85 protein-coding genes and 2 pseudogenes (1 of these 87 running past the window's edge) are annotated in these 115,343 nt (G+C 71.1%); 33 read left to right on the top strand and 54 right to left on the bottom strand.

Annotation, left to right across the window (positions count from 1 at the left end):
* The 3 genes from BL254_RS11720 to prfB all read right to left on the bottom strand — a co-directional run.
* Positions 1–230 (bottom strand): transposase domain-containing protein (locus BL254_RS11720; RefSeq protein ID WP_371390475.1); only part of this gene is annotated, 230 nt, incomplete at its 3' end.
* 204 nt (positions 231–434) lie between these two features.
* Positions 435–1,211 (bottom strand): toll/interleukin-1 receptor domain-containing protein, encoded by a 777-nt coding sequence (locus tag BL254_RS11725; RefSeq protein ID WP_139342276.1) that lies wholly within the window; start codon positions 1,209–1,211, stop codon positions 435–437.
* A gap of 213 nt (positions 1,212–1,424) precedes the next feature.
* Complete coding sequence (gene prfB, locus BL254_RS11730; protein ID WP_047222352.1) at positions 1,425–2,525, bottom strand: peptide chain release factor 2; 1,101 nt, start codon at positions 2,523–2,525, stop codon at positions 1,425–1,427.
* Between the two features lie 973 nt (positions 2,526–3,498).
* Here prfB and BL254_RS11735 point away from each other — a divergent pair.
* Positions 3,499–4,473 carry a hypothetical protein gene (locus BL254_RS11735; RefSeq protein ID WP_047222288.1) on the top strand — a complete coding sequence of 325 codons (975 nt, stop codon included), beginning with the start codon at positions 3,499–3,501 and terminating at the stop codon, positions 4,471–4,473.
* A gap of 334 nt (positions 4,474–4,807) precedes the next feature.
* Here the strand turns inward: BL254_RS11735 and BL254_RS11740 are convergent, their stop codons facing one another.
* Positions 4,808–5,044 (bottom strand): hypothetical protein, encoded by a 237-nt coding sequence (locus BL254_RS11740; protein ID WP_076843315.1) that lies wholly within the window; start codon positions 5,042–5,044, stop codon positions 4,808–4,810.
* A 741-nt stretch (positions 5,045–5,785) separates the two neighbouring features.
* Between BL254_RS11740 and BL254_RS11745 the strand changes: the two genes are divergently transcribed.
* Together BL254_RS11745 and BL254_RS11755 are read left to right on the top strand one after the other, a co-directional pair.
* Positions 5,786–6,592, top strand: coding sequence for an FHA domain-containing protein (locus BL254_RS11745; protein ID WP_047222290.1), 807 nt, complete (start codon positions 5,786–5,788; stop codon positions 6,590–6,592).
* Positions 6,593–6,672: 80 nt separating this feature from the next.
* Positions 6,673–7,986, top strand: a pseudogene (locus BL254_RS11755) (serine/threonine-protein kinase).
* A gap of 62 nt (positions 7,987–8,048) precedes the next feature.
* Here BL254_RS11755 and BL254_RS11760 read toward each other — a convergent pair.
* The 17 genes from BL254_RS11760 to BL254_RS11835 form a co-directional block, all read right to left on the bottom strand.
* The gene (locus tag BL254_RS11760; protein WP_047222353.1) at positions 8,049–8,525 is read right to left on the bottom strand and encodes a pilus assembly protein TadG-related protein; all 477 of its coding nucleotides are present in this window, start codon (positions 8,523–8,525) and stop codon (positions 8,049–8,051) included.
* A 413-nt stretch (positions 8,526–8,938) separates the two neighbouring features.
* Positions 8,939–10,027 carry a cell division protein ZapE gene (gene zapE, locus BL254_RS11765; RefSeq protein WP_235433387.1) on the bottom strand — a complete coding sequence of 363 codons (1,089 nt, stop codon included), beginning with the start codon at positions 10,025–10,027 and terminating at the stop codon, positions 8,939–8,941.
* A gap of 289 nt (positions 10,028–10,316) precedes the next feature.
* Positions 10,317–10,847 carry a GNAT family N-acetyltransferase gene (locus BL254_RS11770; protein ID WP_076843316.1) on the bottom strand — a complete coding sequence of 177 codons (531 nt, stop codon included), beginning with the start codon at positions 10,845–10,847 and terminating at the stop codon, positions 10,317–10,319.
* A gap of 623 nt (positions 10,848–11,470) precedes the next feature.
* Positions 11,471–12,136: a hypothetical protein gene (locus tag BL254_RS11775; RefSeq protein WP_371390480.1), complete on the bottom strand. Its 666-nt coding sequence runs from the start codon at positions 12,134–12,136 to the stop codon at positions 11,471–11,473.
* 2 nt (positions 12,137–12,138) lie between these two features.
* Positions 12,139–12,546 (bottom strand): TadE/TadG family type IV pilus assembly protein, encoded by a 408-nt coding sequence (locus BL254_RS11780; protein WP_076843357.1) that lies wholly within the window; start codon positions 12,544–12,546, stop codon positions 12,139–12,141.
* A 340-nt stretch (positions 12,547–12,886) separates the two neighbouring features.
* Positions 12,887–13,165, bottom strand: coding sequence for a hypothetical protein (locus BL254_RS11785; RefSeq protein WP_254858023.1), 279 nt, complete (start codon positions 13,163–13,165; stop codon positions 12,887–12,889).
* A 92-nt stretch (positions 13,166–13,257) separates the two neighbouring features.
* Complete coding sequence (locus tag BL254_RS11790) at positions 13,258–14,205, bottom strand: type II secretion system F family protein (protein WP_047222293.1); 948 nt, start codon at positions 14,203–14,205, stop codon at positions 13,258–13,260.
* A gap of 193 nt (positions 14,206–14,398) precedes the next feature.
* Entirely contained in the window at positions 14,399–15,259 is an 861-nt protein-coding gene (locus tag BL254_RS11795) for a type II secretion system F family protein (RefSeq protein ID WP_047222294.1), read from the bottom strand.
* Positions 15,259–16,647 (bottom strand): CpaF family protein, encoded by a 1,389-nt coding sequence (locus BL254_RS11800; protein ID WP_076843359.1) that lies wholly within the window; start codon positions 16,645–16,647, stop codon positions 15,259–15,261. Before BL254_RS11800 ends, BL254_RS11795 begins: the two co-directional genes overlap by 1 nt.
* Before the next feature lie 930 nt (positions 16,648–17,577).
* On the bottom strand, positions 17,578–17,721 hold the full coding sequence (locus tag BL254_RS27010; protein WP_175648357.1) for a hypothetical protein: 144 nt from the start codon (positions 17,719–17,721) through the stop codon (positions 17,578–17,580).
* A gap of 343 nt (positions 17,722–18,064) precedes the next feature.
* Positions 18,065–19,882 (bottom strand): hypothetical protein, encoded by a 1,818-nt coding sequence (locus BL254_RS11805; protein WP_076843317.1) that lies wholly within the window; start codon positions 19,880–19,882, stop codon positions 18,065–18,067.
* Between the two features lie 556 nt (positions 19,883–20,438).
* Positions 20,439–22,088: an L-glutamate gamma-semialdehyde dehydrogenase gene (pruA, locus tag BL254_RS11810; protein WP_047222295.1), complete on the bottom strand. Its 1,650-nt coding sequence runs from the start codon at positions 22,086–22,088 to the stop codon at positions 20,439–20,441.
* A 265-nt stretch (positions 22,089–22,353) separates the two neighbouring features.
* Positions 22,354–22,836: a DUF6912 family protein gene (locus BL254_RS11815; RefSeq protein ID WP_076843360.1), complete on the bottom strand. Its 483-nt coding sequence runs from the start codon at positions 22,834–22,836 to the stop codon at positions 22,354–22,356.
* Between the two features lie 165 nt (positions 22,837–23,001).
* Entirely contained in the window at positions 23,002–24,033 is a 1,032-nt protein-coding gene (locus tag BL254_RS11820; RefSeq protein WP_076843318.1) for a patatin-like phospholipase family protein, read from the bottom strand.
* A gap of 282 nt (positions 24,034–24,315) precedes the next feature.
* A complete protein-coding gene (locus BL254_RS11825) occupies positions 24,316–24,810 on the bottom strand; it encodes a transcriptional regulator (protein WP_076843319.1) in 495 nt (164 codons plus the stop codon).
* Positions 24,811–25,567: 757 nt separating this feature from the next.
* Entirely contained in the window at positions 25,568–26,884 is a 1,317-nt protein-coding gene (locus BL254_RS11830) for a chromosome partitioning protein (RefSeq protein WP_047222297.1), read from the bottom strand.
* Positions 26,881–27,714: an SAF domain-containing protein gene (locus tag BL254_RS11835; protein ID WP_047222298.1), complete on the bottom strand. Its 834-nt coding sequence runs from the start codon at positions 27,712–27,714 to the stop codon at positions 26,881–26,883. The genes BL254_RS11830 and BL254_RS11835 overlap by 4 nt, the downstream gene beginning before the upstream one ends.
* Positions 27,715–28,469: 755 nt before the next feature.
* Here BL254_RS11835 and BL254_RS11840 point away from each other — a divergent pair.
* Positions 28,470–28,727: a helix-turn-helix domain-containing protein gene (locus tag BL254_RS11840; RefSeq protein WP_047222299.1), complete on the top strand. Its 258-nt coding sequence runs from the start codon at positions 28,470–28,472 to the stop codon at positions 28,725–28,727.
* 86 nt (positions 28,728–28,813) lie between these two features.
* Here the strand turns inward: BL254_RS11840 and BL254_RS11845 are convergent, their stop codons facing one another.
* Positions 28,814–29,386 (bottom strand): hypothetical protein, encoded by a 573-nt coding sequence (locus BL254_RS11845; RefSeq protein ID WP_076843320.1) that lies wholly within the window; start codon positions 29,384–29,386, stop codon positions 28,814–28,816.
* Between the two features lie 649 nt (positions 29,387–30,035).
* On the opposite strand from BL254_RS11845, the gene BL254_RS25955 reads away from it, so the two are divergent.
* Together BL254_RS25955 and BL254_RS25960 are read left to right on the top strand one after the other, a co-directional pair.
* Positions 30,036–31,094, top strand: a complete 1,059-nt coding sequence (locus BL254_RS25955) for a LysM peptidoglycan-binding domain-containing protein (RefSeq protein ID WP_254858026.1) — start codon at positions 30,036–30,038, stop codon at positions 31,092–31,094.
* Positions 31,095–31,127: 33 nt separating this feature from the next.
* A complete protein-coding gene (locus tag BL254_RS25960; RefSeq protein WP_052914440.1) occupies positions 31,128–31,790 on the top strand; it encodes an Rv3235 family protein in 663 nt (220 codons plus the stop codon).
* Between the two features lie 237 nt (positions 31,791–32,027).
* Here the strand turns inward: BL254_RS25960 and secA are convergent, their stop codons facing one another.
* Complete coding sequence (gene secA / locus BL254_RS11860; protein WP_076843321.1) at positions 32,028–34,988, bottom strand: preprotein translocase subunit SecA; 2,961 nt, start codon at positions 34,986–34,988, stop codon at positions 32,028–32,030.
* A 342-nt stretch (positions 34,989–35,330) separates the two neighbouring features.
* On the opposite strand from secA, the gene BL254_RS11865 reads away from it, so the two are divergent.
* Positions 35,331–35,885, top strand: coding sequence for a GNAT family N-acetyltransferase (locus tag BL254_RS11865; RefSeq protein WP_047222361.1), 555 nt, complete (start codon positions 35,331–35,333; stop codon positions 35,883–35,885).
* A 195-nt stretch (positions 35,886–36,080) separates the two neighbouring features.
* On the opposite strand, the gene BL254_RS11870 is transcribed toward BL254_RS11865, so the two are convergent.
* The 3 genes from BL254_RS11870 to BL254_RS11880 all read right to left on the bottom strand — a co-directional run bounded on the left by BL254_RS11870 (position 36,081) and on the right by BL254_RS11880 (position 38,707).
* Positions 36,081–36,785, bottom strand: coding sequence for a response regulator transcription factor (locus BL254_RS11870; protein WP_076843322.1), 705 nt, complete (start codon positions 36,783–36,785; stop codon positions 36,081–36,083).
* A gap of 222 nt (positions 36,786–37,007) precedes the next feature.
* Positions 37,008–37,664 (bottom strand): ribosome hibernation-promoting factor, HPF/YfiA family, encoded by a 657-nt coding sequence (gene hpf, locus BL254_RS11875; protein ID WP_076843323.1) that lies wholly within the window; start codon positions 37,662–37,664, stop codon positions 37,008–37,010.
* Positions 37,665–37,858: 194 nt separating this feature from the next.
* Positions 37,859–38,707 carry a ComF family protein gene (locus BL254_RS11880; protein WP_052914441.1) on the bottom strand — a complete coding sequence of 283 codons (849 nt, stop codon included), beginning with the start codon at positions 38,705–38,707 and terminating at the stop codon, positions 37,859–37,861.
* Between the two features lie 425 nt (positions 38,708–39,132).
* On the opposite strand from BL254_RS11880, the gene BL254_RS11885 reads away from it, so the two are divergent.
* The 5 genes from BL254_RS11885 (at position 39,133) to BL254_RS11905 (ending at position 44,874) form a co-directional block, all read left to right on the top strand.
* On the top strand, positions 39,133–40,182 hold the full coding sequence (locus tag BL254_RS11885) for a glycerophosphoryl diester phosphodiesterase membrane domain-containing protein (protein ID WP_047222362.1): 1,050 nt from the start codon (positions 39,133–39,135) through the stop codon (positions 40,180–40,182).
* A 68-nt stretch (positions 40,183–40,250) separates the two neighbouring features.
* Positions 40,251–40,901 carry a DUF4129 domain-containing protein gene (locus tag BL254_RS11890; protein ID WP_076843324.1) on the top strand — a complete coding sequence of 217 codons (651 nt, stop codon included), beginning with the start codon at positions 40,251–40,253 and terminating at the stop codon, positions 40,899–40,901.
* 146 nt (positions 40,902–41,047) lie between these two features.
* Positions 41,048–42,409 (top strand): DUF4350 domain-containing protein, encoded by a 1,362-nt coding sequence (locus tag BL254_RS11895; protein ID WP_256386243.1) that lies wholly within the window; start codon positions 41,048–41,050, stop codon positions 42,407–42,409.
* Positions 42,406–43,572 carry a MoxR family ATPase gene (locus BL254_RS11900; RefSeq protein WP_175648358.1) on the top strand — a complete coding sequence of 389 codons (1,167 nt, stop codon included), beginning with the start codon at positions 42,406–42,408 and terminating at the stop codon, positions 43,570–43,572. The genes BL254_RS11895 and BL254_RS11900 overlap by 4 nt, the downstream gene beginning before the upstream one ends.
* A 6-nt stretch (positions 43,573–43,578) precedes the next feature.
* Positions 43,579–44,874, top strand: a complete 1,296-nt coding sequence (locus BL254_RS11905; protein WP_047222304.1) for a DUF58 domain-containing protein — start codon at positions 43,579–43,581, stop codon at positions 44,872–44,874.
* Between the two features lie 122 nt (positions 44,875–44,996).
* Here the strand turns inward: BL254_RS11905 and BL254_RS11910 are convergent, their stop codons facing one another.
* Positions 44,997–46,004: a stage II sporulation protein M gene (locus BL254_RS11910; protein WP_076843325.1), complete on the bottom strand. Its 1,008-nt coding sequence runs from the start codon at positions 46,002–46,004 to the stop codon at positions 44,997–44,999.
* Between the two features lie 555 nt (positions 46,005–46,559).
* Here BL254_RS11910 and BL254_RS11915 point away from each other — a divergent pair.
* Positions 46,560–47,651 carry an RDD family protein gene (locus BL254_RS11915; protein WP_076843326.1) on the top strand — a complete coding sequence of 364 codons (1,092 nt, stop codon included), beginning with the start codon at positions 46,560–46,562 and terminating at the stop codon, positions 47,649–47,651.
* Positions 47,652–48,009: 358 nt separating this feature from the next.
* Here BL254_RS11915 and ahcY read toward each other — a convergent pair whose 3' ends face one another.
* The 3 genes from ahcY to BL254_RS11930 form a co-directional block, all read right to left on the bottom strand.
* A complete protein-coding gene (gene ahcY, locus BL254_RS11920) occupies positions 48,010–49,281 on the bottom strand; it encodes an adenosylhomocysteinase (protein WP_076843327.1) in 1,272 nt (423 codons plus the stop codon).
* Between the two features lie 458 nt (positions 49,282–49,739).
* Complete coding sequence (locus BL254_RS11925) at positions 49,740–49,940, bottom strand: hypothetical protein (protein ID WP_043603034.1); 201 nt, start codon at positions 49,938–49,940, stop codon at positions 49,740–49,742.
* A complete protein-coding gene (locus BL254_RS11930; RefSeq protein ID WP_139342278.1) occupies positions 49,937–50,215 on the bottom strand; it encodes a hypothetical protein in 279 nt (92 codons plus the stop codon). Before BL254_RS11930 ends, BL254_RS11925 begins: the two co-directional genes overlap by 4 nt.
* A 607-nt stretch (positions 50,216–50,822) precedes the next feature.
* Between BL254_RS11930 and BL254_RS11935 the strand changes: the two genes are divergently transcribed.
* On the top strand, positions 50,823–53,300 hold the full coding sequence (locus BL254_RS11935) for a transglycosylase domain-containing protein (RefSeq protein WP_076843329.1): 2,478 nt from the start codon (positions 50,823–50,825) through the stop codon (positions 53,298–53,300).
* A 211-nt stretch (positions 53,301–53,511) separates the two neighbouring features.
* On the opposite strand, the gene BL254_RS11940 is transcribed toward BL254_RS11935, so the two are convergent.
* The 4 genes from BL254_RS11940 to BL254_RS11960 form a co-directional block, all read right to left on the bottom strand.
* Positions 53,512–54,699, bottom strand: a complete 1,188-nt coding sequence (locus BL254_RS11940; RefSeq protein WP_047222365.1) for an SIS domain-containing protein — start codon at positions 54,697–54,699, stop codon at positions 53,512–53,514.
* A gap of 196 nt (positions 54,700–54,895) precedes the next feature.
* The gene (locus BL254_RS11945; RefSeq protein WP_076843330.1) at positions 54,896–55,108 is read right to left on the bottom strand and encodes a Trm112 family protein; all 213 of its coding nucleotides are present in this window, start codon (positions 55,106–55,108) and stop codon (positions 54,896–54,898) included.
* Positions 55,109–55,132: 24 nt separating this feature from the next.
* A complete protein-coding gene (locus BL254_RS11950) occupies positions 55,133–56,503 on the bottom strand; it encodes a phosphomannomutase/phosphoglucomutase (protein ID WP_047222311.1) in 1,371 nt (456 codons plus the stop codon).
* Between the two features lie 418 nt (positions 56,504–56,921).
* Positions 56,922–57,266 (bottom strand): DUF3499 domain-containing protein, encoded by a 345-nt coding sequence (locus BL254_RS11960; RefSeq protein ID WP_076843331.1) that lies wholly within the window; start codon positions 57,264–57,266, stop codon positions 56,922–56,924.
* A 147-nt stretch (positions 57,267–57,413) separates the two neighbouring features.
* Between BL254_RS11960 and BL254_RS11965 the strand changes: the two genes are divergently transcribed.
* Both BL254_RS11965 and BL254_RS11975 read left to right on the top strand, forming a co-directional pair.
* Positions 57,414–58,007 (top strand): metallopeptidase family protein, encoded by a 594-nt coding sequence (locus BL254_RS11965; protein WP_254858029.1) that lies wholly within the window; start codon positions 57,414–57,416, stop codon positions 58,005–58,007.
* A 586-nt stretch (positions 58,008–58,593) separates the two neighbouring features.
* On the top strand, positions 58,594–60,171 hold the full coding sequence (locus BL254_RS11975) for a type I phosphomannose isomerase catalytic subunit (protein WP_076843332.1): 1,578 nt from the start codon (positions 58,594–58,596) through the stop codon (positions 60,169–60,171).
* A 372-nt stretch (positions 60,172–60,543) separates the two neighbouring features.
* Here BL254_RS11975 and BL254_RS24925 read toward each other — a convergent pair whose 3' ends face one another.
* The 4 genes from BL254_RS24925 to BL254_RS11990 form a co-directional block, all read right to left on the bottom strand.
* A complete protein-coding gene (locus tag BL254_RS24925) occupies positions 60,544–62,292 on the bottom strand; it encodes a DUF5719 family protein (RefSeq protein WP_139342280.1) in 1,749 nt (582 codons plus the stop codon).
* 302 nt (positions 62,293–62,594) lie between these two features.
* Positions 62,595–65,840 (bottom strand): glycosyltransferase, encoded by a 3,246-nt coding sequence (locus BL254_RS25965; protein WP_076843333.1) that lies wholly within the window; start codon positions 65,838–65,840, stop codon positions 62,595–62,597.
* Between the two features lie 195 nt (positions 65,841–66,035).
* Positions 66,036–66,299, bottom strand: a complete 264-nt coding sequence (locus BL254_RS29405) for a WhiB family transcriptional regulator (RefSeq protein WP_086055306.1) — start codon at positions 66,297–66,299, stop codon at positions 66,036–66,038.
* A 1,067-nt stretch (positions 66,300–67,366) separates the two neighbouring features.
* A complete protein-coding gene (locus tag BL254_RS11990) occupies positions 67,367–70,378 on the bottom strand; it encodes a bifunctional FO biosynthesis protein CofGH (RefSeq protein ID WP_076843335.1) in 3,012 nt (1,003 codons plus the stop codon).
* A 174-nt stretch (positions 70,379–70,552) separates the two neighbouring features.
* Between BL254_RS11990 and BL254_RS11995 the strand changes: the two genes are divergently transcribed.
* A complete protein-coding gene (locus BL254_RS11995) occupies positions 70,553–70,744 on the top strand; it encodes a hypothetical protein (protein ID WP_013872560.1) in 192 nt (63 codons plus the stop codon).
* Positions 70,745–70,924: 180 nt separating this feature from the next.
* On the opposite strand, the gene BL254_RS12000 is transcribed toward BL254_RS11995, so the two are convergent.
* A complete protein-coding gene (locus BL254_RS12000; protein WP_013872559.1) occupies positions 70,925–71,176 on the bottom strand; it encodes a hypothetical protein in 252 nt (83 codons plus the stop codon).
* A gap of 271 nt (positions 71,177–71,447) precedes the next feature.
* Between BL254_RS12000 and BL254_RS12005 the strand changes: the two genes are divergently transcribed.
* From BL254_RS12005 to BL254_RS12020, 4 genes are all read left to right on the top strand, one after another.
* Complete coding sequence (locus BL254_RS12005) at positions 71,448–72,044, top strand: TetR/AcrR family transcriptional regulator (protein WP_047222317.1); 597 nt, start codon at positions 71,448–71,450, stop codon at positions 72,042–72,044.
* A 196-nt stretch (positions 72,045–72,240) separates the two neighbouring features.
* Positions 72,241–73,254, top strand: a complete 1,014-nt coding sequence (gene cofD, locus BL254_RS12010; protein ID WP_047222318.1) for a 2-phospho-L-lactate transferase — start codon at positions 72,241–72,243, stop codon at positions 73,252–73,254.
* Positions 73,247–74,572: a coenzyme F420-0:L-glutamate ligase gene (locus BL254_RS12015; RefSeq protein ID WP_076843336.1), complete on the top strand. Its 1,326-nt coding sequence runs from the start codon at positions 73,247–73,249 to the stop codon at positions 74,570–74,572. Before cofD ends, BL254_RS12015 begins: the two co-directional genes overlap by 8 nt.
* 151 nt (positions 74,573–74,723) lie before the next feature.
* Positions 74,724–75,548: a DUF3105 domain-containing protein gene (locus BL254_RS12020; RefSeq protein ID WP_047222319.1), complete on the top strand. Its 825-nt coding sequence runs from the start codon at positions 74,724–74,726 to the stop codon at positions 75,546–75,548.
* 118 nt (positions 75,549–75,666) lie between these two features.
* Here the strand turns inward: BL254_RS12020 and BL254_RS12025 are convergent, their stop codons facing one another.
* Complete coding sequence (locus tag BL254_RS12025; RefSeq protein ID WP_047222320.1) at positions 75,667–76,740, bottom strand: NDP-sugar synthase; 1,074 nt, start codon at positions 76,738–76,740, stop codon at positions 75,667–75,669.
* A gap of 154 nt (positions 76,741–76,894) precedes the next feature.
* Here BL254_RS12025 and BL254_RS12030 point away from each other — a divergent pair, with 154 nt between their 5' ends.
* The 3 genes from BL254_RS12030 (at position 76,895) to BL254_RS12040 (ending at position 81,138) form a co-directional block, all read left to right on the top strand.
* Positions 76,895–80,428 (top strand): NAD-glutamate dehydrogenase domain-containing protein, encoded by a 3,534-nt coding sequence (locus BL254_RS12030; RefSeq protein ID WP_076843365.1) that lies wholly within the window; start codon positions 76,895–76,897, stop codon positions 80,426–80,428.
* Positions 80,429–80,620: 192 nt separating this feature from the next.
* Positions 80,621–80,902, top strand: coding sequence for a DUF4258 domain-containing protein (locus BL254_RS12035; RefSeq protein WP_157180427.1), 282 nt, complete (start codon positions 80,621–80,623; stop codon positions 80,900–80,902).
* Positions 80,902–81,138, top strand: coding sequence for a type II toxin-antitoxin system MqsA family antitoxin (locus tag BL254_RS12040; RefSeq protein ID WP_076843337.1), 237 nt, complete (start codon positions 80,902–80,904; stop codon positions 81,136–81,138). The genes BL254_RS12035 and BL254_RS12040 overlap by 1 nt, the downstream gene beginning before the upstream one ends.
* 185 nt (positions 81,139–81,323) lie before the next feature.
* Here the strand turns inward: BL254_RS12040 and BL254_RS12045 are convergent.
* The 10 genes and pseudogenes from BL254_RS12045 to BL254_RS12090 all read right to left on the bottom strand — a co-directional run.
* A pseudogene (locus BL254_RS12045) lies at positions 81,324–82,199 on the bottom strand (glycosyltransferase family 2 protein); the annotation flags it as partial.
* A gap of 202 nt (positions 82,200–82,401) precedes the next feature.
* A complete protein-coding gene (locus tag BL254_RS12050) occupies positions 82,402–83,529 on the bottom strand; it encodes a glycosyltransferase family 1 protein (protein WP_083731015.1) in 1,128 nt (375 codons plus the stop codon).
* 165 nt (positions 83,530–83,694) lie between these two features.
* On the bottom strand, positions 83,695–84,834 hold the full coding sequence (locus BL254_RS12055) for a glycosyltransferase family 1 protein (protein WP_047222324.1): 1,140 nt from the start codon (positions 84,832–84,834) through the stop codon (positions 83,695–83,697).
* Between the two features lie 129 nt (positions 84,835–84,963).
* On the bottom strand, positions 84,964–85,617 hold the full coding sequence (locus BL254_RS12060) for a class I SAM-dependent methyltransferase (RefSeq protein WP_371390508.1): 654 nt from the start codon (positions 85,615–85,617) through the stop codon (positions 84,964–84,966).
* Between the two features lie 241 nt (positions 85,618–85,858).
* Positions 85,859–86,971: a Fic family protein gene (locus tag BL254_RS12070; RefSeq protein ID WP_217699270.1), complete on the bottom strand. Its 1,113-nt coding sequence runs from the start codon at positions 86,969–86,971 to the stop codon at positions 85,859–85,861.
* 152 nt (positions 86,972–87,123) lie between these two features.
* The gene (locus BL254_RS12075) at positions 87,124–87,414 is read right to left on the bottom strand and encodes a hypothetical protein (protein ID WP_047222326.1); all 291 of its coding nucleotides are present in this window, start codon (positions 87,412–87,414) and stop codon (positions 87,124–87,126) included.
* Positions 87,415–87,481: 67 nt separating this feature from the next.
* Positions 87,482–87,700, bottom strand: coding sequence for a hypothetical protein (locus tag BL254_RS12080; RefSeq protein WP_047222327.1), 219 nt, complete (start codon positions 87,698–87,700; stop codon positions 87,482–87,484).
* A gap of 1,123 nt (positions 87,701–88,823) precedes the next feature.
* Complete coding sequence (locus tag BL254_RS25975) at positions 88,824–89,381, bottom strand: hypothetical protein (RefSeq protein ID WP_139342281.1); 558 nt, start codon at positions 89,379–89,381, stop codon at positions 88,824–88,826.
* 598 nt (positions 89,382–89,979) lie between these two features.
* Positions 89,980–91,398 carry a glycosyltransferase gene (locus tag BL254_RS12085; RefSeq protein ID WP_076843338.1) on the bottom strand — a complete coding sequence of 473 codons (1,419 nt, stop codon included), beginning with the start codon at positions 91,396–91,398 and terminating at the stop codon, positions 89,980–89,982.
* Positions 91,399–91,506: 108 nt separating this feature from the next.
* Entirely contained in the window at positions 91,507–92,412 is a 906-nt protein-coding gene (locus BL254_RS12090; protein WP_076843339.1) for a glycosyltransferase family 2 protein, read from the bottom strand.
* Between the two features lie 512 nt (positions 92,413–92,924).
* On the opposite strand from BL254_RS12090, the gene BL254_RS12095 reads away from it, so the two are divergent.
* A complete protein-coding gene (locus BL254_RS12095; RefSeq protein ID WP_254858037.1) occupies positions 92,925–93,644 on the top strand; it encodes a DapH/DapD/GlmU-related protein in 720 nt (239 codons plus the stop codon).
* A 350-nt stretch (positions 93,645–93,994) separates the two neighbouring features.
* A complete protein-coding gene (locus BL254_RS12100; protein WP_052914447.1) occupies positions 93,995–95,641 on the top strand; it encodes a hypothetical protein in 1,647 nt (548 codons plus the stop codon).
* Between the two features lie 185 nt (positions 95,642–95,826).
* Here BL254_RS12100 and BL254_RS12105 read toward each other — a convergent pair whose 3' ends face one another.
* Both BL254_RS12105 and BL254_RS12110 read right to left on the bottom strand, forming a co-directional pair.
* Positions 95,827–97,485 (bottom strand): class I SAM-dependent methyltransferase, encoded by a 1,659-nt coding sequence (locus BL254_RS12105; RefSeq protein WP_235433393.1) that lies wholly within the window; start codon positions 97,483–97,485, stop codon positions 95,827–95,829.
* 267 nt (positions 97,486–97,752) lie between these two features.
* Complete coding sequence (locus tag BL254_RS12110) at positions 97,753–100,332, bottom strand: haloacid dehalogenase (RefSeq protein WP_047222328.1); 2,580 nt, start codon at positions 100,330–100,332, stop codon at positions 97,753–97,755.
* A gap of 273 nt (positions 100,333–100,605) precedes the next feature.
* Between BL254_RS12110 and BL254_RS12115 the strand changes: the two genes are divergently transcribed.
* The 7 genes from BL254_RS12115 (at position 100,606) to BL254_RS27020 (ending at position 111,881) form a co-directional block, all read left to right on the top strand.
* Complete coding sequence (locus BL254_RS12115; protein WP_083731016.1) at positions 100,606–101,541, top strand: ABC transporter permease; 936 nt, start codon at positions 100,606–100,608, stop codon at positions 101,539–101,541.
* A gap of 71 nt (positions 101,542–101,612) precedes the next feature.
* Positions 101,613–103,034, top strand: a complete 1,422-nt coding sequence (locus BL254_RS12120) for an ABC transporter ATP-binding protein (RefSeq protein ID WP_139342282.1) — start codon at positions 101,613–101,615, stop codon at positions 103,032–103,034.
* A complete protein-coding gene (locus BL254_RS12125; protein ID WP_083731017.1) occupies positions 103,031–104,563 on the top strand; it encodes a glycosyltransferase family 2 protein in 1,533 nt (510 codons plus the stop codon). Before BL254_RS12120 ends, BL254_RS12125 begins: the two co-directional genes overlap by 4 nt.
* A complete protein-coding gene (locus tag BL254_RS12130; RefSeq protein WP_076843340.1) occupies positions 104,560–106,404 on the top strand; it encodes a glycosyltransferase in 1,845 nt (614 codons plus the stop codon). The genes BL254_RS12125 and BL254_RS12130 overlap by 4 nt, the downstream gene beginning before the upstream one ends.
* Positions 106,405–106,708: 304 nt before the next feature.
* Complete coding sequence (locus BL254_RS12135; RefSeq protein ID WP_076843341.1) at positions 106,709–107,812, top strand: glycosyltransferase family 1 protein; 1,104 nt, start codon at positions 106,709–106,711, stop codon at positions 107,810–107,812.
* A 752-nt stretch (positions 107,813–108,564) separates the two neighbouring features.
* The gene (locus BL254_RS12140; RefSeq protein ID WP_076843342.1) at positions 108,565–109,449 is read left to right on the top strand and encodes a helix-turn-helix domain-containing GNAT family N-acetyltransferase; all 885 of its coding nucleotides are present in this window, start codon (positions 108,565–108,567) and stop codon (positions 109,447–109,449) included.
* Between the two features lie 122 nt (positions 109,450–109,571).
* On the top strand, positions 109,572–111,881 hold the full coding sequence (locus BL254_RS27020) for a hypothetical protein (RefSeq protein ID WP_217699271.1): 2,310 nt from the start codon (positions 109,572–109,574) through the stop codon (positions 111,879–111,881).
* Here the strand turns inward: BL254_RS27020 and BL254_RS28335 are convergent.
* Together BL254_RS28335 and metG are read right to left on the bottom strand one after the other, a co-directional pair.
* Positions 111,790–113,949, bottom strand: coding sequence for a hypothetical protein (locus BL254_RS28335; protein ID WP_254858038.1), 2,160 nt, complete (start codon positions 113,947–113,949; stop codon positions 111,790–111,792). The two genes, BL254_RS27020 and BL254_RS28335, sit on opposite strands and share 92 nt — an antisense overlap.
* Positions 113,950–113,965: 16 nt before the next feature.
* Positions 113,966–115,343, bottom strand: partial view of a methionine--tRNA ligase gene (metG, locus tag BL254_RS12160; RefSeq protein WP_254858049.1) — the 3' portion only. 230 nt of this gene lie beyond the right edge of the window; 1,378 of the gene's 1,608 nt are visible here — the last part of the coding sequence; its start codon lies off the right edge, out of view; the stop codon is at positions 113,966–113,968.

The following is a 115,343-nucleotide window of genomic DNA, read 5'->3' on the forward strand; positions in this document are numbered from 1 at the left end:
GGCTCCTCTCCCAGACGTTCACGTGCCTGGCTGAGTGCGCTCGTCGACGGCACTGTCCATTCGTCCCGCCACACGCGCATGAGCCGCAGGCCGCCCACAAGGCGGCGCATGACCTCCTCGTAGCCGTCCCGGAACACCGCGAGGGACACCACGAAATAGACGACGACGTGTGCGGGAAGCCGCCGGACTCGCTGCTCTTTTTTACCGGTCTCGACGAGAACCTCGTCCACGACCTCTCGTGAAATCACCCGTGCGAGCACGCCCACAGAAATATGGTCGGTCAGGCGGCCYGCCGCCGAAGACTCGTCTGCCGAATTCACAATCCATTCTATCGTGGTGGTCCGCGCATGGAAGTATGACGCACCGCCCGAGTGCATACGCCAAAAACCGCACTGAAACGATCAAGCAGATATTGATCTTGTCGGCGCCCGTTCTTATCTTAGCGGCATTGCCAGCAGGACGATCGGACCGAGTTCACGTTTGGCTCTGATGACCTCGTGCCGGCACCATCCCCGGGAGCTGTAGGAGTCCGTCACGATCGCCAGGAACGCCGACGCGGAAATCGCCCGGTCTATCGCCTCGACAAGCCGTTCGCCGGCGGCGATGCTGTGCACGTCGAGAAAGTCACCGACGTCCGTGCACTCGTGCAGGTACTTGCGCACGGCCAGCGCCACGCCCCGACCGTCCGTCGACGCGTGGCTGAGCAGCACGGTGAGCGGAGAATCGTCGTCGGTGACATGCCGGAAGAGCCGGTGCAGGATCTTGTTCACGAACACCTGGTCTCGCAGCTCACGAGTTGTCTCGTAGAGCCTGAGGCAGTTCACGTCCGAAATCGACGAGGTCCGGTCGACCTTCCGGGTGAGCAGCACCGGCAACAGCCAGTGACGAGATGACGTCGATGTCATGTCGACGAGCTCGGTGACGTACTCGTTCCACCCTCCGCTCATCAGCCACGCGTCGACAAGCAGCACCACGATGTTGCGTTCGGCCCGTTCGAGATCGACGGCCGGCGGCGGATCGTCCCGTCCGGGCGGCCGCGGATTCGGTGCGGACGTCCAGAAACGGACCGGCACGCCGAGACCCCGTACCCGCGGACGCCACTGATCGGCGCACAGGAACTTGAAGGCGACGTCGGCAAGATGCTCACCGAGGAGACTGCCACCGTGCCAGACCACGTGCACCGCAACAGGCAATCGCCTGTCAGCGGTCACCAACGGTCATCAACCGGATCGGGATGCACTCCGGCACAATAACCGGACGGTCACGCCCGCCTCGGGGCCACACACAGGCCATGTATATCCGGGTATATCCAGCACATGGCAGGGACGCGTACCGGCGCCACACGTCAGGACGCGGCCCTTCCCGAGCCAGGTCCGGCTCACGTCGGTCTCGGGCGGACAGACGGACAAAATACCGGCCGGTGGCTATCCCTGCTGCTCGGTGGTCCGCCGCCAGCGGATCTCCGCGTCGATGAACTCGTCGATGTCGCCGTCGAGCACCGCCGCGGTACCGGACGTCTCGACCTCGGTCCGCAGGTCCTTCACCATCTGGTACGGGTGCAGAACGTAGTTGCGGATCTGGGAGCCGAAGGAGACGTCCTGCGGGCCGCCGGTCAGCCGCTGCTTCTCGGCGGCCTCCTCGGCCCGCCTGCGTTCGAGCAGCTTCGCCTGGAGCACTATCATGGCCGCGGCCTTGTTCTGCAGCTGGCTGCGTTCGTTCTGGCAGGTCACMACGATGTTGGTGGGCAGATGGGTGATCCGCACCGCGGAGTCGGTGGTGTTGACACCCTGCCCGCCCGGCCCGGACGACCGGAAGATGTCGATCCGCAGTTCCCTGTCGTCGATCTCGACATGGTCGGACTGCTCGACCACGGGCGTCACCTCGACCCCGGCGAACGAGGTCTGCCGCCTGTTCTGGTTGTCGAAGGGGCTGATCCGCACGAGCCGGTGGACGCCGTGCTCGCTGCGCAGCGTCCCGTAGGCGTAGGGTGCCTTGATCTGGAACGTGGCGGACTTCAGGCCCGCCTCCTCCGCCTCGGAGGTGTCGAACACCTCAGTGGCGTATCCGTGCCGTTCAGCCCAGCGCAGGTACATGCGCAGCARCATCGCGGTCCAGTCGGCGGCGTCCACGCCGCCGGCGCCGGCCGAGAGCTGGACGATCGCGTCACGCTCGTCGTACTCGCCGGAGAGCAGGGTGCGGACCTCGAGCGCGGAGATGTCGCGGGCGAGCGTGGGCAGGTCGTTCGCGGCCTCGGCGAGCAGGTCGTCATCCCCCAGATCGAGGGCGGCGATGACGTCGTCGAGACGCCTGCGCAGTGCCTCGACCCGCGAGATGTCCCCACGCACCGACGACAACCGCCTGGTCACGGCCTGAGCGCGGTCCTGATCGCTCCACAGCTGCGGGTCGGCCGCTTCGCGTTCCAGATCGGCTGCGCGACGCCGAAGAGTATCGAGATCAAGAACTGCTTCGATGCCGGCAAGCGTCGCGTCGAGAGCCTTGATCTCCTCGGTGATGTCGGCGGCCATGAGACCCACCTTACCGTCGGCCGCACCCGCCCTCACCCGTACAGATCTTGGCTCTCCCTTCCCGCTCTTCCCACCTGGTACGGATCACGGCTCACCGATGGCCATCGGCGGCATGGGACGTGCCCGACCGGCGCCCGGCCAGCCCGACGGACCGCCGAGCGGAAAGCGCCGGCAGCAGGCGTCCGCCGGACGGGGCTGCCCGACAGAATCCGGGAACTCGGCCGGCGGAAACCGCGGGACGGGTCGTGCGCCGGCGTAACGTGCACCGCGGGCGATGCCCGTGGTGCTGGCCGGGTTCCCCGTCCGGGTTCCCGCCCATGCGCCCGCGGGTCGCGGGACACTCGTCCCGACCGGGGTACCGGATGCCTCCCGTACCCGTGCCTCCTGTACCCGCGCCTCCTGTACCCCGCGCCTCCCGTATCCGCCTGCGCATCCCGCGCCCACTTGCCGCGGGCCGTGGATGGGCCCCGGGGAAAGCGGGCGCCTGAGAGCGCACGGGAGGAACATGGGAGGCATGGSCAGCCCAGCATGGCCAGCCGCGAAACCGCACCGGCCGCGTCTGTCGGCCCACCACGGCCGAGGCGGCGTCATCCGGCGGAAACATCGGCGCGCGGGCCGCAATAATACGGAAACAATGTTACGCAAAAGAGACGACGTTACAGCCTGGTAATTCGCTCCGGCAGACCCTGTACTCTGCCGCGACCGGCCCGGCGGCGTAATCTCTCTCCAGAGACTCTCGCGAGAGACGTACAACACACCGCCACATCCCGGCACGGAAGCGGCAGGCGTTCTGAAACGCTATCTTTGGTAACGAGTGGCCTCTTCGGTCTGGAAGTGGTGACGTTGCGAGTGCCCTTCCACGGCTTGCCGGTATCGGCGCCAGTGAGCGCGGGGAGYCTCGCGCCGCCCTGTCACCCTTCGGGTGGAAAGAGAACCACGGCAATACGACCGCACGCACCCGAAGGACGCCGACATGCCTGAGCCTGCCGACCGACGACGGGTACTCACAGCCGCTGTGGCCCCCGTTGTCGTCATGACCGACCAGGCAAACACCAGCGATCTGCACGAGGCCTGCGCACAGGCCCTGGGGCAGGCGCTGGACAGCTACGAGACCTCCGATCTGACCGACATCGTCGCCGGCCTGACAAGCCTGGAAGAGGTCATGCGCACCGTGCCGCGCACGCGGCGGCTGCGGGGGTCGGTCGCGCTGGACTGGATGCGGCTGCACGCGGCCGTGACCACCACCATGGCGGGAGCCGTCTACGACCAGGGCCGCCACAGTCATGCCGTGTCACTGGCCGACCGGGCCGCGACGGTGGCCCGGGCCGCCGGCGACGGACCACTCGCCGGCCGCGCGCTGACCGTCCGCGCCCGGGTGGTACGCCAGCACAACCCGGCGGTGGCGCTGCAGATCGCCGATGCCGCGGGCCGTATCGCCGGCACGAGCCCGGCTCGGGCCCTGGTCGCCGGCAAGGTCTCGGCCAGCTCGTACGCCGCGGTCGGGGACGTCGCCGGGGTCCAGCGCTCGGTGGCCCATGCCTGGAAGATCATGGAGTTGCTGGACAGCTCCGCGCACGGACGTCCGGGATTCGCGCTCGACACCTACTCCCCCGCCGACCTCGCGCTCGCCTCCGCCGAGGCGTTGACCACCGTCGGCGTCGCCGAGGACGCCGGGCCCCACCTGGAACGGGCGTCCGAACTGATCACCAATAGCGGGCAGACCGGGATGGTGATCGCGGTGTACATGGCGCGGGCTCGGGCCGCGCTCAGCCGCGAGCGTCCGGACCCCTACGAGGCCAGGCACCATGCCTCGCGGGCGGTGACCCTCTCCCTGCAACGGCCCGCGGAATGGGTCGCCCGGCTCGTGCACGACATCTCCGCGCTCGCCAGCAGACGCACCGGCCACGACATGGACGACCTGGTCGCCACCACGTCCCCCTGGTTCTGAAGCGGTCCCGGATCCAAAGCAGCGTCGCCCCCACCACATCCGCCATGGCGCCGATGCCGGCGCTGGTGCCGATACCGGCACCGGTGACGCTGGCACGCACCGACAGCGCTGTCGGGTGCACGTCGTCATACCGGTCGCAGGGAGCTGCCGGAAAATAATTTCGTTTTTGACCACGGTGTGGGACTGCGGGATCGTTCTTCACTTCCGACGCGGTGAGACGCGTGGCGGATCGAGTAATATGGGAGTCATCGACAGGGTGTGCTGATCCGGTCTGATGTCAGACCGGATCAGCACACCCTGTATGCGAGCCTCTTTGACTGTTACCGGATCTACCTCAGTACCAGACCCACRGGTCGTAGTCGGCCCACGGTGCCGAACTGCCGTTGCAGAAGTAGGACTCCCACCGGCCGGTGTTGACGCCGGCCTTGCCGGCGGCGTCACAGCTCTCGAACCAGTAGAAGCTCYGGCCGGTGTTGTGCCACGTCGCGGCGCTCGCCTCAGCGGCTGGTGCGATCAGGACGGTGACGCAGGCCAATGGCGCGATCAGCGCCGGGATGAGCTTTCTGCGCATTCTGTTACCCTTTCGGACGGGGGTCATGGTGGACGCTTTTCCGTGTTCTCGGACGGTTGTCGTCATGTCTGAATGTCTAACACCGGCGGCCGAGGGTGTGACCCTGTCATGTTGTAGGAGTGGATCTCGGTTAGATTGCTGGCCAGCAGATCACAAGGGCTTCAATAGTCTGCCCCGGCAGGCTGGAATCGGGTTTCGCCAACCCGAAGGGCGACCTGCCGAAGCGTGACGTGGGTAGGCCGCCGACGAGGTGCCAGCTGTCCTGGTCCTTTTTCGGCGACTTCCCTCCGAGTCGGACGTGCCCGCTTTCCGTGGCATCCGGCCGTCAGGGCTCCGGCGTGTTGGATTCATGCACCGTTGCGCCCGGAAAGCCATGAAGATCGAAAGTGGCACTCCGGGTGGGTGGTCACGGCGGGCATGCGGGAAGGGCGGACCGGACACGGTCGCGACCTTCGAAGTCCGGGTCTCGTGACGGCCGTGGCGCTGGAGGAGCATGCCGGTTGGAACGACCTGGCATCGTCGCACAGACAGGTGAACGCCTGTGGGCGAACGCCTGCTGACGCGCTCACCTGCCCTGCCGGTCCGTGGCCCGTGCCGCGGACCGGCAGAGGTCTGTCCAAGCCCGGAGCCAAGCCCAGAGGCGTCAGGAACTTTACAGAGCGTACCCACAAGACCACGGTCGCCTTATGGTGCCGGAAAGCAGCCGAGCTACCGAGCAGTCGGTTCTTCCGGGAGGACGGCGTGAGCCACCTGGTCGTTCAGCCATCCGCAGGGCCATCGGACGCCGATGGCGAGGGCCAGCTCCACCACCTCGCCGCCGGCCAGGTGCTCACCTTCGGCCGTGGCGCTCCCGGGACCAACGTGGACCTCGTACTTTCTCATCCGGGCATATCGCGACTCGCCGGAGAAATCACGGCGGTCGTCGACCACTGGACGCTGACCAATTTCAGCAACACGAGCTCCTACGTGGTCGACAACATCGAAGGCGGCGGCGAACACATCCGGATCCCACCCCGTAGACGGGCCGCGCCCATCCCGTTCGAGCTGGCGCGGATCACTGTTCCGACCTGCGCCGGTGGTTGGGGTATCACCGTGTTCGCGCCCGAGCAGGCGTTCGTCGTCACCGCCGCCGGCACCGGGGAACACGACCTGCCCGGAGAGCTGACCACGAACGCCTTCCATCTGGACGAGACCTCCCGGTACTTCCAGGTGCTCGTCGCCCTGTGCGAACCACGGCTGCGGGACGCGACCAGCGCGGCGGTACCCACCACCGCCCAGATCGTCGAACGGCTCGCCCTCGACCCGCGACGGCCCCCACTGACCTCGACCGCGATCACCTACCACATCGACTATCTGGCCTGTCACAAGCTGTGCACCCACCCGTTCGAGCAGCCAGGCGCCGGCCGCGACACCGCCAAGCGGGACACCCTCGTCGCGGTGGCCCTGCGGTTCGGCCTCGTCGGCCCGGAACATCTCGCGCTGCTGCCGCCGCGCAGGCGTGTCGATCGGGTGACAGGCGATCGTCCCGCCGTCGGTGCGCTGCTGTGAGCAGAGCCACCGGGCTGCCCTTCCGGATCATCACCTTACGCTCGAATGATCCGCACCTGGACGGCGCGGTCTGCCTGGTCATGGAGCGGGCGGCGGGATCRCTGGCCGACCGCTGGTCGACCGCGGCCAGCCGGCCGGCACCGGGCGGCACAGCGAGCGCGGCGGACACAACAGGCACAGCGGCCGAGGCCACTGCCGACACGGACGCCGACGGCACCGACAGCCCGGACGACGCGGCCCGTGAATCGACCCACGTCGTCCGCCGGGCGGAGCCACGCGGAATCCTGCTGGGGGTCGCGGAAGCCCTGCGCAACATCCACGGGTCCGGCTGGGTGCACGCGGATCTCAAACCGGGCAACATACTCATCGATACCGACGGTGACGCCCGTATCGCCGACTTCGGCCTGAGCAGCGAACTCGACGGGACGCACGCGTACACCCCGCCACGCGCCGGATCATAGGAGCACGTGCCGCCGGAATGGTGGAACGAGCGGCTCACGCCGTCCGGCACCCCGGTGCGGACCAGCCAGGACATCTGGGCCTTCGGCGTGATCGCCCACCAGGTCCTCACCGACGGTGTCCATCCTTTCCCCGGGGCGACGGCGTCCGCCAGGGCCGAAACGGTACGTGCCTACGGAGCCGGTCTGGTGGATCTCCACCTGGCCTCGGCGATCCCAACGCTGTGGGCGGAACTCGTCAGAGCCTGCCTGGAGCGGGATCCGGAACACCGACCGTCCGCCGCGGACGTGGCGGAGCGGGTGCGGGCCCTGCCGCCCCCGGGCCCGCCGATATCTCCTGATCTCCTGCTCTCCGATCCTCCGATGTGGAAGGCCCCCAGCTGGAAGGACGACGAACAGCAGGATGACGAACAGCGGGGGGACGAGCGGAAGGCTCCTGAACGCAGGGACGCCGTGGCCGACCCCGTGCGCCGTCGTCGGCGCCGCACGGGGGCCGTGGCCGCTGTCGTCCTCACCTGCGGTGTGGCCGCCGGCGGCGGGCTGTGGGCCGCGGGCGTCATCGGCTCCGGCAGCGACCGTGGCAGCCGGCCTGCCGTCGTCGGCCAGGTGCCGGCTGCGTCCCATTCCCTACAGGTACGTGTCGACCGTGACTGCGCGGTGTCCGCCTGCACCCTGCGCCAGCCGGTGTTRTTCCTGACCTCGGGCGCAAGCCCGTCAGGCATCGTGGAAACCCTGGTCACCGGCCCGGACGGCGTCGACCGGAACATCGCCAAACCAGGCGCCTACAACCCGCTCGGCCGGGCGGACCGTAACGGACGGAAAACCGGCCGCTGGAGCTACGAAACCGGCGATCCACTCGGTACGTGGACGGTCACGATACGGGACGTCCAGACGGGCAGGCGGGCCGTCACCATCTTCCAGGTCCTGAACACATGAAACTCCCGTTCCGGATCACATCCGGACAGACCAGATCCCACGCCTGCCCGTCGGCCGATGTTTCAGGGGGCGGGTGGGCGGACGAGTGACTGGGCGTCCGCGCTCGCCGTGATGGTCAGCGGACCGATCCCCAGGATCGCCACCACCGGCAGGGTCACCGTGCGGGTACCGGTCACCCGGACCGTCGCCGGATCCACCAGTTGCGCGGTCAACGCCATACGCCCGGACGGGTCGGCGTCGCTCTGGTACTGCGCGACGGTCGCGGCCACCTCCGCCAACGGCAGCCGCTGAAGATCCCCCGTCGCGGTGTAGATCGCTGTCTCGTCGATGCTCTGGGCCGCGGCGAGCGCCGCGCCGTCCGCGGCGGAAGCGAGCGAACGCCTGGCCAGGTACACCGCGGACACGTCGGTCACCACGATCGCCAACATCAACGCGGCAAGAACATAGCCGAGCGTAAGAACCAGAATCGACCCCTCGTCCCGGCTGTGACGGACTTCCGACCCCCGGCGCATGGAACGTCCAAGCAGGTCAGCGCGCATCCGCATCCCCTCGGTCAGTATCCGGGCGCCGCCGGGGTCGCGGGCTGCCCATCGGGGCCCGCGACGTCCGCGATTTTCCGCGTCCGGTCCRCCGCACACAGCTCACAGGTGAGCGTAGGCCTCCAGCCTCCCGAAGCGGTCAAGGTGGTCCCTTCAGGGCCTCACCACGTCCGCCGGCCCACCGTCCGCTGGCCACCCGCTGTCAGCTGCCAGCTCCCACGGTAGGCGTTCATCGGCCGACTCCTGCCCTCGCAACGGAACCGTAGGTGAAAACGGTTGTTGCGATGACAGTTTCCACCTACGGCTTCCACACCTGTAGGTGGAAACCGTCATCGCAACAACGCTTTCCACCTACAGTTCGGCTTGGACAGCCGCCAGGTCGCCCGAGTCGCCACCTGCCGGCTGGTCTTCTTTCATGGCCGGCCCGGCGCTTCCCTCGGCAAAATCATGGATAGCAGGGAGAGTCGACTGGCGATCCGTCCGATGTCGGGCGGGAGGTCGTCACCGCGGAGCACATCCGCCAGCGGTACGGCCGCGACGAGGAACAGCCGCACGTCCCTGTCACAGAGAATGTCGACAATATTGGCGAATCGCTGCCGGGCGTCCTGGCCGACCTCCGCGAGACGAGGCAGCCCGGCAATCACCCAGGTTGTGAAGCGGCCGGTGAGAGCCAGATAGTCCGTTGCGGATCTGGCTGTGTCGCACACGTCGAAGAAATCGAACCAGACGAGGTCGCCACGGGCCGCCAGGGCCCGGATCCGCCGGTTGCCCACGTCGAGCGCGGTGATTTCCGCCTCGGCCGGGGCCGTCAGGCCGGCGTCACGGAGCTGGGCGTCCGTGCCAGGCCACACGTAGACACCGGTCTCGAACCGTGACCGGGGCTCGCCCGACCAGGACCGGCCGCGATAGTCCCGTGGACCGGCAAGCTCGACCACGTCCATCGTTCGCTCAATATTCTCGATCATGGGAACGAAAAGATGATGATAGATCGGATTCGGCAGCAGACCACCCGGCGGATAGTTGGACGTGGCCAGCAGAGTGATCTGCTTCTCGAACAGCGACGCGAACAGCCGGCTGATCAACATGGCGTCGCCGGCGTCGTGGACGTGAAACTCGTCGAAACACAGCAGACGGCAGTCGGCGAGGAGCTCCTCGACCGCGAAGTCCACCGCCCGACGTTTCTGCCGGTGCCGGGAAAAGGCCGCGTGGAACTGGCGGAAGAAGTCGTGGAAATGTACCCGGTGTTTCTTGTCCGTCGGCACGGTCTCGTAGAACACGTTCATCAGCCAGCTCTTGCCCCGGCCGACCGGACCCCAGAGGTAGACTCCGCGCGGCTGCCGGCCGAACGGGCTCCGCCACCGTGACACCTCGGCGCCGAGCTGGGCGAGCCGGCCGGCGACCCGCACCTGCGCGGCGTCCAGCTCGAACCCGGACCGCCCGGCGGCATCCTGGAAACGCTTCGCGAACCGCCCCGCGTCCGCGCGTTCACCAGCCACGAGCACACCGACCACGCTGCTCGCCGACCGACGCGGCCCGGGCCGAGCCTGCGGAGAACATCCCGCTCAGAGCCGCGTCGACCAAGTCCGGCGACAGCAACCTGATCGTCTCCTGACAGACCCGGACCTGGTCGTGGTGCCCCACAGGATCAGAATCCGCCCGGCCACCCGCATTCCCGGGACAGCACAGCGGTTTGTTCGGAACTCCTTTTTCGATTATCAGAATCATGAGATCGCCACAGGTCGAAATACCGTTGCCAGTCCCGCCCAGAGGGTCCCGAAAGCCTCCCTGCGATCAGTCACCGGTACGGGTACGGGCTGCCCATTCGACTCGGGTGATCGTGTAGATGGCGCTGTCGGTCTCGTGCAGAGTCTCGTAGCGCTCGAACGTCATGCCCAGCTTCTCAGCGACGCGAATGGACTGCTGGTTGTCCCGGTGGGGGATGGCCACAAGCCGGTTCACGTCGTGGTTCGCGAACGCCCAGGTGCCGGACGCGCGGRCCGCCTCGGGCGCGTACCCGCGCCCCCACCAGGGCCGGCCGATGAACCACACCAGCTCGATCCCGGGCCATCCCGGCTCGTACCACAGCCCCGCCCGGCCCACCAGCGCGCCGGTGGCCCGTTCCACCACCGACCACGAGCCGGCCCCCTCCAGCTCCCACGCACCGATGTTCGCCGCCAGGTTGTGCCACATACTGTGCCGATCGTGGGTACCGACATACCGCCCGAACTCGGCATCGGCCCAGATGGCAGTGGACGCATCAAGATCATCACGGCGAATCGGCCGAAGTACCAGCCGATCTGTCGTCAACGTGGGGGTGTTCACGCGTCACCGCCGGCAGTAGACGCACGGATGTGGGCAACCGCGGCCCTCCGCCGCACCGAAATGGACGTACCGATCATCCTGTCCAGCTCCACAGCGCAACGTGTATGCGGAAGATCGGTATACGGGAGAACACCCCGACAGGTCCAGTGTGATCATGCCCTCCGTCGCCGCGCCATCCACCGTCGCGTCAGCACCATAACCGGCTGGCCGCACAGCCGACGCACGAACAGGAGACGCCTCCGAGGCAGCACAGCCCGGCAAGCCGCCGCTCATAACGGGCGGCGCCCACAGACCGGCGGATTTCATGATGATCCACAACGCCCGGAGACACGGTCCGCTTACGAACATGCTCCACCCTGGGTACGATCTCGCCGATATACCACGCCTCGATGATCGGCATTCCACGCGCGCCTGGATCGCACGAACTAGTCGATCAAGGAAAGCCCTGCTGCCACCGACCAGTCGCCGCCACACGCATGGGCGCGCGGCGACCCCTGCCACATCGAGGCGGCCAGTCGCCACGCTGCGCGTCGGAAAGATCCGGCGGGCAGAAAATGCCAGAAAGTCCGTGTGACGTCATAAGAGCACATGATCCCGTGTAATCCAGTGAGTGGGCGGGATCCTTACGTCACAGGCATTTGTGTGCGGTCTCGGCGGTAGGCGTCCACTACGACTACGAATTTTCCGTTGACTGTGATGTCGGCGAGGCCGGTGAACAACCGGGCTGTTCCGGGCAGGGCGACGGCGGAGCGGACGCACACGGCGAAGCGGGAGCCGGGGGCCAGCGATGCGGCGCCGTCGCCGGGGTTGCCGGCGCCGCAGTCGGCCCCCTCGGGCGCGAAACGCAGTTCGGGCGCGCCGTCGAGGCCCTGGTCGGCGAAGGCCGTCTCGGCTGCGACCCGGGCGCGGGTGACGGCCTGCGCCTCGCTGTCCGCGGTCGCGTACGCCCGGCCGGCGGCCCGGGCGGCCTGGGTCACCGCGAACGCGGCCCGCTGGACGGCGAACACGCTGAGGAAGAAATAGACGAACGGGATGAGCAGCAGGACCGACAGGCCGACGAACTCGATCAGAGCGGTGCCGCTGTCGTCGCGCCGACGCCRTCGGCGCTGCCCGCCCTGCTGGCCCCGCTCACAGCATCGGCGCCATCCACGATGTGGATGCCACGCGCGGTGCGGATGCCATGCGCGGTGCGGGCGCGGCCAGCGTCGCCGACCTGGCTCTGGTACCTGCTCCCGCGTCCGCGTCTGGTCACACTCGGGGCTCGAGCGGGACCGAAGCCGTAGGGGCATGTTCAAGGGGTCTCCTTGACCGCGTGGCCGACGACCGTGAGCGTTGTCTTCGCGCCTCCTGGCAGGACCGTCAGCGGGACGGCGACCTGGCAGCGCACCTCGACCAGGGGCACACCGGACTCGCCGGTCGTGGCGGCACTGGTGCAGGTGGTATCAGCCCGGCCAGGGATGGACGACGCGATCAGCTGCTCCGCATAGGGGCCGCCGGAGGCCTCGGGCATGTTCAGGTTCGCCGCGTGCCGGGCGCCCTCGGCCGCGTCCGCGGCCAGGGTGTTGCGGATGTGCAGCACCACACCGACCTGGACGACCCCGAGGAACAGGAAGAGCAGCAACGTCCCGACCAGCACGAACTCGACGACCGCCGAACCGCGTTCGGACGCCGGTCGCGGCGCTGACGCCCAGGCGCGCAGCCACGCCGGGAATCCGGTGGGCCCGCGCCCATCCGATTCCGGGCAGGCCGAAACAGGCGGATGATCCCGCGCCGGGGGCGACACCTTTGCCGGAAGCGGTGTCGAAGGCAGAGCGGGCTTGCGCCCGCCTGGTTCCGGGCGTGCCGGAACAGGCTGATGCTCTCGCGCCGAGAACAGACGCTCTCGGGCCGRGAGCAGGCAGCCCCACGTCAGAAACAGGCGTTCCGGGACCGGGACCACGGCGGCGATTGCGCGCCTCCGGGTGAGACGCCCGGACGGGATGGCTGTCTGCGTTGGCCGTGACCGTTGGCCGCGCACCGCCGCGCGGAACCCGGCGCGGTCAGCCGTTGCCGACCACGGAGTCGATCGCATTGGTGAAGACATCCCGCAGCTGGGGCACAGCGACCGCCATCAGGGCGACGACCAGGGCTGCCGTCATGACGGTGACCATGACCCAGCCGGGCACGTCCCCGCGGTCCCGGCGGTCCCGGCGGCCGCGGCCGGCCTGTCCGGCCTCCGCCACGAGCAGGCCTCCCCCGGCCCGGGAGAGGCTCTCCCGCTCCAGCACCCAGCGGCTCACGAACATCGCGAACACCCGCACGGCCAACAACTCCTTCACATTCTTCCGGACTCTTCGGGTCCTTCGGGCTCTTCGGATACTCACCTGGTCGTCGGACAGCGAGAAAATTTCCAGAAAATCACCGGCCGTCATCACTGGGCGTTGAAGGAAAGGCTGACCAACGCCGGGTAGAAAGCGAAGATCACGGTGGTCGGCAGGACGAAGAACACCACCGGCACCATCATCGCGATCTCCTTACGGCCGCCGGCCTCCAGCAACTGGCGTTTGCCCGCCTCCCGGACGTCGACCGCCTGTGCCCGCAGCACCTCCGCCAGAGGCGTGCCGCGTTCGATGGCCACGGCCATGCCGTCGACGAACCGGGCCAGCGACGGCACCGTCGTCCGGGTGGCCATGCCCTCGAGGGCCTGGACGAGCGTGGCCCCGGCGCGGGCGTCCGCGAGAGCCAGCCGCAGCTCACGGCCGAGTTCCCCGTGGGAGAGCCGGCTGACCCGTTCCAGCGCGCCGACCGGGCTCTCCCCCGCGGTCACCGCGAGCGCGAGCAGTTCGGCCACGGTCGGGAACTCGATCAGTATCCGTTCCTCGCGTTCCCGGATCGCGCGTGTCAGCCACCAGTCGCGGGCGACGATCCCGCCCGCGACCCCGGCGACGACCATGGCAACACCGACGATCGGCGGCGGTCCGACGCCGGTGAGCGCTCGCACGAGCAGCAGGAACGCGCCGACAAGCGCGCCGGCCGCGGAACAGATCACCTGCTGGACCCGGAACTCCTCGACAGAGGTTCGCCCGCCCGCCTGGGTCAGGCGCCGGAGCAGGGCGGCGCGCCCACCGAGGAAGCGGTCGAGCCGCCCGGCCGCGTCCCGCACGAAAGGCCGTAGCAGCTCCTCCAGACCGCTACGGGACGACATCGTGGTTCGCGGACGGTCGGCGAGCAGCCGGGACTGCGCCGGGGCGTCGCGCAGGTAGGGATCCATCCGGTCGGCGAGCCGAATCCGCCGGACGACCGGCGAGCGCCGGATGATGATGAGCAGCCCGAGCCCGGTGAGCAGGCCGATCAGGGCACCGGTCGCCGCCGGGCTCACCGCGGGCTCCCAACGGGGATGCCTGCGAAACCCGGGCTCACCGGGGTGGCGCCGGCAGAACGCGGACCCGGGAAAACGCTCATCGGCTGCGAACCCGTCGGGCGCTCGTCGGGACGGCGTCTCGTGTCGGGACGGCGCTCGCGAGGGCGGCAGCCGCCGACGGCGGAGCGTTCGCCCGCACCCTGCTGGGTTCTCATGGGCGTAGCACCCGACCTTCCTCGGGCAGCCGTCCGATCCATTTCATGATCATGTATGCCAGTGCCGACACGACGCCGCCGGTCACGAGCACGGCGACGCCGGTCGGGCTGTCGTAGGCGCGCACGGTCTCCCCCCGGGTCGCCAGCATCAACAGGACGACCCACGGTGCCCCGAGCGCGAGCCGGGCTGCGTTGACCGTCCAGCTCTGCCGGGTCTCCAGTTCGGCGCGGGTGCGCGCGTCCTCCCGCAGGAAGGTCGACAGCGTCCGCAGCAGCCGGCCGAGGTCGGTGCCGCCGACCTCCCGCGCCATCCGCAGCGACTCGATGATCCGGTCGGCGATCGGGTCGGCAAGGTCGTCGGCGAGCCGGTCCAGGCTCGCCGAGAAGGAGCCGGTCGCCCGGTAGTCCTCACCGAAGCGGGTGAACGCGGGACGCAGCGGGACCGGGCCGCGCACCCCCACCGACGCGAGCCCCTCCGGCAGGGACATCCCCGCCCGTACGGCGCTGGCCAGGTTGTCCACCACGTCCGGCCACAGTTCGCGCAGGTCGTGCATGCGGGTGCGCCGGCGCCGTACCACCAGCGCCCGCGGCAGCAGGGCGGCGAACACGAAGAATGCCCCGGCCAGCGACCAGGTGGCGGTGAAGGCGAGGACGAGCAGGCCGACCAGCAGCCCGACCCCAGTACTGATCATGAGGAACTGGTCGGGGCTGACCCCCGGGATGCCCGCCTGCGCGAGAAGCTCCTTGGTCCGCACCCGCCATTTGGCGGTGCCGGGATCACGCCGGACGCGAGGGCGGCCGCTGGTGACGATGAGGAACAGGCCGAGCCCGAAGAGCAGGCCGAGGAAGATACCCATCAGCCCTCTCCCCCTCGGATCTCGAGCCAGGGCCGTTCGCCCAGCGAGGCCCGCTCGGGCAGCGCGGCCCGCTCGACGTGGCCGTGGCCGTGGCCGTAGCTGTGGCTGTGGCTGTGGCTGTGGCTGTGGCTGTGGCTGTGACTGTGGTCATAGTCACGATCATGGTCGGACGCGGCGAGCAGCCCGGGCAGGTCGTAGCCGGCCTGGGCGAACCGTTCGGCGTGCGGAGGGTAGCCCTCGGCGCGCACCAGGGTGCTGCCGCGCGTCCGGTAGATCTGGGCGATCTCGATGACGTCCCCCTCGGTACGCCCGGGCAGCGCGACGATCTCGGTGACGCGCCGGCGCCCATGGGCGTCCTTGGACAGGTGGACGACAAGATCGACGCTCGCGGCGACCGTCGGCACCACGAAGGCGTGGCTGACGTTCTCCCCGGCGAGCAGCGGCAGGGTGCACAGTTTGGTGACCGCCTCGCGGGCCGAGTTCGCGTGCAGGCTGCACATGCCGGGCAGGCCCGAGTTGAGCGCGATGAGCAGGTCGAGGGCTTCCTCCTGCCGGACCTCGCCGACGATGATCCGGTCCGGGCGCATCCGCAGCGCCTCCTTGACCAGCCGTCGCAGCCGGATCTCCCCGGTGCCCTCCAGGTTGGCCTGGCGGGTCTGCATCGCGACCCAGTCCGGCGCCCGCAGCTTGAGCTCGAAGACCTCCTCGCAGGAGATGACCCGCTCCCGCCCGGGGATCGCCGAGCCCAGGCAGTTGAGCATCGTCGTCTTCCCGGCCTGCGTCCCACCGGCGACGATGATGTTCAGCCCGGACGCGACGGCGGCCTCCAGGAAGGCCGCGGCCGGCGCGGTGATCGTGGACAGGGCGACCAGCTCGTCCAGGCTGGCCGCGGACAGGACGAACTTGCGGATGTTGACCGACCAGTGGGCCCGGGTGACGTCGGGGATGACCACGTGCAGGCGCGAGCCGTCCGGCAGCATGGCGTCCACGAAGGGGGTGGAGAGGTCCACCCGTCGCCCGGAGCTCTTCAGCATCCGTTCGACGAGGTCCGCGACGCCGTCGGCGGTCAGGATCGTCGTGGTCAGCTCGCTGCGCCCGTTGCGGGCGATGAACACCCGGCCGGGCTCGTTGATCCAGATTTCTTCCACGGACGGGTCGTCGAGGTGGCGCTGCAACGCCCCGAATCCGGCGACCGCGTCGTGGACGAGCCGGGCGGTGGTGGCGCGGTCGACAATCGGCGGCAGATCGCTGGTGAGCGCGCGTTCCTCATATTCGCTGAGGACGTCCTCGACGAGCTGGCGTATGCGGGTGGGTTCCTCAACCGGGTCGAGGGAATGGCGCCGGACGAGTTCGCGCACTTCACCCTCGATGAGTGAGGTGGCGTCCATCCAGTCACCACGTACCGCCACGGAAGACCGATCCCCCCTGGTTATGCGTTCAGAGCRCCGCCACCCGGACAAATACTACGAAACGTAGAAAGAAGATCACGCCTAATCAGGCGGTTGACACCGTGCCCCGRCCGCCAGCCGTACGAAAATCAAGATCGCACTGCCTTCAGCTGTTCCCCTCCCGACCTCCGGCGGCGCGATAGCAAGATCGCATCGCCTTCAGCTGTTCCTCTCCTGACCTCYGGCGGTGCGATAACAAGATCGCATCGCCTTCAGCCGTGCTCCTCCTGACCTCCGGCGGTGCGATAACAAGATCGCATCGCCTTCAGCTGGTGATGTGTGCGCCTGGCGACAATATTCGCATGGCCGTTGCAGCCCACCCACATCGGGCCATGGGCAGCCCAACGACAGCGGAAAACGATCACATGCCCAGCCGAACGGCTGTTACTCTCCGCATCCACTACCTGGCTGACCTGCCACCGCGCGGGAAAACGGCCGGTCAGCCGTCGACCGGTCGGGAAAACACCCGGAACAGCCCCCGCCAGCCAGGCGGTTGCGGACCGGAGAGGATGCTCCACCGGTCGGCCGGACAGTCCTGGAAATCATTCCGCGGCAGAACTGGCACCAGCGCCGCCCCACATCCGTGAATACCTCGGCGACCGCGGCCCGTCCGATGTTCACGGGACGCGGTTGTAACCGGTGAGAAATATGCTGGCCCGCTGGCCGCGCGGCCGGATGCCGGAACCGTCACGAACGGGCCGCCACCGTGCCGCATACGCGGTCGATACCGGCTGACATGCGAGCCTGCGCACCCTGAAAGAAACCGGATCATTCTCTGGCCCACGGAGCGACACCCACGGTGCTGTTCGGCCCCGGCCTGGGCGGCGTCCACGAGAACGGATTGCCAGAACTGCCAGAAATTATTCGATATCAATTCTGATACTGATCAGAAAAATCGGCGACCGGCGCCCGGAACCGGCTCGTAGCCATATTCATGACCAACATGCCCGGCCGATCGGCGTCGCCGCCGGCCAGCGGCGGCGCGAGCGTGCCGGAATCGGCCGCCCGCCGCATCCGGGACAGCTTCGCACGATGCCACGGACAGCCCGTGGACATCCCTGCCGTACCCCGGCGGCGGTCGGGCATCCAATAACGGACAGCAACATCCTGATCGGCCCGTACCGCTGGACGACAGGATGACCGGATGCTCCGATCGGGCCTGCTCCGCTGCCAGCCCACGCCTGTGGCCCATGCCCGCCTGGAGGCCTGCTGACGAAGATCGGCGCGAGCTTGTCGTTGCGCACGCCGACGGGGCCGGAAACCGTACATGACGACAAACTCGTCCGGATTAATGCCCGGCCCGGGTAGCCGCAGCTGGTGGCTGTGCTGCCTGGGCCGTTACCTGTGGGCTGGCGGGCTAGACCAGGCCGCGATGGTGGCGTTCGTGGAGGGAACTGGCCTGGCCTACCCAGTCGTCCGAGACGATCCGGTCGCCGAAACCCTCCAGGACGCTGCCGAGCCAGCTGACCCCGTCCTCGTTGAGATCGGCGAGCTGACGGAAGCTGACGATACCGAGCGCGTGCAGCCTTGCCTCGACGACCGGGCCGATCCCGACGATCTCCTTGAGGTTGTCCTGACGGGCACCCTGCATCGCGGCGGGCGGCGGAAGGGAAGCGGAGCCACCGGATCTACCGGAGCCAGCGGAGCCGGAGCCGGAGAACGACGTCAGCCCGGCCAGCGCCACCGAGCCCGGCAACGCGGCGGGAGAAGCACCCGAGGAGGCGGTGGGGGAACCACCCGAAGCGTGCGACACGCCCGGTGGCACCGAGCCGGCAGGCGCTGAGGCTCCGGATGCTGAGGCCCCGGATGCTGAGCCCACAGGTGCCGTGCCCGCGTGCGCCGCAGCTGGGGAACGACGGTCCGGCTGGGCGCCTGGGACCGGCCGGGCGGTGAGCACCGGCACGGCCGCGGCAACAGCCGGATCCTCCTCGAGGAACTCGGGCTCCTCCTCCGCCGGCAGCGCGAAAAAAACATGATCGCGGCTTCGCCGACCGCTGGGGCCACGGCCATCGGGAAGTGCGGAGGGCTGGCCTTCGCGGGCCTCGCGGGCCTCGCGGGCATCCCAGACGTCACGGGGATCGGCGTCGCTGCGGTCCTTCTCCGCGCGAGCGGTCCGCCCGCCGACAACACCGGTGTCCGGGTGGCTTGCCGCCACGGCGCCCCCACCGGCAGTCGGCTCAGGTACAGCCGGCTCAGATGCAGTCGGCTCAGAGGCGGCCGGCTCACGGGCAACCGGCACGTCCGGCAGCCCGGCAGCCCTGGGGGCAGAGTCGGTGTGGCCGGGATCCGGAAGATCCAGTTCGACGTGGGCGGTGCGTGGGTGTTCGGATGCGGCCGGGGGCTGCTCACGACCACCCATCTGGGCGAGCAGCCGGACCTTCTCGGCGGCCCACTCGGCCTGATGGCGATCAAGCCTGGTCGTCAGGGTCGCGACCTGGCGCTGGGCGTCCTCGGCCTCGGTACGTGCCATCGCCAGCCGGGAGGAGAACTTCGCGGAGCGCTCCTCGGCCTCGGCGAGCTGTCTGCGCAGCTGCGCGGCCTCGGCCGCGAGCGCCTGCAAGTCCTCGGCGTTCGACGCCACGGCACCGTCGGGCTCGCCTGGCTCCTCGGCCTCGGCGAGGGCATCCTCAAGCAGCTGTACCCGGCGGCCGGCGACAGCGGCCTGCCGCTCGGCGGCGGTGACCCGCTGTTCGGACTCGACCGCCTGCCGCTCGGCGGCGGTCAGCCGGGCCGTGAGCGCCGCCTTCTCCAGCAGCCACTCGTCCTGCTGATGGTCGTCCGGCTGGCCCGATGACCGCGTGCCCGGATGCGCGAGCGGAACGGAACCGGCCTCGGCGCCGCCGGCCGACGGCTCGGCCCCGGCGGCGGTGTCCGGGCCATCGTCCCGTAGGCGGGACGCGGGACGAGTCCGGAGGGCATCGCCGCCGGCCGCCGCCGGCGGCCCGGGCGGACCGGTGGGCCGCGCATCGGGCGTACCAGCCGGGGCGGGTGTGTCAGCCGGCAGCGCCACGACGGGCAGCGGCCCGGTGCCGGGGGCGGCCGGGGCGGTGGTGGCGCGCCGTATCTCCTCGACCCGGCGATGTACGGGGCCGAGGAGGAACACCCAGGTCAGCAGTGCACCAACAGCCAGCGCCGCCGCCATGAGCACCAGAATCTGGCCGGCAAGGTAGAGCACGGGTGGTCAGCCTCCTTCCCGCGGTGCGCGCCGCGGAGATCCACACCGATACGGGTGGCAGCCTCCGGCATCATCCGGGGTTCCCATCATGGCCACGAAAGTCCTCCGTGGGTGCGCCGGGCACACCCTGAATCCATCACAAAAGTATCGCGAGGCACGATCGCGATCTTTCCGGGTGGCGGCAAACCAATACGCACACGGTGGCTGTCCACGCACCCGACCACGCCGGGTGCGTTCACCGACGGCCCGGCCCGGAACATCCCCCGGGGCGATCCTGTATCGCACCATTCCACAGCCATGTTCCGAACGTCCAGTTCCAACCGGACGACCAACGGGTGACGGTGTGGTCCGAGTGTCCGCCAGCCCTGTCAACTGCCCAACAGCGCTGTCAACCATCAAACAGCGCTGTCAATAGCCAAACAGCGCGATGCCACCGGAACCGGGTCGAAGCCGGATAGCATGTCACCCGGGTCGACGCGCGGCATCCGGACCGCCGTGGTGCGTCGGCCCGGGTCAGAGGCCGGTCAGAGGCCGGTCAGAGGCATTGGCGGGGAGCTCATCCCATGTGTGGGTAGGCGACCTGTCGCGGTGGGTCGAACGTCTCCTTCAGTGCCCGTGGGGAGACCCACCGCAGCAGATTCAGCGCGGAGCCGGCCTTGTCATTGGTGCCGCTTGCCCGCGATCCGCCGAACGGCTGCTGGCCCACCACCGCGCCGGTCGGTTTGTCGTTGATGTAGAAGTTTCCGGCGCTGTACCGCAGCACCTCGGTGGCCGTGGCGAGCGCGCGGCGATCCCGGCCGAAAACCGCGCCGGTCAGCCCGTAGGGCGAGAAGTCCGTGACATCCCGCAATGCCATGGTAAAAGCCTCCGAACCGGACCGTCCCGGAGCATCGTCGTAGATATGCACGGCGAGTACCGGCCCGAAGTACTCGGACGTGAACACCTCGTGCGTGGGATCGGCGCACACGACGACCGTCGGTTCCACGAAGAATCCGATCCGGTCGTCGGCGCCGCCACCGACGAGCACCGACACGTCCGGGTCCGCGCGCAGCCGCGCGAGCAGGGCCGACAGCCGGTCGAAGGCCCGCCGGTCGATCACCGCCCCGCCGAAGAGGCTCAGATCGGACACGTCACCGTAGGTCAGCGCCGCGGTCTGCGCGACCAGTTGGTCACGCAGACCCGAGCGCCACAGTGAGGCGGGCAGGTAGGCGCGGGACGCCGCCGAACACTTCTGCCCCTGGTATTCGAAGGCGCCCCGGACCAGCCCGACGACGAGCGCGTCCGGATCGGCGCTGGGATGGGCGACGACGAAGTTCTTCCCGCCGGTCTCGCCGACCAGCCGCGGGTAGTCCCGGTAGCCGTCGATCCCCTCGGCGACCGTCCGCCACATCGTCCGGAAGGTGGCCGTCGACCCGGTGAAGTGCACTCCGGCGAGCTCCCGGTGCCGCAGCGCCACCGCCGAGACGGCCGCGCCGTCCCCGGTGACCATGTTGATCACTCCTGGTGGGAGGCCCGCCGCCGCCAGCAGCGACATGGTGTGCTGGGCGGCGAGCTGCTGGGTGGGGCTCGGCTTCCAGACCACCGTGTTGCCCATGATCGCCGGAGCGGTCGGCAGGTTCGCCGCGATCGAGGTGAAGTTGAACGGTGTCACCGCGAGAACGAACCCCTCCAGGGGACGGTAGTCCATGCGGTTCCACGTGCCGGGCGCCGAGAGCGGCTGCTCGGCGACGATCTCGCGGGCGGCAGCGACGTTGAAACGCCAGAAGTCGATCAGCTCGCAGGCCGCGTCGATCTCCGCCTGGTAGCAGCTCTTGCTCTGCCCGAGCATGGTCGCGGCGTTGAGGGTGTCCCGCCAGCGCCCGGCCAGCAGGTCGGCCGCCCGCAGGAACACCGCGGCCCGGTCGTCCTGGGACAGCGCCCGCCAGTCGGGCGCCGCGGCCAGCGCCGCGTCCACCGCGTCGGCGACGTCCCCGGGCGCCGCCGCCCGGCCCGCGCCCAGCACCAGCTCGTGCCGGTGCGGGGCTACCACCTCGAACGGCTCGCCCGCACCCGGACGGGCCTTCCCCGCGATCACCAGCGGCAGTTCGGCGCGCTCCCCCGCCAGCCGCTCCAGCGCCGCCCGCAGGCCGGCGCGCTGCGGGCTGCCCGGGGCATAGGCGCGGACCGGCTCGTTGACCGGTTCCGGGACAACAGCGACGGCATCCATCCCAACCCCACCCTCCGAAGCGCTGGAAACCGAGCGTTGGAAACACCGCGCCGGGACGCTCGAGGAGCGGGCCGCCCGGCCCGCGACGCCCCTCCTGGAACGCTCCCAGACCAGGCGGCCCGTGGCCGTCCGCGACGCGCAAGAACATGTTCGCGCCGCCGTCGGCCGCCGTCCGCTGTTGTCGCTTCTCTGTCGGTTCTCCGTCAGGCCGTGATCAGGCCGTGATCGGGCCGTGATCGGGCCGTGGTCAAGCCGCCGACGGGTGTCAGACGAGGTCCGCCAGCTCCTGGGTGGCGTACCAGAGCAGTTCGTAGCCGTCGGCGGCGTCCACCACGAACGCCGCGTCATCGCTGCCGAGGTCGGCCGCCACGATCGAGTCCGCCGCGGCGGCGACAGCGGCCTCGGCGTCGACGTCGTCCACGTGGACGGCGGCGACGGCTGCCAGCGGCACCGGGCCGCGGATCTCGACGACACCCCGGTCGAGGTCGTTGCGGATCCGCAGGTCGGGATCGTCCACGTCCACGGCGAGGACCACCCGCCGCCGGGGCGCGCCCGGGTCGGCGTCGAGCAGCCGCAGGCTCGCGCGGGCCKCGTCGAGGAGAAGCGCGTACTCCATCTCCTCGGCGTCGGAGCGGGCATACCACTCCCGGACGGCCGGGGTGACCGCGAAGCCGAGTCCCGCCGGAACCGCCCGGTCCGCGAGGACGCGCCGGGCGGCCGACAGCGTCGACGGCAGGTAGACACGCACGATGCCAGTGTGCCGCGCGGCGCTCGAGGCCCCGCGCGCCGGGCCCACCGGAGCCGGGCCCAGCGGAGCCGGGCGTGCGCGGGGCACGGCGGGATCGCGACGGTAGCGGGTCCGCGCGATCACCGCGCATCGGTGTCCCGGGCGGATGCCTGCCCGGGCGGGTCGTCAGCCGGCGGCTGCCAGGTGACCGTCGGCGCCGGGCGAGGCCGTGGGCACGGACGCTGTGGGTGCGGCCGTGGACGGCGTCCCGATGCCGGCCTCCGCCAGCGCTGCCGCGCTCGTCCGCAGCGAGGTCTGGAAAACCTCCTGCCGGCGGTTGAGGTCCATGACGTTACCACCGATGATCTCCAGGTCCTCCGGACCCGGACAGATCACCGTGACCTTCGTTCCGGTGGCCCGCAGCAGTTCGGTCTCTCGGATCAGCACTCTGGTCGCCAGCCGCCGCATCTGGCGCTCGAGCCGGGCCAGTGCCCCCCGGGGCTGGTCGAAAACTAACGAGCAGGCGGGAGCGAGTACCAGGACCTCGTCGAGATCGGCGTCGACGAGCAGGTCCACCGATGTTGGCGACCGTGTCCCACCGTCAACATAGGATCGCCCGTCGATGACGACGGGCGCGTACCACGACGGGATCGCGCACGACGCCATCACGGCCTCGGCGATCGACGCCTGTGGCGCGTCCGGCGAGCCGAACACGACCCGTGTCCCGGTGTCGTAGTCCATCGCGACGATCCACAACGGCGCGGGGGTCGGCCACGTGGTCACATTGGAGCCCACGGAGGACACCAGGTCGCCGATGGCGGCCAGCGTCCCACGGCCCTGCGGGAGCAGGGAGACCAGGGCCACCAGCGGGGTCACCCGGCGTGGATGCAGCRCCGAGGTGGCAAGCAGCCGACGCGAACCGATGCGCATCCGTGGCCGCGGCGGAAGAGCCGAGCCGAGCCGGGTGTAGTCGAGAATCGGGTCACCGAACAACGGMTCGCCGTATTCGGAGTTGACCATTGTCTCGACGCTGGTACCAAGGCCAATCAGAGTCGACAGCACCGATCCGGCCGAGGTGCCGACGGTCATGTCCATGTCGCGGACGTCGACGCCGGTCGCCTCCTCGTAGGCGCTCAGGGCACCGATCATCCACGCCGACCCGAGTACGCCTCCGGCGCCCAGTACCAACCCGCGGCGGGGAACCCCTCTGCCAGCCATCAGCCACCTCCTGCTGTGCGTCCACAACCCCCGGTACACGCCCCCACCGCCAGCGAAGGGATCATGCCGGCGGCAGCGGTGCACACCATCTGGTCCGCCGTGCACGTTCTCGTGGCTGGCTACCGCGCCTTCCCACCATGCGGCACCGCCAGGGACCGGCGCTGCCCAGGAACCGACACCGTCCAAAGGACAATTGACGTTGTCCCAAGGGATTTGACATCCCCCCAAGGGATTTGACGTTGTCCCAGGGGATGGGGTCAGGGCGGCCGGCGCGGCAACGTCCTACTCGGAAACCTCCTCCTCGCCGTAATTCGTCTCCAGTACGCCCCACCCCCGCAGCCGTTCGGAGAACTCCTGCGGAGTGGTGTCGTGCAGAAGGGCCAACGCCCTCAGGTCGCCATCCCGGATGGAGAGGACCTGCCCGGCGTAGTCGTCTCGCTGGCGCTGTATCTGCGCCACCCACCGGCGTACCAGCCCGGACGAGTCCGGTGGTGCCTCAGCGAGTTTCTTCAGGTTGAGGRCGGTGCGATGCCGGTGCTCGCGAGGAGGTAGCGCCTCCTCCTCCGGCAGCAGCGCCGAGACCGGAACACCATAGAACGCGGCGAGTTCCGAGAGCTGATGGACACTGATCATCCGGTCGCCACGTTCGTAGGAGCCAACCGCCGCGGTCTTCCAGCGTCCGCGTGACTTCTGCTCCACACCTTGCAGGGACAGCCCCTGCTGGATCCGTATGGCCCGGAGACGAGCTCCCACGGCCTTCGCATACTCCCGACTCATCCGATACACCCCCCGTCCACCTCAACAGAGCACTTGGTGATCATTTATCGCTCCCACCACTGCGGTGACGCAGGTGCTCACACTAACTGAACGTTACCGAAAAGGATAGCTACATTTGATTAATGCATTTAGTAAGATGATCGTCACAACGGTTACTTCCCGTAAGATCACTCCCCTCGCCGGAAGCGAAATCCACCTGGGCGGCACCAGCGCCACACTCCGAACAGCATGATGATTGCTAACCGCTATCTTTTCTCTACGATCAGTCACTCAGACAGGCTGCCCCGGAACCGCAGTCCGTAACCGTTCCGCTGGCTGGTTAGAGGAAGATTTCCTTGTAAAAACGGCATTCCCGGCAGGAGAAGGTCACCTAAGTCAGTTACTCTTCGTATAAAATCAACGGGACAAGCCATACAAGATCGCAAGACGGCCGAACCCGTACGAGGGCTTTCGGGCAGCGGTCCGCACGGCCTCGTCGGCGCGGCCAGCACGCGCGGTTCACTACATATCGCTCACAATCCACCACAGCCCGCGCGGCCCAGGGCAGGTCTGACGCATGTTGGTCGTCTGGGTGCCGCCCGCGCGTCGAACATCCGTCGGACACGCTCCGGCACGGCCCGCACGCGCAGGTCGTCAGGGCAGCCGTTCTCCCCGCCCGCGGGCCGAGGCCCGGCGCGGCCCGCGGACGCGGATCGTCACTCCGTCCGGCTGAGTGTGATCGGCTCGTCGAGCCGGCACGGCCCGCACACGCGGATCGTCAACGGCGAACGGGCGAGCGTCGGCGGCGGCCACGCACCGGACGCCCCGCCACCCGCGCGGCCAGCTCGCTGATCGCCAGCCTGGCCGGCGACTGCGCGGCGACGTCCCGCAGCAGCTGGCCGGCGGCCTGGGCGCTGTCCATCGCCGCGACGTCGAGCGGTACCACGGCCACCGGCTCCATACCGACATGGCGCGCCATCGCCCTGGCGACCTCCCTGCGGGCATCCTTCCCGATCGCCGAGGCGCGCAACCGGTTCACCACGACCCACGGATCCGCGCCGGGCACGGCCTCGCGCAGATCCGCCAGCCCGCGCACGAAGCGCACCAGCCCGACCGGCTCCGCGGACGCCACAGCCAGGATGGTGTCAGCCGCCGCGAGCACCACCTGGGTCGCGCCGTTGCGCCGCGGCGCGGAGGTGTCGAACGACAGCTCCTCGTCCATCTCCAGACAGAAACCGCAGTCGACGACGACGAAGCTCGCCAGCCGCCGCGCCATGGCGAGCACGACCTCCACCGAGGCCGGGCGCAGCTCCGGCCAGCGCGACGGACGGGCGATCCCCGGCAGGATTCGCAGCCCCCCGCCCAGATCCCGGCACAGCAGCGCCAGCCGGGGGACGTCGAGCACCCCCTGGTTGGCCGCCCGGGCGGCAGCGGCCAGGCCAGGTGCCTCCTCCAGCAGTCCCACCAACTGCCCGATCGCCCCGCCGTAGACGTCGGCGTCGACGAGCAGCGTCGGCATGCCCATAGCGGCGAGTTCGGCCGCCAGCCCCAGGGCCACGGTGGTGCGGCCCGGGGCACCGGTCGGGCCCCACACCGCGATCACCCGGCCGTCGCCGGGCTCGGAAAGAGCGTCGGGCGCCGGTCCGTCGGCCACCGGCGTCAACGTGGCGAAACCGGGTGCCGGCCTGCTGTACGCGGCGGGCAGCAGGCCAGCGACGTGGTCGGTGTCGGCGAGCGCCCGGACCGCTTCCACCACCGCCGACGCCACGATCTCGGCCGTCGCGTCAGTCGTGATCACCGCCGCGACGCCGAGCTGGCGCAGCCGACGCTCGCCGTCCTCGTCCCCGGGGGTGATCAGGCCGACCGCCGCGACCCCGGCCACGGCCAGCCGGGTCAGCGCGTCCCGGTCCAGGCGGCGCAGGTCCGCCGACAGCAGCGCGGCCCGCGCCGCGCCCGTCGTCGCCGCCGCGAGCAGGTCGGGCAGGTCGACACACCGGCGGACCACCGTCACCCCGAGATCACGGCGGTCGAACGCCGTGACGAGCCCGGACTCGACGACCGAGTTGGTCACCGCGGTCAGGATCGGCAGGCTCACTGCCCGAACCCCGGCACAGCGCTCGGGCCCGGCCCGCCGACCTCGCCCCGGGAACCACGCTCAAGCTTGACGACGTCCACCCGCTCGCTCTGGGACGCCGCCACCGCGTTGATGGCGAGCTCCACCGGCACCCGTAGCGTCAGCGCGTACGAGCCCGCCGCCAACGTCGTCCGCGCGATGAACTCGACATCGTGCAGCACCAGTACCTCCGTGCCGGCGCTGCCGCTCTGCGCCACCGGCACCTGCCCAGTGGCCTGTGCCGCGCTCGCGCCCGGCGCGCCCACACCCGTGCCCGTGCCCGCGCCGGCGGCGCCGACGCCCGCGGGGCCCGACCGTTGCAGGACGAAGATGTCCACATGATCGCCCGGGGTGAGCGCGGGGGCTCTGCCGTCCTTGACGACGATCGAGACCAGCCGGGTCGGGCGTACGTCGTCGAGTACGAAGTCGGCGCCGCTGAGCAGTTCCCCGGCCGATACCGGGCGGGCGAGCGTCGCCCCCACCAGCTCCGAACGGCGCTCACCCGGGAAGTAACGGGCCGCGGTCGTCGAGCGCAGGTGGGCCGAGGCCGTGGTGAGGTCGGCGGCGACCACGACATGCCCGGCCGGGAGGTCCGCGGCCGCCACCACCCAGTTCTGGCTGCGGTCGGCGGTCGCGAACAGCCGGGCGCCCACCACGACCGACACCAGCACCAGCAGGACGCCCACCAGCAGACGGGAGTCCCGCCAGCGCGGCGGGGTGAGCCGGCGGGCCGGTGGGGACGGTGCTGTCGGCGGCGACGGTGGAGCGGCGGGCTTCTCCGAGACCGCGACAGCGGGGGTGAGGTCGGTCACCGGCGGACCTCCTGTAGCTTGTGTCCCTCCCGGCCGGCCGGTGGCCGCGATCACGACATCGCGGCCACCGGCCGGCCGGGAGCTGCTGGTGGGCGGACAGCGGGTGGGCCGGCGCGAACCGGGTGACGGACATGTCCGGCGCACACCCTGATCGCTGAGGGTACGTGGTCCGCGACGGCGCCTGTGGACGAGGGCCCACCAAACCGGCGGATCCGGGCCGGCGAGCCCATTTTCTCCCGAGCATCACCACCTCTTCCGATCACCACTTCCCGATCAACACGCTCCAGTCGACGACCCCAGTCACCACTTAACGATCATCGTGTCCGGGCTGTGCCACCCCGGGCCGCCACCCTGGACGGCTGCCTCCGGACGGCTGTCTCCGGACCGTCGTGCCCGGGTGTGTCATGCCCGAGGGCCGCCCGTCCCCCGGCCCCCGGCCGGCGCGCCGGACCCCTCGCGAAGGTCTTCGAACGTGCTGTTCGACGGGCCGCGGTAACGGCCCGTGCCGGCCTTCTCGGCGAGGCCTGCGTTCCGGATCGCCGCCGTTCGCCGCCGTAGCGCCCGACAGCACGACCTGAATCCGTTGACGGGCCGCAGCCGGGGCCCGTCGGCGCCGTGGCGGCGGGGCCCAGGAGTCCTGGCGCCCAAGGCGAACAGCACCTGTTATCCACAAGCGGAGGCATTCACAGGCGATTTGGGCCTGCGACTCTGATACACAGGAGACACGACCCATCCATCGCCAGGGAGACAGGCCGATGAACGAGCGTTTCCTTCAGCTCAGCGATGTGGCGGAGATCCTCAACATCTCGTCGAGCCAGACGTACGCGCTGGTCCGCTCGGGTGAACTCCCCGCCATAAAGATCGGCGGACGCGGACAGTGGCGAGTCGAACGCAGCGAGCTCGAGGCATACATCCAGCGGGCATACGAGCAGACCCGCGCATTCGTGCTCGCCAATCCCCTTGGCCGCGGCGAGACGCTGCCGGACGAGGAGTTCCCCGGCCTGCATGGCTGACCGGGGCCGAAAGCGGGCCGGTCGGGCAGCCCGGACCGGTTCTTCGGCCCGGGAGCACCAGCGATTCTTTCTGGAACAACAGCGGCTCAGACGGTCCGACGGACGAACCCGATCGCGGCCAGTGGAATGGTCCGCACCGCGCGTACCGACCGCGCCCTGCGGAACTCGTCGTCCAGGTGCTCGGCCACTTCGACGAAGTCCGCCCCGACCCGGTCGACCGTGYCCCGCACCGGTGTGCCGTCYGCCAGCACGACCGCGCACGACGAACGGTCCCGCGCCACGCCCCGCAGGACATAGCGCAGATCCAGCCGGACCGCCAACGGGCCCTCGTGGCCGGGATGCGCCGACAGCGCGGCCAGGCCGTGCACCCACAGGACACGGTGCAGCGGCACCAGCACCTCGTGGGCCGCCGGCTCCCGCAGGAGCATCCAGTCCACCCCCAGCGCGGTGAGCTGCCCGGTCAGGACGCTGTCGGACTCCCGCCCGACAACCTGGACACCCAGCCGCAACGACGAGCCGATCGCCGGCCGCAGCCGGTCGATCAGACGCAGGTACGCGGCCTCGCGCCGGCTCCTGTCGATGAGCTCAGCGTCGAGCTCGGCTGCCTCGGCCGCCTCCCACTGCATCTCAAGATCGGCGAAAAGCGCCTCCCAGCGCACCCGTCCCCTCTCCCTTCACTCCCGGACGCTGCCGTGAGCCCTGGCCCTTGTGGCGGGCTCGGGCCCGGCCGCGAGCTCCGGTCGACCGCGCAACACCCGGACGACAACCGCCACAACGGCACATCCGAACACGCGGCGCGGCAACGCCGGATACGACCCGGAACGCCAGCCATGTAACCATGTGTAGCCGCGCGGGTGGCAACATCCGTCGGCGGGCGCCAGCCATCGCAGAAGATCGACGCAGACGTGCCGCCAGGTACGCGCGCCTGGCCGAAAAGCGTGCGCAACAACAAGCCCATCTGGATCACGCCCCGCGGGACGGTCACGAACGGTGTCCGCACCACATGACCGGCGCCCCAGCAGGCTGGCACGGACCGCTCCAGCGTGTCCAGCCAGCGGGAGCGGGCGCGTGACGATCACCGGACGCGGGTGCGCGACGATCGTGACAGGCGCCGGCCACGGGCGCCGTCGGACCCGTGGACAGCGAACAAGCCATCCAACCGAGGTTGACATCAACTCTTCGGGGGATTACACAAGCAAACAGACTCAAACGAAGCATTTCAACGATCAACTGGGCCAACGAGCCAACGGCGGTGTGATCATTTTTGCGCTGCCGGCGGATCAGGCCCCGAGCCACTGGGAGTTGCCGATGCCAGCCGTCCGGCGCATGCTCGTCTTCCTGAYGGGAGCGGCCGCCGCGACGGCACTGACGATCATCCTGATCACGGTCGGGCCGGGACGGGCGGATCTCCCGTCCGGCTTCTCGGCGGTGCCCGACTGGGTCACGGCCGATCCCGAGCACGCGCTCACGACCGTTGTCGGCCTCGCCGCGTGGGCCTGCCTGCTGTGGCTGTGCGCGGGGTTCGTCCTGGCCGCGCTGGCCGCGCTGCCGGGCAGCAGCGGGCGGGCGGCGGCCGCCGCTGCCCGGCGCATCCTCCCCCAGGCCCTGCGCCGCATCGTCGAAGTGGCGCTCGGCGTCACGCTCGCGGCGGGGACCGCCGCCCCGGCACTGGCAGTGAGCCCGGCGGCGGCCACCGGACCAGCCGCCGTCACCGTCACCGTCACCGCCACGACGCCCTCGACCAGTTGGCCGGACCTCGACCCGACGTTGACGGCGAGCCCGCCGGCAGCTGCCGGACCAGTCGCCGTCACGGCCAGTGCCACGCCCTCGCCATCCTCGACCAGCTGGCCGGACCTTGACCCGTCCGGCCTCGCCACCCCGTCCACGACATCCGCGGACGCGCCAGGCCCGTCCACACAACCGCCAGATCCGGTACCAGCCGGCTCTCCGGCGCGGCCACCGGTCACCACAACGTCTCCCGCAAACCCGGCCACCCCCGCGGCCCCGACCCGCCCCGCGGCCCCGCCGGCACGACACGTCTCCGCCCCCACGCCCGTCACGTCAACGCCACCTGGCGATCCGCTGGTGGCGCCGGCACCGCGGGGAGTCGGGACGCCCGGCCAGCCCACACCCGCGTCCCCGCCACCATCGCCAGTCACCCAGGTCCAGGACAGCGCCGTGGTCGTCGTGCTGCGCGGCGACACGCTCTGGACGATCGCGGCCCGCCATCTCGGGGCGGGCGCGACCACCGAGCAGATCGCGCGGGAATGGCCACGGTGGTGGGCCGCGAACAAGCACGTGATCGGCTCCAACCCCGACAAGATMTTTCCAGGGCAGCACCTACAGCCGCCCCCTCCCCGGCCCTGACCCCGCCCATCACTCCCATCTGGAGAAGACGCCGTGACCACTGCGACCACCGCGGCAGACCCTGCGCACACAGGGTCCACCCGCGCGCGACGCTTCTACCAGATACCGCTCGCCCCCACCGATCCGCCGTACGACGACGATCCGCGGGCCGACACCTGGGGGGCACACCCACCCGCCGGCAGCACGGCGGCAGCCCCGGTCGTCCTCGCGCTACCCCGTGCCGATCATGCCGACCGCGGTGACCAGCGACCRTATCCGGCCAGAAACACGCTGGTACGGCCGCTGCGGCCCCTCCCGGGTCCCGGGCATGCCGATGCCCCAGGCGCCCAGGAACTCCCCTCGGCCCGGGCCGCGGCCACCGTCGTCGTGCGGGCCATCGTCGAGGCCGTGACCGGGATCCGGCCCGCCGCGCACCTTGTCGCCTGGACGTCCCCGCGGGTGCAGGCAGATCTTGAACGGCTGGTCGCCGCCAACGTCCGGCACCGGCGCCACACCCTTCGCTGCCTGCGGGTGTGCGAACCGCGGGAAGGGATCGCCGAGGTTGCCGCCGTGATCGCCAGGGGCGATCGGGTGTCCGCTCTCGCCCTGCGAATGGAGACCGCCGGCAACCGCTGGCGGGTCACCGTGCTACAGACCGACGCCCTTCGGCACGGTCCAGCAGGTACGCCCCGGGCAAGTACCGCTCCGGTCGCGTAGCGCCCGTGCTCACCGGCACGGGCCCCGTGCCGCGCGGACCAGCACGACGTTGGCCGGATCACGTCCCACCGAAGGCTGCCAGGGGTTCTACCGGGGGTGTCCGTGTATCCCCCCGGCGGGCGAGCTCACGGCGCCCCGCCAGGGACGCTCGGTGAACACGCTGCCGCGGCCGACCGCGCCGCGACCTGCTCAGCTGACCGTTCTGCCCAGGGGCCCGGTGGACGCGGCCCGGGGATGTCAGGCGGTGCTGCGATGGGCGGGGTCCCCGTGGCAACGCTTGTACTTGCGCCCGGAACCACACGGGCAGGGGGCGTTGCGAGCCGGGCGGCCGCTACCGACGGCTGCCGGCTGCTGCCCACCGGGTATCCCGACCACACCCCCGGAGAGCCGGGTCGTCACCGGCTCGGATCCGCCGTCCGCTGACGGTGCCGTATAGCGAAGATCACCAGTGGGACGACGCGGCTCCAAGCCCTTGACGAACACCGGTGGTGGCGCGGATGCCGACTCAGCAGCGGAACGCGCCGGTGGACCGGCCGGCGCCACAGCGCCGCCGGCCCCGGCGGGAAGAACAGGCCCGGCGGCGGCCGCCGGCCGGACAGCCGTGGGGTGACCGGGCCTGCCGGGCACCTGCGCCGCGCCGTCCACCGGGGTGATCGCCGGACTGGCCGGCACCGCGCCGGCCTCGGCGGCCGCGGAATCCGCGCCCGGAACCTGCACCTCGGCGTTGAACAGCAGCCTGACCGACTCCTCCTTGATGCCCTCCATCATGGTCTGGAACATGTCGTAGCCCTCCCGCTGGTATTCGACCAACGGGTCGCGCTGCCCCATTGCCCGCAGGCCGATTCCCTCCTGCAGGTAGTCCATTTCGTACAGGTGCTCACGCCATTTCCGGTCAAGGACGGCGAGGACGACCCGGCGTTCCAGTTCCCGTATGAGCGGGTCGCCGTCCGGGCCCGGGCCGAGGGCGTCCTCACGCCGGTCGTAGGCGTCGTGCGCGTCGGCCTGCAGCTCCTCGATCAGGGTTTCGGCGGTCAGACCCTCACGATCGTCCGATGCCGGAACCTCCACGCCGATCTGGTACAGCTCACCCAGGCCGGACCAGAGGGTGTCGAGGTCCCATTCCTCGGGATATCCTTCCGCGGTCGCGCCGCGAACGTACGCTTCCACCGTGTCGTCGATGAAATGGYGGACCTGTTCGTGTAGATCGGCCCCTTCGAGAACCTTCCGGCGCTCCTCGTAGATGACGGTGCGCTGCTTGTTCATCACCTCGTCGTATTTCAGGACGTTCTTGCGGATCTCGAAGTTCTGACCCTCGACCTGGGTCTGCGCGGAACGGATGGCACGGGTGACGATCTTCGATTCGATCGGCACGTCCTCGGGAATGTTGAGCCGGTCCATGATGCCCTCGACGGCCGCGGCGTTGAACAACCGCATGAGGTCGTCGCCCAGCGACAGGTAGAACCGGGATTCCCCGCGGTCGCCCTGGCGGCCGGCTCGTCCGCGCAACTGGTTGTCGATGCGACGGGACTCGTGGCGTTCGGTGCCCAGGACGTAGAGCCCGCCGAGTGCCAGGACCTCCTCGTGCTCGGTGCTGACCGACGCGCGAGCCTTCTCCAGGGCCTCCGGCCAGGCCGCTTCGTAATCCTCCGGGGTATCGATCGGACTCAGGCCGCGCTGGCGCAGTTCTATCTGGGCGAGGAACTCGGGGTTGCCGCCGAGCATAATGTCGGTACCGCGCCCGGCCATGTTGGTGGCGACGGTCACCGCGCCCCGGCGCCCCGCCTCGGCGATGATCGAGGCTTCCCGCTCGTGCTGCTTGGCGTTGAGCACCTCGTGCTTCACGCCGCGCTTGGTCAGCTCCTTGGACAGGTATTCCGACTTCGCCACGCTGGTCGTGCCGACAAGCACCGGCTGGCCCCTGTCGTGGCGCTCGGCGATGTCGTCGACGACCGCACTGAACTTGGCGACCTCGGTCTTGTACACGACGTCGGGCTGGTCGGCCCGGATCATCGGTTTGTTCGTGGGGATCGGCACAACGCCCAGGGTGTAGATCTGGTGGAACTCCGCCGCCTCCGTCATCGCGGTTCCGGTCATCCCGGACAGTTTGTCGTAGAGCCGGAAGTAGTTCTGCAGCGTGATCGTGGCCAGGGTCTGGTTCTCCTGCTTGATCTCGACCTTTTCCTTGGCCTCGATCGCCTGGTGCATACCCTCGCTGTAACGCCGGCCGTGCAGTACCCGACCGGTGAACTCGTCGACGATGAGAACCTCGCCGTCCGTGACGATGTAGTCCTTGTCCCGGCGGTAGAGTTCTTTTGCCTTCAGGGCGTTGTTGAGGTAGCCGACCAGCGGTGTGTTCACCGATTCKTAGAGGTTGTCGATACCGAGCTGGTCCTCCACCTTGGCCACCCCGCTCTCGGTGATGGCCACCGTCCGCTTGCCCTCTTCCAYCTCGTAGTCGACGTCTCTGACCAGAGCCGGGGCAATACGGGCGAACTCGGTGTACCAGCGGGTCGGATTGTCCGCCGGCCCACTGATGATCAGCGGTGTCCTGGCCTCGTCGATCAGAATCGAGTCGACCTCGTCGACGATGGCGAAGTTGTGCCCGCGCTGTACGAGTTCCTCACCGCTCCAGGACATGTTGTCCCGCAGGTAGTCGAAGCCGAACTCGTTGTTGGTGCCGTAGGTGATGTCGGCCTCGTACTGCTGGCGGCGGACCGCCGGTGGCATCTGCGGGTGGATCACACCGACCGTGAGCCCGAGAAAGCGGTGCACCCGGCCCATGTTCTCCGCGTCCCGCTGGGCCAGATAGTCGTTGACGGTGACAATGTGCACGCCCTTACGGGACAACGCGTTCAGATAGGCCGGCAGCGTGGAGACGAGGGTCTTGCCCTCACCGGTCTTCATCTCGGCGATGTTGCCCAGGTGCAGGGCCGCCCCGCCCATGATCTGGACATCGAAGTGCCGCTGGCCGAGGGTCCGCCGGGCCRCTTCACGCACGGCCGCGAATGCTTCGGGGAGAAGTTCGTCGAGGGTTTCCCCGTCGTCGATCCGCTGTCGGAACTCGTCGGTCATCGCGCGCAGCTCGGCGTCGGTGAGCCCCACGAAGTCGTCCTCGAGGAGGTTCACCTGCTCGGTGATGGCCTTGAGCTTGCGCAGAATACGGCCCTCGCCGGCACGGAGGATCTTCTCGAGTACCACGGGTGAAAYTCCTCGGGCGGCTTGTCGGCTGGGTCACCTACACAACGAGACTAGGCTAGACCCCCGGTGCTGATCGATCCTCCCCGTAGGGCGGGTCGGACACCCTTGCGACAGGTCGGCTGCCTCACCGGGCGACCTCGCCCACCGAGTGGGGCCGATCCTCCCTCCCCGTCAGGAGGGCGGTGCGGAATCGTGCGACCGCGACCGGCCGCGGATCCTCGTGGCTGCTGGTGGATCCGCACCCGGCCCGGTCCCGGGGTCCACCCATCAGAACGTACGGGAACCGCGGTCAGTGCCCGGCCCCCCGACGCTTCCCGCGGGTCCGTGGGCGATCCTGACCAGATGCCGAAGTTCGACCCCGTGGAGATCACAGCGGGCCGGATCCACCTCCGACCGTGGCTCCCCTCCGACATCGACGACGTCCACAACGCCTGCCAGGACCCGGACATCCAGCGCTGGACGAGGATTCCCGCGCCCTACACCCGGCGGGACGCCGAGGCCTACGTCACCGAGCTCGCGCCCCGGCAGTGGGACGACGGCCGGGGCGCCCCGTTCGCCGTGCTGGACGCCACGTCGGGGTCGGTGCTGGCCTCCGTGAGCCTGACCGAGGTGACCGACGACGGCCTGGCCACGGTGGGTTACTGGTGCGCGCCGGGCGCGCGTGGTCAGGGCGTCGTCAGCCAGGCGGTCGGCGTGGTGGGCCGCTGGGCATTCCAGGTTCTCGGGGTCGAACGGCTGGAATGGACGGCCGGAGTCGGCAACTGGGCCTCCCGCCGGGTGGTGGAGAAGAACGGGTTCACCATCGAGGGCACCCTGCGCCGGGGCCTCGTCCTGCGCGGCGTCCGCATCGACTGCTGGATCGGTTCCCTGCTACCGGATGACCAGCCTCCGTCGTGACGGTCAGGAACCATCCGGCCAGGAACCATCATGACGACCGGCCTCGCTGGCCGGCCCCGGCCGCGGGAAACCAATCCGGGAAATATGACGTATGCCAGGAGAAACACGGCATGCGCCAGCTCGGCGTGTCCCGGCCGGGCGACCGCCACGACGGCCGCCGACAGGCTCGGGTGGCGGGTGCGGATGGTGACGGATTCAGGTGATTTCCAGCAGCTTCTCCCTGACCGCGTAGACCACCGCCTCCATCCGGGAATGCAGCTGAAGCTTCTCCAGGATGTTGCGGATGTGGTTCTTGACCGTGTTCTCACTGATGAACAACTGCTTGGCGATGTCGCGGTTGTTGAGCCCCTTGGCGACAAGCCGCAGAACCTCCATCTCACGGTCGGTGAGCCTGGGGGTGGGCAACTGCGGCCGACTGTCCGCCTTTTTGATCATTAGTGYGAACTCGCTGAGGAGCTTCGAGGCCATCGAGGGACTGATCAGGCTCTGCCCACCRTGCACGGCGCGGATGGCGGTGGCGACCTCGTCGATCGAGATCTCCTTGAGCAGGTACCCCATGGCACCTGCCTTGATCGCGTCGTAGAGGTCGCCCTCCTCGTCACTGATGGTCAACATGACGATCTTTGCGCTGGGCACTGCCTGCTTGATCGCGCTGGTCGCGTCGATCCCGCCGCGACGGGGCATCCGGACATCCATGAGGACGATGTCGGGCGCGGTGTCGACCGCCATCRTGACGGCTTCGGAACCGTCCGGCGCCTCACCGACCACCTCGATGTCCTTCTCCTGCTCAAGAACCATCTGTAGGCCACGCCGAAACAGAGCATGATCGTCCACGACGAGCACCCGGATGGGATCCGGCGACGACGGCTCCTCCCCCGGCTGACGCCCATCCCCCGTCATATGACCTCCCTCACGTCGCGGCGGACCCCTGCCAGGTGACCCATACCGGTGCACGGGCCACCTGGCAGGCGGCTGAAGACGTCCACGGCAGATGGTCCCACGTCAATTGGACCTGCATGCCTTTACACCGTTGCGACCACGTCACGAGGTTGGTCGTAGCCGTCCTTCGGATCCGCCTGCCGGTGGCCCGGACACGGCGGCCTATGCGCGAACCGCGGAATCCTAGTGAGGATTCTGACCCGTGTCCGCACCCGCATCCGACTCAAGCCGGATCAGACCGTAGTCGTAGCCGCACCGTCGGTAGACGACACTCGGCAGGCCCGTATGCGCGTCACAGAAGAGGTAAAAGTCGTGGCCCACGAGCTCCATATTGGACAACGCCTCGTCGAGAGTCATGGGAGTGGCTCGGTGGACCTTCTCACGGACGACCATGGGGGACAAGTCCGCGACACCGTAGTCCGTGTCGCCGCCGGCAGCCGCCGAAGCATCGATCGCGCCGGCCTCCGGACCCCCGTCCGGCAGACCGGACGGCCGGGCGGGGGCGGTCTGCGCCAGCGAGACACGGCCCGCGCCGTTGTGACGGACCCGCCTGTCGGCARCCCGCCGTAGCCGTTCGGCGAGCTTCGCCGCGGCCAGGTCGAGCGCCGCGTAGGGGTCGGCCGCGGCTGCCTCCGCACGGATGACCGGGCCCCGTGAGAACACGGTCAGTTCGACACGCTCGCGGACGTCCGCCATGCGCGGGTTGCGCTCGCGGGAGAGCTCCGCATCCACCCGGAACGCCTTGTGATCAAACCTCTCAAGCTTCGCAATCTTGGCCTCGGCTTGCTCACGGAACCTTTCAGGAACCGCGGTGTGCCTTCCCTTGACCACGATGTCCACTCGTTTCACCTTCCTGTAGACCGGAAGTCGCGACAATCGGGCAGTCCCGACAGATCGGGCCAGATCCCACTTCCGGTGTCGTGCCGTGCGCCAGGGCTTATCTGCTGCCTCGTTCCTTCCGCTCGGGCCCCCGGACACCTGGACCCTCGCTCCGCCTGTCAGTTCCCGCGGTGCCGGTACGGGTGACGACAGTTTTATCCCTCCGGTACCCTGATCGCAGGCAAACGGACAGCTTGGGGCCGGTCATCTCGAGTAGGGCTTCGGTGAGCCAACGTCGCGGCGGCGACAGCTGCTACCGATACCGGTACCGCGCCGGCGCGCAGCACCCGAGTGGCTTCGCAGAGCGTCGCCCCGGTCGTCACGACGTCGTCGATGACGACGAACAACGGTCCAGGTGTCCCGTGGCCGTCCCGACCGACGGAAACACCTGGCGGGAAGGACTCGGCCGCGAAAGAAACATGGTCGCGTGGCTCTCTGCCCCCTGGAGCGCGGCGCAGGATGAACGCGCCGTCGATATTGGCCGCGCGTTCCGCGGCACCCAGGCCCGCCTGGTCCGCCACCGGCCGGGCGGGGCGCAGCATCGGCACCACCCGTGCCGGCACACCGGCCCGGCGCAGCACCCGGGCGGCGCCGTCGCCGAGCCGGCGCACGTGGTCGAACCCGCGCCGACGTACCGCAACCCGGGTCGACGGCACCGGCACGAGAACGACCGGGCCGTCGTGCGCTGACATGGCCATGGCCGCGACCACCGCGCGGGCCAGCGCCGACACGAGCGGGCCGGGGGCGTCCAACCGGCCTCTTTCTTTGAAGGCCAACAGGATCCGCCGGCACGGACCGTCGTAAACGGCACCGGCGAAGCACGGTGGCCCTCGCCGCTTCGGGGTGGCCGTCTGTCCCGGAGCGGCGAGGAATGCGGGCCGATCGACCGCGGCCTCACACACCGCGCAGACCGCCGGACCGGGACTGCCGCAGCCGGCGCAGCTTCGCGGCAGGAGAAGGTCCAGCAGAACCTCGAAGGCGGCAGTCAGGTATGTGGTGGGCATGTGTCGCATGGTCGCCCCGCCGGCCTCGACCTGGCCAGCACCTGGCGCGCCCTGTGGAAAACCGTCGTGGGACGGTACCCGCCTGTGGACAACGCCTGTCCAGGGCGTCCAGGACGTGCATGATCTGTGGGCACAGCCGTCCCGCCGACACGAAAAGAAAATGAATGAATACATACAGGCATCGACAGCGGGCTTTCCCGCCCGCCTGACACTCAACATCGACAAATCTGGCACGATCGCACTCACCGGGTCCACCGGCAGTACGGGCACGCGACAGGCCGGGCCGATCGTTGGCAGCGCGGATCCACCTGTACGACGAGCCAGTCACGGTGGCGCGGGTGCGCCGGCCCCGGACAGCGCGCCGGGACACCGGCGCGACCGCCTCCCCCGGACCGCCGGAGGCCCGAGAACGTGAGGAGACCGACATGACCGGCGGAGCCGGCTGGGGCAACCCCCAGCCACCCGGCGGGCCGAATCCCGCGGACGGCCGGCAGCAGCCACCGCCACCCGGCTGGGGGCAGCCCCAGCCACCGCCGTCCGACTGGAACCAGCCGTCCCCGCATCCCGGCTGGAATCAGTCACCACCGGGCTGGGGGCAACCGCAGCCAGCGGGCGGGCCAGGCCGGTGGGGGCCGCCGCCGCGGGCCGAGAAACCGGGAATCATCCCGCTACGGCCGCTGGCCGCCGGCGAAATACTCGACGGTGCCTTCGCCGCGCTGCGGCGCAGCCCCGCGGTAATGATCGGACTGACCCTCGGCGTCACCACCGCGACGCAGATCATCGCGGTCACGCTGACCGCGATCGGTCAGAACGCCTCCACCGGTGTCGCGCTCTCCCTCGGCATCGTGAATGCGATCATCAGCTTCGTCGTCGGCATCGCGCTGACGGGTGCGCTCAGCGTGGCGGTCAGCGAGCTGACACTGGGTAGCAGCATCCAGATCGGGGAGGTGTTGCGGCGCATCCGGCCCCGGCTGCCCGGCCTCGCAGGGCTGTCGATCGTGGTGACGCTGCTGACCCTGATCGGGATCGTCGGGCTCGTCGTCGGCGGCGTCTTCGTGGCGGTCGCGCTGGCCTTGTCGACCCCCGCGTTCGTCCTCGAGGGCGGCACGATCAGGACGGCCATGCGGCGCTCGTGGACGCTGGTACGCGGCGCATGGTGGCGAACCTTCGGCATCCTGCTGCTGACAGGCATAGTCGTCGCCGTCCTGCTGTTCGTCCTCGCCTTCGTCTTCGGGCTGGCCTTCGCCGCCGCCAGCGACTCCCTGACCGATCCGGTCAGCGGCGATTTCACCGGGCCGGGCCTCGCGCTCAACGCGATAATGAGCATCGTCATCGACACCGTGGCCATGCCGATCATGGCGAGCGTGATCGTGCTGCTCTACGTCGACCGCCGCATCCGGCTGGAAGGGCTCGACATGACGCTCGCCCAGGCGGCGCGGGAGCGCCGTGCCGCGACCGGCCAGGGCCCTCAGTGACGAGGCCACGGGCATCGGTGACGGGAGCACGAGCGTCCGGGCCATGGCACGGCAATGGCTGAACCGCTGTGATCGGGCCGGTGGTGACCCGTGACGCGGCGGCGGAGGAAGCCCGCCGCGAGCTGTCCAGAGCGATCTACCACCGGGCCGGACCAGGCTGGTTCGAGCGTGCGGTGAACTGGCTCACCGTGCGGCTCGCCGATCTGTGGGCCGGCGTCACCGAGCCGTCCAGCGGCGGCCTCGGCATCGCGGCCATCGTCATCGTGGTCGCCGCGGCCGCTGTGGCGTTACGGCTGCGCCTCGGCCCACTGCGGCGGCAGGCCCGGACGGCCTCGGCCGACCTCGATCTGGCCAGCCCGCTGCCGGCGGCGGCGCTGCGGGCCGAGGCCGCCGCCGCGGCCCGCGCCGGCGCGTTCGCCGACGCGGTGCGTTCCCGGCTGCGTGCCGTCGTACGGATGCTGGAGGAGTCAGGGGTACTCGAGCCCCGGCCGGGACGGACCGCCGGCGAACTGGTCGCCGAAGTCGGCCGGATCGCGCCCGCCACCACCCCCGTCCTGGCCGGGGCCGTGACCGTGTTCAGTGAGATCTGGTACGGCGGGCGGACCGCGTCCGAGGCGTCCTACCTCACCGTCGTCCGGGCGGACGAAGCGCTCACCGGGCTGCGGCCACGGCCGGGAGCGGACGCCAGGCCGGCTCCCACTTTCACGGTGCCGGCTTGAGCCCCCTGGCCGGCCGGCGGCAGCGCAACCATGCTTCCGGCACTTCGCCTTCCGGCGCTCCGTCACGAGCTGTGCCAGCGCGGGGCGCTGTCCCGCCGGAGGGGCCCTTGCACACTGTGTCTCCGCAGATCGCGTCCTCGCAGGCTGTGTCCTCGCAGATCGCGTCCTCACAGGTCACGGTCTCGCAGGCCGCTGCCCCGCAGGCGCCGGGCACCGGGCACCGGAGACTCGATCCGCGAGCCCGCCGCGGCATCCGCGTCGCAGCCGTCCTGATACTACTTGTCGTCATCTGTACAACACTCGCGGCCATATCCGACAGCTCGAACGGACGCCCACTCGATCCTGGGTCGGCCGACCCGGACGGGACCATGGCCCTGGCACGGCTCGTGCAGGCGCACGGCGTTGCGGTCACCTCGACGAACGACCTGGCCGAGGCGGTGAACGAGTCGGATCCCGCCGATGTCACGATCGTGCTGACCCACCCGCAGCGGGCACCCGGGCAGGCGCTCGACGGACTCGCCCACCTGGCCGGCCAAGGCGCCGACGTGGTGCTCCTTGAGCCGGGCGCGACCGTCGTCGACGCCTTGGACCTGCCGGTCACCGTCACCGGCCGTGTCCCGTCCGGGACGCCCGCGCCACGATGCCAGCTGCCCGAGGCCACCGCCGCGGGGACCGTCACGCTCGGTGGCAGGTCCGGTTTCCGGGCCGCCGGGCCGGACGCGGCCGAGGTCACCACGTGCTATCCGGTGGGGTCGGCCTCGGCCCTGGTCGTCGTGCCGGCGCCCCGGACACCGGGCCGACCGCCGGCACCATCCGGACCCGGGCGGTTCGTCCTGGTCGGCAACGCCGGTTTCATGACCAACGACCGGCTGGACGAGCAGGGCAACGCGGCACTCGCGATCGGGCTGCTCAACCGGCACCGCACGCTGTCCTGGGTGACCCCACAGCTCGGCGCGCCGGACGCGGTGGCCCGCAGGAGCCTGCTCGACCTGCTGCCCGACCGGGTGCCGCTGGCCTGCCTCCAACTCGGCCTGGCCATGGTCGTTCTCGCCCTGTGGCGGGGTCGCCGGCTCGGCCCGCCGGTACCTGAACCGCTCCCGGTCGTGGTGCGCGCCGCCGAGACCGTCGAGGGGCGAGGCCGCCTCTACGCCGCCGCGCAGGCCCGGGACCTGGCCGCGGCGGTGCTGCGGGCGACGGCACGCGGGCGGCTGACCGAACGGCTCGGGCTGCCGACGCGGGCCCGCCCTGCCCGGCCCGGTGACGCGGGGCAGCCCGAGGCGGACCCGACCGCGCTCGTCGCCTCCGTCGCCGCCCGTACCGGACGCTCCCCAATGGAGATCACGTTGCTCCTGTACGGTTCCGGGATGAGTCAGGACGCCCCGGCAGCGGTCAGGACGGCCCCGACAGCAGAGGTGACGGACGAGGCGCTGGTGGCGCTGGTGGATCAGCTCGACGCGCTGGACCGGCAGGTGGCGGCGGGATCGGATCGGCAGGTGGCGGCAGGATGAGTGTCCCGGAGACATCCGACGACACCCAGCGGACGGCCGCCGCTTCCCCGACCGGGCCCGTGGGCACCGCGGCGCCGGCCGCCCCGGCGGCCAACGCCGGGCCCGAGGGCAGGGGCTTCGAGGTATCCGAGGCCGGGCTGTCGTCCCAGGTCGAGCTGTCCAAAGCCGAGCCGCCCAGGACGCAGGCGCAGGCCCAGGCCGCCGCGGGTGACCCGGAGACGGCTCGCCAGGCGCTGATCGCGCTGCGTGCGGAGGTGGCCAGGGCCGTGGTCGGCCAGGACGCCGCCGTCAGCGGTCTTGTCGTGGCCCTGCTCTGCCGTGGCCACGTGCTGCTCGAAGGCGTCCCGGGGGTTGCCAAGACCCTGCTGGTACGGGCCCTGGCCGCGGCGCTGTCCCTGGACACCAGACGGCTGCAGTTCACCCCCGACCTGATGCCCGGGGACGTCACCGGGTCGCTCGTCTACGACACCCGCACCTCGCTGTTCACCTTCCGGGAGGGGCCGGTGTTCACGAACCTGCTGCTCGCGGACGAGATCAACAGGACGCCCCCGAAGACCCAGGCCGCGCTGCTGGAGGCGATGGAGGAACGCCAGGTCAGCGTCGAGGGGACGGCACGCCGGCTGCCGGTGCCGTTCACGGTCGTCGCCACCCAGAATCCGATCGAGCACGAGGGCACCTATCCGCTCCCCGAGGCGCAGCTCGACCGCTTCCTGCTCAAGCTCACCGTGCCGCTGCCGCCGCGCGAGGACGAGATCGGGATCCTCACCCGCCACGCGTCCGGTTTCGACCCGTCCGACCTGGACGCGGCCGGGCTCCGGCCGGTTGCCGGGCCGTCGCATCTCGCCGCCGCCCGCGACGCCGTCCGTGGCGTGCAGGTCCACCCGGAGGTGCTCGGCTACATCGTCGATCTCGCCCGGGCCACCCGGGCGGCGCCTTCCGTGCAACTGGGCGTCTCGCCCAGGGGCGCGACCGCGCTGCTGGCCACCACCCGGGCGTGGGCGTGGCTGTCCGGGCGGGGATACGCCACCCCGGACGACGTCAAGGCGCTGGCCCGGCCCACGCTGCGGCACCGGATCTCGTTGCGGCCCGAGGTCGTGCTCGACGGCGTCACCACGGACACCGTCCTCAACCAGGTACTGGCCACCGTGCCCGTCCCGCGGTGACCCGCGGTGGCCATCACCGGGCGGGCCGCCGGCCTCGCCTTCGCCGGCGTGGTCGCCGTCCTGCTCTCCCCGGCCCCGGGTGCGACCCTGCTGCTGGTCGACGCGGCGCTCGTGCTCGCGGTGGTCGTGGACGTCGTGCTCGCCGGCGGTGTGCGCACGCTTGAGTTCACCCGGTCCGGCCCGACGCAGGCGCGGCTGGGTGAACCGGTGCCGCTGGTCCTCGCCGTCACCAACACCGGGCGGCGCAAGGTCCGGGCCCTGGTACGTGACGCGTGGCCGCCGTCGTCCGGTGTCACGCCCCGGGTGCTGCGGCTGGCGGTCCCGGCCGGGCAGCGACGGTTCGGTGAGGTCGTCCTGCACCCCACCCGCCGGGGGGACCGCCACCCGTACCGCATCACGGTCCGTTCGCTGGGGCCGCTCGGCCTCGCCGGCCGGCAGGGCCGCCATCATGCGCCGTTCCAGGTGCGGGTGCTGCCCGCGTTCCCCTCCCGGCGGCAGTTGCCGACCGTGTTCGCGCGACTACAGGAGATCGAGGGTAACGTCACGCTTCGTATCAGCGGACAGGGCTCGGAGTTCGACAGCCTGCGCGACTACGTCCCGGGCGACGACGTTCGTATGATCGACTGGCGGACCAGCGCGCGGCACGGCACGCTGGCGGTCAGATCGCTGCGGCCGGAGCGGGACCGCCGGGTCATCTGTGTCCTGGACACCGGACGGACCAGCGCCGGCCGCATCGGCGACGCCCCCCGTCTCGACCACGCGATGGACGCCGCCCTGCTGCTGGCGACCGTGGCAGCCCGCGCCGGCGACCGCGTCGGCCTGCTCGCGCACGACTCCACGGCCCGGGTCACCCTGCCGGTGGCCGGTGGCGGGAATCCGGTGGTCCGCATGAGCGCGGCCATGGCGCTGGTGGAACCCGTGCTGGCCGAGGCCGACCACCAGGCGATCGCCTCGGCGGTGCTGCGCGCCGCCGGGCGGCACTGCCTGGTCGTGCTGTTCACCGAGCTTGCTCCCGCGGTCGTCGAGGAAGGCCTGCTGCCGGCGCTGCCGGCGCTGACCGGCCGGCACACCGTCGTCGTCGCGGCGGTGAGCGACCCGCGGCTGACCGAGCTTGCGGCCGGCCGGGGCGACGTGCGCGCGGTCTACTCGGCCGCCGCGGCCGGGCAGACGCTGCTGCGCCGCAACCAGCTCGCCGGGCTGCTGCGTGGCCGCGGCGCGCACGTCGTGGACGCCCCGCCGGCGACCTACGCGGCGGCCGTCACCGACGTCTACCTGGCGCTGAAGTCCACCGGAGGCCTGTGAGCCCGGCCCGGACACCACCCCGCACCGGGCATGATCCGCACAAGTTTGCCGTTGGCTACGCTTTTCGGCCGAACGGGCGCACCCAACGACAGACATCCGCCGATCTTTCCGGGACCGGCGCGTCAGGAGACCGGCGCGAGGTCTGCGGAGAGTTCTCTGTCCAGGTCGCCGGACTCACCGGCGGCCACGGCCCGGCCGCCGTAGATCTGGACGTACCCGACGAACATCGCCAGGGCGAACGCGCCGACACCGATACGGACCCCGGCCGGCAGGGACGACGGCGTCACGAACGCCTCGATCAGGCCACTGACCGCCAGCGCGGCCGCCAGCCCGAGCGAGATCGCGACCGCGGCCCGGCCCTCGGCCGCCAACGCCTCCACCCGTCGGCGCGGCCCCGGATCGATGATCGACCAGCCCAGCCGCAGGCCGACCGCGCCGGCCGTGAAGACGACGGCCAGTTCCAGCATCCCGTGCGGCAGGATCAGGGTGAAGAACTGCGACGACTCACCGCAGCTCGTCATGTAGCCGCCGACGATCCCCAGGTTGACCGAGTTGAGCAGCAGCACCGCGAGGGTCGGCAGGCCCAGCAGCGCGCCGAAGGCGATGGCCGACGCGGCCACCCAGGCGTTGTTCGTCCAGACGCGCGCGGCAAACGAGGACGCGGGATTCTCCGAGTAGTAGCGGGCGAAGTCGCTGTGGCACAACTGCCGCACCTCGCTCGGCGGGAGCAGTCCGCTGTGCGCGGCCGGGCTGTGCACCACCCACAGGCCAAAGGCCACGGCCACGGCCAGCGATGCCGCGCAGGTGGCCAGGACCCACCCGCGCCGCGCGTACACCGCAGCCGGGAACGTGACGGCGATGTACCTGCCGACGACACGCCAGCCCGGCTCCCGCGTCCCGACCACGACGGAACGTGCCCGGGTGACCGTGCCGGCGAGGCGGTCGACCAGCACCGGGTCCGGACCACGGCTGCGGATCACCGACAGATGGGTCGCGACCTTCTGGTAGAGCTCCACGAGTTCGTCGAGCTCCGCCTCGGACATCCGCCGGGGCCGCGCCGCGCGCCGGACCAGTTCCTCCAGCCGGGCCCATTCGCCACCATGGCGGCCGACGTACGCATCCAGATCCATCCGTACCGCCTCCCACCGCGTCCAACACCCGGCAAAGATCGCTACCCGGCACACATCGGACGGGCGGAAACAATCGAATGGATGATAATAGGGATCATAATGGGGTCCGATGTCTCACCCGGCTGTGGGCATGGCTGTGGGCACGGCTGTGGGGCGTCGGCCCGTGCTGTCATGATCTCTCGGAGGCATCTGCGGGGCCCGCGGCCCCTCCGCGCGAGAAGAAGCAGCGATCGCACAACCTCCCAGCGGACGGGCTCCCAGCGAACGGGAAAGGCCGGAGCGCCCAGCCCTCGGACGCAGGTGCCGACTGCTGGCACACCACCGTCGCGGACCACTGTCGGACATCCACAGGCCGGCAACCGGGCATGCGCGGCAGGGCGTACACAGGCGAGGCGTACACATACAGAGCGGGGACGACGAGGCAGGGACGACGGGGCAAGGGCAACGGAGCGGGGACAACGGACAGCGCCGACAGAACAGGACGAGCGTGACCAGGATCGGGGCCATCGGGAACGCGGCGGCCGGGAACGGAACCACCGGGAATGAGGCCGCCGCGTGAACCGGCTCGTCACCGGTGAGGCGGTCACGATCGACCTGCGGGTCGCCCGGCTCGGCTCGCGGATCATCGCCGGGCTCATCGACCTCGTCCTACAGGCTGTCGTACTGGTGGTCATCGCCTGGGCCGCCTTCACCACCGTCGCTCCGGGTGACGAAGCGCTGGCATCCGCGCTCTATCTGGCCGTCGTGGTGCTGGTCGTGGTCGGCTACCCGACGACGACGGAGACCCTGTGGCGGGGACGCAGCATCGGCAAGGCGGCCATGGGGCTGCGGGTCGTACGGGACGACGGCGGGCCGATCCGGTTCCGTCACGCGTTCGTCCGTGCCCTGCTCGGCGCCGTGGTGGAGCGGCCCGGCGCGCTGCTGGCGATCCCGGGGATGATCAGCATGCTGGTCTCCGGGCGGTCCAAGCGGCTCGGGGACCTGCTCGCCGGAACGGTCGTCCTCCAGGAACGTATCCCGCCCGGCGCGGCAGTGCCCGTGATGATGCCGCCGCAGCTCGCCGGCTGGGCCGCCGCCCTGGACCTGTCCTCGTTCGAGGACGCCCTGGCGCTGACGGTGCGCCAGTTCCTCGGCCGGGCCCGGGAACTGTCGCCGCAGGCACGTGAACGCATCGGCAGCCAGCTCGCCGCGTCGGTGTACGCCGTCGTCATCCCGCCACCGCCGCCGGGTACCCATCCCTGGGCGTATCTGTCGGCCGTCCTCGCCGAACGCACCGCCCGCGCACGCTGGCAGGCCGAGCGCGCCGCCGGCGCGCAGTGGCAGGCCGAGCGCACCGCCGGCGCGCAGTGGCCGCTCGCCGGGGCCGGCACACCACCGGCACAGCCGGCCCCGCCGTGGAGAGCCGGCCAGCCGTGGACGTCCGGACAGCCGTGGCCAGCCCACCAGGGGTGGGGGATTCAGCCAGGCCCGGACGGTCAGCCGTGGACGGCCCAACCAGGAGCGGCCCAACCGGAAGCGGCCCAACCGTGGGCGGGCCAACCGGGAGCGGCCCAGCCGAGGGGAAGGGAGTCCTGGGCAGGCCGGCCGAGCGATCCGGACGACGTGGCTGAGGCCCCGACGCCGAGCCCTTTCGTACCCCCGAGCTGACCCGGCCGCTCCGGTCGCGACGGCCGGGCCCGTGGCGCCCGTGGCCGGTGCGGCCAGGGAACAGAACTCCCACCGACGAGGCACCCGCTCCTGCCCCGCGGACCACCAACGAAAACGCGCGCCCCCGCCTGCGGGCATCGCGGCTCAYAGGAACGAGTACGCAAGTGGCTGCCACAGCAACCACTTGCTCCCTCACTCTCATGATCTGTCAATATTTGATCATGAAGGGTTGTGGCGGCGGGAGTGTGCGGGGGATGTCTGGTGGTGGCTGTGGTCAGCGCTCGCGCTGCCCGTGGCGGCCTGCCAGGGGCAGGGGCGCCACGGGGAACGGGGTGGCTCCTGGGTCAGGAGCCGATGGTCAGGAGCCGTGCTCCCAGGAGTTCAGGTACTCCTCCTGGGCCGGCGTGAGGACGTCGATCGCAAGCCCCATGGTCTCCAGCTTCAACCGCGCGACCTCCTTGTCGATCTCGAGCGGGACGTCGTGGACGCCCGGGGCCAGCGACTGCCAGTTCTTCGTCAGCCACTCCGCGGTCAGCGCCTGGTCGGCGAAGGACATGTCCATGACCGCCGCCGGGTGCCCCTCCGCGGCCCCCAGGTTGACCAGCCTGCCCTCGGCGAGCAGCAGCAGGCGCCGGCCGTCGGCCAGCACGTACTCGTCGGTCTGGTGGCGCACCCGGCGCGGGCCGGCGACGGCCAGCTCGGTCAGCGCCCTGATGTCGATCTCGATGTCGAAGTGCCCCGAGTTCGCGAAGATCGCGCCGTCCTTCATGGCCTCGAAGTGCTCGCGGCGCAGCACGTCCCGGTTGCCGGTGACCGTGATGAACACGTCGCCGATGGCGGCGGCCTCGATCATCGGCAGGACGCGGAAGCCGTCCATGGCCGCGTCCAGCGCCTTGGTCGGGTCGATCTCGGTGACGACGACGTTGGCGCCCAGCCCCTTGGCCCGGGACGACACACCCCGGCCGCAGTACCCGTAGCCGGCGACGACGACGGTCTTGCCTGCGAGCAGGGTGTTGGTGGYGCGGAAGATCGCGTCCAGGGTCGACTGGCCGGTGCCGTAGCGGTTGTCGAACATGTGCTTGGTATCGGTGTCGTTGACCGCCACCATCGGGAAGCGCAGCGCGCCGTCCTTGCTCATCTGACGCAGCCGGATGACGCCGGTGGTCGTCTCCTCGCATCCGCCGCGGACGCTCGGGAGCACCTCGGTGCGGGTCGTGTGCAGCGTGTTGACCAGGTCGCAGCCGTCGTCGAAGACGTAGTGGGGGGCGCCGTCCAGCGCCGCGTTGATGTGCGCGTAGTAGCCGTCGCGGTCCACACCGTTGCGGGCGAAGGTGGAGATGCCGTACTCGGCGACCAGCGCGGCCGCCGTGTCATCCTGGGTGGACAGCGGGTTGGACGCGGCCAGCGCGAGCTGCGCCCCACCGGCGGCGAGTGCCCGCATGAGGTTGGCGGTCTCGGTCGTCACGTGCATGCAGGCGGCGATCTTCACCCCCTCGAACGGGCGCTCGACGGCGAAGCGGTCGCGGATCTGACGGAGCACCGGCATGGACCGGTCCGCCCATTCGATACGCGCCTTGCCCTGCTGGGCGAGCGCAAGGTCGGCGATGTCGTTCTTGGGCAGCTCTGCCATCGGAATCTTCTCCTGTCGAGGGGCTTGCGGACCCCGGGCAAGGGGAGACCGCCTACGCGGACGAACCGGCGGGCCTGCGGCGACACGATCATAGTTCCTCGCCCCGTCGGCGGCCCTGGTGCTCGGATCGCCAGAGCGACCGGTGGTAGGAGCGCTCTGCAACGACGTTACGACATCCGCCTGCGCGATCCGTCCTTCGCCCTGCGCGTCCGGCGAATCCGGAAGTGGCCGGCAACGTCCGGAACCAGCTCACCCACCGGCCGGCGCCCCGGCTCCCCGAGCATCCGCGGCACCCGTCCCACATACCGCGCACGGCCACCGGCGGGAGGATCGGCCGCCTCGGCCGCGGAAGACGACGAATGGTCACAGAAGGCAGACAGCCGTAACTGTCAGAAGCCGTAACTGTCAGAAACCAGAACTGTCAGAACAGGAAGATAGCGGGAAACAGGAGAAAATGGTCACAGGGGTGGCGCGAGCGGGCGGTGCCCGGCGGTCTGGCAGTCCGCGCAGGGGCGGGTCGACCTGATCTGGCACGGCTCCCCGCCCAGGCTCGCGGTCTGGACCACACCCACCCGTCCCATGCCCTCACAGGTGGGGCAGAGCATGTTGATCTCACGGGTGACTGGCTCGGGACGGTCGCCGGAGGCCGTGGGGCTCACCGGGTACGTCCTGCGACGCCGCCCGTCCCGTCGCAGGTCCCGCAGTGGACCATGCGGTTCGTGCTGAAGCCGCCGTCAGCGTCCAAGCCGGCGAGGAACTTCGGCGTCTCACCGATACCAYGGCAGGTCGGACAGAGCTGCCGGCCCTCGCCGCCACGGCCGCCCGCCGAGTACCCGCCGTGGCCGTCGCCACAGCCGCCCGAGCGCCCGCCGCGACGATCGTCGCGGTCATCCGGGTACGCCGCGTCCCACTCCCCGTCCTTATTACCGTCCATCGCGTCGTCCGCCTCCGCAGGGTCGCGGAGTGGCTCCGTCCCCACCAGAGTCCCCACCAGAGTTCCCACAAGAACAGTTCCCACGAAACCACTTTACGCAACATGATAAACACGGTCCGGACACCCAGAACCTTTGATCCCGAAGGAATCACAGCCAGGCCACTGACAGACCACTGGAACGTCACCGACGGATTGTCGACAGATCACCAACGGGTCACCGCGTGGGCGAGTCAGCGTACGGGGCGACCGATGCGCGGGCCGGCCGGGCGRGCCGATCAGACACAACGTCGGCCAGGCATGTCGACCAGGCACGTCGATCAGACACGTCGATCAGGCACAACGTCGCCACATCCGACAGCGGTCGGGCGCGGCAAATTCCGATCACACATACGGGTCGGCGACAATCCAGTGGGGCGTCACCGCCCCCAGCGCCACACACCTCCCTGATCTCGTGTGTGTGACATCGTGAGGACAGGCCGCAGGTGTCCACCGACCCCGCGGGCCAGCGGCGGCATGATCATGTTCTGGTGCCGGCCCCGCGGGCCCGACGGGTTCGGGCCCTTACGGACCGCCGTCCGGCCTATCACAGGAGGTGACCTCAACGGCCGTGCAGAGAGAGCCCACGTTCCGTGCACGACCGCGCCGTCGCACGGCAGACGCCCATCTCACCTCGGCGCCACGGACGCCCGCTGGTGGGCCGGCCCACCAGCCTTCCGACACAGCCGGCCCGTCCGATACCCGGTCGGGCCCTGACGGCGCCCGGCCCCGGGGCCTCGCCGCGGCCGGCACTCCGGGCGCCGGCACGACCGGCTGGGACGCCCGATCCGACGACGATGCCTCGGCCGCTTCCGACGGACACCGGGGCGGCCCGCCCGGCGCGGGACCGGGCAGCCCCCCGGACCGGGGCGACCTGCTCACCCGGCTCGGGATAATCGCCTGCGCCGCCGGTGTCGGTCTCGCCCTGTTGCTCCTTCCCCTGGTCGGCGCGATCGGCCTGTTCGCGAAATCCTCGGCGGACCACTACCTGAGCCTGCCGGACGAACTGCTCACCCCGCCGCTGCCGCAGAGCTCCCAGATCCTCGCCGCCGACGGCAGCCTCATCGCGACGCTGCGCGGGGAGAAGAACCGCACCGTCGTCGACGGCAGGGACATCCCAGTTGTCATGCGGCAGGCCATCGTCGCCATCGAGGACTCACGCTTCTACAGCCACGGCGGGGTGGATGTGAAGGGCGTCCTGCGGGCCGCGCTGCGCAACAGCGAGGCCGGGGACGTCCAGCAGGGCGCCTCGACGCTGACCCAGCAGTACGTCAAGAACGTGCTGCTGCAGAACGCGCACACCAAGCAGCAGCGCGAGGAGGCCGCCGGCACGTCGCTCGAGCGCAAGATCCAGGAGGCCCGGTACGCCGTCGCCCTGGAGAACAAGATCTCCAAGGACGAGATTCTCGAGCGTTACCTGAACATCGCCTACTTCGGCAACGGCAACTACGGCGTGGGTACCGCCGCCCAGAACTACTTCCAGGTCGACGTCGCCAAGCTGACGCTTCCCCAGGCCGCGCTGCTCGCCGGGCTGGTGCAGAGCCCGTCCCTGTACGACCCGGTGAACCACCCCGACGCCGCCCAGCTGCGCCGGGACATTGTGCTGGACCGGATGGCCGCCCTGGGCGACATCACCCCGGCCGAGGCGGACGCGGCGAAGGCCACCCCGGTCACGGTGGTCCACGCCGCGGCCGCGGCGGCGCGGGACTCGTGCGAGACGTCGAGCGCCTCCTTCTTCTGCGACTTCGTCCGCTCCCGGCTGCTGGCCGACCCGGCACTGGGCACGACCGAGRCCGAGCGCGCCCGGCGGGTCTACGAAGGCGGGATGATCATCAAGACGACGCTGCAGCCCAAGGTCCAGGACGCGGCGCAGAACACGGTCAACGCCGTGATAGCGCCCGACAACCCGGTGTCGGCCACCGAGGTGGTGATCGAGCCGGGTACCGGCAACATCCTGGCGATGGCGGTGAACCGGGTGTTCGGCTCCGACTCCGCCGCCAACCAGACCAAGGAGCCGCTGGCGACCAAGGCGGTGTTCCAGCCCGGGTCGACGTTCAAGACGTTCACCCTTGCCGCGGCGCTCGAGGCCGGCTACGGGCTGAACACCCAGTTCTACTCGCCGTCGTGCTACAGCACGAAGAAGTTCCCGCTGGACCGGCGGGACGGCAGCCCCTGCGCCACCGGCTACTCGAACGCCGACCCGGCGGAGAGCGGGATCTACGACATGTCCAAGGCGACCTGGGACTCGGTGAACACCTACTACATCCAACTCGAGGAGAAGATCGGCGTGCCGGCCGTCGTCGACATGGCGACCCGGCTGGGCATCCCCGCGTCCTACCTGGAGGACGTCCATCCGACCCAGGGCGACCTGACCATCGGCTCCAGGCGGGTCACCCCGCTGGACATGGCCAACGCCTACGCCACGCTGGCCGCGCACGGCATGCGCTGCGACCCGCGGTACGTCCTGTCGGCGAGGGACTCCAGCAACCAGAACGTCGACATCGCCCCCGACCCCGCCTGCGAGCGGGCGGTGACAGCCGGGGTGGCCGACACCGTGACGAGCATCCTGGCGGGCGTGGTCACGCAGGGCACCGGGTACCCGAACGCGGCGGCGATCGGACGCCCGGCCGCGGGCAAGACCGGTACCACGGACAACTACTCCGCCGCGTGGTTCGTGGGCTACACCCCCCAGATGGCCGCCTCGGTCGCGGTCGGCAACCCCAAGGGGGCGCAGGGCAACCCGCTGAAGGGGGTCGTCGCGGACGGCCGGACATGGTCCCGCGTGTTCGGCGGAGACCTACCGGCGATCATCTGGGGCCGGTCGCTGCGGGCGGCCCTCAGCGGCGTCCCCGTCATGCCCATGTCGAAGGCCAATCCCACCGTGGCCAAGGGCACCAAGGGCGGGCTGCTGTCGACTCCTCCGCCGCAACCAACACCGGCCCCCACCACGGCGGCACCGGACATACCGGCCATGCCGACAGCGGCGCCGGACATCATCGAACCCATCCTGCCGCCCGGCAGATTCCCGCTCCCGGGCCCGGGCCGGTAACGGGCGGCCGGCCGGGACTCCCCCGGCCGGCTCCGGCCCCGCTCCGCCTTCGCCGGTGGCCGAACGGCCTGAGGCGGCCGGCGTCCATCGACGTGTGCTGCTGTTCGCGAGGATACGCATGGTCACATGACCGGCGCCCCAGGCTGGCCACGGCCTCGGAGCCGGTCGCGTCCGGAACGGCCGCGTCCCAGGGCTGTCGTGCCCGGGACGGTTATGTCTCGCGCGCGGCCGGGGTGGGCGGGGCGCTCAGGTCGCGCGCGGCGGCCACCGGCGTGGGGTCCACGCCGAGCGCGAGCGCGAGATAGACGCTGGTGTAGTCGAACAGGCCCACCAGGGACGCCAGCCGCTCCAGACGGCTGGCCCCCTGCGCGGACAGCTCGGTGACCGCCACCGCCCGCTCGGCCGCGGCCGTGACGGCGGCCTCGGCCTGCCGGGTCACCGTCGGATGCTCGGCCGCCTGGTCGCGCAGCAGGACCAGCCGTAGCCGCACCGGCTCGGCTCCGTCGTCGACCCGGTCGCGGAAGAAGTCCTCCGCCGGGTCGCCGTCGGCCCCACGGACCCCGAACGGCCCGTCCAGGACGCCCGCCTGCAGGCTTGCCGAGTCGGGCAGGGTGCCCAGCAGCGCTGGGTAGCCGGCGTTCGCGGCGAGCTGGCCGGCGGCCCGGCTGGCGGCCGCGGCGGTCAGCGCGGTGGTCCCCCACAGCAGGGGTAACGACCCGGCGAGCTCAAGCGCCAGCACCTTCGCCGGACTGATGAACGTCTCGCTGGCGGGCCGGCAGCGTATCGCCAGGTCCTCCAGGCGTACCGCCGCGGCCTCGACCGCCTCCGGGCCCTCGGCTGTGGGCGGGAGAAGGCCGAGAGCCCGCACGACCGCGACAGCCGGCAGCAGCAACGCCCAGAAACCCGCCCGGGTGGGCCGGCCGTCCGCCACGGGGGCGGGCAGGAACAACGCCCGTGCGCGTCCGGCGCGATGCGCCAGCGGCGAGTCGGGCAGGCCCACCGCGACCGTCCGGCAGCCGCGACGGTCGGCCTCCTCCAGCGCGGACAGAGCCGCCTCGTCGCGCCCCGAACCGGATATCGCGATCACGACGTCGGTCACCCCCACCCATCCGGGCAGGCCGAAACCGTTGTGGCCGAGCACCGGAACCGGGCAGCGTGACCCGGCCACCGCGGCGAGCGCGTCACCGACAGCCGCCGAGGTGCCCGTCCCGGCGACGAGCACCGCCCGTGGACGGCCGTCGGCGGCGAGCGAGTCGACACCGACCTCCCGCGCCAGCGCGGCGGACTCCCGGACCTGGCGGGCCGACGAGGCCACCTGCGGCAGCATGCCGGACGGGTCGGCGGCGTCCAGCCGGACGACGTCGTCAAGGATGCTCTCGTCCACGCCCGCGTCCCACATGTCCTGCACCATCGCACGCCCGGGCCCGTCCGGACACATCGGGGCCCACACCCGGATCTGGCCAAGCGCACGCCAGGGCCGTGTCAGGACCCTGTCAGGACCGCGGACGCCGCGGGCCCAGCCTGGATCAGGCGGAGCCCGGCCGGGAGCCCGGCGGGATCAGGCAGGGCCGGGCAGGGCAGAACCGGGCCAGGGTTCACGACGATGTGGACGCCGACGGCCGGGCCYCCCCGCCGAACGGGACGGCCTCGTCGAGCAACATCACCGGGATCTCGTCCCGTACCGGGAACGCCAGGTCGCACGACGTGCAGACCAGCACCGGCTCACCACCGAGGGTGTCCTGGCGCAGCGGGGCGTGCGCCGGGCACGGACAGGCGAGGATMTCCAGCAGGAGCGGGTCGAGACTCAACGGCCGACCTCCTTTTCACACTTCTCACAGCGGCTTCTCACGGGGCTTCTCACGGCGGATGCGTGTGAGGACCTCATCGCGCACTCGGGCCATCGTGGCATGGTCGGGGGCCTCCACATTGAGCCGCAGCAGTGGTTCGGTGTTCGACGGCCGTAGGTTGAACCAGACCCCGCCACCGAGCGTGACGGTGAGCCCGTCGAGGTGGTCGATGTCGGCCGCGTCCCCGGCATACGCCTTCTCGATCTCGGTCGTGACCGCGGCGGCGTCGGCGACCGTGGAGTTGACCTCGCCGGAGGCCACGTACCGAGCGTGGCCGACGAGCAGCTGTGACAGCGGCCGGTCCTGCTCGCCCAGCGCGGCCAGCACGTGCAGGGCCGCGAGCATCCCGGAATCGGCCCGCCAGAAGTCACGGAAGTAGAAGTGGCCGGAGTGCTCACCGCCGAAGACCGCCCCCGTCCGGGCCATCTCGGCCTTGATGAACGAATGGCCGACCCGGGTGCGTACCGGCACTCCGCCGAGCTCGCGCACCAGCTCCGGGACGCCCCGGCTGACGATCACGTTGTGGATGACGGTGGCGCCGGGCTCGCGGGCGAGCTCCCGCTCGGCGACGAGGGCGGTGATGGTGGACGGCGAGACGATCTCCCCGCGTTCGTCCACCACGAAGCAGCGGTCGGCGTCGCCGTCGAAGGCGAGCCCGATGTCGGCGCCGGTGGCCCGCACCGCCGCCTGCAGGTCCCGGAGGTTCTCCGGTTCGATCGGGTTCGCCTCGTGGTTCGGGAACGAGCCGTCCAGCTCGAAGTAGAGCGGGTGGACCGACAGCGGCAGCCCCTCRAACACCGCGGGGACCGTGCGTCCGCCCATGCCGTTGCCCGCGTCCACCGCGACCGTCAGCGGTCGGATCGCCGACAGGTCGACCAGCGTGTGCAGATGCCGGACATAGGGCGCGAGCAGGTCCTGGTGGGTGATGGTGCCGCGCGGCCCGGTGGCGGGCGCGACGCCGGCCTCGGCCAGCGCCCGGATCTCACCGAGCCCGGTGTCCTGACCGATCGGCGCCGCGCCCGCCCGGCACAGCTTGATCCCGTTGTACCTGGCCGGGTTGTGGGACGCGGTGAACATCGCGCCGGGCAGGCCCAGCGAGCCGGCGGCGAAGTAGAGCAGGTCGGTGGAGCCGAGGCCAGCCATGATCACGTCTGTGCCCTGGCCGGCCGCGCCCGCGGCGAACGCCTCTGACAGCGGGACCGACGAGTCGCGCATATCGTGCGCGACGACGATCCGGGGGGCGTCCAGCACGCGCACGAACGCGGCGCCGACGGCGTGCGCGACGTCGGCGTCGAGCTCGGACGGCACGACGCCCCGGACGTCGTATGCCTTGAAGATCCGCGACAGATCGTGCACTCGTCCGCCTTCCCGATCCCTGGGCTTCCCGGTTCCTGGCTTCCTGATCACCAGCCCCTGCCGGCCGTGACGCCGGCAGCCGTCCGCAGGGGCCCTGCCGCCGGTGGCCGTCCAAAGAGCCCGGCCGCGACGGCGCTGACGGCAGCCATCAGCCGCCGCCGGCAGCCGTCCAGGAGCTGCCGGCGGCGACGCCGACGACCTTACCGACACGTTGCCGGCCTGGGCCGAGCCGTTCGGGTACCCGACACCTGGCCCGCCGCGGGCGCACCGGGCCGGACACGCGCCATCCGGCCCGGCCCCGGCCGGCCCCGGCCGGATGCCAGGCTGGCCGGTTCAGGACGGACGGCGGGCCGATCCAGGCGGACTGGCGGGCCAGCAACGGCAGACCGGTTCAGGACGGACGGCGGGCCGGGGCGGTTCAGGACGGCCGGGGAAGTACCCGTAGATGACCGCGCCGCCCCGGGGTGGGCGGGCCGGGAGGGTCGTCACGACCCGTGGGTCGGGCCACCTCACGAACCGCGTCCGCGAGCGCCTCAAGATCATCAGAGGCCGGGCTGTGCCTGGACTCGCCCTCGATACGCACGACCGCCCAGCCCAGTGGCACGGTGAGACGGTCGGCGTGCGTCTCACACAGGTCGTAGGAGTGCGGCTCGACATATGGGGAGAGCGGCCCGAGGACGGCTGTCGACTCGGCGTAGGCGTACGTGAGTGTGGCGACCGCAGCCGCTGAACATGCCGAGCGGGAGCAGCGCCGAGGCTTCACGTTCCGGACGGTAGCCCCCGGAACGGGCGACGGCCACAACCGCCCGCCGTGTCGCATCCATCCGCGGAGGAAACGTAACAGATTTATAACGCTGCGCGTGCGCGCAGTTGTACAGGCAGGGCGCCGGAACGCGGATACCGGTGGGCTGTGGCGAACGGTACAGYGAATCCCGCCGGGGCTCGCGGGGGGCGCCGGCACGGTCCGCCCGGTGAGCCGTACGCTCACGACATGGCGGACAACGCCTCTACCGGCACCTCCTGGGGAACCCCCGCACCGGCCTTCCCGTCCACCCAGCCGCCGATACGCGCGGCACGCCGGCGTGACCGGCGCGGACGCGGCCTGCGCGGCCTGCTCATCCCGCCGGAGGTGCCCGCCTACCGCAGCCGCGGCGAGCGGTTCGACGACCTCGTCCTGGACGCTGTCGAGCACCTTGAGCACCGCTGGTCGGCCGAGCTCGCAGGGGTCGAGTTCGCGGTCGAGGACGTCCCGCCCATACCGGCCGTGTTCGGCCCGGACGACCCGGTGCCGCTGGCCCACCACCAGCCCCCGGCCGGCCGGGGGCGGTCCGCGACACCGGACCGGATCATCATCTACCGCCGGCCGCTGGAAGCCCGCGCGATGGACACCGACGACCTCGCCGAGCTCATCCTGGACGTCCTCATCCACAAGATCGCGGACATGCTCGGCGTGGAGCCCRAGATCATCGATCCCGAGGGCCACGGCTGGCACGAGGACGAATAGCCGGACCCGCCACCCCCGCTGCGACAGACGCGACATGCCGGCTTTGCGACCGCCCCTGGATGTCCGCGGCGGTGTCGCGTCAGGTAACCTGACAATCAGATGGATCGACCGCGTGAATACCGGCGACGACGCTGGCGGTCAGGCCGGCGGTGACGCGGGCGATAACATGAACAATAACGTGAGCGACAACATGGGCAGCGCTGCGGGCGGCACAAATCCAGGCGGCCCGGAACACGGGACGCACAGCGAAGGAATACGTACCGCGAGAATGTGACCGGCGGGGCACGTCCTGAGCCGTCAGTCACGGCGCCCGATGCCGGGCCGCATCGCTGTCAGGCCATGTCAGAGCTGGTCGTGGCGCTATGGGGGATCTTTTCCCGCCAACCGTGCCGATGGTCACGCGACACGGGGCCGGTCGCCGGTATCTTTTCCGGCCCGGCCGGGGGCATCCTGCGGGAGAGGAGCGCGGAAAGGCTTTCGGTCGGCCAGTGCCGCGCGGCGGCGACAACGACGGCTCCGGACGGCGGCTCCTTCCGTCCGACGGAGGTCGAGTAGTCGAGTAATGGTGACGGGGTGGCGAGCAATAGTGACGGCTGATCGGTCCGCCGGGATTCTGCGTTTGTTCGGGCGGGTACGCGACTACGACTGGGGCTCACCCACCGCCATCTACGACCTGCTCGGTGAGGACCCGTCCGGCCGGCCGGCCGCGGAGCTGTGGCTGGGCACCCATCCGGGTGCGCCGTCCGAGACCGAGACCAGCGCCGGCGGCCGGCGGCAACCCGCCGAGGACGCCGTGGGCCGGCTGCCGTTCCTGCTGAAGGTGCTCGCCGCCGAGCGGGCGCTGTCCCTGCAGGTACACCCGGACCAGGCACAGGCGCGGGCCGGTTTCGACGGCGAGGAGCGGGCCGGCGTACCGCCGCAGGCCCCCTGGCGCCGATACCGGGACCGCAACCACAAACCGGAGCTGATCGTCGCGCTCACACCCTTCCGCGCTCTGGCCGGTATCCGTGACCCACGGCACACCCTGCACGTGGTGCGGGCCCTCGGCCACCCCCCGCTGACCGCCGCGTTCGAGCCGCTGCGGGCGGACCCCGCGGCCGGGGCCGCGACGGTCCTGCGCACCCTGCTGACGATGCCCGCCCACCAGGGGCGCGGCCTCGTCGCCGGGACCGTCGGGGCCGCCACCGTGATCGCCGCACGGGCAGCGGCCGGCGCAGCGGCGACCGGCACGGCGATGGCTGGCACGACGATGGCTGGCACGGCGGCGGCCGGCGCAGCGGCGGCCGGCGCGACGACAGCCGTGACGGCTGACGTAGCGACCGACGTGGCCGCGGCCGCCGACCTGGTCGTCCAGCTCGCCGCGGCACACCCCGGCGACGTCGGTGTCGCCGCCGCGCTTCTGCTCAACGACGTGCTGCTCCAGCCGGGGGAAGCACTCTTCCAGCCGGCTCGCCTGCTGCACGCCTACGTCCATGGCGTCGGCATCGAGATCATGGCCACGTCCGACAACGTGCTGCGCGGCGGGCTGACGTCGAAACACGTCGACGTGGACGAACTRCTGCGCGTCCTGGATCCGACACCGACCCAGGCGCCCGTGCTCACCCCCCGGACGGTGGGCGGGACGGCCGGGATCATCGTGCGCACCTGGGACGTTCCGGTCGACGATTTCGCGCTGACCGAAGCGATCTGCGGCTGGACGGCTCCCGCCGGGAGCACCTCCCACGACAACACCTCCGGCGGAAACGTCTTCCGTGGCGGCGCTCTCGGCGCAAGCGTCTCCCGGGGGAGCAGCCCTGGGAGAAACGTCTCCGGTGGAGGCGTCCCCAGCGGCAGCGCCCCTGGCCGAAACACCCGCAGCGGAAACGTCCGTGACGCGAACGCCCCCGGCGGCGCGGTCACCATCCGACGTCCAGCCATCCTGCTGGTGACCGACGGCGCCGTCACGGTGGAAGGCGCGGGCATCCCCTCGATGGGGCTTCGCCGAGGCCAGGCAGCCGTCGTGCCTCCGGCTTCGGCTTCGGCTCCGAACAGGGCACCGACAGCGGGCGGGGCGTCGGCAGTGGGCGGAGCCATGACGGCGGACGGGGCACTGACTCTGAATCTGTGGGGACGAGGCAGGGTGTTCATCGCCTCACCTGGCTCGCGCACGCCACCACCGCCCTGAGCGGCTGGCTGACCGCCTGGTTCCCCCGACGGACGTGGAGCTCTCAAGATCTACATCCCGCATCCAGGCGAAGATCTTTTCGTCGACGAGCCATCCGCGGCCACCCGCATGAATCATGATCCAGAAGAGTTTGCCGCTCGGTACGCTTTCGGCCCTGTAGGCGTGCACAACGACAGACACACAGCGATCTTCGCTGTCCGGCCAGTGCCCCAGGGCGCCGGTCGTGTTTCGGGGAGCGGCATGATCCCGGCATGGGGCAGCGCGGCGTCCAGGATCGCCAGGGGCGTCTTCGCGGAGCTGTTCCACCTGGTCATGGAGCCCTGTTCCACCTGGTCATGGAGCCAATGTGGGATCGGGGCCGGGTAGGCCGGGCTATCCGCGGAAGGCGGCCCGGGGGTCCTGGAACAGGGTGGGGACGAAGACCGTCCGCGGCGCCGCCGACAGGGTCAGCGTGGCGACCCAGTCGGTGGTACCGATCGTCTGTGCCGCGACCAGCGGCCCGCCGCGGGTGACCATCCGTACGGTACCGGCCGATCCGACGGATACCGTCCGGCCGACCGGGACGCRCAGCGGGTTTCCATCGATCCATACCGTCACTGTGGTCTCTGGCGCAGTGAGCACCAGGGCGGAAAGTGTCCGATCCGGTACGGCAGGCAGCAGCGTGGCGGCTGCCGCGTCAGGCTCGATCACGTCTGCCGCACCGACCCAGCGATACTCCCGCGCCAGCGGCGCAGCCGTCACGGTTGGTGACGGCTGCGCCGCTCCGTCGGACGCCGACCCGCCGGCCGGCGGCGACCCGGCCTGCTGTGACCCGGCCGAGGTTGCCGCCGTGGGTCCCACGGGCAGCCCGAGACCGGCGACCACCGGCCCGCCCGAGAGCACGGCCACCCGCACCGCCGTCGTACCGACCCGCTCCGGCAACGCCACGGCACCGGCCGTGAGCGCCGGTAGCCGCAGGACACCGCCACCGGGCACCCGCACCGCCGCCAGACCCGGCGGGGTGAAACGCGCGGACGCGGTGAGCAGCTCCAGACGGATCACCGCGTCCGCCTCGGGTGCAGCCACCACGACCTGCGCGCCCGCGATCCCGGCCGGTATCCCGGCCGTGCCGGCCAGCACCAGCGAACCGGCCGCTCCAGACCCGACCGGCCCAGCCTCGGCCGGCCCAGCCTCGGCCGCCACGGACCCGATCTGCCCAGAGCCGGCCATCCCGGACCTGGCAACTCCGGGGCCGGCCGCCCCGGCCGCAGGCTCGGCTCCTTCGGCCCCGGCCGCCCCTGAGCCGGCGGCTCCGGCACCGGCGGCCGGGGCCCCGGCCGCCGCAGGCACGACGACCTGATCCCGGGCGAACGGTGCACCCGCACGGTCCAGCATGGCGGCGGCCAGCCGCCCGTCACGTACCCGGATCCGCACCGCCGTGGCTTCCGCGTCGGGCACCCAGTCGGTCAGCCGGCGGATCACCCGCGCCATGGGCGGCACCGAGACACCGTCACTGACCGCACCGTCACCGACCGCACCAGCGGCGGCCGCACCATCATCGGCCACGGCGCCGGTGGCCCGCGCGGCGGCGCCCGGTCCTCCACGGTCGGCCGGCCCGAACGACGTGATCTCCACACGTGCGGGCGCGGTCTCGGGGTTGGTAAGGACGATCACCGGGTCACGGCCGGTGCCGGTACCCGGGCCGACGAACCAGAACTCGCTTCTCGGCGGATCGCAGCGCGCCCGGGACGGCGCCCGACCGGGCGCGCCCGGGACGGTCACCGTGGCGCTCAGCCCGGCCGCCACGAGGCCGCTGGCGTGCACGGCCAGCGGCACACCACCGTTCACCTGGACCAGCACGCCCCGCGCTCGGGCCGGACCGGTCGGAACGTCACGCACCGCACCACCGGCGGACAGCCAGATCCGTCCGTCCGTGCCCGGCTTCCCACCCACGGTGCCGCCGGCGGTCGCGACGTCCACCGTCACCGGGGCACCCGCCGACGGGTCAAGATCCGGGCACAGCAGTGTCGCGGACGTCACCGGCGCCCGTGGGCCGGCTGTGGGTGGGACCGCTTCGGGCCGGCTGCCTGCCGGGGGCCGGCCAAGGACGGCCAGGGCCAGCACGCTGGACAGGGCGAACATGACGGCAACCGTGATCATCGCTGTCAGGCGCGCGCGCCCCGTCCAACTCGCGGCCCGCGCGGCCCGGATCGGCCGTTGCGTCCCAGGACGTCGGCACCGGCTGAACAGCCCTGCCCGCACGGCCCGGATCGACCCGCCACGGTCTCCGGGAGGCGGCGCGCCGGCAGCCGCCGCCCGCACGGCCTGGACCAGCCGGCCAGGCAGTTCCCTTCGAGTACGTCGCTCCGCCTGGGCTGGTTGATCCGCCTGGTTTGACCGCTGCGGGCGGCCGGGCTGATCCGGATGGGCCCCCTGCGTCCCGGTCACCGTGGAGAGCCCGTCGCCGGGCCTGGCGCGGCCCCCCGGGATGGCGCCGCGCCAGGCCCGGCCACCACCGCACCGGGCGAGCCCGCCGGGCCGGCCGGCAACCGGCGCCACACCACGGCGTCGTCCGCCACCTGTTCCCGGACCAGCCCGGGCACGGCGTCCAGCGCGGCGACCAGCGACGGTGCCGCGCCCGCGGCGGGGACGACGACAGCGCTCACAGCCAGCGCCGTAAGCCCGCCGGCGGCCGTCGCACGCCCGGTGACAAGGTCCGCGACGACCACCCCGACCGCCGCGCCACCAGCCGCGGACATCGCGCCGAAGGTGGTGTCCAGACGCGGGCCGCGGGCATCCGTGAGCGTGTAGCCGATCGGCGCGTCCCGCGCCGGCTGACGCAGTACCAGCACGCGGGCGTCCGGCCCGGACAGCTGTGCCGCCGCAAGCGCGGAAACCACCATCCCGCCCGTGCGGGCGGCGGCGCCGGCCGCCACCTGGCCGGCGTCGGCGACCATGAACGCGCCGGTGAACGGGCTGGCCGCGACCGCCCCACCGAGGGACAGCGCCGTGACGTGCCGCCAGCCGGGCGGGTGACGGCGGAGCATCCCCCGTACTCCTGTCACTGAGAGTGCGCTAGCCGCCAACATGCCGGCGACGGCGACGGCGAGCTGCGCGGCGGCGGGCTCCCCGGCGCGTCCGGCAACACCCAGGTAGCTCTCGACGGCCGCGCCGGCCAGGCCGACGGCGACCACGCCCCATGCCGCGAGCGCCGGCCCGCGGGTCTCGGCCCGCACGGCCCCGGCCGCGCCGGCGAGCGCGACCGGGGCCAGTACCGCCGCGAGGCCGGCCACATGCCCGCCGGACAGCCCGGCGGGCGGCCCGGCCGCTGACATGGCCGCTCCCAGCCAGTCCGGCAACGCATCGGCCATGGCTCCGGTGACGTCCCGGCCACCCGCGCCTGTCCCGGGCAGGGCGCCCGGGACTTCGACGGCCGCGCCGACGAGCCGCCGCCACCCGGGGAGCAGGTCACGCCACGGCCACCACGGCAGGCTGCCGGCGACGGCCACGGCGAGCACCTGCGCCAGCCGGTGCGGCCGGTGCGGCCTGCGCAGCAGCACGACCGCGCCCGTAAGCCCGGCAACGGCGGACAGCAGCAGTGCCGGCGCGCAGGCAACCACGGCGAGCAGTCGCAACGCGAGCCGGCGGGCCATGGGCCAGGTGGCGCGGCCCGTGCCCGGCTGCGTCACCAACGCGGCCGCGGCGGTGAGCAGACCGGGGAGCAGCACGAGCGCGAACACCACGTCGACCCGGGCCGCGGCAACCGCCCAGCTCATCGGCGGGGACAGCGCATAGCCGGCCGCGACGACGACCCGGACCGGCGTGCGCGGCGGACCCGGTCCGCCGGCATCGGGCGCCCCACCGCCGGAGACCGCCTGGACGGCACCACCGCTGGGGACACCATCATCGGGGACGGCCATGCCGGCAACAGCCCTGCCGGAACCGGTATGCGCAGAACCGGTACGGGCGGGGACGGTACGGGCGGGGCCCAGGTGACCGCAGGCGGCGTAGGCGGCAAGAGCGGCCAGCGCCGGTCCGCCCAGCAGGACGACATCGGCCGCCAGCCACGGCCTGCCACCCAGCACGGTCGCGAGAACGGCCAGCGGCAGCAGCCACAGCCCGGTGTCCGTCGGCCCGGACACCACAGAGCCGGCGGACGCCGCGCCGGCGGCACCGCCAGGCCATCCGGCCAGGGCGACCGACCACAGATCCCGGGCGCTGTCGGGTAACGGCAGCGACACACCCATGCCGGGTATCCGGCAGGCGGCCGTTCCCGGCCCCCATCCCGGCCCGAGCATGAAACGGGCCGCTATGAGGCTCACGACGGCCAGCGCCCCGGCAAGCGCCAGCGCGGGACGCTGCGCCCAGACCGCCTGCCCGCCCCGCCCACGACGGTGGGCAGGCGCACGCGGGATGAGCGCGGCAAAGGTACGCAGGAACGTCCGGACCGCACCCAGCGGCCCGCCCCGGGCCGCAAGCAGCGTGCGCAACCTCCAGGCGGGCACCCGCGCGGACACCGCCCGGCGACGGCGCGCCCGCCACAGCCAGCCGGGACGGCCCATCACCGTGGCGGCCGCGGCGACCTCGTCCAGTCCCTGGCGGGGCTGGCCGACGGCGGCCAGCGCGACGCCACGCACCAGCGCCGCCGGCACGAGTCCAAGCCATGCCGGTACCAGCGGACCGGCCGAGATGTTGGCCATCCGGACCCGCAGCTCCTCCCGCCGCAGGTCACGGTAGCTGCCATGGCCATGGTGGCTGTCCTGCCCACGGTGGCCGGCACGTCCGCCGGGCCGCTGCCCGCGGGCCGGGACACGGTGGCCGCCGGGGCGGGCAGCGTGGATCACCGCGGGTGGGACGACCACCACTCGCATCCCCGCGCGCCAGACCCGCCAACAGAAGTCGAGGCCGGCAGCGGCGCGCAGCCGCGGATCGAACCCGCCGAGCCGCCGCCACGCCGGCCCGCGCACGAGCGCGCCCGCGTCCGAGACCGCCAGGACGTCCCGGACGGCGTCGTGCTGGCCGGCGTCGATCTCACCGGGGCCGATGCCGGTCACCCGGCGCCCAGCGCCGTCCACGGTGGCTCCGGCTTCGACGATCAGCTTCGGGTCGGCCCAGTCGAGCACTTTCGGGCCGAGCACGGCGGCGCTGGGATCCAGTGCCGCATAGGTCAGCAGCCGCTCCAGCGTGTCCAGGGCCGGTACCGAGTCGTGGCGCAGCAGCCAGAGGAAGTCCGGTGTGCCGGTGGCCTGGCCTGTCCGATCCGGCCTGTTTGCCTGGCCTGTCCGGCTCGCCAGCGCCGCGGCCACGGCCGCCCCGTAGCCGGTGCCCGGCGGCATGGTGCGGACCAACACCCGCGGGCTGTCCGGGATCCGCGTCCGGCGGGCCGCGGGCCCGCCGCTGACGTCCACCACGACGACATGGTCGGGCCGGCGGGTCTGCTGGCCGAGCGCACGCAGCGTCCGTGCCAGGCCCGGGCCTGCCGCGGCGTCCGGAGCAGCATGATCGGAACGTTCTCGACCGGCCCTGCCCCGGCCCTGGTCGGCGGCCACCACGATCGCGACGACTTCGACCCTGCCGTACCCGTCTACGGCCTGCCCGCCGACCGCGGGCCCACTGGCGAGGCTGCCCGGGTCACCGGTGTCGGCGACCGGACGCTCGGCAGATGGCGGTGACGGCCCGGTGGCGGTCACGCGGCCGATGCCCGCCTACCGGCTTCCCGGCAGGGCTCGAGCGTCGAGGATCGGTGTGYGGGCCCCGGATCCGGTGGGCGGGCCGGAAACATGATCGTCCCGACGTCGGCGGCCCGGCCGAGTCCGGTGGGTGTCAGGCGCCGCCCGCACGATCGAAGATCCATCGGATGCGGACGAAGGTCCATCGGATGCGGTCTAGACCGCCTGCCGACGCAGCCGGCGTCGCTCCCGCTCGGACATCCCACCCCAGATACCGAACCGTTCGTCCTTTTCGAGCGCGTACTCCAGGCATTCGCTGCGGACCTCGCATCCCGAGCAGATGCGCTTGGCCTCGCGGGTCGATCCGCCCTTCTCCGGGAAGAACGCCTCCGGGTCGGTCTGGGCGCACAGCGCGCGCTCCTGCCACTCCGGCGGGTCCGCAAAGATGTCGTCGATACCGAGAGTGACGACGTTGGCCAGACCCGTGCCGCGCGACTCTTCGGCCGCCGCGCCACCGGCCAGCGCGTCACCAGCGGCTGCGTCACCGGTCATCGTGTCACCGGTCACTGTGTCACCGGTCCGCGACCGGCCGGCAGACGACCTTACCGATATCGATTCAGTGAATTCATCTTCTTCTTTGTCTTCGTTGCCATCATCGTGAAAGTCAATATCAAAATTGACATCGAACTCGGCGGTGGTCAGCTCCCGACCCTCGCGGCGGCCGGGATCCGGCCGCCCGGCCCACTCGGTGGCCGTGGGCTGCGCGGGCAGCCCGGCACGTGACCGGTGTGTTTCGGCGAGGACGATGTGGACGCCCGCGTCGGTGCGTTCCATGTGGACTCCTCCAGACCCGTCGCGGTGCGGTCGGCCACCCCCCGGGCGCCGGCGCGCAGGTGACTGGTGTCCACACCGGCTGGGCGGGCGCTTTACCGCACCTTCCCCACCGGCGGGGGAAATGACACGCCGGTAATTACACGCGCCGAAGACCGCCGCGTCAACCCCACCAGCGCAACATCCTCTACAACCAGCGATCAAACAATAGCTCACGGTAGCAGGACGCTGTTACAGAGGGTCCCCGTCCAGCGCACTGAGCGATATGCGAGAAGTCCCCGAGAGCTCTGACCAGGYCATCTTACCCTCCGAAATCAGATAAAGCTGCCACGAACTGTCCTTCTTGTGACATCTCCTCCTATCCGCTGGACTTCCACTTTCGCGGATATCCATCCGGACAGTGACAACGAACATCGGCGGTTGTCGGAGCCGCACCGGCGCCCGGCACAACCGCGATCAACCCGATGACCGGGTACCGCCGGAACGTCGATCAGGGCGCCGCCAGGCATCCACCCACCGCCCATCCTGACGGGCGGGCAGGAGCGGCTGACAGGCGGGACCGGCTGACGGGCAAGCAGAACCAGCCCGTCACGCGATGGCACTTCCACCAGTCGCGATCCAGCGGAAGTGATCCGGCCGGAGCCCGGCGGAAGTATTGTCCAGCGGAATCACCGACCGGGGTACCACCGGGACGAAAGTCAGGACTTCAGACCCGGTCAGGAGACGATCGGCAGGGCCCTCCGCACGGCTCCGTCGCCGCCGCCAGGAGAGCGATCCCGGCCCGCGCCGGTCCCTCTGGCGGGGATCCGCACACCGGAGCGATCATCACTCTGCGTATCCGCTCCGCCGTCCTGGCGGGCTGCGGCCAGCCGCTCCGCCGGGACCCGCCCGTAGGTCGTCGTCCGCTGCCGCGCCGGCCGTCCCGCGGCCTGGGCCAGCGCCTCCAGCTCCGCGACGGAACGGGCCGACCCGTGCTGGGAGCCGGCCATCCGGCTGATGGTCTCCTCCATGAGCGTGCCGCCGACGTCGTTGACCCCGCCGCGCAGGACCTGCTCACAACCGTCCGGGCCGAGCTTCACCCAGGAGCACTGGATGTTGTCGATCGCGCCGTGCAGGAGCAGCCGGGCCATCGCGTGCACCGCCCGGTTCTCCTGCACGGTGGGGCCGGGCCGGGCCACRCCGGCCAGATAGATCGGCGAGCTGTGGTGGACGAACGGCAGCGCCACGAACTCGGTGAACCCGCCGGTGGATTCCTGGATGCGGCGCAGCAGCCGCAGGTGGGCCACCCAGTGCGCCGGGGTGTCCACATGCCCGTACATCATCGTGGCGGACGACCGCAGGCCCACCTGGTGCGCGGTCGTGATGATCTCCACCCAGGCCGAGGCCGGCAGCTTGCCCTTGGTGAGCACCCAGCGGACGTCGTCGTCGAGGATCTCGGCGGCCGTCCCCGGGACCGAGTCGACGCCGGCCTCGCGGGCCGCGGTCAGCCAGTCCCGGATGGACAGGCCGGTCCGGTTGACGCCGTTGACGACCTCCATCGGGGAGTAGGCGTGCAGGTGTATGCCCGGGACCCGGCTCTTGATCTCGCGGGCCAGGTCGAAGTAGGCGGTCCCGGGCAGGTCCGGGTGGATGCCGCCCTGCATGCATATCTCGGTGGCGCCGGCCGCCCACGCCGCCTCGGCCCGGGTGCCGACCTCCTGTTGGGAGAGCGTGTAGGCGTCGGCGTCGCCCCGCCGCTGCGCGAACGCGCAGAACCGGCACCCGGTGTAGCAGACGTTCGTGAAGTTGATGTTCCGATTGACGATGTAGGTGACGTCGTCGCCGACGGCGTCGCGCCGCAGGTCGTCCGCGAGCCAGCAGAGCTCCTCGAGCGCGGGGCCGGCCGCGCCGAACAGGATCAGGGCGTCCGCGTCGCTGATGCCCGCCGGATCGTCGGCGGCGCGCCGCAGCGCGGCCCGCGTCTCGCCGTCGAGGCGCGTTGGCACGCCGGCAGCGGTGGCCGAGGCCGGCGAATCCCCACCGGACACAGCGTCGCGCACGGCGACGCCTTCAGGCACAGCGTCGCCCTGCGCGACGCCACCAGCGGGCACAGCGTCGCCCTGCGCGGTGTCACCAGCGGGCACAGCGTCGCCCTGCGCGGTGTCACTCGATACGGCGCGAGATCCCGTGCCGATCACCCCGTCCGCGCCGGTGCCCGCGGCGCTGACCTGCGCGCGTAGGACGTCCCAGTCGCCGTAGACCGAGGCGAAGTCCGCCCGGCGGTCGGTACGGYGGCCGGAGACGTCGATGGCCGTCTGCAGGTCGACCCGGCCGCTGTCGGCGAGCCCGCCGTCCGGCTCCTGCCAGGGGCGGCCCACCGCGGCCGCTCCCGCGCGCAGCAGGCCGTCCGGGCCGCTCAGCGCGGCCACGTGCGGGCGCAGCCTGGGGTCCAGCCACGGTTCGTCCAGGTAGGGCGGGTAGGCGGTCAGCCGGGGCCGCAACGTCAGGCCAGCCGCCGCGGTGGCCGTGGCCAGGGCTGTCACCGCCGGCCAGGGCCGTTCCGGGTTGACGTGGTCCGGTGTCACCGGTGACACCCCGCCCCAGTCGTCGATGCCGGCGGCCAGCAGCAGCGCGCACTCGTCCGGGTCGACCAGGTTCGGCGGCGCCTGCAGCCGCAGGGACGGGCCGAGCACCAGCCGGGCGACGGCGACCGCCGCGGCGAGTTCCTCGGCGCCGACGTCGGGCGTGCCCCGCATCGCCGTGTCGTCCTTGGCCCGGAAGTTCTGGACGATCACCTCCTGGATACCGCCGTAACGGCGGGCCACCGCTCTGATCGCGAACAGCGTCTCGGCGCGTTCCAGGTAGGTCTCGCCGATGCCGAGCAGCAGGCCGGTGGTGAACGGCACCGACAGTCGGCCGGCGTCCTCCAGCACCCGCAGCCGGCGGGCCGGCTCCTTGTCGGGCGAGCCGTAGTGCGGGCCGCCCGGGGTGGACCACAGCCGGGTCGCGGTCGTCTCCAGCATCATGCCCATGGACGGCGCGACCGGCTTGAGCCGGGCGAGCTCCTGCCAGGACAGCACCCCGGGGTTCAGGTGCGGCAGCAGCCCGGTCTCCTCCAGGACGGCGATGGCCGCCGCCCGCAGATAGCCGAGGGTGGAGTCGTAGCCATGGCTGTCCAGCCACTGGCGCGCCGCCGGCCAGCGGTCCTCCGGGCGATCGCCCAGGGTGAACAGCGCTTCCGCGCAGCCCGCCGCCGCGCCGCTGCGGGCGATCTCGACGACCTCGTCCAGGCTCAGGTAGGGCGCGGGCAGCCGGTGCGGGACGGTCGCGAACGTGCAGTAGTGGCACCTGTCCCGGCACAGCCGGGTGAGGGGGATGAACACCTTCGGCGAATAAGTGATCGTGCCCGGCCGCCCGGCCGAGCGCAGGCCGGCGTCGCGCACCCGCGCCGCCGACGCGGACAGGTCGACGAGATCGTCCCCACGGGCGGTCATCAGCACGGCCGCCTCCACCGCGTCGAGCGGCACGCCGTCGCGGGCCCGGCGCAGCGCGCGCCGCAGCGCCGGGCCCGCGGGAGCCAGGCCGGCTTCGGCGCCGGTGGTCGCTCGGTCACGCGGCTCACGACCCGGCTGGACGGCAGGCCGTACCGGCCGGGCGGCCGTCTGTCCGGTCTGCCGTGTCACCGGCGGCGTGGCATCGCTGTCCGTGGCCCGGGACGGGCCCTGCGTGGGCTCCCGCGATCTCGTCATCTACCCATCCGAATCCCAGCGATCATCTATCGGGCGAAGCCGCCAGCAGCACGATCATGTTCTTCGCACCGGCGACGGCCATCGCATCCGGGCGCATCCGGGCACCCATACGGACACCTCTGTCGGACACGTCCGGGCACCTCCGGGCCCCCTCGAGCCGAAGGTGGCAGGACCATGCTCCGCGCGCCGCCGGCGGCCGGCATCTTCGAGGAGCCCGTGTTCGGGGATCCCGAAGGCCGACAGCAACGCGATCATGCTTTTCACGCCCGGGCGGCGGTGGCATCCGGCCACGCCGCCAGGGTCACCGCGACGATCCGGCCGACTGCCGCCGGTTGGCTGTCACCAGGGCCCGAAGGGCGCCTGTAGTCACGGACAGTCAACGGCAGACCGATCATGCTCTGTGCGCAGCCGGCTCCGAACGCCGCTTCGCGAGCCCGGGCGGCCCAGGCCGTGCCCGCGGGATGCCGGCCGACGTGAGCGCCTCCGCGCGGTCGAACATCCCCCGGGCACGACACAGGCCTCGGGCCGACAGGTGGTGTCAGCGGGTCAGGTGGTGATGGCGCGCAGCCGGCTGGCAACACCAAGAATGTTGTACGTCCGGGTACGGGCGACGAGCCGGTCGCAGCTGCGGGCCCCGGGGTCGCCCGGCGGTGCCGGGGACCTGCCCGCGCTACGGCGTACCTGCGAACGCCTGGCTGCCTCGACCTGTGGATGGCGCGCGTCGGCCAGCGCCCGGGCCAGCGTCGCCGTGAGGGCGTCGAGGCTGTGGCGCATCACGGGCGGCTTCGACTGGGACATGAATCGTCCTTTCCGGTTACGGCACACATGCCGGTGGTACATCCAGTCTCCCCATCCTCTCTAAGCAGAATCAAGAGATACGACACATCCAATGCGATCCGCCATCTTTTCAAGATCACAACTCGGAGCGACAGGGCGGACCGGACAAAAAACGACCTTGACGGGTGGATACACCGATAACGGACGACAACCACCGTTGACATCCATCACGTGTCGCCGGTCCGGGTACCTTCCACGCACCGATGACGGCGACGGTCGTTAGGCTGATCAGGTGCCGCGTAACCGTCAGGAGGTCCCACGCGAGGAGCGAATAGACGCGCTACTGGCCGTCGCCGAGCAACAGTTCCTCGCCCGCGGCTTCGCCGCCACCTCCGTCGCCGAAATCGCCCGGGCAGCGGGCATCGAGCCAGGCTCCGTCTACTGGTATTTCCGGTCGAAGGACCACGCCTTCGCCGCCGTCCTCAACCGGTTGCTCGACGGTGAGGTCGACCGCATCGAGGCGCTCGACGGTGATCCGGCGCAGAAGCTGTTCGCGGCCCTGGATTCGGTCGAACGCCGGCGTTCCCTGCATCCCTGTGTGGCCGAACGCGCACCGCACTCCCCGACGGTGATGGAGTACCACGAACGGCTGCACTCCTGGCTGCACGATCTGGCGCTGGCCACGGTCGCCGACCATGTCGACGAAACGGAACAGGACATCGCCGCGGACGCGGTCGTGGCCACCATCGAAGGCGGGCTGGCCGACCCCGCTCCGACGCGGCCGACCAGCAGCCTGGTGCGCTATCTGCTGGCCGCGTTCGCCATCCACCACCCCGCGGCCGGGGCCGACAGCACCCCCCTGTCCCGGCCGGCGAGCGCGCAGCCGTAGGTTTTTGTCAGGCTTCGTGAGTTCCCCGAGTCCCAGCGCCTGACAGCCGCGGGGAACCGGCGGCCCTGGAACGCGGCACTGGAACGCGGCCGCGGTACCCACGGCGGCCGGCTCGGCCGTCACCGGTGACAGCATGCGGATAGGGTCGAACGGTGACACAGTCACGGGACGCGAGGGCACGGGACGCGAGGGCACGGTGAGGATCACAGCGCTCGCGGGCGGCATCGGGGGATCCCGTTTCCTGCTCGGTGTGCGGGCCGCGTTACCCGACGCCGACATCACGGTGATCGGCAACACCGGTGACGACATCACCCTGCACGGCCTGCGTATCTGCCCCGACCTCGACACGGTCATGTACACCCTCGGCGGGGGGATCTCCACCGAGCGGGGCTGGGGCCGGCACGAGGAGACGTTCACCGTGGCCGAAGAGCTGGCAGCCTACGGCGTCGGCCCGGCCTGGTTCGGGCTCGGCGACCGCGACCTCGCCACCCATCTCGTCCGCACCCAGATGCTCGCCGCCGGCTATTCGCTCACCGACGTGACCGCGGCGCTGTGCCAGCGGTGGCAGCCGGGGCTACGTCTGCTGCCGATGAGCGACGACCGGGTCGAGACGCATGTGGTCGTCGACACCGAGCAGGGGCGGCGGGCCGTGCACTTCCAGGAGTGGTGGCTGCGGATGCGCGCCGCCACCCCGGCCCAGGAGATCATCTCGGTCGGGGCCGAGCAGGCGCGGCCGGCACCGGGGGTGCTCGACGCGCTCGCGGACGCCGACGTCGTGCTGCTCCCGCCGTCGAACCCGGTGGTGTCCATCGGGTCGATCCTCGCCGTGCCGGGGCTGCGGGCGGCGCTGGTCGCGACACCCGCGCCCGTCGTCGGGGTGTCCCCGATCATCGGCGGGGCCCCGGTACGCGGCATGGCGGACGCCTGCCTGCGCGCGATCGGTGTGGCCACCACCGCGGGCGCGGTCGGCGCCCACTACGGCGCCCGCGGCACCCCCGCCACGGGCAGGAGCAGCGGCGGCGGGGGCACCAGCGGCGGGGGCACCGACGCGGCCGCTGGCGGCGGGATCCTCGACGGCTGGCTGGTCGACACCGCCGACACCGGCACGCAGGTACCCGGCGTCACGGTGAAGGCCCGGCCACTGCTGATGACGGACATCGGCGCGACCGTCGAGATCGTCCGCGCGGCTCTGGAGCTCGCCGGTGTCTGAGTCACCACGTTCGTCACTTTCCGTAATAGCCATCACGGGAATCGGCGAGATACACGCGGGCGACGACCTCACAGCGGTCATCGCAACCGCGCTTGCCACCCAGAATGTCACGTTACGCGACGATGACATCCTCGTCGTCACCTCGAAGATCGTCTCGAAGGCCGAGGGGCGGCTGGTCCCGGCGGGCGGCGACCGGGATGCCGCGCGACTGGCCGCCGTCGAGACCGAGACCGTCCGCGAGGTCGCCGCCCGAGGGCCGACCCGCATCGTCGAGACCCGGCACGGGTTCGTGCTCGCCAATGCCGGGGTGGACGCGTCGAACGTCCGCAAGGACGAGATCGCCCTGCTGCCGCTCGACCCGGACGCGAGCGCGCGGGCCCTGGTCGACGGCCTGCGGGCCCGTCTGGGCGTGTCCGTGGGCGTCGTCGTCAGCGACACCGCCGGCCGGCCGTGGCGGGCCGGCCTGACCGACCACGCGATCGGTGTCGCGGGGCTGGCCGCGCTGCGCAGCCACATCGGCGACGTCGACCCGTACGGCAACGAGCTGGGCATGACCGAGATCGCCGAGGCGGACGAGCTGGCCGCCGCCGCCGACCTGGTCAAACGGAAGCTGTCCGGGGTGCCGGTGGCGCTCGTGCGCGGCCTGCGCGCGCTCGCCGACGACGGCCGCGGGGCCCGGGCGCTGGTCCGTCCGGCGGGCGAGGACATGTTCCGGCTCGGCACCGCCGAGGCCCGGCGCTCGGCGGTCACCGCCCGGCGGACGGTCCGCGAGTTCAGCGACGCGCCCGTGGATCCGCGGGCGCTCCAGCGCGCCTTCGCCGCCGCCGTGACCGCCCCGGCCCCGCATCACACGACCCCGTGGCGGTTCGTGGTCGTCGCCGACGCCCGCGACGAGCTGCTGACACGGATGGCCGAGGCATGGGCTGCGGACCTGCGCGCGGACGGCTTCGACCCGGCCGCGGTCACCCGCCGGCTAGGGCGTGGCGACGTCCTGCGCCGGGCGCCCGTCCTGGTCGTGCCCTGCCTGGTCACCGACGGCGCCCATGGCTATCCCGACCGCCGGCGGGCCGCCGCCGAGGAGCGGATGTTCCTGGTCGCGATGGGAGCCGGCGTGCAGAACATGCTGGTCTGCCTGGCCGCGGAGGGCCTGGGAGCGTGCTGGGTGTCGAGCACCCTGTTCTGCCCGGACGTGGTCCACGAGGTGCTGCGGCTGCCGGCGGACTGGCAGCCCATGGGCGCGGTGGGGATCGGCCATCCGGCGCGTCCGCCCGAGCCACGCCCGCCCCGGGACGTCACGCCGTTCGTCGTCACCAGGTGAGCCGGGTCACGTGGCCCGGGCCGGGTGAGCGGATCAGCTGACCAGGAGCGGGTGACCAGGAGCGCACCCTGTGACCCGGATCCCGTAACCGGAACCTCATGGCCAGGACGGGGTGCGGCGTGATATTCGGACCTTCGTAGGATGGGGCGCCGTGGGCAAAAAGAACGCGGAACGCAACGCACGGCTGGAGGCGCTCCGGCGCGAACAGCGGCGCCAGGAGCGGCGCCGCTCCTGGCTGCTCTACGGTTCCGCCAGTGTCGTCCTGCTCGCGGTGCTGGCCGGCATCATCTATGCCGTGCGCGACAACCAGTCGAAGGACGAAACCCGCAAGGTCGGCTATGTCGCGGCGGCGAGCGGGGCCGCGGCGACGGCCGGGTGCACCGGGGTCGTCAACGACGCGTCACGCGGCAACACCCATGTCGCGGCGAACGAGACCGTCAACTACGACGTGGCCCCGCCGTCGTCCGGCAACCATGACGCCGACCCGCTGCCGGACGCCTACCGCTTCTACGAGCGCATCCCGAAACTGCGGATCGAACGCGCCGTGCACAATCTCGAGCACGGCTTCGTCATCGGCTGGTACGACCCGAAGCTCCCCGACGACCAGGTCACGGCGCTGCGTGCGGCTGCTGAGAACGCCGGTGAGCGGTTCATCGCGCTGCCCTGGGAACGCGGCGACTTCCCCGAGGACAAGCACTTCGTCCTCACCGCCTGGGACCGCACCCAGCGTTGCGCGACCGTCTCCGAGAGCGTCATCAAGGAGTTCGTGTCCACCTACGCCAACCCGGACCCCGCCGGCGCGGCCTGGGACTCCCCCACCGCCGCCGAGTCAGGTGCCTCCGGTGGGAGCCTCAACCTCAGCCCGACGATCGCGGGCACGGTGGCCGCGCTGACCGCGCAGGCGCAGGCCACGCCGGGCGGGACGACTCCCGCGCCGGGGACGTCCGCCGCGCCCGATCCCACGGTGCCGCGCTGAGCGCTTCGGCGTTGAGAGCTTTGGTGCGGAGAGCTTCGGGCAGGCCGCGGGCGCGCGCCCCGGCCAGGAGACGAACGAAGGGCCGGGTGGACGCCGCCAGCCGGCCCGCCCCGGCCGGTCAGACGCGGTCGGAGCTGAAACGGATCGCGCCCGCGGTCAGCACCGCGTCGGGGAAGACGCGGGCGCCGGCCCGCAGCTCATTGCCGGCCCCGATCCGTGCGCGGTCACCGATGACCACCCCGTCCAGCGACACCCTGTTCCCGACGACCGCGCCGGCGCCCACCACCGAGGTGCGCACGGTCGCGCCCTCACCGATCACCGCGCCGTCGAAGAGCACCGCGCCGTCGACGGTGGCGCCGGCACCCACCACCGCGCCGACGCCCACCACCGCGCCCCCGCCGATCTTGGCGTCGACGGCGACGGAGGCGCCTGGCAGCACCAGCCAGTCACCCACCGGCCCCGGCAGCGCCGAGGAGGCGATCCGTCCGGTCACCAGATCCCGGGAGCCCCGGACGAACGCGTCGGGTGTGCCCAGGTCCAGCCAGTAGGTGCTGTCGATGTAGCCGACCACCAGGAAACCGGCGTCCAGCAGCCCGGGGAAGGTCTCCCGCTCGACCGAGACCGGACGCCCCACCGGAATGCTGTCGATCACCGACCGGCGGAACACGTAACAGCCCGCGTTGATCCGGTTGGTCGGCGGGTCGGGTGTCTTCTCCAGGAACTGGGTGACCCGGCCGTCCGCGTCGGTGGAGACGACACCGAACGCCCGCGGGTCGTCGACCTCGGTCAGGTGCAGGGTGACGGCCGCGTCGGCCTGGCGGTGGCGCCGCACCAGCGCGGCGATGTCCAGCCCGGAGAGGATGTCGCCGTTGAAGACGACCACCGGGTCGTCCGGGCCGCCACGCAGCCTCGACGCGACGTTGCGGATCCCGCCGCCGGTCCCGAGCGGCTCGGCCTCGGTGACGTATTCCAACTCCAGCCCGTGGGCGGAGCCGTCCCCGAAATACTCCTCGAACACCTCGGCCCGGTACGAGGTCGCGAGAACGACCCGGGTGATCCCCGCGTCCCGGGCGCGGGCGAGCATGTGGGCGGTCACCGGCACCCCGGCGACCGGAAGCATCGGTTTCGGTGCCGACATCGTCAACGGGCGCAGCCGGCTGCCCTGCCCCCCGACCAGCATCACAGCGTCCATGGCGGGTCAGTTTCGCAGAGGCGACACCGCCTGGTGCACGATGTTCGCGTATTTCGGTGACGTCGCGTCGCGGACACCCAGCCGTGGGAGCCGGCCAGCCGGCCGCGCGGTGTGCCGGAGTGCGCTGCCCGGCACTTCTGGCGATGCTGAAAGGGTGGTACGCCCGTCTGATCGCAGCTATCGGCTCCTGCACGACGGCACCCTGTCGGGTGCCGAGACCGCTCTGGCCGGGCTGGCCCAGGGCTGGGAGCCGGGCTTCGCCGCCGCCCGCACCGACGACGGGACCGCCACGCTGGCGGTGTGGCTCGCCTGGCAGGCGCACGAGCCGCCGATCGCCGACGTGATACCGGTGCTGGCCAACCTGGGCCTGCGCGCGCGGACCCACCGCTGCCTGCCGAGCCGTCCGGGCCCGGACGGGGGCATGGCCACCCTGGACGAGTACCACATGATCGTCTCCCCGGAGCTGGCGGAGGCGGCGCTGAAGCAGATGGACGGGCTGCGCGACATCCTCAGTGGTCTCGCGCTCGGGGACGTCGACAGCGACAGCCTGGACTCGCTGGTGCTCACCGCCGGGCTCACCGCCCGTGAGGTGCGGCTGCTGCGGACGCTGTTCCGTTACCTGCGCCTGGCCGGGACGTCGCTGGGTGGGCGCTACGCCCACCGCGTCCTGACCGCCCACCCGTCCTACGCGCACGACCTGGTGGCCCTCTTCCACGCCCGGATGGATCCGTTGCGGGCGAACCCGGACAACGCCGAACGGCTGCACGCCGCGCTGGAGGACGCGCTCGGGTGGGTGACGGGCATCAACGACGACACCGTGCTGCGCAGGCTGCGCGACGTCGTCCTCGCGATCGTCCGGACGACGTTCTACGCGACACCCGACTCGGCGCCGGAGCGGATCCAGCTCCAGCGAACGCTGCCCGACCGGCCGGCGGGAGCCGGCCACGCACCCTCCGAACAGAGCGAGCCGGCCGGGCCAGCCGGGTCAGCGGTCCACGCCGGGTACGGCCACGGATACGAGATGGGCGGTGGCGCCGGGGACGCGCTGGCCTTCAAACTCGCCCCGGCCGGGCTGCCGTGGCTGCCCCGGCCGCTGCCGGAGGCCGAGACCTTCGTCAGCTCCCCCCGGTTCGACGCGGTGCACCTGCGCGGCGCCCTGCTGGCCCGCGGCGGTATCCGCTGGTCCGACCGTCAGGAGGACCTGCGGACCGAGATCCTCGGTCTGATGAAGGCCCAGCGGGTCAAGAACGCCGTCATCGTGCCGGACGGGGCCAAGGGCGGGTTCGTGCTGCGCCGCCCGCCGACGGACCCGGGGCGGCTCGCCCGGCTGGCCGAGTCCTGCTACACGCGGTTCATGGAGGCGCTGCTGGCCCTCGTCGACAACCGGGCCGACGGCGAGACGCACTGCCGGGCGGGGATGGTCTGCCACGACGGGTCCGACACCTATCTGGTCGTCGCCGCCGACAAGGGCACGGCCCGCTTCTCCGACCTGGCCAACCAGGTGGCGGCGGCGAACGGCTACTGGCTCGGCGACGCGTTCRCCTCCGGCGGCCGCAGCGGATACGATCACAAGGCGCTGGGCATCACCGCCCGCGGCGTGTGGGAGTCGGTGCGTCGGCACTTCGCCGAGCTCGGCGTCGACGCCGACCGCGAGCCCCTGACCGTCGTCGGCATCGGTGACATGTCCGGCGACGTCTTCGGCAACGGGATGCTGCTCTCCCGCCATCTGCGGCTGGTGGCCGCCTTCGACCACCGGCACATCTTCCTCGACCCCGACCCCGACCCGGCCCGGTCGTTCGAGGAGCGCCGCCGGCTGGCGTCGCTGCCGTCGAGCAGCTGGGACGACTACGACCGCGGCCTGCTGTCGGCCGGCGGGGGCGTTTTCCCGCTGTCGTCCAAGCGGATCGAGCTGACCGAGCCGGTCCGCGAGCTGCTCGGTGTCGGCGACGACACGCTGCCCGCCGACGCCCTGGTCCGGGCGATCCTGCGCGCACCGGTCGACCTGATGTGGAACGGCGGCGTGGGCACCTGGGTGAAGGCCAGCGGGCAGGAGCACGCCTCGGTCGGGGACAAGGCCCGCGACGGGATGCGGGTCGACGCCCGGCAGCTGCGCTGCCGGGTCGTGGCCGAGGGCGGCAACCTCGGCCTCACCGACGCCGCCCGGGTCGAGTTCGCCCTGCGCGGCGGACGGTGCAACACCGACTTCGTGGACAACTCCGGCGGCGTCGACTGCTCCGACCGCGAGGTCAACATCAAGATCGGTCTTGAGCTGGCGATCGGGGCGGGTGCGATCGACCGGGCCGAACGCGAGCGGCTGCTGGCGGCCGCCACCGGCGACGTCGTGCGGGCGGTCCTGACCGACTGTGCCCGCCAGGCCCTGGCGCTGAGCGCGGCGGAACGCCATGTCGTGACCTCGGCGGACGGGCTGTCGAGGTTCGTCGAGCACCTGGTCGACACCGGCGAGATCGACCTGGACGTCGAGACCCTGCCGGGCGCCGAGGAGCTGACCGCCCGGGTCGCCGCGGGACGCACGTACACCCGGCCGGAGATCGCCATCCTGCACGCCTACGCCAAACGGACGGTGGCCCGCGCACTGCTGGACTCGCCCCTGCCCGACGATCCGGCGCTCGTACCCGTCCTGGACGCCTACCTGCCGGCGTCCCTGCGGCCGGTGCTGCACGCGCACTTCGACCGCCACCCGCTGCGACGGGAGATCGTCACGTCCCAGCTCACCAACTCGATCATCGACCGGGTCGGCGCCGGGTTCCTGCACCGCCTGCGGGAGCTGACTGGCGCGGACACGGTCCAGGGGGCGCGCGCGTTCGTCATCACCGGCAGCCTGCTCGGCCTCACCGACATCTGGGAGGCGCTCGACACGCACTGCCTCGGCGGAGATCTCAGTGGCGGCAGCCCCAGCGGCGGCCCCAGTGGCGGCATCGGTGGCGGCTCTGGCGGAAGCCCCGGTGACGGCTCCGCCGAGGGCAGCCGTTCACGCCCGGCCGTGGGTTCCAGCGATCCGTCCGCCGAGGCCCTGCTGCACTGCCACTTCGTCCAGGAGGAGGCCGCGCTGTGGCTGCTGYGCTCCCGCCGGTCACTGCTGGACATCACGGCCGAGACCACCCGTTACGCCGAGGGGGTGGCCGAGGTCGCCGCGGCGCTGCCCACCGTGCTCGCCACCGTGGGCAGCGACCAGGAGCTGACCGCCGTCCTGCGGTTCGCCGAACAGCTCTACGAACGCGGCCTGCCTGCCCCGCTGGCCGAACGCGTCGCCTGGCTGGACGCGATGAGCCCGGCGCTGGACGTCGTCGACGTCGCACTACGTAACGATCTTGAGCCGAGTGACGTGCTGCACGTCCACACCGCCATCGGGACGAGGCTGGGGCTCGGCAAGCTGGGCCTGGCGCACCTGATCGGCCGTGGCGCGCAGCCGCCCGGCCAGTCACGCTGGGAGCACATGGCCGCCGCGGCACTGCGGGCGGATGTCGCCCGGGCCCGCTCGGCACTGACCGAGGCCGCCATGTCGGCGCCCGAGTTCGATCCGGACGCGGCCATCGAACGGATCACCACCGGCGCCCGGGCGGACCGGGTACGCGCCATCGTCGAGGAGGCCGCGGCGGCTCCCCGCCTCACCAGCGCCATGATCTCCGTCGTGGCCAGCCGCCTGAACGAACTCGCCCCAAGCCGCTAGGCTGCGACCCTACCGTCCGGCCAATCGCCGTTTCCACGGGTCAGCCCCCACATCGTCGACTCGGTGCGTACCGGGGGACATACGCTGCGCTCCGAGGCGCCGGTTACGATCTTTATAGATCGTCGACCTTGCTCTGGTGGAGGCGTCATGCACGGAGGGGACGGCCACTACCGTCCAGTCTCACGACCCTACGTGCAACGGTTCAGCTACCGATACACGGAGCACGTCTTCGACAAACTTCAGATCATCGACATCGCGCTCGGCGAGTTTGAACGGTTACTCGGATCAGGCCAGGTCATCGAAGAAGCGCCGGGTGGACTGTTCGTCGCCAAGGAGTTAGTGCTGGTGGTCGAATGGCTCCGGCCACTGCATGTCGTAGTCGCCGTTGACGAGAGCCGGCGACAGGAGACACTGGTGACGGTATACGAGCCTTATCCGACCGAGTGGTCGGACGGCTTCCGGAGGAGGCGGTAGTGCGCTGTGACGTGTGTGGCAACGGCGAGATCCGTCCTGGCCGGAAGCYGAAGGTCGTACAGCGGGACGGCCGGGTGGCGGTGGTCACGGACATCCCGGTGGAGGAGTGCCCGTCGTGCGGTATGACGTGGCTGGACGGTCCGGTGGCACGCCGACTGGATGATCTTTTTCGTGAGATGCTGGCCGTCGACGCGGTGGCGGTCCGGCCCTACAGCGAGGCCGTGGCAGCGGCCTGAAAACCGCCCTCGCCCGGGGTACCCGAGTCGACGTTTCGTGGTGGGTCGCTGTCCCGGGTCACATCCGCATCTCGAACAGACCCCGTGTTCTGAACAGGCTCCGTGTCACGGGCGAGCTCTGTGTCGCGGGCCGGTGCCTCGTTCTGGGCGGGCTCAGTACTTCGGGACGGGTCGGTGCCGCGGGGCGGGAGGGCGTCGGCGGAGCGGGTCGCGCGGGCGCCGGCGCTGTTGTCGGCGAACGCCACGGCCAGCAGCAGACGCAGGCCGAGCCCCAGCCCGAGCAGGATCCGCAGCGGCAGATGGCGCGCGTCCGGGTACTGCCGGGACAGGTAACGGAACATGCTGCGGTGATGGGCGACGACCATGCGGCGGGAGGAGCGCCTCGTCGAGTGGCCGCCGAGATGTTCCACGACCGCGGTCGGCACGTAGACCCGCTGCCAGYCGAGCAGACCGAGCCGGCGGCCGAGGTCCACGTCCTCCATGAACATGAAGTACGTCTCGTCGAACCCGTCGACCGTCTCGAACGCCTGGCGCCGCAGCACCTGGCACGCCCCGGACAGCCAGCCGGCGGTCGTCTCGACCAGCGCGCCGCGCTCGCGGCGGTAGGCCGTCGTCCACGGGTTCGTCGGCCAGCACCAGCCGAACAGGGCGTGGCCGATCCCCCGCCACAGGGAGGGGAGCTCGCGGGCCGACGGGTAGAGCACGCCCCCCGGGTTGGTGATCGCCGGGCCGAAGGCGCCAGCGCCCGGCCAGCGTTCGGACGCCGCCAGCAGCTCGTCGAGCGACCCCGGCGTGAACGTGATGTCGGGGTTGGCCACCACCAGCCACGGGGCGGTACTGCCGGCGGCGCCACGGTTGACCGCCGTCCCGTAGCCGAGGTTGCGCCCGGTGCGCAGCAGGCGGACCTCGTCGCGTTCGGCGGCGGCGGCGGTGCCCTCGTCCAGCGCCGGCGAGTTGTCCACCACGACGACCTCGTAGGGCAGCGACGTGGCCTTGGCCAGGGAGTCCAGGAAGGGGCCGAGCACCTGCCCGGAGTGGAACGCCACGACCACCACCCGCAGGTGCGGCCGCGCGTCCCCGGGAACAGCGCCCTCCGGCCCGCCGTCCGGTGACGGTGGCGGTGACGCCGGTTGCGGCTGCGTCGGTGCTGCCTCGTTCTGTGCGCTCACTGACCGCCCTCTTCGTCCCTGCTCACCGGATGCGCACGCGATTGTCGCACCCGGGTCAGGATGCCACCGGCGGGGCCGAGGCCGACTGTCGGGGTCAGGACACAGCGGCCCGTGCGTAGCTCGCCAGGTGCGCCTCGGCGCTCGCCGCCCAGGTGAACTCCCGGGCCCGGGCGAGACCGGCCTGCGCCAGCGACTCACGCCGCGGCGCGTCGTCGAGCAGCGCGCCCATCTCCCGGGCGATCGAGTCGACGTCGGGCTGGGTGTAGGCGACGGCGTCACCGCCGACCTCCGGCAGGGACAGCCGGGGTGTCGTCAGCACCGGCGCGCCGCAGGCCATCGCCTCCAGCACCGGCAGCCCGAAGCCCTCCCCGTGGGACGGGTAGGCGACCAGCGACGCTCCGCCCAGATACCCGGGCAGGTCGGAGAAGCGCAGGTAGCCGGGGCGGACCACCTTCAGATGGGACGGCACCGAGGCGACCGCGGCGTCCACGTCGTCGTCCCAGCCCGAGCCGCCGGCGAGCACCAGCGCGGGGGGGTCCACTCGGTCGTGCACGGCCTCGGCCCAGCCTCGGATCAGGTTCGGCACGTTCTTGCGGGGCTCGAGCATCCCGAGGAAGGCGACGTAACGGCTGTCGCCGAGACCGAGCCGCAGCCGCACCCGGCGCTTGTCCTCCTCCGTGGGCGGGTGGAAGGTCGCGGTCTCCACCCCGTGGTAGGCGACGTCGGTCGTGGTCGAGTCGCCGTCGAGGACCCGGATGAGCTCGTCCCGGGTGGCCTTGGACGGGACGATGATCCTGTTTGCCTTGCGCACGGCGGTGCGCATCGCCGACCGGAAGAACGTTCCCTTCACGGCGGTGTGCATCTCCGGCTCTGTGAAGAACGTGACATCGTGGATGGTCACGCACACCGGCTGTGAGGTGCGCAACGGCATGGTGTAGTGCGGCGAATGGATGACCTGTGCGCCGACCTGGTAGGCGACCAGCGGCAGGCCGGTCTGTTCCCAGGCCAGGCGGGCGGGCCGGTGGGCGATCGCCGCCGGACCCGCCACCACGTTGGCGCGCGGGGCCATCCGGCCGTACCGCTCGTAGTCCGATCGTTGACAGACCAGGGCAAGGTCGGCGCCAGCCGCATCCAAGGCCGCCACCAGCCCGTCGACATAACGACCGACGCCACCACGGTCGGCTGGAACCGCAGTGGCGTCGACGAGCACCCGGGGAGACACGGCGCTCCTTCCGACTGGCGGCATGTTACTCACCGCTAGGTTCTTTGAGACCACCGACGCCGTGTGAAGCTGTCCCCCGACGGATCGCTCCCGATCCGTCGGGCGCTGCCGATCACATCGACCTCGGTCCGCAGGCAAGCCTACGCCCGCACCGGATCCCGAGAGTCACCCCGTCGAGAACTCCCGAGAGCCGCTAAGTCGACGGTAAAGGGACCAGAGCGATTCCGCTGCCCCGTTCCAGGTAAATGCCGCCGCTCTCGCTCGCCCGTCCACACTCAGCCGACGATGTAACTCTGCGTCGCTAACAACGGACGCGGCGGCGCGGGCCAGCGCGGTGGCGTCGCCGACCGCGACGGTTACTATCGCGGGCCCACCGACCTCGACGAACGCGGGAATGTCAGAGGCGATCACGGGGACGCCGTGGGCCATCGCCTCGACGACCGGCAGCCCGAAACCCTCCGACCGGCTCGGCGCGAGCAGCGCGGTGGCCCGCGACAGCACGACCGCGAGGTCGGCGTCGTCCAGCCGGCCGAGCAGCCGCAGCCGGGCCGGGTCGAGGCCGACACGGGTGGCCTCGGCCCGCAGGTCCAGCCCGCCCCAGCCCGGCGGGCCGACGTGCACCAGCGGCAGGTCGGGCGCGGCCGGGTCGCGCAGCGCGGCGAGCACCGTGTCCAGGCCCTTGCGCGGCTCCAGAGTGGCGAGGGTGAGCAGATAGCCGCCGGCGGGCAGGTCGAGACGTTCGGCGCGGGCGGCAGCGTCCGCCGGGACCTGCCCGACCGCCTCGCTCACCCCCTCCCCGACGACGTGCACCCGGTCGGCCGGGATCGGCAGACAGGCCCGCAGGTCGACGGCGACGGCCCTGGTGGGGACGATCACGGCGTCGGCGTGGCGGGCCACCCGGACGCCCATCCGCCGGTGCCAGCGAGCGCCGTGCGGGGTGAGGGTGTGCGGATGGGTCCACGGCACGGCGTCGTGGACCGTGACGACCAGCGGCACCCCCGGCCGCCGGGGCGGGACGAGCAGGGTGGGGGCGTGGACGACGTCCACCCCCGTCGGCGCCGGTCCGTGGCCACGCTGCCAGGCGGCGGCCAGCCCCTGGCGGGGCAGCGGCAGCCGGATGGGGCCGAGGACGCCCGGCACGGCCGCGGCGGCGGTGGCGGCCTCCGGGCGCCAGGCGCACCAGCCGACGACGGTCTCGCCCGACCGCGCCGTCCGCACGAGGGCGGCGGCGAGCTCCGCCGAGTACCGCCCCGTCCCCCCGGGCACCGGCGCCAGCATCTGGTCGAGGAGGAACCCAATCCGCACGACGAACCATCTTCCTCGGGAGAAGCCGGCCCGCTAACTGCCGGTGGTGTGGTGGCGGTGCCGGTCACAGTCGGTGCCGGTCACAGCCGGTGCCGGTCGTGGCCGGCGTCCGCCGCGAACCGGGCGTGGTTACCGTTTACGGGCGTGGAGCAGCACCACGCTGCCGTGGCCGTCCGGGGTACGCCGGTCGGACAGGGTGACGATCGGTGACAGCGGGGCCGCCGCGTTCCAGCCGGCCCGGCCGCCCTTCGCCGACAGCGTCAGGTACAGCCGCTCGGCCCGCCGCGAGCGGAACATGTAGGTCTGGCGCACCACCGTCAGGCCGCGCTCGTCGAGCAGCTTCGCCAACTGGTCGCCGGTGTAGGTCTGTTGGACGTGGTAGCGCTGCCGGTGCCGGGCGAACAGCCGCGGCCACTCGTCGGCGCGGGTGAGGGCGTCCGCGGACATGACAAGGTCCCCACCTGGCCTGAGCACCCGCGTCATCTCGGTGAGCGCGGCCGGCCCGTCGTCGAAGTGCTCGATCGCGCAGACCGACAGCACCACGTCGAAGGAGGCGTCGGCGAACGGCAGCGCCAGCGCGTTCCCCTCGACGAGTGAGGGACGCCCACGCAGCCGGCGGCCGAACTCCAGCTTGCCGCGGGCGAGGTCGAGGCAGACCGCCCGCGCCCCGCGGCGCACCGCCTGGCCAGCCCAGTACCCGTCACCGCCGGCGACGTCCAGGACGGTCCGCCCGGCCAGCTCACCCGCCCAGGCCAGCAGCGTGCCGGCCTCCCGGCGGCGCATGACGTGCACCTGATGCCCGGCATACGCCAGCGCCTGATCCCGCAGCAAGGCCACCGCCGCGCCTTTCGCGGTCGGCCCCTTCACCGCCACGCCTTTCGCGACCGCGCCTTTCGCGACCGCCCGCTTCCGCGTCTCACCGCCACCCACGTCATGAACGACAGTCTGCCCCGCCCCAACCACCCCCGGCCCACCACCCCCGACGGATCTGTCAAGCCCGGCGGATCTGTCAGGCCGGTGGGCTTCACCGATCGCGGGGCTTCCGCTCACAGAGGTCTTGGCCAGCGCACTCTCGAACGTGTGGATCGTCCGATTCCCGATCGGACGCAGCGTCCTGATCGGCACGAAAGGCGGCCAGAGAGATACCGGGAGCACCGCGGGACATCACCACGAACTCGCTGCGCGGGACGAACCGTGTGCGTCGCCGCAACGGGATCAGTTCACCGATCCGATGGCCGTCACGAGTAGCCGTGAACGCCTGGCCGCCCTGAACCGTGTCCATGATTTCCTTCGATCTTTCATCCGCCTCCACGATCGTGTTGTTGATCACATGTCTCCTCGCCGGCCGGCGCGCGCCGCGAACGCGTCGAGGGCGGGCGAGTACGGCGGTGGCCTGCCACATTCTGTTACGGGTGAATCCGGTGAACTCGGTGAGAATGCCCGCTTCGACGAGCGGCGCGATGGCGCGCCGCTCGTTCTGCGGCGTGACGCCGAGTTCGGCGGCCACCGTGCCCGCGCCGACGACCGGCTGCCGCAGAAGCACATCGGCAAGCCGCCGGGCGCCAGAGTCCCGCCGGACCCGAAGCGTCTCCTCCCAGCTCGCACGAAGACCGCGCAGTTCGGCGGCAAGCTGACGCCCGTTCGTGACGGCCGCGAAGGAGGCGTGCGCCATCCGTTCCACGATTGCCGACAGATCTCCCTCGCGATAGGCGGTCAGGGCGTCGAAATAGGCCCCGGTCTCGGTGAACAGCCCGGCGGAGACCGGGACGGTGACGTCACGGGTCAGCCCGTGACCGCGCAGCATCGCGTGTATCAACGCCCGGCCGGTACGTCCGTTCCGGTCGGGGAACGGGTGGATCGTCTCGAACTGGGCGTGCGCGATCGCGGCCTGGCTCAGCGACGGCAGATTGGTCCTGCCGATGAACCGCACCAGGTCGTCCATCAGCGCGGGGATGTGGCGGTGGCGCGGGGGAACGAAGGCGGCGTCGTKCGGGCCGTAGGAATTCCCACCGATCCACACCTGCTCCTCGCGCCAACGGCCGGCGATTCTCGGGGCGTGCCTGGACAGGAGAGCCGCGTGCACGGCCAGGATCGCGTCCTGGTCGAGACGGTCGGCCAGGTCCAGAGCGGCTTTCATCGCGGCGACATTCCCGACGATCGCGGTGGCGTTGCGCCTGTCGGTGCTGCCCAGTTCGGCGAAAGCGATGGCCTTCGCATCAGAGGTGAGGTTCTCGATCCTCGACGAGGACGAGGACTCGGACGGACGGACGATTCACAGAAGGGCTGCGCCTATCGGTCGAAGATGTCGTGGGTACCGATACGGAGCCAGATGATGTGYGGGCCGCGCCTGCCGGGGACCGGGTCGCCGTACATCCACAGCGCCCGGCCGTCGGGCGCCCATGTCAGCTCCCAGACACCCGGCATCTTCCTGAAGGGCTTTGCGCGCAGCCGGGGATCCCGGCGGCCCTCACGCAGGGCCTGGACGAACAGCCGACGCGCCCGGTCGAACGCGGCCCGCTCCGCGGGACTCAGTCGCGAGTACTCCGCGAGGAACCTCGCGACGACGTCGAAGGTCGGCATGCGCACACGATAGGGGATCCGAACAGCAGTTCGATGCCGACTCGCTCATCCGGACACGCGGACGCGGTCAGCCGGCCCGAGGATGCGGGTGCGCGGCCAGTGACGCGAGGAGCGCGTCGAACTCGTCCTCGCCGTGGCAGCGGATGAACCGGCCGGCCGCATAGTCGTCAAGCGCCTCGTCGATCGCCCGTTCGGTCCCGGGATCGGCGTCGATCTCCTCGGCGTCGGCGAGGAGCCGTGGCAGCTCGCGYTCGTCCGGCCAACCGCCGGGCTGTGGCTGCGTCACTTCCCTCCCCGTCCCTCCGGGTCCGTCCGGATCCATCAAGTCTGCCTCGACCTCAGCATGCCTACACATGCCAGCACATACAAGAACCCCATCGGGTGAGCTACGGACCTCCCCAGCGCTGGATGATCCGGGTGCAGTCGCCACCTGCTCCGCAAGGGAACAGGCGTCCGCCCTCGGCTCACCCCGCATCTCCCCGCCCTACCGACGTGACGCACCAGCACAGCGACGATCGAACAGTGGCGGCCCTGGTTCCGGAGCAGGCCCGAACTCGGAATCCTCGATGCTGGTCGGCACAGGCGGCGAACGTCCACACCCCGACCGGTGAACCGACTGATCAAATCATGAGTTCAGCCTCAGTATCCGTCACCCGGTCGGTGACGCGGTCGGTGATGGAGTCGACGTGCACCACTCGGCCTGGATCAACAACGTAACGCTTGTGCGGGTCGAGACACAGGAACCAGGCTCCGGACGCTGGCCGAGAACATGCCGCACGTTTGGGGAGCCCGCGCAGACCCCCGTGTAGCTGATATCCAGAAAATCGTGTGAGCGAAAGGCATAAGCGGCATTGTCCAGGGTCATTCCAATCACGTTGGGAGCCGCGTTGCACTCCGCCCTGGTATGTACAGGTAACGGTACGGGACCGATCACCCGGGAACTGCCGGTCGGACGCGCGGCGGCCTGGGTGCGCCCCGCGGGACTCGTTCGTATCGCCGGAGGGGACGACCGACTGGACGGCGCCATCATGATCGACGGTGTTGCCAGAGGCGGCGTGGACTGCGCCGACGGGGCCCCAGTCCCAGCGGACGGCATCGGATCTGAAGGAACGGGCGAAGCGGTCAGCATCGGATCCGGAGGAAGATGCGAAGCGGTCGGCACGGCTTCCCKACCACACTGCTCGCCTTGCCCAGTCCAGCCACAGCCGGCAAGGAACAGCAGCAACGTGCAGGCAGTGAGCCAGACCCACAGGATCATCTACCTACATGATGCTTCTCTTCCTCCCACCAGGTCACTCCCCTCCTGCTTCTCTGCCCGTGTGTTCTCTGCCTGTGCGGCGCACCACGCCCTGCCTGGTGGAACTACGCGTTCAGCATTAACAATATTGAAAATGATGTTGAGGTGTTTCTTATATCTCATCATCTTCGAGTTCGGGATATACGGGTGGCGTCGGCGGACTGCTTGAATCCCAGATACCGCGACCGAAATTATCTCCAATTTTATGCACATGCTCAGGCGCAGGAGGAGCCGGCCAGATGCCGATGGCATGCTCTTCTATGGGCTCACCGAGAACCGTACTGTGCTTCATCGCCTCATCGYGACCACGTGCTTGTACCCGTACTCGATACCAGCCTCGACCGACGTGTGAAAGAACACCGGCATCCAATACTGCGTTCGCCCCCCATTGCATCAGGCATGTCTCACCATTAGTGCTGTAGTGACTAATATCGACTACCACCTCCCAAGCTTCAAGATTAAGAGTGGGTTCGACATCRCATTCATCGATCGTTAGTCGCAYGTTTCCGGTGTGCGTTCCACCCATCACTGTGAGATGCCCAGGACCAGCCGCGACCAGCGAGTTACCGTGGTGGATTTTAAAAAGAGTTTCCACGTCAGGAGAAACATCGAAGTCGCAGATATAGTACTGGAAGTAGGACAGGTGCAGCGAGTCAGTAATCCAGATCATGTCCTGAAGAGCCCGAAAACAGCGGAGAGCCCAGGCCCTGGCGGACCGTACCGACCTACGGCACAGTCCGGGAAAGACATGGGCGACCTACACGTCCACACGGACGAGTAGCGGGAGGAAGAACGTGGAACAACGCGAGAGAACACAAGGAAAAGCGGTGGAGACGGACGGAATGATCTGGGCCCGACATCGTCGAACGGGCGGACGTCACCCCGTCGTGTTCACGGCGTTCACCGTGTCACACCGTCCGGCGCTATGCCACTGCTCCTGGAGATTACATGTCGATGTTGCGCGAGATTTGTTGTCGACGCATCCGACCACCAGCCGGGGACACCGGCCGGCGTTGCGTCCAAACAAATATCCGCTGATGCACAACCAGAAATCACGGGACGGCGTCACGGGGCGCGGCTGCCCCTGATCACCCAATGGTCGCCCGCCGGCGGGAAGATTTGACACGCGGTGGCGGCAGGTGTTGTTCCAGAAGTTGTTCTCCGCGCCCGGAGCGGCCGGGCGGCACAGCGCACACCGGCACGTCCGGGAGCGCCTCGGGGGCTGTCTCCGGGGCCATCCCTGGACACAGTCCCCAGGCCGCAACCTGTCAGCGACGGCCGAGAGCGTCGTGGAGCACTGTCAGGTAGCGGTCCCATGCCGCGTCCGCGTCGGGTGGGACGATCCCGGCGCGCAGGGTGTCGAGCACTCCCGGCTCGTACAGCCGGCGCAGTGCGGCGGCCAGCGACCCCGGGTCGTCCGGGGCTGCCAGCAGGCCGTCCACCCCGTCGCGCACGGCCCGCGCCAGCATGCCGACAGAGGTCGCCACCACCGGCAGGCCGTGACGATGGGCCAGATCGGCGTTCTGGGTCGCCGTCGCCGACCGGTACGGCAGGACCAGYGCGTCGGCGGCCGCGAACAGGGCCGGCACCTCGGCGGCCGGCACATAGCCGGGACGCAGGTCCACCCGCCCGGCCAGGCCGAGCTCGCCGACCAGCCGCCGGGTGTCGTCGACCCCACCCCAGAACTCCCCGGCGACGGTCAGGCGCACGTCGGGTGGGCCGGCGACGAGCGCCCGCAGCAGGACGTCCAGCCCCTTGTACGGCCGGACCAGCCCGAAGAACAACAGGCGCCGGCCGGGGACGCCGTCACCGCGCAGCTCGGCCTCGGCCCCCGCAGTGCCGAGTCCCGCGATGTCGAGTTCCGCGATGTCGGACTGCGCAGTATCGGATTCCGCAGTGCGGGGTTGYGCAGTGCCGGGTTGCGAGATTCCGGACTGCGAAGCGGCGGGCGACGAAGCGGCGGGTTGCGGGGCGCCGGCCGTGCCCAGGTGCGGGGCCATCTGCGCCACCCACACCGGGCGGGTGGTGAGGCCGCGGGCACGCTCGGCCTCGGTCGGCGTGTGCACCAGGACCCCGGACACCCTACGMAGCACCGCCCGCACCAGTGGGACGTCCAGGGCACGCCGCTCGTGCGGCAACACGTTGTGGCACAGCGCGAGCGCCACCGGTCCTTCCCGCCGCCTGCCGCCAACCGTGGGGACACCCCGTCTCCCGCGAACGGTCTCGCCGCCCTCCGCCGGCCCCGCGCCCACGGACCCGCCCCCGAGACGTGGGGTCGGCAGGCGCAGGCCAGCGAGGATGCCCAGGTAGGCCGGCACCTGGATCGGGGTGACCACGACGATGATCATGGCGTCCACGGCGTTCGCGCCGGTACGCAGCCGGTGGCCCAGCCGTACCCAGGTGTCCGGCCGCCGCCATGACAGCGGGTAGGACGTCGCCGGGAACGGCCACGTCTCGGGGGCGTCCACCCGCTGCCGGCCCGGGTAGAGCCGGGTCGGGTACTGCGCCGACCAGGACTCCAGCCGGACGTCGTGCCCGCGCACCGCGAGTCGGTGCGCAAGTTCGGTGGTGTGCTGGGCCACGCCACCCTTGTAGGGGTGGGTCGGGCCGACAATCGCGATCCGTGATCGTGCCGGCGCCCCGGCGGGCGTCCCCGACCGTTCGCCTGTCGCCTCGTCCGTCACCATGGAACATCCATCGCTGTCAGCACATCTGTCGCTGTCAGCACGTCTGTCGCCGTCGGAACATCCGTCACCGCGGAAGCCGACAGGGCATCAGCGCAACCCGGCGGGGCATCAGTCGCCGCCGCGGGAGCGGGCCACGAGATCCCCGATCAGGGCGAGCACGACGATCTGGAAACCGACCAGGATCGCCAGCAGCGTGGACGTGGTGACCCGCAGGTCGTATCGGATCAGGTCGACGACGAGCTTCACGAAACCCAGCCCCATGATCCACAGGGCGATCGGCATCAGCACCCGGATCGGGTCGAAGTACATCACCATCCGGAGCACCTGCAGGATGTAGCGGCGCGCGTCCCGGAACGGGTGGAACTTGCTCTTGCCCGAGCGCTTCGCGTAGTCGATCGGGATGTAGTCGACGGGATGCTGGTTCGACAGGAACGCCATCGTGATCGTCGTCACGCAGGAGAACCCGGGCGGCAGCAGCCGCAGGTACGGCAGGGAAACCTCCCGCCGGAACGCCCGCAKCCCCGAGTTCAGATCGGGGATCTTCATGCCGGACAGCCGCTGCGCGATCATCCGGATGAACCACTTGGCCGGCACCCGCGCCCACTTGTGGGTGCCCTCCTCGGTCGTACGCGCGCCCACCACCTGGTCGACGTCGGGACAGGCCTCGAGGTGGCGGACGAACTCCGGGATGCGCTCGTTCGGGTAGGTCATGTCCGCGTCGGTCCAGACCACGATCTTCCCGCGGGCGTCCTGGGTGCCGATCCGGCGCGCGGTGCCCGACCCGCCGTTGCGGCGGAACGCGATCAGCCGCATGTTCGGGAAGCGGTGCATCACGCCGCGCAGCAACGCCAGCGTGTTGTCGGTCGACTTGTCGTCAATGACCAGCAGCTCGTAGCTGTAGCCGCTGGTGTCCATCGCGGCGGTGATCCGCTCCAGCTCGTGGATGATGTGATCCTGCTCGTTGTAGCAGGGCAGTACGACCGTCACATAGGGCGCGGCGGGTACCTCCGCCACCGGCCCGGCGCCGCTCTGCTTCCTGGGGACCGGTACGCCGGGGCTGACAGCTGCGCGTACAACGCTGACACTCACGTCGATGTGGCTCCTGATTTCCGTCCGGGAACAGGGGGTTCACCGGTGCCGTCGAGTTGCGGCCGGACCGGCCGGGCCGGTCGGGTCGAATGATCACAACCTCCTCCGCACGTGTTCGGGATGCCCCGTCCGCATGCCAGGGTTACCGGATGCCAGCGTTACACGCCGCGGCCACCGACCGGTCACGGAGGTCCCACGGCGCGGTGACCCGCCCCCGCCGCCACACCCTCGGCCGACGCGACCACCCGGGTGCGACTACCCAGGTGCGACCACCCGGGTGGCGGCGGTGCGGACACGGGACGGCGCACGCCGGGACGGACGCGACTGGCGGTACATCCCAGCATGACCACCGATGGTGAGCCGATGGTGAGCCGATGGTGAACGGGGGCGCATGGAGGTCATGATCGGCCCAGGCCGACCGGTTAGGATTGCCGGCCATGGGTGGGCTCATCGAGCGTCTCGGCAGTCAGGTCAACCGGTTCGACCGGCGGTTCGTCGACGACGCGCGCGAGTACGCCCGCAACGTCCGAGCGCTGCGGGCCGGACGGGAGACCTCGGCGCGCTCCTTCGTGGCCGGGCTGCGCTATCCGCTGACGTACGGTCAGCCCATCTGGACCGGTTCGCCCACCGTGCTCGAAGGCCGTGAACGGATCGAGTTCGCCGACGGCGCGGCGCTGCGGATCGGCCTCGGCCCGTTCGGGATCTCCACCCGGCGGGACGTCTCTGTGCTGCGGATCCACCCCGAGGGGYGGCTGCGCTGCGAGGGGGTCGTCTCGGTGCAGCGCGGCACCCGCATCGTGGTGGACTCCGGCCTGCTGCAGCTCGGCCACGGCGTCAACATCAACGGTTTCGCGAAGATCCTCGTGCGGGAACGGGTCAGCATCGGCGCCGGCTGCAACATCTCCTGGAACACCCAGATCCTCGACAACGACTTCCACCCCATCACCGTGGACGGCGTCGAGCAGCCGGTGAGCGCCCCCGTCGTCCTGGAGGACCGGGCCTGGATCGGTACCGGCGCCATCGTCCTGAAAGGGGTGACGATCGGTGAGGGCGCGATCGTCGCGGCCGGCGCCGTGGTGACCAGGGACGTCCCCGCCAAGACGATCGTCGCGGGCAGCCCGGCGAAGGTGGTCGGYCAGGTCGACTCCTGGCGCTGACCGTTTCTGTCTCCCTGTCCGATCTTCTGTCTCCCGTCCGATCCCCTGATCGTCTGATCTCCTGATCTGAATCTGATCCACCGGCGGCGRCCTGCTGGCCAACCGGCCCGGATTTTCCGTCTTCCCGCGCTTCCCTCGCTTTCCGCGGTCGCGACTGCGGCGGCATGATTCCTGGCAGCCGCGAAGAACGAAAGCGTCACAGCACACGCAGCCGTCGAAAAGGCACAAACCCTACGTACGATGGCAACCATCCGTTTCCGGAGATCCCAGCCCCACCCGCCAGCGGGCCGGAGGCGGCATGATCACGTGTTTCTCGCGTCGCCGCGGGCCCGAGTCCCGGAGCCGCCCTGATGGAGGCCGCAGTCGGAACGACCGCCGCCGCGGTTGCCGTGGAACCGTCCGGTGACCGCCCGGCGGAGCGGTTCAGCCCGCTTGGAATCCTGCGCCAGGCACCCGGCCACATCTGGCTGATCACCGCCGCGTTCGCCTGCCTGCTCGCCTCCTGGTCGATACTGGTGCCCCACTACCACGCGCCGGACGAACCGAACCAGGTCGACGCCGTCATGCGGCTCGTCCAGGGCGACGGCTGGCCGCACCCGGGCGACGCCGTGGTGACACCGGACGGGGTCGGTGCCATCAGAGCGTCACCGTTCGGCAGCCGGACCAGCCCCTACGAGCTCACCGTCGCGCCGATCCCGGCGCACGACGCGCCCCCGGACTCCCAGCGGCCGGCCTGGCGGGATCTCGCCGCCCCGGGGCAGCCGTCCGGTTACATCCAGCAGATGGTGCAACACCCACCGCTGTACTACCTGCTGGAAGCGATGATCCTCAAAGTGCTCCCGGGCAGCGGCGACGCCCTGCGCTGGGACGTGACCATCGGTCTGCTGCGGATGAGCAACGTCCTGATGGTGGCGCCGCTGCCGCTGCTGGCCCACGCCGCCACCAGACGCCTGTGCCCCCAGCCGGTCGCCGCGACCGTTGCCGCGCTGGTCCCCTGCGCCGTGCCGCAACTGGTCCACATCGGCTCCAGCGTCAGCAACGACAACCTGCTGATCGGCCTCGGCGGRCTGGTCACGGTGGCCGTCGTCCATGTGCTGCGCGGGGACACCTCGGCGCGGACCGCCTGCTGGATCGGGCTGCTCACCGGTCTCGCGCTGTTGACGAAGTTCTTCGCGGTCGTGCTGATACCGATGATCGCCGCGGCGTACGTCTGTGCCCGGTTGCGCGGCGCGCGCTCGCTGTGGCGACCCGCCGTGCTCTGCGGCGGGCTCGGGATCGCCGCCGGCGGCTGGTGGTGGCTGGTCAACGTCCTCCGCTGGCACACCGTCCAGCCGCGCACACCGGGGTTCCCGCCCGGTGAGTACGTCGGACGGGACTGGAGCGTCTACTGGTCGTGGATGTCCGAACGGCTGGCGACCCGCTGGTGGGGTTCCATCGGCTGGTACGAAGCCGACCTCTCCCCGGTGCTGGTGCTCGTCGCCTCGCTCCTGCTCGGCGGCCTGCTCGGCTGGGGCCTCCTACGTGCCCGCGGCCGGGCACAGCGGATGGACCTGTTGTTCATGCTGTGGCCGACGGTCGGCCTGCTCGTGATCGTCGGCGGGCAGGCCGCCGCCCACCTCGTCCGCACCGGGCACATGACCGGGGTCTCCGGACGGTACCTGTTCACCGGCTTCGTCGGGGTCGCGGTCCTCGCCGGCGCCGGAGCCGCCGCGCTGGCCGCGGCGCTGCGGCCACGCCCGGCCCGCTGGCTGCCGCTCGCTGTGTTCGCCGCCGCGGTCGGCATCCAGCTGGACGCGGCATGGCTCGTCCTCGGCCACTTCTGGCGGCCCGCCGGGGGCGGGCCGGTCGCGGCCCTGCGCGCCATGGCCGCCTGGTCGCCGTGGCCGGCGGCCGGCATCGCGGTCGTTTTCGGGTCGGCTCTGGCCCTCGCCATCCTGACCGCCATAAGCCTCGCGCGAAACACCCGGGCCGCCAGGCCCACAACGCCGGCCCCATGACGCGGACGCACCACAGCCACCCGCACGGAGCATGATCCAGAATAGTTTGTCATTTTGTACGCCAGCAGGAACAAAAAGTGTACAAAACGACAAAGATTCGGCGATCTTTCTCGGCGCTGGTGGCCGTGGACCGCGCCGGCCGCGGAGCGGATCACGGCCTGGGGTACCGGCGGGGTGCGGGGAGGTCAGCGGCGGGCGTGCAGGGCTCCGCGTACCGCACGCGCCGTACGTACCGCCCGCGCGCCGCGGTGACCGCCCAGCCGGACCTTGAGCGCCGCGTTCGCCACCCGGGCCGCGTGCACGAGCTTCGGTTCGTCGGCCAGGGCTGCGCGTAGCTGCTGGGCGGTCGCGCGTTCCGCCTCCAGCGCGCGTTCGGCCTCGGCGGCCGCGTCGAGCAGCCGCAGTTCGGTCGTGGCACGGTCGGCCAGGGCCGCGTCCAGGCGGGCCCACTCCCGCTGCCGCCGGCGAGCGGCGTCGATCATCTCGTCCTGCAGCAGTAGCACGTGCAGGTAGAGGTCCAACCGATTGCGTTCCAGGCGGGTCAGCAGACTGTTACGCACCCACGGCCGCAGCAGCTCGTCGACCCGTTCGGCGTACGGGGCCCGGTCGTCCACCACGATACCCAGGCCGAAGATCGGCGCGGCCACGAACAGGCGCAGTTCCGGACGGGTGGCGAGGAAGTCCTCGACCGCCGTGCGGACGCCGTTGCCCGCCCCGCCCTCCGACCGGGCCCACGCGAACGCCCCCTCACCCCGCAGCCCGCCGGCGACCACACCGGTGCTGTCGAGGCGGACCCCGAGCTCCCACGAGTACGGCTGCCGCTCAGGCTCCGGGATGCGCTCGGGCGTGTAGTAGGAGTCCCGCCGGGCGTTCGGCCAGCCCACGTCATGCATGATCAGCAACGGGAGGTAGGGACGGCCGGTGGCCCGGGCCGCGTCGGCGATCGTCTCCAGCTCGCTGGTCACCGTCGCGTAGTTGTGATCGCCGTCGATCAGGTAGGCGTCCGCGGGAGCGAGCCCGACCAGGGCCTGCGGGCTGTAACCGCGCACCACGTCGACCTCGAGCCCGTCTCCGGGCTCGGGCGCCACGCCCGGATCCGGGTCGATGACCACCAGTTTCCCGCCGCCACGCCCGCGCAGCAGGTCGACGAGCAGGGACGTGGTGGCGCCGCTCTCCGAGCCGATCTCGGCGACGCTGCGGATGTCGGCGGCCCTCAGCAGCGGCACCCAGATCTCCCGCAGCTCCGCGAGGGAGTGCAGCAGCAGCGGCTGCAACGTCCTGTTGGGGGCCGACTCGACCGCGTACGTGTCAGGCTCATCGGCCCCGCCCAAGACGTCCTCCTCGCGATCGTCGACGCCTTCACGTTCAGTGACAACGCCGCCAGGAGCGACGGCAGCCGGCATGCTCCCCGACACGCGGGCGGTGACCACGCCGCCGCTCTCCCGATCGCCGCGCGTCCCCCGATCGTCACCGGTCTCCTGGTTGTCCTGTGCCTCCTGATTGTCCTGTGCCTCCTGGTCGCCGTGGGCGGCAGCGGCGCGGCTGGCGGACGGCACGCCGAACCACGGCGTACCCGGCCGCGCCCCGGCCATCCCATTCGATCCATCCGATCCATCCGATCCGGCGGCCCCGGCGGCCCCGGCGGGATCAGGATCCGGGACGGGGGTGCCCGCGTCGGCGTCCGCGGGCACCCGATTGCCGGGATCCGGCGCTGACAGGTTCGCCGCGGGATGCTCACCGGCGCTGCCACGCGGCCCACCGTCACCGGCGGAACCGCGCCACTCGGCCGGACGGCCCACAGCAAGATCGTTCACGCTGGCCCCACCCAGAGCTGTATCACTCACAGCGACCCCGTCCACATTGTCCGCAACGACCGCACCATCGCGATCGACCGATTCTCCCTCAGAGTCTTCTTTGGATGCTTCCAGCGACGCGCCCGGCAACCACGATCGCACCACCTCCGACCACGGCGCCTTTTCAGTGGCCTCCTTCGATGGCCGGCTTCAGGGGCATCCGGCTTCAGGGGCATCCGGCAGCTTCAACGGTCCCTGGAACCCTTCGGCGGCACAGGCAAAATACGATCATGCCGCCGGCGGCCCGAGAGCACAGGCTCAGAAACGCTCCTCGAGCTCACGCCGCAGCCGCTGGACGGCCCGGCGTGACAACGGCGCGCTCTGCTCGGTCGGGATCGCCAGCGGATCGGAACGGATCCCCAGCCACCCGAAGGCGAACTCGACGTCAATGGCGTAGGTGGCCGCCAGATGTGCCTGCGCCACCGGGTCGAGCACGTAGATGAGCTGCGGGTCGTCACCGAGAATCTCGATCAGGTTCGGCTGGAGGACCCGCGCCCCGAGCAGGTGCAGCCGCGCCTCGTCCAGGACCGAAGTGATCGTCACCTCGTGGGGCTCGGTGACGTTGTTGAGGTGGAAGGACAGCTTCAGCCAGTCCAGCCGCAGCAGGCCGCGCCGGCCGGCCGGGTCGATGCGCACCCGGCGGACGCCGACCCCGTCGATGCGCAGGCGCACCAGCGACAGCCCGTCCCGCCCGGAGCGGGTGACCGCGGACTCCTTCGGGCCGGCGGCGAAGTCCGCCCCGGCGTCGACGTAGACCTCGACCGGTCCGGCGGCGGCCTCCGGGGAGACCTCCAGCGCCGAGATCCCGGCGCCCGCGGCCAGCCCGCTGACGACCGCCAGCGGCCGGTTCGCCACCGCCGCCACCCCCGCCGGCCAGTAGAGCTCCTGCATCGGGATCTTCTCAAGATCGGCCGAGGTCAGGTACGGCATCCTGCGCAGCAGATCGGCGGGCAGCAGCCCTTCGGAGGACTCGGAGCCGAAGTTGTCGTCGTGCGACCACATCCCGAACGCGAACGCCTCCTGCGGGATCGGCCGGGTCACGAACCGGGTGAGGGTGCGCAGGGCAGCCAGCCGCGCCCCGTCCGACACCAGAGACGGCATCGGTGTCTCGCTGCGGTGGTAACGCAGCCATTCCCGCTGGTAGGCGAGTACCCCGTCCTGGACGGCGGCCCGCTGCGCGACCTGCGTCCGGGAGGTGTGGTCGGCGGCGAGCACGGGGGTGAGATCCTCGTCGAAGCCGATCAGCGAGCCGATGTCGGGCATGCAGAGCTGCTCGAGCACCTCAGGGCTGCGCATCACCGGGGCGAACAGCGCCTCCGGTTCGCCGCCGGAGGCGACATAGCCCTCCAGCCGCAGCCCGGACAGGCGGTGCACGTTGGCGCCGGCGTTGGTCGCCAGGTACAGGCCGACGATCTCCACTTCGCGGCCGGAGGCCACCAGCAGCTGGTGCAGCAGGCCCTGGATGGTGCCGCCCCAGCCCAGGTCGACGATGACGATCCGGTCCGCGTCGCCGAGCTGGGCGTCGAGATAGCGCAGGTAGCGCTCCCGCAGCTGGCTCGCGGTCGTCACGATCTCGCCGCGGACCCGCTCGTCGTTGCACAGCGCCCGCAGGGTCTCCTCGAGCAGGCCCGGGACGTCCAGCCGCCGGCCGGCAAGCGCCGAGAGGCCGGCGACCTCCTCCACGCCCACCCCGAGCTGGCGCAGCAGCTGCCCGACGCTGGGGGCGTGCCGCCGGGTCAGGAAGCCGCGCAGCTCCTCCGGGCTGCCCTCGAAGACGTTGGCCAGCGCGCACACCTGCCGGGACGCCCACAGCGGGGACGTGGTGATCCCGCGGTCGTGCCCGGGCTCCGCCAGCGCCCGGGCGAGGAACACCCCCTCGCGCATGAGGCAGTGGATCCGGTCGACCCCGTAGGCCGCGGCCCGTTCGACGGCCCACTCGGCGAATCCGGTGAACACCGGGCCGAACACGGTCGCGCCGGTCTCCCAGTGACGGCGCAGGCCCGGTGGGACGGCGGCGGCGTCGGCGCGGTGCAGGGTCCGGGCCCGGATCGCGGTCACCCCGTGGTCGCCGTGCACCGGGTCGACGGGCGTGTCGGAGGTGGGCCGGGAACGCAGCCCCTCCAGGTCCAGCGTCGTCTCCAGCCCGCTGGTGTACTTGGGGTAGTGGACGGCGAGAATCCCGTGCTCACGGGCGCCCTCGACGTCGGCGACCGGGTTGTCACCCAGGTGGATGACCCGGGACGCCGCGACCCCGGCCTGCGCGAGCACGTGGGCGAACAGGCCGTTGCTCTTGTTCACCCCGGCGTCGCTGGAGGTGAGCACCTGGGTGAACCTGATGCCGGCGAGCTCCGGGCGCCGCAGCAGCCGGCGCAGCTGGTCCGGCGAGAAGTAGGTGTCGGAGACCAGGTGGACGGGCCGGCCGAGCTTGGTGATGGTCAGCTCGGCCAGTTCGGCAACGGCCAGGTCGGCCCGGCAGATGTCCCGTTCGAGAGCGACCTCCATGGCGACGAGGTCGTCGATGCTGCCGCTGCCGGGCAGCGCCGCCGCCAGCACCGACCAGATCTCGTCCAGCCGGGCCTCCGGCGTGCCGCGCCCGGCCTGGCTGCGCTCGCGGGCTCTGGTCTCGGCGTGCACCCGCAGCTGGGCGAACTGCGCGGGCGACAGCGACGGCGGCAGCAGCCCGGCGGCGGCCAGCCGGTGCCCGAGCAGCAGGAAGGCGTGGGTCGGTTCGGGCACGAGCCGCAGCAGCAACGTGTCGAACACGTCCAACGTCAGCACCTCGGCCCCGCCGGACTCCAGATGGGACCAGACCTCACGGATCCGGACGTCGGTGAACACGGGCGTCCTCCACAGACGGGGGCACCGTGGCCACCGCCGACAGGCCGGCTGGTATCCGGGTCAGACTGGACAGTGACCGGCCGGAGCTGAATGAACGGCCCGATACTATGAATCGGCCCGGTGGCCGCAGTCACCGGAGTACCAGGTCCGGCCGCCGGAGCGCCAGGCCGGCCACGTATCGTCTCGGCGCGGTGTCCGCCGGTCAGTGCGATCCGGTGTTCCCGGTAGCGTCGGGCCCGTTTCCCACTTGGCGCGGCTCACGGAAGGTTGTCGGTGTCGAACCTGACTGATGAGCGGTCCGCACCGGCGGCCACGCCGGCGGCGCGGCGACGGATCCACGACGACGGGCGGGGCCCGGATTCCCGCCGGCTCGCCCGTCGCAGCCGAGCCCAGACCCGGGTGCGCTGGGAGCTGCTGCGCAATCTGATCCGCAAGGATCTCAAGGTCAAGTACAAGGGGTCGACCCTCGGGTTCGCCTGGTCGCTGGCGAACCCGCTGCTGCTGCTCGCCGTGTACACCCTGGTGTTCCAGGTCATCATGAACGCCGGGGTGCCCCGTTTCGGCGTCTACCTGATGTCCGGCCTGCTGATCTGGAACGCGTTCTCCGCCAGCGTGTCCGCGGCCAGCGGCAGTGTGGTCTTCAACGCGAACCTCGTGAAGAAGGTCCGTTTCCCGCTGCCGGTGCTGCCGCTTTCCRCCGTGGGATTCGCCATCGTCCACTTCGTCCTGCAGCTCGCCGTGCTCTTCGCGGTGGTCGCGGCGCTCGGTTACAGCTTCGTCGGCTTCCAGCTGTTGCTGCTGGTGCCGGCGTTCGCGGTAGCGATGATCTTCACGATGGGCCTGGCCATGCTCGTGTCGGCGCTCAACGTCCGATACCGCGACACCGAGCACCTGCTGGAGGTGGCGCTGCTCGCGTGGTTCTGGCTCAACCCGATCGTGTATCCGGTCGGGCTGATCCGTAAACTTCTGCACGAGTGGACGTGGATCTATTTCCTGAATCCGATGGCGACGGTCGTCGCGACCTTCCAGCGGGCAATCTACAAAGGGCCGACCGTCAACCCCGCGAACGGGCAGGGCATCCTGGCCGACCCCGGATACTTCTTCTACCTCGAACATCTTGCTGTCGCGGGCGCGATGTCGCTGGGCCTGCTCTGGCTGGGAACACACGTGTTCCGCCGCATGCAGGCCGACTTCGCCGAGGATCTCTAGAACCCGGCTGAAGTGGCCACGACAACCGTCATGATCGTGTCCGCGGAGGCAGTGAGGAAGGTTTGACAGRCGTGCCAGCGCAGCAGTCACCAGCCGGCCCGACCGTGACCGGCGAGGCCTTGGACGCCTCGGACGCCTCGGACGCGGACGTTTCGGACGCGGCGATCACCCCGGCCCCCGCACCCGCGACGGGTCCGGCGGGCCCAGCGCCCGTAGCGGGCCCGGCGGACGGGGCGGACGGGGCAGGCCCGGTGGACGTGACAGGCCGGACGGACGCGGTGGGCGAGGCGTCCACGGCGGCTCAGGGATCCCCGCCGGTTACCCCAGTGGTGATCCGGGCGACCGGTGTGAGCAAGAAGTTCATTTCCTACCACCGGCGGGCAACCAGCCTCAAGGAGCTGTTCGTCCGCCGCGGGCAGGCCAGCGGGGACGACTTCTGGGCGCTGCGCGACATCGACGTGGAGATCGGCAACGGCCAGACGGTGGGGCTCGCCGGGGCGAACGGCTCCGGCAAGTCCACGCTGCTGAAGGTGCTGGCCGGCATCCTGCGCCCGACCCACGGCGAGGTGTCGGTCAGCGGGCGGATCGCCTCCCTGCTGGAGCTCGGCGCCGGCTTCAACGGCGAACTGACCGGCCGGGACAACGTCTACCTCAACGCGTCCCTGCTCGGCCTGTCCCGTCGCGAGATCGACCGGATGTTCGACTCGATCGTCGACTTCGCCGAGCTCCCTCACAAGATCGACGACGAGGTCAAGCACTACTCGTCCGGCCAGTACGTCCGGCTCGGGTTCGCCGTGGCCGTCCACGTCGACCCGGACGTCCTGCTGGTGGACGAGGTGTTGGCGGTCGGGGACGAGGCCTTCCAGAAGAAGTGCCTGGCGAAGATCGAGGAGTTCCGGCGGCAGGGGCGCACGATCCTGTTCGTCACGCACTCCCTGGACCTGGTCGAGAGCATCTGCGACCGGGTCCTGGTCCTGGAGTCCGGTTCGATGATCTTCGACGGCGCGCCGGAGATCGGCACCCGGCTGCTGCGGCAGCGCCTGGGCAGCCTGCCCTCGGACGGCTCCGTGCCCTACGACGTCGCCGCCGTCCAGCCCGTCATGGCGACCTTCGCCAGGGACCCTGGGGGGCCGCCCCAGGTCCAGTTCGACCCGGGTGAGAAACTGACTGTCTCCCTGACCCTCGACCTCACCCGGGACGCGCCGGAACGGATCTACCTACACGTCTACGTTCTCGGCCAGCACGATCTGCCGATCTGGCTGATGGAGACGCCCGTCGGCGGCATACCGAGCAGACCCGGACTCCTCACCGTGGACTTCACCGTGCCGAAAATCCCCGAGCTGCTGGGCGCGTTCGCGATCAGCGTGCACGTCTCCGACGCCGCCACCGGCGTCCCGATCACCAAACGGCGCTTCGACGACCTGTTCGGGATCAGCGGCCCGCAGGCCGGCGGCCTGCTCAAAGTCGACTACGAGGCGAGGGCCCGCGGATGAGCGACTCGACCACCCCCGACCCGGCCCCCGAGGCTCCCGGCCTGACCGCCACACCCGCCAAGCCGACTGACGCGGCCACCGAGGCGGCCCCCGACCTGACCACCGCGGCCACCGGCCCGACCACCGTGCCCGCCGGCACAGCCGTCGAGCCGACCGCCGTGGCCGGGGAGCCGAACGTCGAGTCGGCCGCCGAACCGCTGGTGACCGTCGTCATCGTCAACTGGAACGGCGCGCACCTGCTCCCGGCCTGCCTGGACGGGCTGGCCAAACAGGTCACCGGCTTCGCCTTCGAGACGTGGGTGGTCGACAACGCGTCGGCGGACTCCTCCCGCGCCCTGCTGGCCGAGCGCTACCCGTGGGTCCAGGTGGTGCCCTCCGAGACCAACCTCGGCTTCGCCGGCGGCAACAACCTCGCGCTACGCGCGGTCACCACCCCGTACGCCGCCCTGCTCAACAACGACGCGGTGCCCGAGCCGGACTGGCTGGCCAACCTGCTGGCGCCGTTCGACGCCCCCGGCGGCGACCGGCTCGGCGCGGTCACCGGCAAGGTCGTCTTCCTCCCCCGCTTCCTGCGGCTGCGGCTGTCGACGCCGACCTTCACCCCCGGCCCGCACGACCCGCGCCAGCTCGGCGTCCGGGTGTCGTCGGTGACCGTCGACGGCCGGGAGACGCTGCGGGAGGTGCTGTGGGAGAAACTGACCTTCGGCGCCGAGGGCGGCCCGGACGCGCCGTTCTTCTGGACCCGCGGTGACGGCGAACTGTGCGTCCCGGTCCCGGAAGGGGGCCCGGTCACACTCGGTTTCACCTGGGCCGGCCAGGCAGCCAAACCGGTCACGCTGAGCTGGGACGGCGGGTCGGTCACCCTGGACGCCGGCGCCGAACCGTCCACGGTGGAGTTCACCGTCCCGGGCGACGTGGCACGCGTCGACGTGATCAACAATGTCGGCGGGATCGTGCTGCGCGACGGGTACGGCGCCGACCGCGGCTATCAGCAGATCGACACCGGCCAGTTCGCCCGCCCCGAGGAGGTTTTCACCGCCTGCGGCAACGGCATGGCGATCCGCACCCGGCTCGGGCACGAACTCGGCTGGTTCGACGACGATTTCTTCCTCTACTACGAGGACACCGACCTGTCCTGGCGGATCCGTGCCCGCGGCTACACGATCCGCTACATACCGGACGCGGCGCTGCGGCACGTCCACTCGGCGTCCAGTGTCGAATGGTCACCGCTGTTCGTCTTCCACACCGACCGTAACCGGCTGCTGATGCTCACCAAGGACGCGAGCGCCCGGATCGCGGTGGCTGCGGTGGCCCGCTACCCGCTGACGACCGCGTCGATCGCGCTGCGGACGCTGCGCCAGGCATGGACGGCGCGCAGCCGCCCCCCGCTGCGCCCGACCTGGCTGCGACTGACGGTCATCGCCTCCTACCTGCGGCTGCTGCCGGCCATGCTGGCCCGCCGGCGGGCGATCTCGCGGACCGCCTCGACCCGCCGTCACGAGCTGGAGAACTGGCTGGTGCGACGATGACGACCGGGCCGACGACCGGGCCGACAACCAGCTCGGCGACCGGGCCGGCGCGGACACGCGCCCCGCTGGCGGTGGCCGGGCCGGCCGGCGGCGTCCGGGCCGCCGTCTACAACAGGTTCTGGCATTCCATGGGCGGCGGGGAACGCCACAACGGCATGATCGCTAAGGTGCTCGCGGCCGAAGGCGCCGAGGTCGACCTGCTGGGGCATTCGGCGGTCGACCTGGACGCGCTCGGCGCCCACCTCGGGCTCGACCTGTCCGGCTGCCGGTACCGCCTGCTGCCCGACCGGGGCGACGACGCCGTCGCCGAGATCAGCGCCGAGTACGACCTGTTCGTCAACGGCTCGTACATGAGCCGGCTGATCCCCCGCTCGAAGCACGCGGCGTACCTGTGCTTCTTTCCGACACCGGCCGATCATGACGCGGCCGCGTGGCGCCGGGCCGCGATCCGCGCCGGCAGCCCGTTCCTGCGGGGCGTACGTCCGGCGGTCGGGTACGGGACAGGCTGGTATCCGCCCGAGGGCGGCCGCCGCCGGCAGTGGGTCTGGTCGAACGGCGCGGGGATCCTCTCGGTCTCCCCCGGCGGCGAACGGGTGCTGCACGCCGACGTCGGCCGGCCAGGGGCGCCCGGGACGGTACGGCTGCGCGTCCTCGACGCGACCGGGCAGGCCCTCGCTGACATCGAGGTCGGCGCCGTGTTCACGCCGATCTCCGTGCCGCTGCCCGCCTCGTCCACCGGGACCGAACTGATCCTGGTCAGCGAGACGTTCACCCCCGCGGCGACAGGCGCTCCGGGCACACCTGACGTACCTGGCATCTCAGATACACCTGATAGATCAGACGCGCCGAATGACACATCAGACGCGGCGAGCCCGCCGAACGGGACGAGCCCGCCGGACGGAACGAGCCAGGCGGACGGGACGGGACGGCCCGCGGGCGGCGCGGCGGCATCCCGGGACATTCGCCAGCTCGGGGTGGCGCTCAGCCGGCCACGGGTGACCGACCGGCGCGAAGGTGTCCGGGCCCGGGTGGCGCTGCGTTTCCCCTGGCTGCTCACGGACCCGCGTGACCTCGGCTACCTCGACGCCTACGACGTGGTCATGGCGAACTCGGCCTACACCCGGGACTGGATCCGCCGGCTGTGGCGCACCGACGCCGACCTGCTCTACCCGCCGATCCAGGTGGCGCGCCTGGCCCCGGCGCGGGAGCGGGAGCCGTCGGTGCTGAGCGTGGGGCGACTGTTCGCCCCCGGCCTGGGGCACGCCAAGCGGCAGCTGGAGATGGTGCGCTGGTTCGGTGAGCTGTGCCGTTCGGGCGCGCTGCCCGACTGGCGGATGCACGTCGTCGGCGGCTGTGAGGACTCCCAGCTCCCCTACCTGGAGCAGATCCGGGACGCGGCCCGCGGCCTGCCGGTGGAGATCCACCCGAACGCCCCGCGGCACGAGGTGGAACGGCTGCTGTCCACCTGCTCGGTGTTCTGGTCCGCGACCGGCTACGGGGAGGATGTCGAGCGCCGGCCGTGGACGGCCGAGCACTTCGGGATGACCACGGTCGAGGCGATGGCCGGCGGATGCGTCCCCGTGGTGATCGACAGCGCCGGCCAGCGCGAGATCGTCCGGCACGGGCTCGACGGCTTCCGCTGGACCTCCCCCCAGCAGCTCGCCTCGTTCACCCGGCGCCTGGCCACCGAGGACGGGATGCGCCGGCGGCTCGCGGCAAGCGCGATCGCCCGCGCCCAGGAGTACTCGGACACGGCGTTCGCCACCCGCTGGCGCGACACAGCCACCCGCCACCACCTCTACAGCAAGTCGCGGCAGGCGGAGAGCAATCACTTTCAGTGATTGCTCTCCGCTCAACAGAAAACAAACAAGACAGGCAACGTCGAACAACGTCGTCACGATCCAAGGACGTCGAGCCCTGGAATGGCTCACCATGGAGAACCGTTTGATCACCTTTGGCGATCATGCTCCACCAGAATGAGCAGCACCGGGAGTACTGACCACCGAGAGACACCGACCAGCAGGACCGTTCACGCCGGCTGCCGAAAGCTACCGGCAGCATGGCCTGCCGGCCCACGGCCCGGCGGGTGGTGTCGCCGGGCAACTGTGGTACTCACGGACGTACGCATGGAGAGGAGCGAGGTCGATGCGGGTCATCCTGGACGGAACGCCCCTGCTCGGCCCGCGTACCGGAGTGGGCCACTACACCGGCCATCTGCTTGCCGAACTACCGTTACTGCCCGGCCTGGACGTGGCCGCGACCGCGTTCACCTGGCGTGGGCTCGAGGAGTTCGCCCCGGCCCTGCCACCGGGCGTACGGCCGGCCGCACGCCGGATCCCGGCCCGACTCGTACACGAGGCATGGGCGCGCACCGACGCGCCGAAACTGGAATGGCTGGCCGGCGCGGCCGACGTGGTGCACGCCACGAACTTCGTCCTGCCGCCGCTGCGCCGCGCCCGCGGTGTGCTGACCATCCACGATCTCGCCTATCTCAAGCTCACGAGCACCGTCTCCACGGCGTCCGCCCGCTACCGGGAACTGGTCCCGCGCGGCCTGCGCCGCGCCGCCGCCGTCGTCACCCCGAGCGCTGCGATCGCCTCCGAGATCGTCGACACCTACCGGCTGGATCCGGCGACGGTGACCGTGACCCCGCTCGGTGTGGACGCGGCCTGGTTCGACGCGTCCCCGCCGTCCGCGCGCTGGCTCGCCGCCCGTGGCCTGCCCGAACGGTATCTGCTGTTCGTCGGCACCCTTGAGCCGCGCAAGAACCTCCCGACCCTGCTGGAGGCGGTCCGAGGCCTGCACGCCGAGGTCGCCGACGCCCCGCCGTTGCTGCTCGTCGGGCCATCCGGCTGGGGGCCGCTGCCCGACCAGTCGAGGCTGCCGACCGGGGCGGTCATCACCACCGGCTACCTGCCGACGAACCAGCTCCGCCGGCTGGTCGCCGGAGCCGTCGCCCTGTGCTTCCCCTCGTTCTACGAAGGGTTCGGCCTGCCACCGCTGGAGGCGCTGGCGGCCGGGACCCAGGTGGTCGCCTCCGACATCCCCGCCGTCCGGGAGGTCGTCGGCCCGCTGGCCGGCAAAGGGGTACGGCTCGTCCCACCGATGGACGCCGAGGCCTTCACCGACGCGCTGATCGGCGTACTCAAGGAGATCCCCGACCCGGCCCCGGGCCGCTCCCACGCCCGAACGTTCACCTGGCGCCGCACCGCCGAACAAACCGCCGCCGTCTACGCCTCCCTCACCTGATCCACCCCGCCCCGTAGGTGGATAACGTTCACCTGGCGCCGCACCGCCGAACACACCGCCGCCGTCCACGCGCCTCCCTCACCTGATCCACCCCACCCTGTAGGTGGATTCCGTCGTCACAGCAGCGGTCTCGACCTACAACAGCGGAAGCCGTAGGTGAAAAGCGCTGTGGTAGTAGCGGTTCCCACCTGCCCTTCGACCAGAGGCCGTGCCCGAAGCGGAACTCCAGGGCACCCACGGATGCACACAACCGAGCAGCGCACAGCACGGCCACAGTCAAACGACAGCACCTTGATTGCCGCCCGTAACCTCCGACACGCCGAAGAACCAGGGAGATTGCGAAAAACATCAACATCCCGCCAACCTGTACAAACGCTATTGATCGGGAATTTTGGCGCAGTTATCTCCAGACCCCTCCGGAGATTGAGCGAAGATCTTGCATCGCCGCAGTTCAGCGGGAATGAAAACTGTGGCAGGGTCCCCGCACGGGAAAAATCCGAGCCGGATTGCAACTCTTCTCGTAGGTGAGGGCGATGCACTGCTGTGCGGTCCCCGCGCAGGCAAAAGAGGCAGGACCCGGGAGCGCTGGAACGATGTTGGTTTCTGATCCGTGGTTCGGGAGTGTGGGCTGCCATCCCGCCTGGACGAGCCGGGCCGGCGGGCCAACATCAAAAAATGGGGTTGTTTTTCGGTGGCTCCCGCGCCTCGTGGGCTGGGGTGGCCGTTGTTCGTTCTGACTAAAGTCAGCGAACATGGACGAGGTCACCGGCGTCATACGGCGTTTCAACCGCGGCTACATCCAGTGGATCGGCGCTCTGGAGGACCCGTTCCTCGGGACGGGCCTGCCGCTGGGGGCCGCGCGCCTGCTGACCGAAATCGGCGCTGAACCGGCCACGTCCCAGGCGCTGCGCGTCCGCCTCGGGCTGGGCTCCGGGTATCTGAGCAGGCTGCTGCGACGGCTGGAAAAAGAGGGACTGATCGAGGTCACGCCGGACCCGGTGGACCAGCGACACCGACGTGTCGGCCTGAGCGACAAGGGCCGACGGCGCCGGGCCGAGCTGGAGGAACACTCCGAGGATCAGGCACGTCGCCTCGTCGACCCGCTCTCCGCGCGGCAGCGGGCCCGGCTGGCCGCCGCCCTGGCCGAGGCCGACCTGCTGGTACGCGCGGCGACGGTGGAGTTCGAGGCCGTCGATCCGGCCTCCCCGGTCGCCCGGCAGGCCGTCGCCCGTTATTTCGCCGAGCTCGGCCGGCGCTTCGGCTACGACCCGGCGGGGCAGACGGACGATGACGCCTTCCTGCTGGCGCCGCCGGCCGGTGTCTTCCTCGTGGCAGTCGGCGACGGCGAGCCGGTGGCCTGCGGCGGCGTGCGGACCATCGACGACGGCGTCGGCGAGATCAAGCGCATGTGGGTCCATGACGCGTGGCGCGGAGCCGGCATCGGGTCACGCCTGCTGCGCCGCCTCGAGGACACCGCCCGGGCCCTCGGCCACCACACCGCCCGGCTCGACACCAACGAGACTCTCGTCGAGGCCGTCGCGATGTACGGACGGGCGGGTTACCAGCCGGTGGGGCGTTACAACGACAACTCGTTCGCGACCCATTTCTTCGAGAAGCCGCTGACCCCGCCATATTGATCATCGGATCGACTGTTGTGGCCGCCCTGAAGCGGGCTGATGTGGCGGCAGCTTTCCCACCGCCGGCACTGCGTATCCGGCTGACGGGGGTGGGCAGGGGGTTCTCGTAGCCTCCAGGAGTGGTGGACGCAGTCGACGGGCCGGTGTCCGTCAGCCAGGATGCGGCCGGAGCGGAGCCGGCCCAGGCTGATCGGCGGCGGTCCGGCCTGGCGGACCGGGGTGGTGGACGGTGGCGCTTCGGCTCGGCAGGCCGGACCGGCGGCCGGCGATGGTCAGGCCCGGCGGCCCGGGGTGGTGGGCGGCGGTGGGCCGGCCTGGCGGGGCAGGGCGCTGGCCGGTGGCGGGACGGGGTCGCTGTCGCGGCGCTCGTCGGGCTGGACGTGGTGGTGGTCGCCGCGCTGTGGCCGACGCTGGTGCGTCCGCTCTGGTACGACGAGGCGTGGCGGGCGTACCACCTCAGCGTCGGCGCGGGCTGGTTCGAGGCCCTGCGGACGGCGAACGCCCCGCTTTCGGGGGGCTGGTTCGCGGTCGAGAAGCTGGCGGTCGCCCTCGGCGGCAACACCGAGCTCGTCCTGCGGGTGCCCCAGATCGTCGCGTTGGTCGCGCTGTCGCTGGTCACCTACCTGCTGGGCCGGTGGTGGCTGTCGCGGCCGGCGGCCACGGTGGTCGCCGAGCTGCTCACGGTCAACGGCGGGCTGCTCGTCTACGGGATGCAGCTGAAGTCGTACCTGCCTGAGGCCGCCTGCACGGCGGCCGTCCTGCACCTGTGGCTGTGCGCGCGCCGCCGCGCCGAGGCGGGCCGGCGCCCGTGGCCGGCACAGGCGGGTATGGCGCTGTGCGCGGTCATGACCGTCACCTCGCTGTTCGTCCTGGCTCCGCTGCTGTTACTGGACGTCGTGGACGCTGCCCGGGCCTGGTGGGCGCACCGTCCACAGCGGGCCCTGAGCACCACGATCGAAACGGATGCCGCGGCGCCGGAGACGGCCCGCCCGCGGCAGGGCTCGCAGCAGCGCACCTGGCGGAGCCCGGGGCGGCGTCCGATACTGGCGGGGCTGGTCGGGTCCGTGCTGGTGGGCGGCTGCGGGCTTGCTCACCTTGTGCTGTTCGTCCTGCCGCAGAGCTATCTGACCACGAATCCGTACTGGCGGGACTTCTTCCTCACCCGGGACAATGCCGCCGGCCGGTTACGGACGGCTCTGTGGGAGCTTCCCCGCAACACGTTCACGGCGGCGATGACCAGGCCGGACGCCCAGTTCGGTTCGCCGTTCACAGGCTCGCCGCTGCTCGCCGATCCGGATCACCGGCTGCACGTGTGCGTGATCGTCGGGGCGTTGTTGTGCTGGGCGGTCGGCCTGGTCGTGGCGGTGCGGGGCAGGGCGGGCCGGGCGTTGCTGGTCGCGCTCGGCGGGGCGCTGGCGCTGATCGCGTTCGCCTCGGCGGCGGGACTATGGCCGGTTGGGTTCGTCCGAGCGAACCTGTTCCTGCTGCCATTACTGTACGTGCTCGCCGGCATCGGTGGGTCGGCGTTGCTCCGGTCCGCGCTGCCCCGGCCAACACGGGCTCGGCCAGCCCCGCTCCAGGGGGCCGAACCCGGGCCGAACCGGTCACGGCTGAGCCGGTCACGGCTGAGCCGAGCCAGGCTGTGCCGGCTGTGGCTGGTGCCGTACCAGCCGGAACCGAGTCAGCGGGAGTTGAGCCGGTTGGGGATGGACTGCCTCGGGTCGAGCCGGTTGTGGGCGGGGCCGGGCGGGCTCGGGCCTGGTCGTGTGATCGCTGTGTTGCTCGCGGTCGCGGTTGTGTTGTTCGTCCTGGCGGCAGGGGCGGTCGGGGCCCAGCGGGGCAGGCAGATCCGGGCGAGCGCGGCCGGGCCGCTGCTGCTCGGCGACATGCGGGAGCTGGTCGCCGTCCAGCGGCGGACAGCCGGGCCGGGTGACATCCAGATCGTGATCCCCGGACGCTGGGACGAACGGCAGTGGTACAAGGCCCAGCAGTACTACGCGCGCTACTACGGCGGCTACCCGACAACGACCGGCCATCCGGCAACARCCAGCCACCCGTCACCGGATGGCCACTCGACGACGGCCGGCCATCCGGTGACGGGCACGTTCGGCCCGCCGGTCGCCGAAGCGGACACGCTGATCCTGCCCCCGCTGGGCTGGGACGCCTCGATCCCGCCGTTCCTCGCCGGGCGTCCGCGGGCCGGCACGCTGTATCTGGTCACCTACAACCTGGTGTTCCCGGACGCCGTCCGCAGCCTGCACGCCCTGCTCGGCGGGCTCGGCTGGTGCCCGGACGAGCCGACCAGGCGGTCCTGGCCGCTGACCGGCGAGATCACCGCGTTCACCCGCTGCCCGCCCGCGACACCTCCGTCTGCGTCGGGGGCGCCGCCCGCGCGGGCGGCGTCGGTGCCGGCGGCCGGGCCAGCGGCATGAGCGTCCGTGCCAGAGCCGCCCAGCCGAGTACCGCGGCGGCGCCGAGCAGGCCGATGACGGAGGCGAGATAGCGGTAGTCGAAGCCGGCGGTCAGCGCCGCGAGCACGAGCACGGACATCCCCGCTCCGGACGCCAGCCAGAACATCCGCCCCGGCCCGGCCGAACCGGCCCCGGCGGCAGCCGGCCTGGCACGGCCTCGTCGGGTGCTGGCGGCCGCCGCCGCGATGCCGGCGAGCAGGCCGGCGAGCAGGCCGGCTCCGACCGGGGGCATGGGCAGGTAGCCCAGCCGGCTGTATGCCGCCAGCTTCCCGGCGAGCGGCCGGGAGATCCCGGTGAGGACGTAGTGGCCGTCGGCGGCATGCGGGTTCTGCGCGGGCAGGATGTTGGTCAGCTCCGTGGGCAGCTCCCAGGTCACCGCCCGCGAGGTCCGCGCGTTCTCGTGCTGGACGGGCGAGAAGTAGCCGGCCAGATAGGCCACTGTGGTGGTGACCACCATCGTCGGCTGGGCCCGGACGACCTCGGCGGCGAACTGCCCGGCAAGTTCCTCACGCCCGGCGGGGATGCCGTCGTTGCCCTGGCGCAACGGCGAGTCGTCGGGCCACAGGTACATGTCGGGCTGTGGGCGCCGCGCCACCGGCCGCGGGTCGCAGAGTGTCCGAAGGTCCTCCCGGGACAGGACGTCACAGTCGGCGAACGGCGCCACCCGCCCGTACAGGAAGAAGCCGGAGTGCGCCGAGACGGRGAAGGCGCCCCCGTTCGCCGCGCTCCACGTCGAGTAGCCGATGATCGGCACAGCGGCGGCGAGCACGAACGCGGCCAGCCGCGCCAGCCCCCCGCCAGCACGGACAGCACGGACAGCACGGACAGCACGGACAGCACGGACAGCACGGACAGCACGGACAGCACGGACAGCACTATTTTGACTGCTTTTAGCACCATAATCAGCACTTTCAGTACCGATTACAACACGATAAGTGCCATCGGTACCGTCAGCCGTACCACCGCCCTCGGTGCCGCTGACACCACTGCCGCTGGCGCCGCTGATGCGCCGGCCACCGGCACCGACCGAGCTCGCGTTCCATGATTCTTGCGAGTTGAGTGCTGTTCCAACAGCATCAGAATCACAACGATCATGGCGTTGTCGAGCAAGCCGGCGAAAGCGGGGGGAAAAGCAGGAGAAGCGGTGCGGGTAGGCGGCTGCCGGGTCGGGGCCGACGTCAGCGCCGCCGGGGTCGGCATCACCGCCGGCGCCACCGCGGCCGCTGACACCGCGACTGCTGACATCGCTGTCGGTGTCGGTGCGCTGGATGCGGGTTCGGGCGGTCATGGCGAGCAGTGCGACAGCACCCATGGCGAGCGGGCCATAACCGACGGTGCGGATCGTCACGGCCGTCCCGAGCAGCAGCCCGGCGACGGCGCAGGCCCGTACGGCAGGCCGGCCGGGACGGGCAAGCATGATCACTCCGCCGGTGACCAGCGCTCCGAACAGGCTGTCCGCGAGGACGAACTGGCCGAGGTCGAGTACCCACGGTGACAGCAGCGCCGGCGCGGCAACACAGGCTGCGATCCAGGCGGTACGCACGGTATGGAGTGCGACGGCGTACAGGCCCACGCCGGCCAGGAACGTCAGCAGATGCTGGACGATCACCAGCCTGGTGAGGTGGGCGTGGCCGTCGATGAGCAGCAGGAACATCGGGTAGCCGGACGGCCGCCAGTCCCCCGGCCACAGCCCGTTCCACGCCTGGTCGAGGTAGGCGGCCGAGTCCCCGAGATACATGATCGCGGGTGGGTAGGCGACGATGACCAGCACGCGCAGGAGGGCGCCGGCCGCCGCGATCCCGACGAAGACGGCGTGCCGCCGCGCTCCGGCTCCCAGTGTCCGGCGGAAGCTCGCCCCCCGCTGAAAGCCCGCCCCCTGGCGAAAGCCCGCCGCCCGGCCAGCCAGCGACCGAACAGCCGACAGCCGGCCGAGCGTCACCCGGCCGCCCGCGAGCCGACCGGGTACTGGCCGGCCGCCCGGCGTCCGGACAGCCGCCGTCCGGTCACCGGGTGGCGGCACGGACGTCATTCCAGCGCCCAGAGCGTCAGTCCAGGGCGTCCGGGTCGAGCTTGGTGAACAGCGCCCCGGACCAGGTCAGGGCGCGGCCGGCCGGTACGGGCTGGCGCTCCCAGACGTCCAGGCTGATGCCGAGGGTGTCGGCCAGGCGTGCCGAGGTGAACGGCAGGAACGGCGCGAGCGCGGTCGTAATGCCGGAGATCGCCTGGATCGACACGGCCAGGGTGCGCCCGGCCCGCGCGGGGTCGGTCTTGACCGTCTTCCACGGCTCCTCGCGGTAGAGGTAGGCGTTGACCTCGGCGGAGATCTCCATCGCGGCCCGCAGCGCCGCCCGCAGCTCCACCCGCCCGATCAGCTCGCCCACCCGTACCAGGCCGGCGTCCACCGAGTCGATCAGTTTGGCGTGCGCGCCGTCGAGCTCCCCGGCCTCGGGTACGCGCCCGTCGAAACGCTTGCCGATCTGGGCCATCACCCGGTTGACCAGGTTGCCCCAGTTCGCGATCAGCTCGTCGTTGATCCGCCGGATGATGTCCGCGTCGGTGATCTCGGTGTCGTTCTGCTCCGGCAGCACCGTCGCGAGGGCGTAACGCAGCGCGTCCGGCTGGAGCCGGTCGAGGTACTCCCGGACGCCGCGCCCGATCCCGGCGGACTTCGACGCCTTCGCCCCACCGAACGTCACGTACTGGTTGGCCGGGACGTCCGTCGGCAGCTCGAGCCCGCCGTAGCCGATCAGCATCGCCGGCCAGATCACCGTGTGGAACGGGATGTTGTCCTTGCCGACGAAGTAGTAGCTGGCCGCGTCCGGGTTCTGCCACCACTGACGCCACGCGTCCGGGTCGCCGGACCGGGCCGCCCACTCCTTGCTCGCCGACAGATAGCCGATCACGGCCTCGAACCAGACGTAGATCCGCTTGCCCGGGCCGAGCTCGTCGGTGGGCAGTGGGACCCCCCAGTCCAGGTCACGGGTGATGGCCCGGTCGTGCAGACCGTCCTTGACGAACTGCAGGGACCAGTTCATGACGTGCCGGCGCCAGCCGGTGCGGGTCTCCAGCCAGGCCAGCAGGTCGTCGGCGAGCGCGGACAGCCGCAGGAAGAAGTGGGTGGTGGCCCGTTTCTCCGGGACCGCGCCGGTGAGCTTGCTGCGCGGGTCGAGCAGGATGTCCGGGTCGAGGGTGCGGCCGCAGTTCTCGCACTGGTCACCGCGGGCCTCGCCGTACGCGCAGAACGGGCAGGTCCCGACCACGTATCTGTCGGGCAGGAAGCGGCCGGCCTGCGGGTCGAAGAACTGGACGGTCTCCTCGGGCACGATGTAGCCGGCTTCCCGCAGCCGGACGAAGACGTCCTGCGCGACCTCGCGATGGTTGTCGGTCATCGTCGAGGTGAACAGGTCGAAACTGATCCCGATG

It is taken from the genome of Protofrankia sp. BMG5.30, assembly GCF_001983005.1.
In the GTDB taxonomy this organism is placed as follows: Bacteria; Actinomycetota; Actinomycetes; order Frankiales; family Frankiaceae; genus Protofrankia; species Protofrankia coriariae.

What these genes read in the sequence shown, in the direction of transcription:
- BL254_RS11840 (WP_047222299.1), top strand. Translation starts at nt 28,470, where the DNA reads ATGAACGAGCGTTTCCTTCAGCTCAGCGATGTGGCGGAGATCCTCAAC.
- BL254_RS11800 (WP_076843359.1), bottom strand. Translation starts at nt 16,647, where the DNA reads ATGGACGCCACCTCACTCATCGAGGGTGAAGTGCGCGAACTCGTCCGG.
- BL254_RS11900 (WP_175648358.1), top strand. Translation starts at nt 42,406, where the DNA reads ATGAGTGTCCCGGAGACATCCGACGACACCCAGCGGACGGCCGCCGCT.
- BL254_RS11760 (WP_047222353.1), bottom strand. Translation starts at nt 8,525, where the DNA reads ATGCGCGCTGACCTGCTTGGACGTTCCATGCGCCGGGGGTCGGAAGTC.
- BL254_RS11885 (WP_047222362.1), top strand. Translation starts at nt 39,133, where the DNA reads ATGACCGGCGGAGCCGGCTGGGGCAACCCCCAGCCACCCGGCGGGCCG.
- BL254_RS12140 (WP_076843342.1), top strand. Translation starts at nt 108,565, where the DNA reads ATGGACGAGGTCACCGGCGTCATACGGCGTTTCAACCGCGGCTACATC.
- BL254_RS12060 (WP_371390508.1), bottom strand. Translation starts at nt 85,617, where the DNA reads ATGCGCCGCCGGGAGGCCGGCACGCTGCTGGCCTGGGCGGGTGAGCTG.
- BL254_RS11795 (WP_047222294.1), bottom strand. Translation starts at nt 15,259, where the DNA reads ATGGGTATCTTCCTCGGCCTGCTCTTCGGGCTCGGCCTGTTCCTCATC.
- BL254_RS11880 (WP_052914441.1), bottom strand. Translation starts at nt 38,707, where the DNA reads ATGCCCACCACATACCTGACTGCCGCCTTCGAGGTTCTGCTGGACCTT.
- BL254_RS27010 (WP_175648357.1), bottom strand. Translation starts at nt 17,721, where the DNA reads ATGCGGCGGGCGGCCGATTCCGGCACGCTCGCGCCGCCGCTGGCCGGC.
- BL254_RS11995 (WP_013872560.1), top strand. Translation starts at nt 70,553, where the DNA reads ATGCTCCGCGCGCCGCCGGCGGCCGGCATCTTCGAGGAGCCCGTGTTC.
- BL254_RS12000 (WP_013872559.1), bottom strand. Translation starts at nt 71,176, where the DNA reads ATGTCCCAGTCGAAGCCGCCCGTGATGCGCCACAGCCTCGACGCCCTC.
- pruA (WP_047222295.1), bottom strand. Translation starts at nt 22,088, where the DNA reads ATGGATGCCGTCGCTGTTGTCCCGGAACCGGTCAACGAGCCGGTCCGC.
- BL254_RS11910 (WP_076843325.1), bottom strand. Translation starts at nt 46,004, where the DNA reads ATGGATCTGGATGCGTACGTCGGCCGCCATGGTGGCGAATGGGCCCGG.
- BL254_RS12130 (WP_076843340.1), top strand. Translation starts at nt 104,560, where the DNA reads ATGACGACCGGGCCGACGACCGGGCCGACAACCAGCTCGGCGACCGGG.
- BL254_RS11735 (WP_047222288.1), top strand. Translation starts at nt 3,499, where the DNA reads ATGCCTGAGCCTGCCGACCGACGACGGGTACTCACAGCCGCTGTGGCC.
- BL254_RS12135 (WP_076843341.1), top strand. Translation starts at nt 106,709, where the DNA reads ATGCGGGTCATCCTGGACGGAACGCCCCTGCTCGGCCCGCGTACCGGA.
- BL254_RS12025 (WP_047222320.1), bottom strand. Translation starts at nt 76,740, where the DNA reads ATGGACGCTGTGATGCTGGTCGGGGGGCAGGGCAGCCGGCTGCGCCCG.
- BL254_RS11865 (WP_047222361.1), top strand. Translation starts at nt 35,331, where the DNA reads ATGCCGAAGTTCGACCCCGTGGAGATCACAGCGGGCCGGATCCACCTC.
- BL254_RS11940 (WP_047222365.1), bottom strand. Translation starts at nt 54,699, where the DNA reads ATGTGGGACGCGGGCGTGGACGAGAGCATCCTTGACGACGTCGTCCGG.
- BL254_RS12125 (WP_083731017.1), top strand. Translation starts at nt 103,031, where the DNA reads ATGAGCGACTCGACCACCCCCGACCCGGCCCCCGAGGCTCCCGGCCTG.